This is a genomic window from Microbacterium koreense, from assembly GCF_042677105.1.
GTDB classification, from domain to species: domain Bacteria; phylum Actinomycetota; class Actinomycetes; order Actinomycetales; family Microbacteriaceae; genus Microbacterium; species Microbacterium koreense.
Genome location: NZ_JBHTIM010000001.1, coordinates 1 through 115,343, shown reverse-complemented (window position 1 = coordinate 115,343; position 115,343 = coordinate 1). Strand labels below are relative to the sequence as shown.

Below are 115,343 nucleotides of genomic sequence, written 5' to 3'. Positions count from 1 at the left end.
GGCACCCCCATCCGCGCGGTGCTCGGGACGTTCGGCATGAACATCCTGCTGCGCCTGGTCGGCCTCATCGTGATCATCCTCGCGTTCGAGATCATGGCAGCGGGGTTGACGACCCTGCTCCCGGGTCTCGCGGGAACGGGAAGTGGGTCCTGATATGTGCCGCTGGATCTCGTACCTCGGATCGCCGCTGCCGATCGAAGACGTCATCGTGCGTCCCGATCACTCGTTGATCGATCAGAGCCTCACCGCGCGCGACCTCTTCTTGCCGACCTACGCCCCCGCCGCGCAGTTCCGTGACCGCGCCTTCCCCACCAACGGCGACGGTTTCGGTGTGGCCTGGTCCGGGCGTGGGGGAGCGCTCGGGCAGTACCGCCAGACGACGCCGGCGTGGGACAGCCAGAACCTTCGCCATCTGGCGGCGCAGATCGAGTCGGGCTGCTTTCTCGCCCACGTGCGCGCGGCGCCGGGCGGCACCATCGCCGAGCAGAACGCCCACCCGTTCGTCCACGGCGGATGGATGTTCCAGCACAACGGCGAGATCGGCGGGTTCGACGCGATCAAGCGCGACCTGACACTCGACGTCGACCCCGACCTCTACCCGCACATCCTCGGCAACGGCGACACAGAGGTGTGCTTCTTCCTCGCACTGACCTACGGCCTCGCCGATGACCCCGTGGCGGCATTGACCCGCATGGTCGCACGCGTCGAACGTGCCCGCGCCGAGCGAGGGGTGGCCGCCGCGTTCCGCGCCACGATCTGCGCATCCGACGGTGACCGCCTCGTCGTGCTGCGGTGGGCGAGCCCAGACGGCGGGGCGGCGGGACCGTCGCTGTTCCACAGCATCGGCCCCGAGACCCTCCACATCGGTGAGGGCGCAGTCGAGCAGCTGCCTCCCGACGCGCAGCTCGTCGTTTCGGAACCGCTCGAGTTGCATTGGAGCAGACGCCACTGGGAGGAGATCCCCGAGGGGACGATCGGTGTCTTCGAGCGCGGAGTCGCCCCCGTCTTCTCGCGTCTCGCGCCATGACGCGCACCTGACGAGATCCCCGGGTCGCGCGCGCCGATAATCTGAACGCGTGGACCACCTCGAACCCACACTGCTGGCGATCCCGCTGCTGGCTGTGCTGGCCCCCATCCTCGCGCGGGGACTCGGGCGTTGGGTGCGCGTGCCGATCGTCGTGTTCGAGCTGTTGCTCGGAATCGCCGTCGGCCCGAGCGTTCTCGGCTGGGCCGAGCCGACGGCATTCGCCGACACCATGGCCGAGTTCGGCGTCGCGATGCTCTTCTTCGTCGCGGGGACCGAGATCGAGTTCGCGGCGTTCCGCGGTCGCGGCGGGCGCACCGCGTCGCTCGGCTGGCTCATCAGCCTGATCGTCGGGATCGGTCTCGGGTGGCTGTTGGCACCGGGTGAGGCGGCGATCATCATCGGAATCGCCCTGAGCTCGACCGCCCTCGGGACGATCCTCCCCGTGCTGCGCGACAGCGGTGAGCTGCGCACGCCGTTCGGGAGGGCGATCGGCGCGATCGGCGCGGTGGGCGAGTTCGGGCCGTTGATCGCGATCTCGGTCTTCCTCGGGGGGCGTGACCCGGGCCTGTCGACCGTCATCCTTGCCCTCTTCGCCGTGATCGCAGGCTTGGCGATCTGGCTCGCATTCGTGGTGCCTGCCGGGGCCATGCACCGCGCGGTCAACGCGACCCTGCACACATCGGGGCAGTTCGCCGTACGACTGGTCTTCCTGATCGTGTCCGCCCTCGTCGCCCTCAGCCTCGTGCTCGAACTGGATATCCTCCTCGGCGCATTCACGGCGGGCATCGTGTGGCGACTCATGATGAGGGATGCCGACCCCGCCGACCGCGACGCCGTCGAGAGCAAGATCGAAGCGATCGCCTTCGGCTTCCTGGTGCCGATCTTCTTCATCTACACGGGGGTGACCTTCGACCTCGACGCGCTCTTGGCCAACCCGGTGCTGCTGGCGCTGGTTCCTGCCACCGCGATCGTGCTGATCGTCGTGCGAGGACTTCCGTCGATGCTCGCCGCTCCGGAGCAGACCGTTCCCCGCGATCGCGTTGCCGTCGGGCTCCTCGGAGCCACCGGGCTCCCGATCATCGTCGCCGTGACCGCGATCGGTGTGGACGAGCAGGTGATCACCTCGGGTGTCGCATCTGTCCTTGTCGGCGCGGGCATGCTGTCGGTTCTGGTCTTTCCGCTCGTCGCGATGGCGCTGCGCCGGCGCACGACCGGCGCAGCACCCGCTCCCCGCGACGAGCCGATCGAGGACGACCTGGCGTGAGCGTCGCCGACCTCTTCGACGACGCGCGCGCTCGGCTCTCGGAGGTGCCGCGCGAACACCTGGGTGAGATCGTGCAGCCCAAGCGCATACTCGGCGTGGCCCGCGCGGTGCGTGTGGCGCCACGCGGTCACGTATGGCGACTGGGCGTGCTCCTCGTCGGAGACGACGGCGTCTACAGCGTCGGTGACGTGATCCGCGCACGCGCCGAGGTGAGGCGGGGCTTCACCGCTGAGGCCCAGCGCCACCGCGCCGAAGTGGCTGCGGCCGCCCGCCGCGGCGGCTTCGAGGAGGGCGCCGTCGTGCACCTCGGCTGGACGCCGATCGACCTCACGGCAGTCCAGGCCGGCCGGGTATCGGGGCCGTTGGCGACCATCGACGGCGTCGTGAGCGTCCGATGGAGTGCCGGTGGGGGCTACGTGCCGCTGGAGGCCTACGTGGAGGAGCGTCTGGGCCTCGCGGGATGACGCCCGGCTGTAGCGCTGTCAAGGCCGAGACAGCGGGCCGGCCGGCGGCGTAGCGTCAGAGCATGGTCACTCACGGGAAAGACCTCGTCCGACAGATCGGCGTGCTCTCTGCGACGTCGTTCATGATCATCGCTGCTCTTGTCGGCGGCGGAGCGTTCGGCGGCACCCCGGTGCAGGACCTGCAAGACGGGGCACTCGCCGAAGACGGTTCCGTCCTGGCCCCCGCCGGCCCGGCCTTCTCGATCTGGAGCGTCATCTATGTGCTCCTCGTCGGCTACGCGGTGTGGCAGGCGTTGCCGGGGCAACGAGCGCGTTCACGTCAGCGGGCGCTCGGGTGGTGGATCGCCCTGTCGGCGGTATTGAACGGATGCTGGCTGCTGCTCGCGCAATTCACCACCCTCCCGCTCACCGTCGCGGGAATCGTCGCGCTACTCCTCGTCTTGTGTATCGCCTTCCAGCGCACGGTGGCGATTCCCGCCGAAGGGCTGCTCGACTCGCTCCTGATCGATGGGTCGACGGGCCTTCACCTGGGTTGGGTGTCCCTGGCGACCGTGGCGAACACGAGCGCGTGGCTGACCGCGACGGGGCCTTCCGAGTGGGCGGATGCCGCGACCGTGCTCGGCGTCACCGTGCTCATCGTCGTCGGGATCATCGCCGTGATCCTGGCGTGGGCCAGTGGGTGGCACATCGCCCCCGCGCTCGCGCTCACGTGGGGTCTGTCATGGCTCGCCGTGGGCCGGCTCACCGGCGAGCCGTCGGACGTCGCGATCGGGACCACGGCGATCGTGATCGCCGTGGTCGTCCTGCTCGTGACCGCCGTCGGCAAGGCCGCCGATCGCGTGATCGACATGCGCAACGCGGAGGCCTGATCGTCACCCTGCCGTGTCTGCCGTACGCTCCTCCACGGTCACCCTTCGCCAATCTTCGGCCTCCACATCCGCGGGGGCACGGGCGGCGAACTCCACAGCGGCGGACTCCACGTCCAGGGCGACGGTGAGTTTGGTCTCCCAGCGCGTGTGCGCCGGCATATCGGCGCGTGGGCGCACCGTGATGGGGGCATCCGGGATCGCACCGAAGGCGCGGGCGCGTGCGAACGCGTCCGGTAACTGAGCGGATGCAGCCGCGTCGGAGAGACATCTGAACCTCTCCACCGTCGTGGATACGTACGGCGCGTACTCACCGGCGGCGAGCACGGGGTCGAGGAAATGGTTGGTGTGGACCAGCGTCCCGTGCGCACAGGGTCGGATCACCGCGACACCGGCGGGAGCGACCTCGATGGATGCGGCGTCGCCGACCGCGCCGTCGAAGGTGACGACGGTCAGCACACTCGATGCGCTGCAGGGTGTCCGTTCGGCGAGAGCGATCGCGTCGTCGAGGTCGTGCGCGCGGTCGAGGATCATGCGTGCAAGGACGTGGACCGGCACTCCTGCGGAGTCGCCATCGCTGGTGTGGTGGAGGATGTTGAAGTGAAGGCCGACTCCGCGGTCGTTGACCCCGATCTTCGCGGGCTGTCCGAACTCGCTGAAGGTCACCACGCGGGCTCCGGAGGTGGACGTGAGTCGGCGGACGACGGTTTCATTGGACAGCGTCTCGTGCCAGTCCCAGGTCTGAAGTGTTCTGGGCGGCGCGGACGGATCCGAGAGATCGACGATCGTGGAGCATTCGCCGCCCTGGGGTGAGCGAGCCAGCACCTCGGTGCGCGCGGCGAGCAGGTAGACCTCGAGGAGGGAGAGGCCGCTGCCCTCTGCCATTCCCCGCATCTCAGCCGCGATCTCCGGTGCGTGCTCCTCGGTCATCAGTCGGCAGCCATCCGCGACGTCCAGCGCGACGGCGGTCGGGATGGCGGACTGCGCGAAGAGGTCGAGATACGCCGACAGCGACGCGCGGAGTTGTGGCCGCCAGACGTCGCCGTACGCACGACCCTCCTGTACGGGGTCGGATGCCGCCGCGGTCCATTCGTGAACGATCATCGCGAACCCCCCACTCGGTCGACGAGGTCGGCGACCGCACCGTGCGGGCACCCGCGTTCGCGTGCCGCCGCCACGACCTTGTCCCTCACCTCTCGCGGCTTGTCCTGGCTGAGCTTGAACACGGTGCGCTGCTCGATGACATCGAACCCGAACGCGACGATGCCGCCGACGATCCGCTCGAAGGTGGGGAGCGACGTGGTCATGTCCCACGGGGTCGACTCGAGCTTCTCGAGTTCCTCCACCGTGCGGGTGACCACGTGCATCCCCTCGGCGGGGCCTTCCCACACGGTCACGCGCGCGGTCAGATGCACCGCCGCGTAGTCCCAGGTGGGAACGTTGGGGTCGTCGTCATATGTGGTCGGCGACACGTACCCGTGAGGTCCGGAGAAGACCAGCAACACGGTGTCGCCCGTGGTGAGGTGCTCCCACTGCGGATTCTTCCGGGCGATGTGGCCGAGCAGTTCAGCACCGACGAACCCGCCGTCCGTCGGCATCCGCTCGATGATCACCGGCGTGTGCGTGGCTGTCGGGGCACCCTCGGCACCGCCACCGTTGGAAACGATGAGCGCGAAGGGGTGCGTGCGCACGAGATCGACGACGTTTGCCTGGCTGGGAGCCCGATACTTCTCGAATTCGTACATTCTTCAGCCCGCAGCGCAGAGGATCGCGTCCCACGCGGTCTCACTCGCCATGCTCCCGATCGCCGTCGCGGTGAGCGAGAGACGACCGCGCGAGGTGGCGGGGTCGGCGGGCAGCGAGACTTCGTCGGTGGTGAGGGCGAACAGGGTGTCTCCGTCGAGCTGCGTGTGGAACGGCTGGATGCCGCGATGCATCGAACTGTGCACTTGGAGCCCGAACTGGCGAAGCTCCACATCACTGAGGCGGACGTTGGTGACGACCGTCGTGATCGTGGTGTTCCCCGCGACGGGATCGGCCAGTCGGGACTCCCCGATGGCATCCTCGTAGTCCGCGCTCGGGTGACGGCGTTCGCCGGTCGCGGCGTCGTAATTTCCGCGCACGATGCGATTGTCTCGGTCGACGATGACCCCATAGGGATTGAGGACGGTCACCACGAGCACCTTCACATCCCCGATCTGGCGGAAGGCGACGCCCTGGCCGGTCATCTCCACACGGGCGGGGTCGATCTTCCCCGCCGATGCCGAGGCCCCTCCGCCGACGAGTCCGACCTCCGCGACGCCCTGACGAGCGGCGCGGAGAGCGGCGCTTCCGAGGCGTGCGTCGGGGAAGATCGAGTTCTCGCGCACGGAGTAGTCGTAGATGATGGCCCCGGAGGCGAGCTGCAGCTGGTCGAAGCCGGCGCGGAAGCCCACCCGCTCGAACAGAGTCTCTTCGACGCCCGCGGTCGCCGCGAGCCCGTAGACCGATCCACCGGCGAGACAGATCGCGTGGTTGTACGCGTAGAGGCCCGTCACACCGATGGCGCCGCCGCGGCGATCGATGAACGTGCGGGCTCCGGCGGGCACCGAGATCACCGTCGCGCCCGTCGGCCCCTCGGCGTACTCGGCGGTGCCGATGAGTACGCCGTCGAAGTCGTATTCGACCTGCCCACGGTCTGTGCCGTAGCTCGGGTTGAGGTCGAAGTCGCGGTTCGACGGGCGCGCTGTCATTTCGATGACGGGTGCGAGGCGGTGGGACGTGGTCACGATGTGAGCTCCTGGAACAGTTGACGCGAGTAGGGGTGGGTGGGCATCTCGTAGAAGACGTCGGTGGGTGCGTGCTCGACGATTTCTCCGCTGCGCATGACGGCGACGTCGTGCGCGATGTAGCGAACGGCGGCGAGGTCGTGCGAGATGAACAGCGCGGCGAAGCCGTGCTCGGCCTGCAGGTCCTGAATGAGGTTTAGAATCTGCGCCTGCACCGACACGTCGAGGGCGCTGACGGCTTCATCGAAGACGATGAAGGATGGATGCGTCACGAGGGCGCGGGCGACGCTCACGCGCTGCAGTTGCCCACCGGAGAGCTGATGTGGTCGTCGAGACGCGAAGGCCTCGGTGAGCCCGACCTGTTCGAGCATCGAAAGAGCTCGCTGTTCACACGCGCGCGTGCGCCGTTCGTGCACGAGGAGGGGTTCGAGCACCGCGCCGAGGACCGTCGAACGCGGATCGATGGCCCAGCGGGGATGCTGCAGCACGGCCTGCATCCGTCCTGCGCGTGAGCGCAGGCTACGTGCCATTGGAGCCCCGTCGAATCGCACCGAACCACTGTCCGGGCGCTGCAGACCGAGCACGACCATACCGGTCGTCGACTTGCCCGAGCCGGACTCACCCACGAGGCCGAGGGTTTTGCCGGGTGCCACATCGAACGAGACATGTGACATCGCGCGCACCTCTCGGCGCGCCGCCCCGTGGCCGGTACGGAAGGTCACGCAGACGTCATCGAGCGAGACGACGGGATGTGGGGAGATCATGCCGAGACCTCCTCTCGGTCGTTGGCGACCAGTTCGTCTGTGCGGATGCAGAGGCTGTGACGGATGGAGGAGGGCTCGGGCCGTATCGCGTGGCATTCATCCAGGGCGAAGGCACACCGGGGTGCGAACGCACACCCGAGAGACTCGCCATGCAGGAGGGGAGGAGTTCCCGGGATGCCTGCGAGGCGTTCGCCGCGCGCCGCGCGGGAGGGGTCGGCGTGTGCCAGAGCGCGCGTGTACGGGTGTACCGGAGTGTCGAACACCGAGCCGGCGGGCCCCCGTTCGACGACTCGACCTGCGTACATGACGGCCACCTCGTCGCACCATCGTGAGACCGCGGTGAGATCGTGGCTGAGCCAGAGGATCGTGGTGCCGAGGTGCCGTGCCTGTTCGAACATGAGCCGGATCACCTCTTCGCGAACCTGCGCGTCGAGGGCGGCGGTCGGCTCATCGGCGATGAGGAGGCGGGGACGCCGGCACATCGCCATCGCGATCGCAACGCGCTGCGCCATCCCGCCGGAGATCTGATGCGGAAACAGGCGCAGGACACGCTCGGGGTGCGCGATCTGCATCCCTTCGAGGAGGCCCGTCTGTCGCGCCGTCGACGTGTCGTCGCCGATCGTGCGCAGCACCAGTTGCAGCTGGCGCCCGATTCGCATCGTCGGGTCGAGCGAGCCGATCGGATCCTGCGCGATGTAGGCGAGCCGTTCGCGCCGGAAGACGCGCAGATCGTTGGAACTCAACGCGAGGACGTCCTGTTCACCGACCAGGACGCGTCCACGGGGGATGTGCGCCGAATCGGGCTGGAGCCGGCCGATCACCGAGGCGAGGGTCGACTTTCCGGATCCGGACTCGCCGACGATCGCCATCGAGGAACCCTCGGCCACCTCGAGATCGAGTCCGTCCAGGGCGCGCACGGAGGCGGCGGGGAACTCGAGAACAAGGTCTCGTATGCTCACACCGGTCATGTCAGAGACCTCGTCTCTCGGGGTTCGAAGCGGTCTCGCAGGCCGTCACCGATGATGTTGATGCACAGGATCGACACCACGAGGACGACCCCCGGAACGACGAGCAGTTGAGGGGCGAGTGTCATGTAGAGCATCCCCTGCTGGATGAGCAGGCCCAGTGACGCCTCGGGTACCTGAACCCCGAAGCCGAGGAAGCTCAGACCGCCCTCGACGAGGATGGCCACGGACAGGGCGTAGCTGGCCTGAACGGCGACGGTGCCGGAGATGTTGGGAAGCAGCCTGCGCACGAAGATGCGCGGAGTGGACACTCCGCTGATCCGTGCCGAGATCACGAAGTCCCGCTCGGAGACGGCGCGTGTGGCGAGGCGGACGACGCGAGTCATGAGGGGGATCGTGATCGCGACGATGCTGATCGTCGCCGCCGTACGCCCCGGTCCGATCAGTGCCGAAACGAGGATCGCCAGAACGAGGGCGGGAAAGCTGTAGAGGACGTCCACCACGCGCATGACCGCTTCGTTCGCCGCGCCGCCGACGTAGCCCGCGATCATGCCGAGGACGACGCTGATCACGGCCGCACAGGCAACGGCGACGAGGGAAACGACGAGTGTCGTCGCGATCCCCTGGAAAAGGCGGGGAAGCAGCGACCTGCCGAGGTTGTCGGTCCCCAGCGGTGCGGCCAACGAGGGCCCCTCGAAACGTCCGCCGACGGTGGCGCTCGTCGATCCCGTCAGGCCCGTGAGCGTCGCCACGATGGTGACGAGGACGATCACTGCCAGCACGATGACGGCGGCTCGCGAGAGCGGGTCGATGCTGCGCCACCCTCGTCGCGAGGTCGTGACGGCGGCCCGCATCCGGATCGCCGCTGTGGGAACCGCGGTCATCGCTTTCCTCCTCCGGTCAGGCGCAGGCGGGGGTCCACGGCGTTCGCGACGAGGTCGACGACGAGGCTCGTGACGATGAAGACGGTCGCCGCGAGCATCACCGCCGCCTGGATGATCGCGTAGTCGCGTCGCCCGAGGGCTGTCTCGAGGTACGAACCCATACCCGGTACATCGAAGATGAACTCCACGATCACGGTGCCGCCGAGCAGGACGGCCACGAGTGAGCCGACGACGGTGAGGACCGGTGCGGCGGCATTGCGAAGGACATGGTGACGGATGATGAACCAGGGCGACTCGCCCCGGGCGACGCTGGCCTGTACGTGAGGTTCGACGAGGACATTCATCACTGCGTCGCGGGTGTTGCGGGCCACCACGGCGGTGGCACCCACCGAGAGCACGGCGATGGGGAGCGCGAGCGAGGCGAAGAACCGCCCCGGGTCTTCGGAGAACGGTGCGAACTGTCCCACCGAGATTCCGAGGCCCAGCGTCGAGACGGCGAAGACGACGAGGCCCGCGAGAAGAAACTCGGGAACACTGATTCCGATCGCACTGGCCAACCGTCCGGCGGCGCCGGAAGAGCCGTTTCCGCGCAGGGCGGCGAAGAAGCCGAGGAAGACGCCGAGCACGAGCGTGACGATGATCGTGACGAGTGCGATGGTCGCGGTCACCGGCATCCTCGCGGCGAACTCCTCCGATACCGACACTCCCGAGACGAAGGAGTATCCGAGGTCGCCCGTGAACACGCCCGACATCCATCGCAGGTATTGCACGATGACGGGAGCGTCCAGGCCGAAGTCGGCCGCAGCCTGGGCCCGCTGCTCATCGGTGGCGAGCGGGCCCAGGACGAGGTCGGTGTAGTCACCCGGCATCAGTCGCACCGAGGCGAAGATCAGCACGGACACGCCGATCAGGGTGATGAAAGCGACGCCGATGCGCCGGAGTGACCACAGAACGACGGGCATGTCAGTTCGCGCGGAACTCGGTGACGTAACGGAGGAAGTCGCCGTATCCTTCGTCGACGGTCAGCGTGGGACTCACCGTCTCGGTGTTCCATGCGAGGGTGCTCGGACGCAGCAGGAGCGGGACCATCTCGCTCTGCTCGTCGGCAACGGTGCACAGGTCGGTGAACACGGCGGCACGCTCCGCTCCCGGCTCGGTGATGTAGCCCTCGGTGATGAGTTCGTTCAGTTCGGGCGAGCCCTGCATGAACACCGACGAGAACCCGGCGGCTTCGGGGTTCCACCAGGTGGTGACCATGGCAGGGTCGGCGTAGCCGGCGAACCAGCTCAGCGCGATGTCGAAGTTCGAGGGATCCGCGTACACGAAGTCGGAGTAGGTGACGTAGTCCAATTGTTCGATGGAGACGGTCACGCCGATCTCGCCGAGGTTCTGCTGGATGACCTGTGCCATCTGGGCCAGGACGGGTTCGCTGTTGTACACCAGCAGGTTGAGATCCAGGCCTCCGAGCTCGTCGATGACAGCCTTGGCGGAGGCGAGGTCTGCACCTGCCGACGGCAGGGCGTCGGCCGCGCAGGCGTCGGGAAGACCCGCCGGTGAGACTCCGGATGCGGCGGATTCGCCGCCCAAGGTGAGTTCGTTGAGTGCCGCGCGGTCGATCGCGGAGTTGATGGCGAACCTCACCTCCTCATCCTGGAGGGCTTCGTGCCCTCCGATCGAGTTGATCATCGCGTAGAAGTAGTCCGTGTTGCGCTGGCCCGCCACGGTGACGTCGCTCGACGATGAGAGCAGTTCCGCCGAGTCCGCAGAGTTCAGGATCGCGAAGTCCGCCGAGCCGTCACGCAGCGCGGCGGCCCGAGTGGCCTCGTCGCCGACGATGTCGAGTGTCAGAGTGGAGAAACCGATCGCATCCGCCTGCGGTGAGTACTCGTTCGGTTCGAACGTCCACTCCTCATCCTGGCGGTGTGCGGTCGCCACGAGCGGACCGGTTCCGAGCATCTCCGTGGTGATGTCGATCTCGCCGGCCTCGATCTCGGCCATCGGGAGGATTGCTGCGGGGGTATTGGCCAGTGCCGCCAGGAAGGGTGTGTGCGGCGAGGACAGGGTCACGGTCACCTCGCGGTCACCCGTCACCTCGATGCTCTCGACCGGTCCCAGCTGTCCGGTCCAGGTCGTCGGGTTGTCGATCAGCCGCTGCAGACTGCCGGCGACGTCGTCCGCGGTCATGGCCCGGCCGTTGGAGAACGTCGCGTCGTCGACGAGAGTGAAGACGTAGACGGTGTCGCTCGGAGTCTCCCAAGACGATGCGAGCTTCGGGACGACGTCGAGGTTCTCGTCGATGCTGGTGAGCGTTTCGTAGGCCAGGCCCTGGATCATCCAGGCGCGAGCCGCCCCCGCGCCCTGCGGGTCGAGGCCGCTGGCCTCGGCGGTGTCGTAGTCGAGTTGTACGACGAGTTCTCCTCCGGTGGCGAAGTCTTCGTCGGCGACGGCGAGGAAGCCGGGTGCGGCCTCCTCCTGGGTGGGCGCGCTGTCGGGCTCGGACTCTCCGGCGGAACAGCCGGTGAGAGCGAGTGTGGCGATCGCGGCGATCGCGATCGACGCTCGAGCTGCGTTGTGCATTTCGGATTCCCTTCGGGCTGTCGGCCGATCAGCGTCGTTCGGCAGACGGGTGAACAGTATGGTGCTGCAGGTGGTGCTCGGGTGACGCGTGCGTGTGTGCCTGGTGGGCACATCCGCACGAGTCGGCGGAGGCCGGAACATCGAGGGTGGGGTTCCGGTCGAAGAAGTCATGGGGGCGCAGGACGAACCCGCAGGTGTCGACGGGCATGATCGGCCAGTCTTCCGTCCGTGGGAAGTGAGTGAGGCCGAAGGTGTGCCACAGGACGAGATCCGCACCGTCGATCGAGGCGTCGTCGGCGATGAACTCCGGGATCCCCTGCTCACCGGCGCTCTGGTTCACCAGTTCTCCGGCGGGATACCGCTGCTCGGGGTCGTACTCGGTGACCCAGAGGTCTCGCGTCGCGAAACGTGCTCGCGAGGCGATGACCGAGTCCGGTTGCGCCATGAGGACGGGCTTGCCCTCCGGAGCGAGCACGTAAGAGACCGGGCGGCCGAAGCGGTTTCGCGTGTCGCGAGCGCTGACCCGCCAGGTGCGGTCGACCGACGCGTCGGCGCGACGGCCGGACTCCTGCTCGGTGCGCAGGCGCGTCGCGGTGAACCCGATGGCGGTGCCGTGAAGGTTGTCGTCGTCGCGGGGCACCCGGGTCACATCGATCTCGTCGACGACGCTCGCGTCATCGTCGACGGCCATGTCCAGGCGCGCACAGAAGAGGTGCTGGTGATACGGGGCGGCCAACCCGGGGGCGAGCTCGCTTGCGAACCGGCTCGTGCGCTCGTCGAACGCGGCGGTGAAGACGAGACCCGTCGCTTTCGCCTCGAACTCGATCTTGCCGTCGAGGTAGAGATACCAATAGAACCCGTAGTCGTAGTTGCCGACCGTGACGAAGAACGAGATCACGAGACGTCGCTGGCGACGCACATCGGTCGTCCCGGTGAATTGCTCGGTGTGCTTCCACAGCACACCGGCGTCCTCCTCGTGGATGCACACCGCGTTCGGCAGGATCTTCACGTCGCCGCGGGCGTCGGCGATCGGAACATCGAGGTAGGTGATGTCGCCGACGCAGTCGCAGCCGATCTCGAGGGAATTCACCAGACGGCCGAGCAGATACTCGCCGGTGTCGAAGTAGTTCTGCCAGAACCGCACCGGTCCCGGGTCGCCGTACGGCACGAGCATCTCGGCGATCGATGCCCGGTGGAGGATCGGGCGGATACGACCGGCGTCCTCGAATCCGACGTCGTGAAGGATCAGGCCTTCGCGCATGTCGTAGCCGATGCGGAGCGACCACTTCTCCCACGAGATCGTGTCGCCGTCGAAGGTGAAGCTCGGCCCCTCGGGCTGCTGGATCACGATCGGCTTCTGCGTCGTGCGCTCGGGGCCGAAGGTGCCCGGCACGTGATAGTCGGCGCTCTCCTGCGGAATGTCGACGACTCCCGTGTCGACCACATCGGTCACCTCGCGCGCCGTGAGATCCACGAAGGCGACCAGGCCGTCGATCGGGTGTGCCCATGGCATCGTCTGCGGGGTGGGCTGATGATGGCCGAGCACGCGTGCCATGCGGCGTCCGTCTTCACCCGGGATGGGGAACCGTCCTGCCGAGAGGGCCGCGAGGGCGACGGTGGACGCGTCATCGATCCCCCGCAGTTCGAGAGCGGAGGTCCACCGGTCGTCGGCGAGGAGGATCTCGCGGATCAGGGCGTGCTCCTCCTGAAGGAGCGGCACCTGCCCGGTCTCCGTCGGTTCGATCCGTGTGGTCTCCACGACCGCCCGGGTGCTCAGATCCACGATGACGGTGCGTGCGGTGCCCGTCGAGAAGGTGAGGATGTGCGCGCGGGCCCGACGCGGTGAAGGGGAGCCGCTGCGGACGAGCCGACGGTCGGGCTCGGCGAGCCCGACGTAGGCGATGCGGTCGTCGTCATCGAACGCGTCGTTCTCGCGCAGGATCGTCGTCACCGCACGCAGCTCGCTCTCCGACAACGTGGCGTACGGGGCGCCGGACTCGTCGCCGAGACGCCGCGATCTCTCCACGTGGGATGAGGGGGAGCAGGAGCAGGACATCGGATCTCCGTGGGTGTGGGGCGCGAGCGCCGGCTTGTGCCGGAACGTTCCGGCAAAGGTAGGCGAAAACCTCGTTACAGCGCAAGGCCGCAATTGTTGCGACCGTGTTACGGCGCTTCTCGGTGTGGTTAGACTCGGCCGCATGCCCGAGCTCCGACGCGCCCGCCTCATTGACGTGGCCCGGCGCGCGGGAGTGGGAAAGACGACGGCATCGGACGCTCTGAGCGGCACGGGCCGGGTTTCGCCGGCGACACGGGATGCCGTTCTCGCGGCCGCCGCAGAGCTCGGCTACACCGCGAACACCGCCGCGCGCGCGTTGCGCAGCGGTGCCACCGGGACGATCGGTGTCGTCCTGCCCGAAGTGCTGGCGCGCTCGTCGTACTACATGGCATTCACGTTCGGGGTGGTCACCTATGCCGCGGCGCACGACGTCGACGTGACGATCGTGAGCCCGTCGGTGTCATCCGGACGCTCGCGCCCGATCCGAGCCGATGGCTTGATCGTCGGCGACCCGCGCGCGGGCGATCCGGCGCTTCCTGCGCTCCTGTCCAGCGGCATCCCCATCGTGACGCAGGAGCATCTGCCGGACGACGTCGATGGCGAACCCGACGGGGTGGTGTGGTCGTCTCACCGTGCGGGCATGCGTCGTCTGCTCGAAGAAGTCGACCGGGTGCGGCCGCAGCACCCGGCACTGCTCGTCGCGCCGAACGTGACCGACTGGAGTCGTCAACTCGTCGAGGGCTACCGAGAGGGATGCGCCACTCGCGGGTGGGAGCCTGTCATCGCACCGATCGAGTTCGAGGCGCCCTGGCATGCGGTGCGTGCCTCCACGGAACGACTGCTTGCCGAACATCCCGAGACGGACGTCATCATCTGCGGACCCGACTCCAGTGCGATCGAGGTCGTCGCGGTCCTCGGGCGGGCAGGGCGCAGTATCGGGGACGACATCACCGTGGTCTCCTGCGTCGATCATCCGTCGTTGCCCTTCCTGCAGCCTTCGATCACGTCGATCGACCTGCGTCCGCGAGAGTCGGGCGTGGCATGTGCCGAACTCCTCATCGACATTCTCGAAGGCCGTGCCGATCACGGATCGGCCCAGGAGTTCCCCATCACCGTGGTGGCGCGCGAATCCACCGCTCGTCCCCTCACCTCGACCCACCCGGAAGTACACCGACAGTGACCGCTCCTCTCGACGGCGTGACGATCGCCGACTTCTCCCGCGTGCTTGCGGGCCCCCTGGCCACGATGACGCTCGCCGATCTCGGGGCTCGCGTGATCAAGATCGAGCGCCCAGGGGCAGGGGACGACACCCGTTCCTGGGGTCCGCCGTATGCCGAATCCGGTATGACGACATACTTCGAGTCCGCCAATCGCGGAAAGCAATCCATCGCGCTCGACCTCTCCGACGAATCCGATCGTGAGACCGCACGGGCCATCATCGCCCGCAGTGACGTCGTGATCGAGAACTTCAGGCCGGGGCAGTTCTCACGACTCGGGTTCGACTGGGCGGAGCTGTCCCGGCGCCACCCCCGGCTCGTCTATGCATCGGTGAGTGGTTTCGGACTCGACGGCGGGGCCGACCTGCCCGGCTATGACTTCGTCGCCCAAGCGGTGGGTGGGCTCATGCACATCACCGGCGACGCCGACGGCGAGGCGATGAAGGCCGGCGTCGCGCTGGTGGACGTGCTCACCGGAAAGGATGCGGTCATCGGAATACTCGCCGCACTCCGACGCCGCGAGGTGACGGGGCGCGGGTCGCGCATCGACGTCAACCTGCTCTCGAGCCTCCAGGGTGCGCTGGCGAACCAGGTATCGGCGGTGCTCGGTGCCGGCCGGGAACCCGCGCGGATGGGCAACCGGCATCCCTCGATCGCGCCGTACGAAGTCCTGCGTTGCGCCGACGCGCCGCTTGCCGTCGCGTGCGGCAACGACGCGCAGTTCCGCAAGCTGACCCGTGCGCTCGGAGTGCCCGGCCTCGCCGACGACGTGCGATTCACGCGAAATGTCGATCGGGTCGCGAACCGTGACGAACTCGCGGTGCACCTCGAGCGGGCGCTCGCCGAGGATCCCGCTGCCGTCTGGGCCGAGCGATTGAACGCCGTGGGCGTCGCTGCGGGGGCGGTCGGCACGATCGGCGACGGCCTCGCGCTCGCCGAGCGGCTCGGCCTCGATCCGGTGTGGGAGACGGCGGGTGCCGACGGACGGGTATCGCGGCAGGTGCGCCCGCCGATCTCGTGGACCCCTGATTTCGACGCGGCCCCAGTCGCACCACCGCGTCTGGGCGAACACACCGATGACGTGCGGAGCTGGGTCGAGGCTCTGTGATCAGGGCTGGAGTGCACGGGGCGGAGGCGTGCGTGGCGGAAGGGCGCCGGTCCGGACAGCACCGAGCGGAAGGTCGCGCAGCGCGATCCAGAGTTCGGCCGTCGTGTCGGGGTCGCTGAACGACGCCCCCAGCAGTCGTTCGATGCGCGCCAGGCGCTGACGAACGGTGTTCCGATGCACCCCCAGGACTCGGGCGGTGTGCTCGAGCCGGTTGCCGCCCGCCAAGTGGGCTCGCGCCGTGACCAGAAGCGGGGGTTGAGCAGCCAACGATGCCAACCAGCGGTCGACGGGGCGCCCGCCTGCCGTGCCGGACGGTTCCCGGTGCGCGAGAAGGCGTTCGACCGTGCGAGGCACGGATCCGAGGGGCACGGGTTCTGATGCCGTGTCATGGGGGGCGCCGGAGAGCGTCGGCGGAAGGAGGTCGATGCCGAAAGTATCGTGTTCGGTGCTCAGCGCGGCGGCGGCGTCGGGGGTGGGGCCTCGGCGTACGCGAACGCGAACCTCGAGCGGGAGGGAGAGCCCGAGCACGCGTGCGACGGCGTGAGCGGCGTCGGTCTGGCCTTGCATGACAAGGTCGACGATCAGCGCAGAACCCGACGTGAGGCCGGGTGACCGTCGGGCGGAGACGGACAGTTCGAGGACGGCGACAGCGGTGAGGACGAGCTGCCGGTCGTCACGGCCGAGGGTGCGCCCCGTCCCGACGGCGAGGGCGCCGATGGATCGGTTGTGTCCTCGCACCGCGTGGGCGACGGCGGTCGACCCGTGTGCGACGAACGATGCGGTCGTCACCCCCGCGCGGTGGAGTGAATCCCGCACGTCCGTTTCGACGTGCGGGAGCATCGCGTCGAGGCTCGGGGGGTAGAAGGCCGACCCCCCGAGACCGGGCTCCAGGGGAATCCACGCCGCCCACCCGCCGACCGACTCGGCGATGGCCTGCGCAACAGCCCGTGGACCGTCGGCGGCCGCACGTACGAGACGCGTATGCGCGTGGGCGACCCTGGATGCGGCGATGTCGCGGTCGCGGCCGGTCACCTGACCGTAGGCGCGCGAGACGGCGAGGAACGGCTCGCCGTCCGGTACCAACAGCAGCGGCACACCTGCGTCCACGCATGCGGAGACCAGGCCATGAGGAGGTGCCGACCATCCCTCACCGATCCCGAGGCCCACCGCGCCGATGCCGTGGTCGGCGAGTCGCTTCACGTATGCGCGGTCGTCCCCGTCGCGTCCCGTGAGGGGGATGCCGGTGGTCAGGAGCAGTTCGCCGCCGTCGAGGTAGCGGCCGGGGTCGGGCAGTTCCGACACGTGGACGCCGGTGATCGCACGCGCAGGATCGTACGGTCCGTGCGGGAGAAGCGCCGCGCCCGCGGCCTCCACCACTTCACCGAGGAGTGCCATGCCTCCAGTGTGCACTATGCACATAACCTTGTAGGAGGGGTGCGAGATGCACCGCACGAGGAGGGTCGAAACGCTCTACTTTTCTGAACATGACTTCGCTTCCTCACGTGATCACCGAGATCCCGGGCCCAGAATCTCAACGACTGCACGCGCAGCGGCTTGACGCGGTGCCGCAGGGCTTCGGCGTGGCGCTGCCCGTCTTCATCGATCACGCGACGGAATCGGCACTCGTCGACGTCGACGGAAACCGCCTGATCGACTTCGCATCCGGCATCGCGGTGACAAGCGTCGGCGCCGCGAATCCCCGGGTTCGTGACCGCGTCGCCGCGCAACTGGATCGCTTCACCCACACCTGCTTCATGGTGACCGAGTACGAGGGGTTCGTGCGGGTCGCCGAGTGGCTCAATGCCCACGTGCCCGGCGACTTCGACAAGCGAACGGCTCTGTTCACCACCGGCGCCGAAGCGGTCGAGAACGCCGTCAAGATCGCTCGCTCCCACACGGGACGCCCGGGCGTTCTCGTCGTCGACGAGGCCTACCATGGGCGGTCGCTGCTGACGATGAGCATGACCGCGAAGCACCACCCGTACAAGACCTCGTTCGGTCCGTTCGCCGACGAGGTCGTGCGCGTGCCCAACGCCAACCCCCTGCGCGGCCAGGGTGCCGCGTACGCGCTGAGTGAGATCGAACGCACGATCGACGAACACGGGGCGGATGCCTTCGCCGCGCTGGTCGTCGAGCCCATCCAAGGCGAGGGGGGTTTCGTCGTTCCCGCTCCCGGGTTCCTCGCGGGCCTTCGTCGCATCGCCGATGCCCACGGCATCGTGCTGGTCGTCGACGAGATCCAATCCGGACTCGGACGAACGGGTGCGCTGTTCGCCAGCGAGTACGAGGGCGTCGCCGGCGATCTCACCCTCACCGCGAAGGCGCTCGGCGCGGGAGTGCCGATCAGTGCCGTGACCGGTCGCGCCGACATCATGAACTCCGCCCATGTGGGCGGACTCGGCGGAACCTACGCCGGCAATCCGCTCGCGTGCGAAGCGGCGCTCGCCGTCTTCGACGAACTGGAATCGCCCGGGTTCCTCGATGGCGTCCGCCGCATGGAGCAGGTGATCCGTGAACGCCTTCAGCCTCTCGTCGACGACCTCGGTCCCGTCGCCGATCTCCGCGGCCGAGGCGCGATGATGGCGATCGAGTTCGCCGATCCTGAGAGTCTCGTCCCACGCCCCGACCTCGCCCAGAGCGTCACCTCCGCGTGCCACTCCGCAGGGGTGCTCACACTGACCTGCGGCACCCACGGCAACGTCATCCGTCTGCTGCCGCCCCTCGTGATCGATCCCGCCGCGCTCTCGGCAGGCTTGGAGATCCTCGTCGAGGCCATTCGTTCCGTCACCACCGCCGATGCCAGAGAGGCTGCCGCATGACCGCCGTTCCCGACCTTCTCGACTTCGACGGACTGCTCAGTCCGGACGAGATCGCCATGCGTACGCGTGTGCGTGCCTTCGTCGACGAGCGCGTGCGCCCGCACATCGCCGACTGGTACGACCGAGCGGTCTTCCCGGCCACGCTCGTCCCTGAGCTCGCCGAGCTCGGCGTTCTCGGCATGCATCTCACCGGCTACGGCTGCCCCGGGCGCAGCGCCGTGGAGTACGGACTGGCCGCAATGGAGCTGGAAGCCGGCGACTCCGGCCTTCGCACCTTCGTGTCGGTGCAGGGTTCTCTGGCGATGAGCGCGATCCACAAGCACGGAAGTGAGGATCAGAAGAACCGGTGGCTTCCGGCGATGGCCCGCGGGGAGGTCATCGGTTGCTTCGGGCTGACCGAGCCCGGGTCAGGGTCGGACCCGTCGAGCATGACCACCTTCGCGCGCCGCGTCGGCGACGAGTGGGTGTTGAACGGCTCGAAGCGCTGGATCGGACTCGCCTCGATCGCCCAGGTCGCCGTCATCTGGGCGCAGACCGACGAGGGTGTGCGCGGATTCCTCGTCGAGACCGACACCCCCGGATTCGCCGCGACGCCGATCGCGCCGAAGATGTCGATGCGGGCGTCGATCCAATGCGACATCGAGCTGCGCGACGTGCGAGTGCCCGAATCGGCGCGCCTCCCCGAGGCTCGGGGCCTCCGTGCGCCGTTCTCGTGTCTGAACGAGGCGCGTTACGGGATCGGATGGGGAGTCATCGGGGCCGCGCGAGACAGCTACGAGACGGCGCTGCGCTACGCGGGTGAGCGGATGCAGTTCAACCAGCCGATCGCGGGATTCCAGCTCACGCAGCAGAAGCTCGTCGACATGGCTCTCGAGATCGAGAAGGCCCAGCTCGTGGCTCTTCGCCTGGGACGCCTCAAGGACACGGGCGAACTGAGTCCACACCAGATCTCCGTCGCCAAACTCGCGAACACGCGCGCGGCCATCGCGATCGCCCGTGAGGCGCGCACGGTGCTGGGTGGCAACGGAGTCTCTGCGGAGTACTCGCCGATGCGTCACGCCGCCAACCTCGAGTCGGTGCGCACGTACGAGGGGACCGACGAGATCCACACCCTCATCTTGGGCGCCCACATCACCGGTATCCAGGCGTTCCGATCCACGACCCCGGTGGAGGTGCGGGCATGACGACGACCAGCGAACTGCGGCATTACGTCGGCGGCGAATGGATCGACGGCCACGGCGACGTCTACGACGACGTGAATCCGAGCATCCCGACCGACGTCGTCGCCCGGGGACGCAGTGCCACGCGCGCCGACGTCGACGCCGCCTATCGTGCGGCGCGCGCCGCGCTCGACGGCTGGCGGCGCACTCCGGCGCGCACGCGGTCACGTGTCCTGCTCGGTGCGGCCGATGTCATCACCGCTCATCGAGAGGCGTGGGGGCGCGAGCTCGCGAGAGAAGAAGGAAAGACGCGCGCAGAGGGTGTCGCCGAAGTCGGCCACGCCGCGAACATCCTGCGGTTCGCCGCCCATCAGGCCGACACGGCATCCGGTGAGGTGTACGAGTCGCCGACGCCCGGCGAGCGGATTCTCGTGGTGCGGCGCCCCGTCGGGGTCGTCGGTGCGATCACCCCCTTCAACTTTCCGATCTCGATTCCGGCGTGGAAGCTCGCGCCCGCTCTGGTGTGGGGCAACACCGTCGTGTGGAAGCCGGCCACGTTCGTGCCGCTTCTCGCGATACGGTTCGCGCAGGCGCTCGAGCAGGCAGGGCTGCCCGCGGGGGTGTTGAACCTCGTCAGCGGCGACGCCGAGGTCGGGGAGGCGATCGTGGCGCACCCCGACGTGGACGCGGTGACCTTCACCGGATCGACGCGGGTCGGTCGTCTCATCGCTTCGCAGTTGGCAGCACGCGGCGTACCTTTTCAAGGCGAGCTCGGTGGGAAGAACGCCGCGCTGGTCCTCGAGGACGCCGACCTCGACCTCGCCGCCGAGAACGTGGCGATCGGGGCCTTTCTCGCGGCAGGTCAGAAGTGCACGGCGACGTCTCGCGTCGTCGTGCACGAGAAGGTCGCCGACCGGTTCTTGGAGCTTCTGGCGGAGCGAGCCCGCGCGATGACGGTGGGCGATGCTCTCGCGGACGGAACGGTGGTCGGTCCGCTCGTAGACGCGATGGCGCGCGACAGGGTCTGCGCGGCGATCGCACGGGCGCGGGACCACGCCCGTGTCGTCCACGCTCCGGATGCGGAGATGACCGGCTCGTCGGCGGAGGGATACTTCGTCGCCCCATCGATCTTCGAGTTGCCGTCCGAAGATCCGGGCGAGTTGTGGACCGAAGAGCTCTTCGGACCGGTCGTCGGCGTGCGCCGCGTCGCATCGACCGAGGAAGGAATCGCGCTGGTCAATGACAGCGAGTACGGACTCTCGACCGCAGTCTTCACGACGAACCTCTCCGCCGCGCTGCGCGCCGTCGAGGAGATCCGCGCGGGAGTCGTCCATGTCAATTCGCCGTCGGCGGGAGCCGACTTGCACGTCCCGTTCGGCGGTGTGCGCGCGAGCGCGCTGGGGCCGAAGGAGCAGGGTGTGGCCGCGCGCGACTTCTTCACCGAAACGGCGACGGTCTACCTTCGGGGTCAGTGAGGTCCGAACTCGCGAGCGAACGCACGCAGCAGGCGGGTCGGTTCGGTGACGGACGCCGCGAGCACCCGCGCTGCGATGGCATCGAAGTCGCTGGAATCGAAATAGCCGTCGTCGCGATAAACGGCCATCCGCGCGGTGAAAGCGGTGGCCGTCGGCTCCGGGTGGAACTGTGTCGCATAGAGCCGGTCGCCGACCCGGTAGGCCTGCACGGGGCACGCGTCGTTCGTGGCGAGGAGTTCGGCGCTGGGCGGTACGAATCCGGCGCCCTCCTTGTGGGCCGTCAGTGCGGCGAAGCGGGTAGCGAGCCCGCCGAAGAGCGGGTCGCTCTGCCCCGCCTCGGTCACGGTGATGTCAGTGGGGCCGGTGTCCTCGGGGTAGGCGCGCGACACCTCGGCCCCGAGCAGGCGCGTGACGATGCCGATGCCGTAGCAGGTGAACAGCGCCGCCGTCCGGCGAGTGAGGGCGGCCTCCGCGATGCGTGTGAGGTCCGCCTCGACGCGACGCTGGACGGCGGTCTTCGTCGATTCGGGATCGGTGACGTTGAAAGGACTCCCGCCGATCACGAAACCACTGCACCGGTCGAAGACATCGGACGAGAGTGGCTCATCCACGAGATCGAGGCGGGCGATCGCTGTGGCGTCCAGGCGCGCGGCGCTGCGGAACGACTCGTATTCGGCCGTCGCGGCGTCGCGCTGCGGTCGAACGCCCACGTAGAGCAACGGTGCGGACGTCATGGCGAGATTCTAGGTCGCCCCACGTGGCCTCGCGAATCCTCCGGCACGCGGATGTATCACCGTGGGGGGTTTCGTGCTCTGAGCGGGTGTGGACACAATGGGCGCTATGACTCGAGCGGGCGCCGATCACCGGACCGAGGCCGAGCCGTCTCGGTGGGATCGGGCGGCCGACCTCTTCGAGTGCTGGCGCGACGGCGATGCGCGGGCGATGGATGATCTGGTCCGCCTCATGACGCCGGTGCTGTGGCACGTCGCGCGGTCGTATGGTCTCGACGCTGCGATGGCCGAAGACGTGGTGCAGTCGACATGGCTGGCGCTCGTGCGCAGCGGCGACGGGATCCACGACACCAGAGCCGTGTCGGGATGGCTGACCACCTCTGCGCGTCGAGAGGCCTGGCGGGTCGGCAAAGTGCACCGCCGCGCGGACGCCACCGATACCGTCGACCTCGAGCCGCACCTGCCGGTGGAGGAGTCGGCGGAATCCACAGCCGCACGGGCGGATGAGAGCCACCGATTGTGGACGGCCGTGTCGACTCTCGACGAGCGGTGCCAGCGGCTCCTGCGGATCGTCGCCTTCGACGAGAGACCCGACTATGCGCGTATCGCGCAGGACCTGGCGATGCCGGTCGGGTCGATCGGGCCGACGCGACAACGGTGTCTCGGAAAACTGCGGACACAGATGGCGAACGACGGCTGGGGAGGCGACCGCCATGAGAAATGACCACGACACGGTCGACGATGCGCTCTTCGCCGCCCTGCGCGGCATGTGGCGCGCAATCGACCCGATGCCCGACGACCTCGTCGATCGCATGCTCGCGGCGGTGGCGATGGAGGATCTCTCCGGCGAGTACGAACTCTTGACCCTCGTGTCGGACTCCGAGTCCGTCGGGGTGAGGGGCGAAGGAGGAACCGCCACTCTGCAGTTCAGCGACGGCACGACCTCCGTGCTCCTTCATGTATCGACGGGAGCGAGCGGCCGGCACCGGATCGACGGGTGGGCAGACGGATCGGTCATCGCGGTGAGGATGGTCCACACCGATCCTGCGACGACGGATGAGGCGACCGCCGACCCGGGCTCGCACGGCCGATTCGTCTTCGACGACGTCACGCCCGGCGTCGCCTGTCTCCGTTTGGTCGCACGGGAGTCCGGTGGTGGGCTGAGAGAGTTCCGCACCCCGCAATTCGAGGTCTGACCCGCCCCGCACGAGAGGCGCCCCATGCGTGACGACACCCCCCACCGCTCCTGGCGCGAGCGCGAGGCCGCAGCCGAAGCGCGCGGCATCGCCCTCGATCCGAAACGAGATCCCGTCGCCGGTATCCAGGCCTTTCGTACCCTGTATGTTCCGGGGCACGTGCTCATCTCGGGGGAGCCGGTTGCGGCGCGGGATGCGCTCTCGAAGGCTGCTGCCGAGCTCGGGTGGGACGTCGAACTCGAGACGGTGAGGGATGCCGGTGAGCCGCTGACCCGCGCGCGCATCGTGCAGGCACCGCACCCGCGACGCGACGACGAGCCCGTGCCGCCGGTGGATGCGTGGCGCCTGCTCCAGCAGGCGCGGCGGCGTGTCATCGAACGCGCGAAGGCGAGGGGGAGGGGCGATAATCCCGACCGGATCGCCGCAGCGAAACGCGATGTGTCTCTCGCGGCGTCGAGGTCGCTCGATCAGCCGGTCGCGCGCAGGCGACGTCATGCGGATCGCGACCTCGTCGTCGCTGACCGGGCGTTACGTGCTGTGGGGCTCGACCACGTTCTCGTGGTGGATCCGATCGGTCTCGCCCCGCACGGTCGGACGAATCCCCATGGACGGACGAATCCGCACGGCCGCACCAATCCCCACGGCCGCACCAACCCGGCCGGCGTCGAGGGGTACGCGCTGGCGGGCACAGGAGGTCTCGAGGTCGTCGATTTCGTGGGGCCGTCGCCGGTGCGCACCGCACCGCTTGCCGCCGGGGGGAGACGGCCGGTCGTGGCCTTCTTCGACACCGGGTGCGGCGAGGTGGACGGGTGGCTCCCGGCCGAGACCGGGCAGAACGACATCGTGCGGCGCCGATTGCCGTCGCCCACGCATCCGGGAAAGGTCATCGGCGTCGAAGACCCGGCGACCGATCCCGAAGTACACGGGGATCAATCCGGTCCGCTCGACGGTTTCCTCGATGAGGCTGCCGGTCACGGCACGTTCGTCGCCGGAATCATCCGCCAAGTGGCGCCCGAAGCGGACCTCGTGTCGGTGAGGGTCGCCGACAGCAATGGGACGGTGCTCGAGAGCGAACTGATCGACGCGATCGAAGAGCTCGCCGTGTGGGCCGAGGACAACCCGCTGGACGTCGTCAACCTGTCGTTGGGGTACGCCCACGAGACCCCCGAGGACGGGCTGTTCAGCCGACGCCTGCTTCAGAGCCTTCATCGGCTGCGCGCACTCGGATGCGTCATCGTGTGCTCGGCGGGCAATGAGGCGACCGATCGACCGACCTTCCCCGCGGCCCTGTACGACTGGGGCGACGTCGACCTCTCGATCGACGAACCACCAGGACTGTCCGCGCACGTCGCGGTGGGGGCTCTCAACCCGCAGCGCACCTCTGTCGCCCTGTACAGCAATCTCGGGCCGTGGGTGACGACCTTCGCGCCGGGAAGCTCCGTGCTTTCCTGCTTCCCGCGCCTCAGCGGGGGAGTGCAGGCCGGTTCTCGCGCCGACCTCTACGGGCGGCGGCGGCAGAGCCTCGATCCCGATGACCACACGACGGGCTTCGCGATTTGGAGCGGAACCTCTTTCGCGGCGCCGTATGTCGCGGGTCGTGTCGCGGCCGCGCTCGCGCCCGGTCTCATGCAGGGTGCAGCGGCGGTGCGCGATGCGGACGTCGTCGCCGCGGTCCTCGCCGACATCGACACGGAAGACGGTTCGCGGCACCGCGGCTGACTGCGGCGGCCGGGCGCCGTCCTCGGGCCGTCGCTCCTGCGTCGATGCCATCATGACTGTGTGACCGCCGACGCCGAAGACCTCGCCGCGCGCGGCGTCGCGCTCGCGAACGCCGGACGTTACACGATGGCGCAGAAGGTGCTCAAGGACGCATGGGAGACCGCGGCAGCTGCGGGAGATGACGATCTCACCGCGCGCATCGAAGGGACGACCGCCTACGTCATCGCGCGCACGGGTGGCGTCGAGGCAGGCCTCGACCTCTGCCGGCGTGCCCGCGAGCGGGCGGGCGTCGGCGAGACGACCCGCGCGATCCTCGCGGGGCAGATGGGGGCGCTCGAACTCGAACGCGGAGCCCTCGCGAGCGCCGTCGACTGGCTGACGCAGGGCATCGAGGGGCTCGCCGGAGCCGACGGTCAGGCCGTGCGCAGCGCCAACGTGCGAATGAACCGCAGCATCGCCCTGATGCAGCAGGGGGCTCTCGACGCCGCGGTCGCCGATCTGCAGTGGGCCGAGGCGGTGTTCCGATCCGAAGGACGCCACGTCGAGGCGTCACTGACCGTTCACAACCGCGGCTACGTCGCGATGCTCGCGGGCGATCTTGTCGAAGCGCTCCGCGTGATGGGTTCGGTGCGCGAACCCATCGACGACACCTCCGACGTGTGGGCGGGAATCAATGAGCTCGACCACGCCGAGGTGCTACGCGAAGCGGGCTTGGTGACCGAAGCGGAGCGCAGCCTCGAGGCGGTCGCTCGAACCTTCGGGCGTGCGCGCGCGCCGGGAGAGCGCGCACGGGCGGAGTACCAGCTTGCCCGGTCGCTGCTGAACCATGACCCGGCGCGCGCGGCGGAGGTGGCCGCGGCATCCGCGCGTCGATATCGACGACTCGGCAGCGACGCCTGGGCGGCGCGGGCCGAGGGACTCCACCTGCGGGCGCGTCTCGCGCGCGGCAGGATCGACCGTTCGGGTGCGCGGCCGACCGCCGGGCGTCGGCCTCCTCGGACACTTGTCGATGAGGTGGTGAGGCGCCTACGCCGCATCGGCTTCGACCACGACGCCACGGCGTTGCGGCTGGCCCAGGTTCTGGGCGATGTGCGGCGCGACGGCAGTTCACCGTCTCGCGCGCCGCGGGTAGGACCGGAGGCGCCCCTGGAAGTCCAGGTGCTCGCACACGAGGTCGCGGCAGAGCGTGCCCGCGCCGCAGGCCGCGAACATCAGGCGCGGCGGCGCGCCGCGGCGGGAATCGACCTCTTGGAGCGATCCCTGCAGCGGGGCGCGAGTCTCGAACAGCAGGGACCCATCGGGATGCAGGGGCTCGGTCTGATCGGCATCGGGCTGACCTCAGCGGTGACGTCGCGCGATCCCGCGGTGGTGTTCGAATGGTCGGAGCGCTCGCGTCACCTCAATGCGCAGGTCGTGCCGCTACGTCCGCCGCGAGATCCCGAGGTGGCGGCGCACCTCGCTGAGATCCGCCGCCTTCGCCTTGCCGACCCTGGATCGGATGCCGCGGCCGATGCTCGTGCGGCCAGCCTCCTCGATCGCGCCCGGGCACAGTTGTGGGCGGGAGCGGCTTCCGACGACACGCACGCACGGGTGGGGCTCGACCACGCCCGCGAGCGGCTCGCCGACGGCGACGCGCTGTTCTGTTACGTCTTCGACGGGAAGCGACTGGTGGCCCTCGTCGTGACCGCGACCTCCGTGCGCCTGGTCGACCTCGACTGGGCGCGGGTGAGCGCCCTGCTCGACGGTCTGCGGGCCGACCTCGACGTGTCGGCATCCGTCCGCAACGCACCGATGGCGCGCATCGTCCAGGAGTCCCTGTCGGAGCGGCTCGCCGACCTGTCGCGTGCGCTCGTCGAGCCCCTCGCGGCGTCGGTTCCCGGTGTGGGCAGGATCGTCGTGACCGTGCCGGGCGTTCTCGCCGGGCTTCCATGGGCGATGCTGCCCGCGCTCCGGGGCGTCCCGCTCACGATCGCGTCGTCGGTCTCGCGGTGGGTCGCCGACACGTCCGTGCCGCGTGCGCATCCTTTGCGGGCGGCATTCGCGGCAGGCCCCTATGTGGCGCGAGCCGGTGAAGAGGTCACGCGGGGAGCAGCGGCGTGGAAGAGGCCGATCACGTTGCGGGGGGACACTGCGACCGTGGCGGCGGTGACCGACGCAGCGTCGCGCTCCGACGTACTGCATGTGGCCGCGCACGGACGCCATGCGGCGGACAACCCGCTGTTCTCGGGCATCGAGCTCGCTGACGGGACGCTGTTCGGCTACGACGTCGATCTGATTCCCGACGTGCCGACGACCGTGATCCTCTCTGCCTGCGAGGTAGGCAGATCCAGTGTGCGGTGGGGGGAAGAGGCCGTCGGCATGACCCGTGTCTGGCTGCACGCCGGCGCACGATGTGTGATGGCGGCCCCGGTGGTCGTGGCCGACGACGCGGCGTGTGAGCTGCTGTCGGCGGTGCACGCGGGACTCGCCGCCGGGGACGCACCGGCGAACGCGCTGGCACGTGCTCAGGAATCAACCGGCATCGTGGCGCCCTTCCATGCGCACGGAGACGGGTTCTGAGAAAAATCTCGGAACCGGTGTATCACGGTCCCCAGTGGTGTCTCCTTCACTGTGGACGGTCGGCGGCACACGTGGGGTAGGTCGCTTTGGGGCGTCGAAGTGACAGAGCGCGCGCGCAGATCTTCGGCAGACCGATCCGTCGGGGGATGTCGTGGTTTCGGGTCCACGACATCCCCCGGATCCGTTCGGGGGCGACGGGTCGGCCGGCGGACTCAGCTGCGCGATGAGTTCGCCGTCCGCCCGCGCACGATGCCGATGAAGGTCTCGATCGCGGGCGTCGTCCGTTCGGCGACCCAGGCGAGCCCGACCGTCGAGGTCGGGCCGTCGATCAGCGGGCGGTAGGTGACGTCCTTGCGGTGATGCAACCGCGCGAGCGACATCGGCACGATGACCGCGCCGACACCTGCGGCGACGGTGGCGATGGCTTCGGCGGTGTCGCGTGGTGGCGGGAACGACGGCGCGATCTCGTCGTCGACAGTGATGTCGAGCACGTCGTCGGCAGGAACGATGAGCACCTCGCCGGCGAGGTCCTCCCGATGCAGCTCGTCGACCGCAGTGAGGGCGGAATCCGTCGAGGCGACGACGACAGGCAGCTCGTCGTAGAGCGGAATGACGTGCAGACCGTCGCGGTCGATCGGCAGCCGCACGAGCGCGGCGTCGACGGTTCCGGACATGAGCCCGTCGCGCTGCTCCGCGACGTTCAGGTGCACGAGCTCCAGCGGCGTTCTCGGCATCCGCTCGCGCCAGACGTCGATCCACTTGCCCGGCGTCGCGCCGGGGATCGCTCCGAGCCGGAACGGACCCGAGGGAGCCGGGGCAGGGGAGGTGCCTCTCGGCGGGCGAGGCGCGGATGACGCGTTCTTCCGGGTGCGCTTCGCCATGGGCACCAGGTTACCGGCGCGTTCCGCTACAGTTCGGGCATGATCGCGATCATCGCCACCGTCGTCGGTGCCCTCGCCGCGCTGCTGCACGTCTACATCTTCGTGATGGAGAGTGTGCAGTGGTCGCAACCGCGCATCTGGAAGCGCTTCGGTGTGCGCGATCAGGCCACCGCGGAAGCGACGAAGCCGATGGCGTACAACCAGGGGTTCTACAACCTTTTCCTCGCCATCGGCGCGACGCTCGGCCTGGTGCTGTTCTGGGTCGGCGGTGACGGATCGCCCGCCGACATCGCCGGCCGCGCGCTCACCTTGTTCAGCCTCGGGTCGATGCTGGCGGCCTCCCTCGTCTTGGTGACGTCGGGTCGTCGCTACCTGCGACCCGCGCTCATCCAGGGCGTTCTGCCGCTGATCGGGTTCGTGCTGTTCTTCTTCGCGTAGCCACCCGCGCAGCCGCGGCGACGCCGAACGGCCACGCAGGAGCGGACGAACGGTTGCGATCGGATGCCGCTATAGCTATCGTTTTTCGATATCTAGTGATCGAATAGCGATAGGCAGGTGTCATGCAGCGGTCAACCATTGTGATCCTGAAGGGACTCATCGGCGTGCTGTTGGCGATGATCCTCGCCTGTCAGATCTTCGTCGTGCCGCTCGTGGCCGAACAGTCCGCCTGGCGCTATCACCAGATCGCCTATCTGCAGGTGCCCGGCATCGTGATCGGCATCCTCTTCCTCGCATGCGTGCAGGTCGTGCTGATCTGTGTCTGGCGACTGCTGTCGCTCGTGCGCGAGGACGCGATCTTCACCCAGCCCACCGTGCCGGAAGTCGACGTCAGCCTGTGGGCCGTGGCCTTCGCCACGCTGCTCGTGGCGGTGACGCTGGTCACGCTCACCGCATCCGGGGTGATGAACGGGTCGATCACCCTTCTCTGCGTGCTCGGCATCGTCGTCGGCGCCGGATTGTCGCTGCTGATCGTCGTGCTGCGCGGTCTGCTGCGGAAGGCGACCCAGCTCGAGCATGATCTCTCGGAGGTCGTGTGATGGCGATCGTCATCAATCTCGATGTCGAACTGGCGAAGAAGAAGATGTCGGTGAGCGAACTCGCCGCCGCGATCGACATCACCCCGGTGAACGTCTCGGTGCTGAAGAACGGCCGCGCGAAGGCCGTACGGTTCACGACGCTCGACGCGATCTGCCGGGTGCTCGAATGCCAACCCGGCGACATCCTGCAGTGGGTGGATGACGAATGACCTCGGCAACCGCCGTCGTGCCGCGATGGAGCGACACGGCGCTGGCGGCATTGGCCGACACCATGGTCTGCCCGCGGTGCGCAGCGACGCTCGACTCGCCGTCGTGCCGTCGTTGCGGTGCTGACTACAGCGGTCCGATCGGGTCGGAGCTCTGGCGGGCATCGCAGACGGCGATCGACGCGCTCCACGCGCGTCAACAGGTGCTGGATCGCGTGCCGACGAGGCAGCGGCCGGATGCGTCGACCGTCCCGCAGGCCGCGCCGCCGAAGCCGCCGCTCTCGCGGGCGACACGACGCAGCGCCACCGTGCAGTCCGTTCTCGCCGTCGCGGGCGCGGGCCTGGTCGCCGTCGCGGCGATCGTGTTCTCGTTCTTCACGCCCGACCTCGGCGGGGCGCTGCGCGGCGCAGTTCTGGGCACGGTGACCGTTGTCTTCATCTGCGGGGCGCTCATGCTCGTGCGCCAGGGACTTCGGTCGTCCGCAGAGGCGGTCGCCGCCCTCGGGGCCGTGTTCGTCGGCCTCGACGTGCATGCGCTTGCGACCGCCACCGATGCGGCGAGCGTCACAGCATGGGCGGTGGCCGCGGGAGGGAGCGTCATCGGCGGGGTTCTCCTGTGCGCCTTGGCCTTGCGCGCGCGTCTTCGCGCATGGCTCGCGGCGGGCGCCGTCGCGCTGACCCTCGTCCCGGCCATGGTCGGGTATGCCGCGAACGCACCCGTCGTCGGCCACCTCGGCGTCGCCCTCGTCGCGTTCGCCCTGCTGGGGACGAGGCGAGCCGTGGCGCGCCGCATCGGGGCGCCGCTGCGCAGCGAGACGGCGACGCTCACCGTCATCGAGGTGTGCGCGATCATCGTGGCGCCGGTGCACGGCGTTCTCTTCGGCGCGCTGTGGTCCGACTCTCTCGCGTTGTCGTTGAGCGCGGTGCTCGCGTCATCCGCCGTGCTCGCTGCCTTCTCGACGGCGCATGCTGCCTCGCGAATGTGGGGCGTGCTGTCGGGTGCGTTCGCGACGGCAGCCGTCGCCGTCGGCGTCTTCGCGATCGATGTGCCCGAAGTGTGGCTCGTCGCGACCCTCCCCGCCGGTGTCGTGCTTGGGGCGATCGTGATCACGACGCTTGCGCCGCTGCCCCGAACTGCCGACGTCGGTTTCGTGGCGGGCGGCGCCCTCATCGTCGTCGCCGCGGTCGCTCTTCAACCGACGGGCATGGCGATCATCCTCGGCGCCGGCACCGTGCTCGGCTGGGACTCGTTGGGACTCGATGCCGTTGCGACGGCGTCGGGACTGACGGCACTGGCCGTCGGGCTCATCGCGTTCGCCTGGTTGCGGGAGCGCCGTCGACCTCCCATCGTTCCCGACGGCGGCCCGCCGCCCCTCGGAACGCGCTGGGTCGGTGCCGTCGGCCTCTGGTACGGGATGCTGGCGCTCCTGGTCGTGCTGACGGTGCCCACCATCGTGCTGCCCGCACGCATCGCGCTCGGTCTCGTACTCGCCGCCACGCTCGCCATCGGAGCACGCCGCATCCCGGCGCTGCGTCCCGCCGCTGTTCGCGTTCCGCTGATCACGGGTGCGCACGCCCTGACGGTGACCGCCGCCGTGTTGTCGTGGCAGATACCGGGAACGGCTCCCTCGTGGGCGATCGCCGTGATCGTGGCCGTCACGGCGATCGGAGCGGTGATGCCGGCCGGCGCGCGGTTCGTGTACGTCGCGATCGGCTACGCGTACGCGCTCGTGGCGATCGCGGTTGCGCTCGCGCAGACGGGCCTTTCCGCTGTTGCGGTGATGTGCCTCACGACCTCGGTGGCGGCGCTCTCGGCGATCATCGCGACGTTCACGCCCCGCGTGAGCGTGCGGGGGTGGTACGCCGTGCTCATGGTGACAGCGGTGCCGTTCGTCCTCGGCGTCGCGCAGGTCGTCGTCGAGCGCAGCGGGTGGACGGCGCTGTCGACGTCGCTCGTCTTTCTGCTCGCCGTCGCGCTCGTGCAGACGCGCAGGCGCGGCCTCGTGCGGGCGATCCGTGTGCTGGCGGCCGGCATCCTCGTTCCGTCGCTCGCCGTCGTGATCGTGTGCCTGGGCGCGCAGATCCTCCTCTCGAGTGGATCGCCCGTCGTGCTGCCGCTGATCGCCGTGCTGGTAGCGAGTGTTCTTCCCCTCACCGGGCGGGTCCGTGCGCTCGTATCGCAGCGGATCGGTGGCGACGACGCGACCGCGGTGCGCGTCGCCATTGAGACGTCGACGCTCGTGACTGCGGCCATCACCGCGGCGTTGGCGCTGCTGCGCGAGGCTGCCGGGCTCCCGACGGCGACGATGGTGTTCGTGATCCTCGCCGCAGGAGGGGTGCTCACCGCCACCGTGGGTCGGCGCCGATACGGATGGTGGATGGCCGGTGTCGCCGGCACGGGCGCGCTCTGGGCGGCACTCGCGCTGGCACACGTACCGCTCGCCGCCATCGAGGCGTACGTGCTGCCACCGGCGATCACGCTCGCTCTCGTCGGTGCGATTCTGGTGTGGCATCGGGGGCGCGGGGCCTCGCTCATGGCCGTCGGACTCGGTGTGGCGATACTGCCGCTGGTCGCGCTCGTGCCGGTGGCACCCACGCCGGTGCGCGGCGTCGCGCTCGTCGCAGCAGCGTGGGGTCTTGCGGCAATCGGGACGTGGTTCGGCCGGGGCAGGTCGGCGCGTGGAGAGGGCGAGCGGATGCGGGTGCTCGCGCGGGTGACTTTCGCCGCGGTGCTCGCAGCCTCGGTCGCGGGCGCGCTCCAAGGCGCGCGCTACGGCGTCGGCATCGATTCACCGCCGGCGGCGACACCCGCCGTGATCGCGGCGCTCGGCATCGCCGGGCTTGCCGCGACGGCAGCACTGGGCGCCGCCCGCGGACTGCGGACCGTCGCGGAGCCGAGGTCCCGATGGGTGACGACCCGGTGGCTGTCCGCGGTCGGGTTCGCGGTGTTGACCACGGGGGTCTGGCCGGCGATCGAACGAGACTGGTTCACGATCTGGACGATGTGGGCCCTCATGCTGGCGGTGCTCGGCGCGCTCGTCGTCGCTTCCGCGCGCGGCCTGCGCGCGGGCACGGGTCTTCCTCCGGTGTGGTTCCTGTTCGCGCTCGCGTTCATCACCGCCGTCGTCGCGTGGAGCCCGCGCGACCTGCGCGTCGAGTGGTTTTCGCTGCCTTTGGGTGCAGCGCTGCTGGTGGCCGGGTGGATGGCACTGCGGGCAGTCACGGCAGTTCCGCCGAAGAGATCGGTCACTGCGTGGCCGGCGACGTGGCACGGGTCGTGGGCGCTCCTCGCGCCGGGGCTCGTCGTCACCCTCAGCGCGTCGATCGCCGCCACCTTCACCGACCCGCTCACGTGGCGCGCCATCCTCGTCATCGTGCTTGCGCTCGGCGCAATTCTCGTGGGGGCGAGCGGTCGGCTGGCGGCGCCGTTCGTCGTCGGCATCGTCGTTCTCCCGGTCGAGAACGTGCTGGCGTTCGCCGTTCAGATCGGGCGCGGTATCGACGCGATGCCGTGGTGGATCACGCTCGCGGTCGTCGGGGCCGTGCTCCTCATCATCGCGATGACCTACGAGCGGCGTGCGGGTGAGCAAGGCGGTCTCGTCGCTCGGCTGCGCGATCTGACCTGACGGGTCTCACGCCGCGGAGCGCAAGCCCCGGCCGTCGGTGGCGACCTTCTCGCCGTCGCGGATCGTCTCGTCATCACCGATGAGCGATCCCACAGCCACGCGCGCTCCGGTGCCGACGTTGGCACGGATGCCGATCTTCGCGCCGGCGCCGATGGCCGCGCCTGAACCGATGTGCGCGTGCGGTGCGATGCGGGCGTCCGGGCCGATCACGGCATCCGTCTCGACCCATACTCCGCGGCCCACATAGACGCCCTCGGCGATCCGCACACCGGGTTCGACATAGGCGCCGAGCTCGACGGTGGCCGTCGGGTGCACCTTGGCGCCGTGCGCGATCAAGCCACGGCCGTTGGCGTGCTTGCGGTACCGCAGCACCTCGCCGCGGTCGTTCTCGATATCGACGTAGTTCTTGCCCACGATCCCCTCCTGCGGCCCCTCGGGGAGCCGACGTTCTGTTCACAACACATGCTCCGGTCCATTCATTCCCGCGCATCGGCGCTCCATCGCCGTGGCAGACTGCCTCCGTGAGTGACCTCGAGATGGTGGCGCTGTCAGGCGGAGCGGTCACCCTCCACGACGCACGTCGCCGACAGCGTCGCACGACGGTGCTGGAGGACTTCGAGATCGGCGTCTTCGCGGTCACCGAGGAGCAGATGGCGGAGATGCTCGGCATCTCGGGGACGCATCCGCGGCGCCCGGTCGTCGAGGTGTCGTGGCTGCGCGCGGTCCGCTTCTGCAATGCGGCCTCGGAGTGGGAGGGACGGGAACCCGTGTACACCCTCGACGGCGAAGACGTCACCTGGAAGGTCGATGCCGACGGATACCGGCTGCCGACCGAAGCGGAGTGGGAGTACGCGTGCCGTGCCGGGTCCACCGGTCCGCACTACGGTCCGCTCGCCGACGTTGCATGGACGAGTGCCGACGGTGTGACCGCGCCGCAGGACGTCGGCCTGAAGCTTCCGAACCTGAACGGCATGCTCGATACGCTCGGCAACGTCTGGGAGTGGTGCTGGGACCACCTCGATACCGCGCGCTATGACGACTACCGGGTGTTCCGGGGCGGTGGGTTCGCGGATGACGCGTGGAGCGTCCGGGCCGGGACACGTCGCGGTGGAGCACCGCGGATGCACCACGACGACGTGGGGTTCCGTGTCGCACGAGGGGGCTTCGACGCCGTCGACGAGGCCCAAGGATGGTCGGCGCGCGCCGATCGCGAACGCGCCGCGGTCGGTTCGCCGTTGCCGTCCGGCTGGACGCCGCGTCGCTGATCTGTTCCGGACAGATCGTCTAGGCTGATCCCCGCGGCGCCGATGCGCGTGTCAGCGATGAAGGAGAACGGCGTATGAGGGTCGACGGGGCGCGCGGTGGTGCGCATCAGACGGATCGTCCGACCGGACGCGCGCCGCACGAGACCCTGCCTTCGCTGCGCGACGTGCTCGCTCTGACAGCGGTGAAAGACGGTCTCCCCGAGGTCGTCACCGGCGAGACGGGACTGGACTCCCGCGTCCGGTGGCTCCACGTTTCCGACAGCCCCGGTGTCGCGCGCCTGCTCGATGGCGGGGAACTTCTGCTGACGACCGGCTCCGCGTGGCCCGATGATCCGGCTGAGTTGCGGGATCTGGCGTTGAGTCTGTCGGACGTCGGGGTCGCCGGCGTCATTCTCGAACTCGGCACGCGGTTCGCCCAGACGCCGACCGGGTTCGTCGACGCCGCCGCCGAGCGGGGCCTCGCCGTGATCGTGCTGCATCGCGAGGTCAAGTTCGTCACGCTCACCCAAGCCGTACACAGTCGCGTCATCTCGGATCAGACCGAGGCGCTCCTCGCCCGTGACGAGGTGCGCGAACGATTCACCGCGCTGGCATTGCGAGGATCGCCGGCCGACTACATCGTCCGTCAGTTGGCCCAGACCCTCGGCGCTCCCGTCGTCCTCGAGAACCGTGCTCACGAGGTCATCGCCGCCGAAGTCCCGTTGGCGCTCGAAGAGGACCTGTTCACCGAATGGGAGTTGCGCTCCCGTGCCGCCCATCGACGGGCGGACCAACGCCGCGAGCGCGGCGCGATGCCCGGCGCTGATGACTGGGTGGTCGTGCCGGTCGAGGCCCGCGGCATCCGATGGGGGCACCTCGTGCTGCTGCCCGGGCCGGAACATCCTGCCGGACGGGTCGCCGTGCTCGAACAGGGTGCCATCGCGCTCGCCGTGGGACGGCTGGCCGACGGCGAGCGGGACGAGTGGGGACGCGTCAGCCGACGCCGACTCGTCGACGGACTGCTCGCCGGACGGTTCGCCGGCGCGGGCGGCGCCGCGGCGCGGCTCGAAGCCGCCGGGCTGCCGCTGCGCGGCATGAACCTGTACGGCATCGTCGCGACCGGTGCGCGGGTGACGGCGGAGGCGACCGACGCCGCGGCCCGCGCGCTGCGCGGACGTGCGATCGCCGGCTCCGCGCCGACCGGTGTCGCCGCCCCCGCGGCGGTGATCCTCCTGTCCCTCCCGTCCGGTGTGACGCTCGATGATGCGACTGCGGTCACGTTCGCGCGGGCGCTCGTCGACTCCGGTGAGGCCGCCGACAGGCTCGTGCTTTCGATCGGGCGCCCTGCCGACGGACTCGAACCGGCACTCGCCTCCCTCACCGAGGCGGTCGGACTCGCTCACGCCCGGCAGCGCCCGGCCGGTCGCGGCCCCTTCCTGCGCCGCGCCGATGAGCGGCCGCTCGTGCAGCTGGTGACCTCGCTGCGCGGCGATCATCGCTTACTCGACCACGGCGAGCGGATGCTCGCGCCGCTCATCTCGCACGATCTCTCCCGAGGCGGAGACCTCATCGACGTTCTCGAGGCGATGCTGGCACACCCGGGCAACCGCACGGCGGCGGCCTCGGCATCCCATCTGTCGCGCTCGGTGTTCTATCAACGCATCGCACTCATCGAAGAGCTCCTCGCGGTCGACCTCGACGATGGCGAGACCCAGACGGCGCTACACCTGGCGCTGCTGGTCCGGCGGGCCGCCGGACGCTGAGCTCCTACGGGGCGATGTAGACCTTCCGCACGGTCTCACGTACCGTCCAGACCGTGCTCATTCCCTCTTTGAGGCGAACGAGCACGCCGGGGCGCAGGTCGATCGGCGGATGCGGCGGATCGATGAACTCGACGGTCGCGTCGCCGGCAAGCACCACGAAGACCTCGTCGCTCTCGACGTCGCGGGAGACGCCGGGGGTGTGCTCCCACACGCCCACGGTGCGTCCAGCCGTTTCGTCGAGATCCAGGTAGCGCGCCTGAGGGCTTCCCGCGACGACCTTCTCGGGTTCGACGGGGTCGAACGGAACCGGGAGGAACGCCGCATCCACCGCGACCCCCGAGGTCAGCCGGCTCACGAGTCGAACCCCAGACCCAGCGCGTCGAGCGTCTTCAGGAGGATGTTGCGGCGTCCTTCGTTGTGGTCGGCACGATCAAGTGACCAGCGCGTCGCCTGAATGCCGATGGATGCCGCAGGCTCGGGCGGAAACGGCAACGGCCGCCGGCGCACCATCTCGAGTTCGGTTCGCTCGGTCGCTTCGCCCGACAGCAGGTCGAGGACGACCTCACCGGCGAAGCGGGTTGCCGCGACCCCCAACCCCGTGAATCCGGCCGCGTACGCGATCCGTCCCCGGCGCGCGGTGCCGAAGAACGCGCAGAACTGCGTGGAGGTGTCGATGGCACCTGCCCATTTGTGGGTGAATCGGACGCCCTCGAGTTGGGGGAACATCGTGAAGAAGTGACTCGCGAGCTTCTGCCAGCTCTCGGGGCGATCCTCGTACGCACTGCGCACCTTGCGGCCGTAGTGATAGACGGCGTCGTACCCGCCGAACAGGATGCGGTTGTCGCGGCTCAGACGGATGTAGTGGAACTGGTTCGCGAGATCGCTGAGGCCCTGGCGGTCCTTCCACCCGACCGACGCCAACTGGGCGTCGGTGAGGGGCTCGGTCATCAGGACGTAGTCGTACACCGGCACCGTCATCAGGCGGTTGCGGGTGAGCAACGAGGGGAACACGTTCGTCGCGATCACCGCCTGTGCCGCGCGCACCTCGCCGTCGGCGGTGCGCACGACCACGCCCGCGCCCTCGTCGTCGATGTCGCGAACGAGCGAGTGCTCGAAGATCTGCACGCCCAGGGCCTCGGCGGCCTGCGCGAGACCCGCCGCCAACTTGCCGGGGTGCACGAGCGCGTTGGTGTTCTTCTCGAAGACTCCGCCGAGGAATGTGGGTGAGGCGATCGTCGCCTGCACCTCGGCACGGTCGAGGCGGACGACGCCTTCCTCGCCGCGACGCTGCGCGTCGGCCACCCACTCGTCGAGCCAGGCGATTTCATGAGGCTCGGTCGCAACGCCCAGAGCGCCGACGCGCTCCCAGTCGGCGTCGATGCCGTGTGCGGCGATGTCGTCGCCCATCGCGTCGAGGTTCTCCAGCCCGAGCCTGTCGAGCTGTTCGATCTCATCGGGCCAGCGCGACGCGCCGTTCTCATGGCCGTGGGTGAGGCTCGCTTCGCAGAAACCGCCGTTGCGTCCCGACGCAGCCCACCCGACGGTGCGTGCCTCCAGGAGCACGACGCGCGCCTCGGGGCGGCGCTTCTTGGCCAGGAGTGCCGTCCACAACCCCATGTACCCACCGCCGACCACGACGAGGTCGGCCGGGATGCCACCGCTCACGGCGGGGCGTGCGGGCTGAGCGGGCAGATCGTCGAGCCAGAACACGCTGTGGCGCGCGTCGGCGAGGCTCTCGACCACGAGCGTCGGTGCGGGTTTCTGGCGTTCGTAGACCGTCGTTCCCACGGCAGTGCGTCCTCTCATCCGGTGCTCACTCGATCGTCGGTGCTCCTGCGCTGCGGAGACAGCGGATGCCGCGAGATCCGGACGATCCGGCGGAATCCGCCGCGATCCCTACGCGTCGTCCGCCGCGTACACGCGCTCGCCCTCCACGAATGTCTGCAGAACCCTCGCGGCTCCGATTTCATCGGCGGGGCCGGCGAACACATCGCGGTCGAGCAGAGCGACGTCCGCGGACTTGCCGACCTCGATCGTCCCGGTGGTGTCGTCGAGATGGTTCACCCATGCCGACCCGGCCGTGTACGCCACGAGCGACGTCGCGAGGTCGATCGCCTGCTCGGGGAGGAACGGGTGTTCCTCGCCGTCTTCGTACCCGGGCGCCGGCATCCGGTTCACCGCTGTGTGAATCGCCGCGAGCGGATCGGGGGAAGTCACCGACCAGTCGCTCCCGGCGGCGAGCACTGCGCCCGAGCGCAGGAGGTCGCCGAACGGGTACTGCCAGGCGCTCCGCGTCTGCCCCAAGAAGGGAAGGGTGAGTTCCACCATCTGAGGTTCCAGCGTCGCCCACAGTGACTGCATGTTCGCCGCGACCCCGAGTGTGCGGAATCGGGGGACGTCCTCGGGATGCACGACCTGGATGTGCGCGACGTGGTGGCGATTGTCACCGCGCCCGTTGCGTGCGATCGCCGCGGCGACCGCATCCAGGCATTCCCGTACGGCGCGATCTCCGATCGCGTGGAAGTGCACCTGGAAGCCTGCGGCATCCAGGAGTGGGACGGCTTCGGCCAACAGTTCCGGCGGCACGAAAGAGATGCCGGAGTTGTCGGTCGGGTGCCCGTGCCCGTCGCAGTAGGGCTCGAGCATCGCGGCCGTGAAGTTCTCGGCGACGCCGTCCTGCATGACCTTCACCGACGTCGCGGCGAAGCGTCCGGCACGAAAGCGCGCGCGCCTGTCGACGAGCGACGGGATCTGTTCGACGCCCTGTCCGCGGTCCCACCACAACGCCCCGACGACACGGGCGGTGAGAAGCCCGTCTGCCGCGGCCGCCATGTACGCCGGGGCCGGATCTCCCGCGTCGCCGTAGGCGCCGACGATCGCGTCCTGCCAGGCCGTGATGCCGTACGAGTGAAGGTACCGCTGCGCAACGAGCAGTGCCTCGACCAATCGTTCCGGCGGCTCCTCGGGCAGCAGTCGGTTGACCAAGGTCATCGCGCCCTCGTGGAGCGTCCCCGTCGGGGAACCGTCGGGATCCCGCTCGATGCGCCCGTCGGCCGGGTCCGGGGTGTGCCGGTCGATGCCGGCCAGGCGCAGGGCTGCGGAGTTCACCCACGCGCCGTGACCGTCTCGGTTCGGGAGGAAAGCCGGGCGATCGGGTACGACGGTGTCCAGTGCGGCCGCGGTCGGGGTGCCACCCGGAAACGCCGACATCTGCCACCCGCCGCCGAGGACCCAGGCGTCATCCGCGTGGTCCTGCGCGTAGTCCGCGATGGCCGCCAGATACTGGTCGGCGGTGTTCAACGCCGCAAGATCACAGCGCAACATGTCCAGTCCGCCCCACACGGGGTGGACATGGGCATCCTGAAAACCGGGAACGAGGAGGCGGCCTGCGAGGTCCACGACCTCTGTGCCCGAACCGACGAGGTCGTCGACCTCTCGGCCGACGGCCACGATCCGACCCTCCGACACCGCGACGGCGTCGGTGCGCGACCGTACCGCGTCGGAAGTGAACACCGGACCGCCGCGGAAGACGAGATCGGCGTGCACCACGCTCACCCTCCTGTCATCGTGCGCGCGATCTGCGTCGCCGAGTCGCCCGCCCGTTTCAGCACGAGCGCGACGAGTGCGAGGGCCACGAGGGTCAGGAGCAACATGATCGTCGACACCGCGGCGATCTCGGGGCGCAGGCCCGATCGGACGGCGCTCAGAACGTAGACCGGCCAGGGGGTCGTCCCCGACACCTGCACGAAGGCAGCGACGATCGTGTTGTCGAGCGCGAGCGTGAACGCCAGGAGGAATCCGGCCAGAACGGCGGGCATCGCCAGGGGCAGAGTCACACGGCGGAACGTGGTCAGCGGTGTGGCGTACAGATCGCCCGAGGCCTCTTCGAGATGTGCGTCCTGCCCGACCAGCCGTGCCCGCACGATATACGAGACCACCGCGGTCGAGAACAGGGACGACCCCACCGAGAGCCTGACGATTCCGTCGTTGAACATGGTCAGCCCGAGGTCCTGCCCCAGCCACACGAGGAACGGCAGGAGCGCGACGGCATCCACGATCTCGGGGGTGACCGAAACCAGGAGCAGCAGCACCAAGAACCACCACACCCACTTGCCGGGATAGCGGGCCATCGCGATGCCCGCCAGTGTGCCGATGAGAGTCGCGATGATCGCGGAGATGAAGGCCGTGATCAGTGAGACACGCACGGCGTTCTGGATCGCCGGTTTCTCGAGGATCGTGAGGAAGGCGTCGAAGCCGAAGCCGTCCCACGCGACGAGCAGTCGACCGGTGTTGAACGAGTAGACGACGATCACGATGATCGGCGCGAAGAGGAAGAGCATCACCAGGATGCCCCAGACCCCGAGCGCCACGTCCGACCAGGAACGCTGCCCGCGTGCCCGCGCGGGCGTGCCGCCGTCGCGAGCGCGGAGGATCGCTTCGGTGGTCGGCTGCTGCGCGGTCATGCCACGACTCCCTCGCGTTCGGGGGCGGATGCCGGTTGTTGCGCGTGCGTCGGTGCCGGACCGAGCACGAGCCGGTTGGAACTTCGGAACGGCAGGGACACCAGCCAGATGACCGCCGCCGCCGCGGCGATCGTGAGCGTGATGACCAGCATGAGAAGCACGGCCATCGCCGAGCCGAGCGCCCAGTTCTGCGCCGTCTGGAACTGGCTGGCCACGAGCTGGCCGACCATGTTGCCCCGGGCGCCGCCCAACACCGTCGCGGTGATGTAGTCACCCATGAGCGGGATGAACACCAGCAAGACCCCGGCGATGATGCCCGGTTGCGACAGCGGCAACGTGACACGGAAGAACGTGCGGATCTTGCCCGCTCCGAGATCCTTCGACGCTTCGCGTAGTGCGGGGCCGACACGGTCGAAGGCCACGAACAGCGGCAGGATCATGAGTGGCAGGTAGTTGTAGACGACGCCGATCACGACCGCCGTCCGGGTGTACATCAGTTCCAACGGCCCGTCGAGAACGCCGATCGCCTGGAGTGCGGTGGACATCCACCCTTCGGGTGCGAGGATGACCTGCCACCCGATCGTGCGTACGAGGAAATTCGTCCAGAACGGCACGAGCACGAGGGCGATCAGCAGCCCCCGCCGTTGCGGCCGCACCTTGAAGGCCATCCAGTACGCCACCGGTGCGCCCACAAGGAAACAGATCACCGTGCCCAAGATCCCGACCCACAGGGTGTTCTGGAACGTGGAGAAGAACGTGGGCGACATCGCCTCGACATATCGGTCGAACGACAGGATGTCGTTCGCGTGGGTTCCGAACACGCCGGGCTTGTACCCGAAGCTGAACCACACGACCATGCCGACGGGGGCGACGAAGAACACGGCCAGCCACGCCCATGCCGGGACGGCGAGCGCGGCTCCGGTGGAGCGTTTAGGCACCCGCGGCGGCCTTCATCTCGTTCCAGATCGCCACGCGCGTGGTCTGCGAATCGTTGAGGACCTGCTCGCTCATCGTGGCGAGTTGTGCTTCGTCGAAGAAGACCATGTCGGTCAGCGGGAAGTCCGCGGCGACTGCTTCGGCCTCGGTGTCCTTTCCGCCGACGTTGTAGCCGATGTAGTCGAGGTTGAGGAGCAGGTTCTCGGGGGTCATCGAGAAGTTGATGAACGCGTGCGCCGCCTCCGGGTTCGGTGCGCCCTCGGCGATGGCCCAGTTGTCCATCCACAGCTCGGTGATGGGTCCGGGGAGGACCCACTGCCAGCGCTCGGGCTCACTCGTCTCCATGAGGCCCAGGCGTGCATCGCCGTTCCACGACTGCATGAGCGCGTGCGTGCCCTGCGGGATCGCGTTGGTGCCGGGGTAGGAGTCGAACGCCGAGATGTGCGGGGCGATCTCCTCGACGAGGTAGCGGCGGCACTCCTCGAGTTCGGCGGGATCCTCGGTGTTCCAGTCCATGTCACGTGCCCAGAAGTAGGCGCCGATGATGCCGGCGGGGTCATCCGACATGGCGGTGCGGCCGCTGGCCTCGTTCTGCGCGGCGTCGAAGAAGTCGCCCCATGTCGTCAGCTCGCGGGAGATGACGTTGCGGTCGTAGACGAACCCGGTCGTTCCCCATGCCTTGCAGACGGAGTACTCGTTGTTCGGGTCCCATGCGCGACCGAGCGCGGACGGGTCCATGTTCGTCAGGTTCGGCAGGAGGTCTTTGTTGAGGGGCAGGAGCAACCCGTTCTCGATCATCTGCGGGATGAACACACCGGTCGGCACGACGATGTCGTAGCCGGAGGTGCCCCGCGCGGCGATGAGCTTGGCGATCAGCTCCTCGTTCGACGAATACGAGTCCATCGTGACCGTCGGACCGAGTTCGCCGGTGAACGCATCGATCACGTCGGGGGAGTCGTAGTCGCCCCAGGTGTAGATCGACAGGCTCGACTCGAGGTCGCCTCCGGTCGCCTGCGGTGCCGGTTCGCCGCTCCCGCCCGGGCTGCAGGCGGCGAGGAACGCCGTGCCGCCGGCGATCGCGGCGAGGCCGAGGAAGCGTCGGCGGGACAGCTCCCGCGCGATGGTGGGAACGGCTTCCTGCGGTGCGAGGATGCGCAGAGGGGTGCGGGGTTCGGCCATCGTGATCTCCTGGTTGTCGGGTCGCGGGTGTCAGTTCGTGGGCGGGGCGATGTAGCCGCCGGCTTCGGCGGCATCGTCGAGAGGGAAGAGCAAGACGTGCGTGGGCAGCCACTCGCAGCTGACGGGGTCGCCGATGCGCAGCGACGGTGCGTCGGGAGTCGGGCGTCGCACGATGAGGCTCTGGTCGTCGCTCAGTTTCACGAGGTACTGCATCGTGTCGCCGAGATGCGAGACGCCGATGAGCTCACCCTGGGCACGGTTGACCTCGGCGGTGCCCGCACGCGCGGTGGCGGCGGTGATCCGGATGTTCTCCGGGCGCACGGCGGCCTCGCCGCGTGGTGCACCCGCGAGGCGTGGAACGTCCCCCTTCACCACCGCGTGGGCGGAGACGACGGTCGTCCCCCCATCGGAGACGTCTCCGCGGAAGAAGTTCTGCTGACCGACGAACGCCGCGACGTAGGCCGACGAAGGTCGCGCATAGACCGTGTCGGCGTCGGCGAGCTGCTCGATGCGTCCGGACCGCATGATCGCGATGCGATCGCTCATCGACAGGGCCTCGCCCTGATCGTGTGTGACGAACACGAAGGTGATGCCCAAGCGGGCCTGCAACAGCTTCAGCTCGAGTTGCATCTCTTCGCGCAACTGCCGGTCGAGGGCTCCCAGCGGCTCGTCGAGCAGGAGGACTGCGGGACGATTCACCAGTGCGCGGGCGAGCGCCACGCGTTGCTGCTGTCCGCCGGAGAGCTGAGTGGGCTTGCGGTCTGCGAATCGACGCATCTGCACGAGGTCGAGCGCCTGTGACACCCGTTCGCGGATGTCGGCCTTGGGCGTGCGTCGCTGCTGCAGACCGTACGCCACGTTCTCGGCGACCGAGAGGTGTGGGAACAGGGCGTAGGCCTGGAACACCGTGTTGACGTCGCGACGGTACGGCGGAGCCGCCAGTACCGACTGCCCTGAGATGCGGATGTCGCCGGCATCCGGATTCTCGAAACCCGCGATCATCCGCAGCGTGGTCGTCTTGCCACACCCGGACGGACCGAGCAGTGAGATGAACTCGCCGGGTTCGATCGACAACGAGAGATCGTCGACGGCGGTCTGGTCGCCGTACCGCTTCGTGACTGCGTCGATGACGACGGCGCCGCGGTCGGGTGCCGCGGCATCCGTGGGCTGTCGGCTCGCGTGCGCGTCGGTCGCTGTGGTCACCTGTGGAGGCCTCCTGGTCAGCGCCGCGCACCGTCGCGCGGCCGGGTGAATGTACCGCGTATTACATCCAGCCGGATGACGCACGCGCAACGCAGGTCCGGACGAACCGGACGATCCGCGGGCTGTCGGTCTCACGGTCTGACAGATCGTCCGGGCGGGCGTGACCGGCGTGTTTCGGATCGATGTCCGACGTCGGTCGCTCATGCGCGCCCGAAGCGGCCTATTCCACCGCCGGTTGGCACCGCGGACACCAGAACACGGTGCGCTCTCGGGTCGGGTCGGCGCCCAGTGAGGTCGCTTCGATCGTCGTCCCGCATCGCCGGCAGTCGGCGCCTTCTCTCCCGTAGACCCAGGTGCGCCGACCGGGGCGTGCATCCCCGGTGAAGGTGCGCGCGGAGCGATCGCGGTTGGCCCGGATCATGCGCACCCCGGTATCGAGGAGTGCGGGGACGTCGACGTCCGAAGCCGGGGTCGTGGGTGCGATGCCGCGGACGAACAGCAACTCGTTCGCGTAGACGTTGCCGAAACCGGCGACCGATCGCTGATCGAGCAGCGCGACGTGCACTGCCCGGGTGTCTCGCGCCACCCGCCGGGCGGCTTCGGCGGCATCCCAATCGGGGCCGAGGGGGTCCGGACCCAGGTACCCGACGAGATCCCCCTCGCGCTCGCGGCGGACGACGTCGATCTCGGCGAGGTCGAATCCGACGGTGTCGTGCGTCGCGGTCGAGACGACGGCGCGGGCTGTGTGTCCCGGTCTGCGCCAACGGCCGCCGCTCGGATACACGTGCCACTGACCTTCCATCTTGAGATGGGAGTGCAACACCCAGGGACCGATGCGGTGCAGCAGGTGCTTGCCGCGCGCCACGACGGCATCGACGACGAGGCCGCTCAGGTCGACTGTGGCCGCCTGCGGGACACGCAGGTCGAAGCGTGTGACCTCACGCCCCGCGAGGGCGTCGTCCAACCGCCGCGCGGCACGGAACACGGTGTCACCTTCGGGCATGGGCGATCTCGTTCTGCTTCATGTGGCCCGCGCCGCTTCGCCCGCCGTCCGGCGTCGAAGGGTCAGGCCCCGCGGGGACTCGACGAACCCGGCGTCGCGCAATGCGCGACCGATGTCGGTGCCCAGGACGAAAGCGCCGTTGACCTGCTCGATCGTGAGGGTTTCGAGGCGGCGGGTGCGCGCGGTGTCGGCCAGGTCGCGCGTGGCCGCACGCAGCACCTCGTCATCGTCGGTGAATGCCAGCGCGGTCTTGCCGCCTCGCTCGAGGTAGAGGGCCAGAGCGCCGTCGACGAGTACGACGAGACCGCCGGCCTTGCGGCCCGGCCGATGCGTGATCCCGTCGAGCGTCGGCCACGCGAGGGCTGCACCGTACGGATTCGCCGGGTCCGTCGCCGCCAACGTCACTGCGGTGCGCGGAGGCGGGTCGGCGAGGCCCGCGTACTCACGCAACCGATCGACGGTGGTGGATGCGGCGAACTGGGCGGCGCCGAGTGTCTCGATGACGTAGCCGCGGCGACAGTGGCCCGCCTCTTCGAACCCCGCGAGCACTCGGTACATCTGCGCGAAGCCGCCCGGCACACCCTCGGCCTGCACGGACCCCCGCGTCACGACCCCGTAGCGATCAAGGAGCAGACTCGCTGCGGTGGTCGCCCGCAAAGTCGGGTCGCCGTCGGGTGTGGGAAGGAGCGACCAGCGCCCTCCCGCGCCTATGGTGCGCGGGGGAACCGCGGGCGCCATCGCGCGGGCCGTGGTGGCGCGATACATGCGCGTGCGCGGGGCCTTGCGCGCGACACGATGGGCCGTGGACCCGCCGCGGACCAGGCTGCGGATCGGCGCGAACGTGTCATTGGTGACGCGCCCTGCCCAGGCGAGGGACCAGAGTGCGTCCACGACCGCCTGCTCGCTGTCGGCGCCGGTCTGCGCGCGGAGCTGGGATGCGAAATAGCCGCCGCCGGCCTCCATCGCGCGCAGCAGTTGGTGCTCGAGCGACCCCGGCGTGATCTCGTCGTCGACAGGGGCGAGCGTCAGAGGCGCGGTGTCGACGGGATGGAGCGCAATCCATCCGTCTCGACCTGGAAGCGACCCCTGACCCGACCAGAGAACATCTCCCGACGCAGTCAGCTCATCGAGCATTGCCGGCGTGTAGTCCGCGACGCGTGAGGGGAGCACCAGCGACTCCCACGCGCTGGCGGGGATCGGCACGCCCGCGAGCTGTTCGATGACCGCAGCGACGCCGTCGACGCCTTCGAGGGGTCGCGACACGTACTGCCAAACGGGGAGGAACCGCGCGAACGCCGACGGGGGCACGGGTTCGACGCTGCCGCGGATGGCAGCGAGTGACCGCATGCGCAACCGGCGGAGCACCTGCGCATCGCACCACTCGAGGTCGTCCCCGGTGGCGGGCGATCCGGGACCGGCATCGGGCAGGAAGTATCCGCCGGCCAGTCGGCCCTGCGATTCGAGCCGTTGCAGGGTGTGTCGCGCGACCGCGGTGCCGATACCCAGACGCGTCGCCACCGCATCCGTCGTGAAGGGCCCGTGGGTACGGGCGAACCGTGCGACGAGATCGCCGAGGGGATCGGCCACGGGTTCGACGAAGGCGACGGGCACCCCCACAGGTAGCGCGACTCCGAGCGCGTCACGCAGTCGCCCGGCGTCTTCGATCGCCGCGACGCGTGCCGCGCCGGCGATCACCACCGCGATCGCACGTCGCGCGGCCACGAGATCGTCCAGAAGGGCCGAGGCGTCGTCGGCGGTGATCGGACCACCATCGGTGGTGCGTGCCGCGACCTCGTGCGCGTCGAGCGGTCCGAGGATGCGCAAGAGGTCGGCGACACCCTCGAGACCTCGCGCGTGGCGCTCCGGATCGAGACGCTGCAGTTCGCGCTCGTGCTGCGCGATGACCTCCGGATCGAGAAGCTCACGCATCTCGACCTTGCCGAGCAGTTCGCTCAGCAGCGACGGGTCGACCGACAGCGCCGCCGCGCGACGCTCCGCCAGCGGCGAGTCGCCCTCGTACATGAACGCGCCGACGTACCCGAAGAGCAGATCGCGCGCGAAGGGCGACGGTTGTGACGGCTCGGTCTCGACGAGCCGGATGCGGCGTTCGCCGATGCTGCGGGCGATCCGCAGCAGGGCCGGGACGTCGTAGACGTCCTGCAGGACCTCGCGCAGTGTTTCGAGGATGATCGGGAACGTCGGATGCCGCCGGGCGACTTCGAGCAGCTGCGCGGAGCGCTGCCGCTGCTGCCACAGCGGACTGCGCCGACCCGGGTCACGGCGGGGCATGAGCAGGGCTCGGGCCGCGCACTCGCGGAAGCGCGAGGCGAACAGCGCCGATCCTCCGACTTCGTCCGTCACGATCTGCTCGAGTTCGTCCGGGTCGAAGACGAACAGCTCGGCTCCCGGCGGTTCTGCGGTGGCGTCGGGAATCCTCGCGATGATGCCGTCGTCGCTGGCAACAGCCGATCCCTCTACGCCCAGCCGCTCCCGGATGCGGGCGTTCACCGCCAGTGCCCATGGCGCATGGACTTGCATGCCGTACGGGGAATGCAGGATGAGACGCCAGTCGCCGACTTCATCGCGCCCGCGCTCGACCGTGAGGTGTTTGTCGGTGGGCAGGGTGCCCGTGATCTCTTTCTGCTCCGAGAGATAGGCCATCAGGTTTCCTTGCGCGAGGGCGTCGAGGCCGGCGTCGTGGAGACGCGCCCGCGAGACCTCGGCCGTCGCCGCGGAGATCTCGCGCGAGAATCGCCCCAGCGCTTCGCCGAGCTCGGCCGGACGCCCGATGCTGTCGCCGTGCCAGAACGGCACCCGACCGGGCTGCCCGAAGGCGGGGAGCACGTTCACGCGGTCGTGCGTGATCTCGACGATCCGCCATGATGTCGTGCCGAGCGTGAAGACGTCGTTGACCCGAGACTCGTAGACCATCTCTTCGTCGAGTTCACCGACCCGCGCGTTCTGACTCTCCCCGGCGATGAAGACGCCGAACAGGCCGCGGTCGGGGATCGTGCCGCCGCTGGTGACCGCGATGCGCTGCGAGCCGGGGCGGCCCGAGAGCGTGCCGTGGTCGCGGTCCCACACCAGGCGCGGACGCAACTCGGCGAACTCGTCGGATGGATAGCGGCCGGTGAGCAGATCCAGCGTCGCCTCGTACGCCGAGCGGGGAAGGTTTCGAAACGGCGCCGACCGCTTGAGGGTCTCGTACCACCCCTCGACGTCGAGTGTGTCGAGGGCGGTGGCGGCAACCGTCTGCTGCGCCAGGATGTCGAGCGGGTTCTGCGGAACCGAGATCGCTTCGATCTGACCTGCCAGCATCCGTTCGGTCACGATCGCCGTGTGGAGCACATCGGCGCGGTGTTTGGGAAAGAGAGCCGCGCGGCTCACTTCGCCGACCTGGTGGCCGGCACGTCCGATGCGCTGCAGGCCTGAGGCCGCGCTCGGCGGAGCTTCGACCTGGATGACGAGGTCGACCGCTCCCATGTCGATGCCGAGCTCCAGGCTCGAGGTCGCCACGACGCACCGCAGGACGCCGGACTTCAGGTCGTCTTCGACCTGCGCGCGCTGTTCTTTCGAGACCGACCCGTGGTGCGCTTTCGCGAGAACCGGCGCGACGCCGGCCGTGGCACCGGACTGCGCCATCATCTGCGCCGGCACAGTGGAGTCGGGAACGTCGAGTCCCTCGCGCTGCGCGTAGATCTCGTTCAATCGCGCGGTCAGGCTCTCGCCCAACCGCCGGGAATTGACGAACACGATCGTCGAGCGATGCTGCATGACGCGGTCGACGATCGCTTCCTCGACATGGGGCCACACGCCGCCGACCGGCGCGGGTGGTTCCTCAGAGAACCACTCGGCGTCGCCGTCGGAGGGTGCGGGCGCGCCGGGCGGCGGGGGCGGATGCAGCATGTCTTCGACGGGAACGACGACCCGCATGTCGAAGGCCTTCGTCGCGCGGGGGGCCACGATCTCGACGGGAGCAGAACCCCCGAGGAAACGGGCGACTTCGTCGATGGGCCGCACGGTCGCCGACAGGCCGATGCGTTGAACGTCCGCGACCGCGGGATCGTTTTCGCGGCGCAATGCGTCGAGGCGCTCGAGGCTGACGGCGAGGTGCGCTCCGCGCTTGGTCGCCGCGACGGCGTGTACTTCGTCGACGATGACGGTGTGCACGTCGCGCAGCGTCTCTCGCGCTTGGCTCGTGAGCATCAGGTACAGCGACTCGGGGGTCGTGATGAGGATGTCCGGCGGATGGGCGACGAGCTTGCGGCGGTCAGCCGAAGGGGTGTCGCCCGAGCGGACGCCCACCGTGATCTCGGGTACGGCGATGCCCAACCGGCGCGCGGATTGCCCGATGCCGACCAACGGTGAACGCAGGTTCCGCTCGACATCCACGCCCAGCGCCTTCAACGGCGAGACGTAGAGAACCCGCGTCGTCGACTGCGGCCGTATGGTCTTGCGCTTCGACGGAACAGCGGGCGCCGCTGCATCCTTCTCACGGAAAAGTCGGTCGATCGCCCACAGGAATGCCGACAGCGTCTTTCCCGAGCCGGTGGGTGCCACGACGAGCGCGTGCTTGCCGTGCGACACCGCATCCCACGCGCCTGCCTGTGCAGTCGTCGGCGCCGCGAAGGCGCCACGGAACCAGTCCTGCGTTGCAGGGCCGAACCGCTCGAGCACATCTCCCACCGCTCCATCTTCGCCGGTGCCACCGACATCGAGGGTCGAGACGTCGCCGGAGTGGGACGTGCGACTGCCGTGGGTGCGGACATGAGGCACCTCGCCCTCCTCCTGGCTCAGCGCTCGGTCAGGCGACCTTCGCGCGTGAGCTCGAGTCGGATGTCGATCCCGATCCGCTCGAGGAAGCCCTCGTCGTGGCTCACGACGATGAGTGCGCCCCGATAGGACGCGAGCGCTTCGACGAGCCGGTCGACGGTGTCGAGGTCGAGATTGTTCGTCGGTTCATCCAGAACGATCAGGTGCGGCGGCGGATCCGCCAAGAGGAGCCGCGCCAGCGCGACGCGGAAGCGTTCACCTCCGGACAGCGTCGATACCGCGCGGGAGACGGTGTCGCCGCGCAGCCGGAACCGTGCGAGTCGATTGCGCAACTGCCCGGGGGATGTCGACGGGGCCGCATCACGAACCGCGTCGAGCACGGTCGCGGAATCGTCGAGACCGTCCACACGTTGTGGCAGGTATCCGATCTGGTCCGTGTGGGCGCGGGCGTGCGGCGCGGAATCGGGCACGGACGTGCCCGCGTCGACCAGACGCTCGAGCAGCGTCGTCTTGCCCGCACCGTTCGGGCCGGTGAGCGCGACGCGCTCGTGCCCCTGCACCACCCAGGCGCGCTCGGCGTCGCCGATCGTCGCGAGCCGCCGACCTGGTGCGACCTGCGGATCGGGTAGGTCGATGATGATCGTCTCGTCGTCGCGGACACGGTCCTGGGCCGATTCGAGGGCCGCCCGTGCGGTCGACTCACGATCTTGCGAGTCCCCGCGCAGTTTCGCCGCAGAGACCTGGGCGGTACGTGAGAGGTTGCCCGCGACGATCTTCGGCACCCGGCGCTCGAGCTGCGCCTTTCGTCCCATGGCGGCGCGCCGTGCGATGACGGTTTCGGCTGCAATGCGGTCGCGCTTCTCGCGCCGTACCGATTGTGCCGCCGCCCGTTCACCACGCCGTGCCGCCTCTTGCTCCGCATCAAGCCATGCTCGCCAGTCGGTGTATCCGCCGCCGAAGACCGAGAGCCGATCGCCGTAGAGCTCAGCGGTGTCGTCGACGAGGTCGAGAAGGGTCGTGTCGTGGCTCACGACGACGAGCGTCCCCGGCCACGTGCGCACCATGTCATGGACGCGGTTTCTTGCGTCGCGGTCGAGGTTGTTGGTGGGTTCGTCCAGCAGCGTGATCGCCGCCCCCGAGAGGCGGATGCCCGTGAGCGCGATCAGCACGGCCTCGCCGCCGGAGACCTCTCCGATGCGACGCTCGAGCATGTCGGAGCGAAGGCCGGCCTCGGCCAGCGCCGCGCGCGCGGGCTTCGACATCCCAGTCGTCACCGACCGCGTCGAAGTGTCGCTCGGCGATGTCGCCCGCCTCGATCGCCCGCAGCCCCTGCAACGCCTCACCGACGCCGAGGACATCGGCCACCGAGCGCGATGTCTCGAGGGTGAGACGCTGAGGAAGCCACGCGGTCATCCCCGTGCGGGTGATGTGTCCTGCGTCGGGCATGAGTTCGCCGGCGATGAGGCGCAACAGTGTGGACTTGCCGGAGCCGTTGCGTCCGACGAGCCCGGTTCGGCGGGCGCTGAAGCTGCCCGAGACTCCGGACAGCGCAGTCGTGCCGTCGGGCCAAGAGAAGGTGACGTCGTCGATGACGACGGCGGGAGAAGACGTATGTGCAGGCATGGTGCCCCGTATCTGATCGGTGCGCCGACGGATCGCCACAGCCGCCCAACCAGGCGGAGTAGATGGACGGTCGGCGCGAATCGAGCACCGACGCGTCGAGGTCAACCGTGCGGAGACCGGAGTCCGGGGTGTGTGGCGAGATCGCCACAGACGAACGACGCGAGCGGCGCGATTACAGCGCGGTCGGGTCGATCATCTTCACGGGACGTCCTCACGTCGACAACAGGAGCATGCGCCACGATAGCGGATGCGGAAGCCGTTGTCTGTGGGCTTGCTCACCTCCGAGCGCCGCGGGCCTCGGGGTCGATGTATTCGCGCGGTACGAGCGGCGACACTCTGACGAGGATCTCCTCGCCGACGGTGCCGATCGCTTCGGCGAGTGTCGTGGCGCTCGACTCGCCGAGGATGCCGGGGCCGAAGATCGCCACGGTGTCGCCGACCGCCGCGTCCGGCCACTGCGCGACGACGCTCGTCGCCGGATCGACGCGCACGAGTGGCTGTGGCCCGCCGGGGGTGCCGACGGTGATGTGGCCCCCGAGAGTGGTGGGGAGGCCGTCCAACGAGCCGTAGGCGATCGTCACCTCGTCGCCACGCACTGCGCTCACGCGGGTGAAGAGCGTCGCTGCGGGAGCGATCCCCGGAATGTCGGGTCCGTCGGTCGATCGCACGCCGTAACCGAACGCGCCGAAGCGCACCAGATCGTGGCGGAATGTCGAGCGGTCATAGCCCGCCGCGCTCGCCGCGAGGTGCAGGACATCGGGTGACAGTCCGGCCGCACGTGCGATGTCGACCGCCCGCTCATACACGGTGCGGGCCTCCTCGTCGTCGTTCTCACTCGCCTCGGCGATGTGGCTCCAGATGCCGACGACGGTGACGTCGCCGGCATCCTGCAACGTCTTCGCCCGCGCGACGAAGTCCGGCCACTCTTCTGCACGCACGCCGTTGCGATGAAGACCCGTGTCGATCTTGAGATGGATGCGGATGCCGCGTCCCCGGGCGACGGCCGCGACCCGTTCGAGCACGTGACGGTCGCCAACACCCACGTCGAGGTCGGCGGCGAGTGCCGCCGTGATCTGTTCGTCGGTGGCGACATCCCACGTGAACACCCGCGCTGTGGGGGCGACCGCGCGTACACGCAGACCCGTGGGGACGTCGAAAGACCCGAACCAGGAGATACCCGCCTGCACCCCGGCTGCGGCGACGGCGTCGACGCCGTGACCGTAGGCGTCGTCCTTCACGACGAACATCACACGCGCCGGGGCGATGTGGGCGCGCAGCGTCATGAGGTTGGTCCGGATGCGGGAGACATCGATCCGCAACAGCGCGTCGGTCATCGGGCGTCCCTCCTGTGTGCGCGCAGTCCGACGGCGCACACCATCTCTTCGGCGGTCATCCCGGTGGCGGCCTCCCACTCCGAGAGCGACGCGGCGCCGCCGAAGTAGGTGACCTCGGTTCCCGGGTGGACGTCGGCGTCGCCGATGTCCACCACGCACACGTCCATCGCGACCCGCCCCACGATCGGGCGACGTTCACCCGAAACCGCGACCGTCACGCGGTTGCCCAGCGCCCGCACGATTCCGTGCGCGTACCCACCCGACACCAGCGCGATACGTGTGTCCCGCGGTGCGCGGTGACTGTAGCCGTACGACACGCCCTCACCGGCGCGAAGGGTCTTGGTCGACAACACGCGTCCTGTCGCGTGCATCACCGGCGCGTCGGGCAGGCCGAACAGGAATCGCCCGTCCACGGTCGGCTCCGCGGCAGTCGTTGTCAGCCCGGCGGCTGCGGCGACGGGTCGAGCGTCGGCATCCGTGCGTGCGGCGCGCACACCGACGTCGGCGAGGATGGGCGCGACGAGGTCCAATCCGTGACCCCAGGCGTCGCGGCGAAGATCCACGATCACGTGGCCTGCTGCTTCCGCGAGCACTGCTTCGGCGCGGGCGGCGAGGGCGACGACATCGATCCAGGTGGTGATCGTCATGTCGATGCCTCCGCGCACCGCTTCTCGAGAAAGACACGGACGTCGGCGATCTCTTCTGTCGAGACACCGTGTGCGAGCCCGGGGTACACCCGGCCGCTCAATTCGGCATGGGCGGGCAACCACTCGGTGGTATGCGCGACGAGCACCTCCGGGATGACCTCGTCGTGGGTTCCGCGCCCCCAGAACACCGGAGGTCGTCGCTCGGCGAGTTCGAGATCGGTGGGCATCGGGCCCGGGGCGACGTATCCGCTCAGGTTGACGACGAAGGCGAAGCGTTCGGGCTCCACGCGCAGGGCTTGCAGTGCCACCGCCGCGCCCTGGCTGAACCCGAGGAGGCCGATCGACTCGGCATCGGCAGCCTCATCGAGCCACTGGATGAAGCGCGTCGCCGCCGCGGTCACCCGGGCTGTGTCGCGGGCGGCGAGTCCTTCGATCGGGTACCAGGAGTACCCTGGCGCCGGCCAGGGGGGAGACAGCGGTGCACGCACCGCCGCGATGACGAACGAGTCCGGCATGTACGAGGACAGATCCCAGAGGTCGCGCTCGTCCGCGCCATAGCCGTGGAGGAGCACCAACAAGGGCCTCCCGGCGCGGTCCTGCGGGGGGACGGACCAGATCACCGCGTCGTGATCGAGGGGAGGCGTCTCAGAAGCGGTATGCGAAGCCATGCCCCCATCTTTCCAGGTGGGGTATACAGGACACATGTCCGTGCGTACTCCCGATCCCGAGCCGTCCGGCGAGGAGCCCTTCGGCCCGCCGGCGGGAAACGTGTCGAATCCGGCGTGGTTGAGCGAGATCGAACTGGCGGAGTCTCGCAGACGCCTGCCGATGCTGTACGTCGAGGGTGTGCCGGTACGGCTGGACGGCATGGGGGCGGTGACCGAGGTCGGCATCCTTCTGCGTGCCACCCCCCTCGGTGAGATGACCCGCACGATCGTCTCCGGTCGCGTGAGGTACGGCGAGACCGTGCGCGACGCGCTCTTCCGCCACCTCGAGAACGACCTCGGCCCGATGGCCTTTCCTCTGCTTCCCCCGCAGCCCGCGCCGTTCACGGTCGCCGAGTATTTTCCGCTGCCCGGTGTGAGCGCGTTCCACGATGACCGTCAGCACGCGGTATCCCTCGCGTACGTCGTCCCGGTCACGGGCACGTGCGAACCCCGGCAGGATGCGCTCGAGGTGACGTGGCTGACGCCCGAAGAGGCATGCTCCGACTCCCTCGCCGATGAGATGGAAGGCGGCCGCGGGACTCTGATCCGCCTCGCGCTCGCCAGCGTCGGCGCGTTGCGCTGACGCGTGTCGGCGACCTGACCTCGGGGGTTCGCACGCGCCTCGTTCCGGGGTAGTGTTCCCTTGATCGCCCGCGCACGCCCGAGCTCCCGAGTGTTGCGGCGTGGTCACCGCCGTGACGCAGTGCGCTCCCGCGTCGGTCCGGCGCTTCCCCCGCTTACACCCCCGAGAAAGCGCAGACGTCATGTCCGACCCCCAGACGCCGTTCGATGAGTTGATGGCCGCTTCGGCGTCGTCGACACCTTCCGCCGAAACCGTCTTTCCGACGGTGTTCCGCGGGTACGACAAGGAGATCGTCGATGATGCGATCGCCGCGCTGACCTCGCGGGTGCGGCAGCAGGCCGATGCGATCGCCGATCTCGACGAGCGCGCGACGCAGGCGTACGAAGCCCACGCCGACCTCCTGGCGACGGTGCAGCGCCTCGAAGAGGAGTCCGAGGCGGCGAAGGTTCGGGCGAAGGATGCGGAGGACCGGGCGGCGACAGCTGTCGACGACGCGCTCGCCGAGAGCCGAGCCACCATCGAGAGACTCGAGTCCGACCTCACCGCCGCCCAGGCGAAGGCGACCGACGCCGAGAACCGCATCGAGGGGCTCGCCGAAGAGCTCGTCGCGGCGAACGACGACACCCCGGGACGCAACAAGTTCGAAGAGATCCTCCGCGTCGCCGAGGAGCAGGCGAACGTTCTGCTGCGCAATGCGTCGACGCAGGGCGAGCGGCTGCTCGCTGCCGCGCAGGAAGAGATCGAGACCAAGCGCAAGGATGCCAAGGCCGACGCCGAGGCGATCATCTCCGAAGCGCAGCACGATGCGCAGCAGATTCGCCTGCGTATCGACACGGAACTGACGGCCCACGAGGCGCGGATCGAGCGCGAAGCGACGCATGCCGACGAGAAGGTCGCGCAGGCGGAGCAGGAGGCCGCGACGATCCGCTCCGAAGCCGAGAAGGGTGCCGCCGCGTTGCGGGCCCTCGTCGCGCGTGAGACGACGCAGATGCGCGCAGAAGCAGAAGAGGCGGTGCGGGAACTACGGATGCGGGCGCTCGAGTTCGAGGAGTCGCTCACGCGTCGTCAGGACGACGCGCAGCAGGAGTTCCTCGCGTTGCACAACCAGGCGGTCGCCCACGCCGATCGCATCACGCAGGACGCCAACGACCAGGTCGCCAATTCGCTCGAGCACGCGAAACGCGTGTCGCTCAAGGCGGAGGATTTCGAGCGGCTCATGCGGGCGCAGGCGGCGCAGATCGAAGCAGACGCCAACCTCCGCGCGCGCGAGAAGCTCGATCGTGCGCGTGACAAGGCCCAGTCGATCATCGACACCGTCGTGACGCACTCCCAGGCCGTGCTGCGTGATGCCGAAGACCGCACGCGTCAACTGCGGTGGCAGCAACAGCAGCTGACCAGCTTTATGTCGGAGGTCAAGGAACTCATCCGACCCGAGGGTCTCGCCGAGCCGACGCAGCCGGCCCCCGACGAGACGGATCAGACCGATGCGTCGGACGAGGCGCAGGCCGACCCGTCCGAGGGCGACGTCGTCGAGGTCGAGACTGCCGTGGAGATCGACGAGTCATCCGACGGTGACGCCGCCGATGAGGAGTCGGACGGCGACGACGAGGGCTCAGGCGTCTGAACCCGCCGTCTCGCGAGTGATGGCCGCGATGAAGGCGTCGATGTCGTGCGTGCTCGTGTCGAACGAGCACATCCACCGCACCTCGTTGCGCGTGGCATCCCAGTCGTAGAACCGGAACGACTCGCGCAGGCGATCGGCCACTCCGTCGGGCAGCGTCGCGAAGACGCCGTTGGCCTGCGTCGGCTGCGTGAACGAGACACCGCGGATCGAGCCGTCGGCAAGCCCGGCTTCGATCCCGGTGCGCAGCCGCTGTGCCATCGCGTTGGCGTGTGAGGCGTTGCGCAGCCACAGATCGCCGTCGAGCAGCGCGACCAGCTGTGCTGAGACGAACCGCATCTTCGAGGCCAGTTGCATGTCGAGCTTGCGCAGATAGGTGAGTCCCTCGGACGAATCCGAGTCGAGCACGACGATCGCCTCACCGAGCATCGCGCCGTTCTTCGTCCCTCCGAAGCTCAGCACGTCCACGCCGGCGTTGCGGGTGAACGCACGCAGCGGCAGACCGAGCGAGGCCGCGGCGTTCGAGATGCGGGCGCCGTCCATGTGAAGGCGCATTCCGCGTTGGTGCACGTGATCGGCGATCGCGCGGATCTCATCGACGGTGTAGAGCGTGCCGAGTTCGGTCGACTGGGTGATCGACACCACGAGAGGCTGTGCGCGGTGCTCGTCTCCCCACCCCCAGGCTTCGCGATCGATGAGGTCCGGGGTCAGCTTGCCGTCGTCTGTCGGAACGGTCAGCAGCTTCATTCCGCCCACACGCTCGGGAGCGCCGCCCTCGTCGACGTTGATGTGCGCCGTGCTCGCCGAGATCACCGCACCCCAGCGGGGGAGCATCGACTGCAGCCCGACGACGTTCGCGCCCGTCCCGTTGAACACGGGAAACGCATCGACGCCGTCGCCGAAGTGGGCGCGCATGACCGACTGCAGACGCTGTGTGTAGGCGTCTTCGCCGTAGGCGACCTGGTGGCCGTCGTTGGCCGCGGTGATCGCCGCGAGGACTTCGGGGTGGATGCCGGAGTAGTTGTCCGACGCGAAGCCACGGACGTTCGGGTCATGCAGAGTCGTCATGGTTCCATTCTGGTCTCAACGGACGCCGTCGCGGTCCCGTCGGCGTGCGCGTGGGGAGGCGGGTGATCTACGCGGAGGCGAGGTCGATGATCGTGTCGTTGATCTCGATGGCGGGGGCATCCCACAGTGCGACGAACGCCTCGGCGAGTGTGTCCTCGAGCCCAGCGAGACTCTTGACACGGAAGACGACGGATGCCGCGCGCAGCGGCGCGTCGGCATCGCGTGCGGCTTTGGCGAACCCCTGTGCGACCGCGCGGGTCCACGCTTCGCTCGCCGCTTTGACCGCCGCGTAGTTCGCGCCGCCCGCGAGGGGGCGTGCGACGGCGGTCGATGACACGATCGCGACTCGCGCGGCCTCTGATCGGCGCAGGGCAGCGTCGAAGGCGCGGGTCGCGTGTCGGAGGGCGGTGAACGAGGCGAGGAGCGCGTCGAAGTCATCGTCGCTCTGTCCCGCAAGTCCGCCGCCCCCGCGCCACCCGCCGACGAGGTGGAGGAGCCCGTCGATCGGGCCGACGGCCTCGGCGAGGCGCTCGACGGCCGCGAGGTCGCTGAGGTCGCAGACGGCGGCCTCGGCTCCCGCCGCGGCGACCTCATCGAGACGATCGGCGCTGCGCCCGACCGCGACGACCCGGGCGCCGGCCCCCACCAGCGCGCGGGTCGCCGCGAGACCAGAGGCACTCGAGGCGCCCGCGATCACGACGGTGCAGTGTGACAGGTCAGTCATCCTGGGCGGTGATCCCCACCGTCGACTCGATCACGGGACGCATCTTCTTCTCGAGTGCCTCGAAGAACATCGACAGCGGGAACTCGTCGTCGAGGACCGCGTCGGTGTAACCCTTCGGCGGGCCGGCGAGGATGTCATCCGGCAGACCCCGAGCCCAGCGTGAGGCCGGGTTCGGCGTGAGCGTCGTGCGCACGAGGTCGTACGCGGCCAGCCAATGGGCCGTCTTCGGGCGGTCGATCGACCGCCAGTACAGTTCATCGATCGCATCGGCGAGGTCGACCACCGCCGCCGGGACGACATCCCAGTCGAACGCCAACGCGGTGTCGGTCCAGTGCAGGACGCCGCGCTGATGCAGCCACGCGAACAGCAACTGCCCACCGAGGCCGTCGTAGTTGCGTACGCGCGACCCGGTGATGGCGAACCGGAAGATGCGATCGAAGATCACCGCGTACTGCACGAGGACGGCGTGCTCCAGCATCTCGGCCTCGGCGGGCGTCAGCGCTTCTGCGCCGTCGTTCTCGCGCACGGCGCGCAACCGATCGGCGATCCGCACGCACTCGCGGAATGCGGTGAGGTCGCAGCGCAGTTCCTCGAGCGAGTAGAGGAAGTACGGCATCCGCTGCTTGATCATGAACGGATCGAACGGCAGGTCGCCGCGCATGTGTGTGCGGTCGTGGATGATGTCCCACATGACGAAGGTCTTCTCGGCCAGCGCCTGGTCATCCAGCAGTCGGGCGGCATCTGCGGGCAGCTCGAGCTTCGTGATCTCGGCCGCTGCCCTGGTGACGCGGCGGTAGCGCGCGGCCTCGCGATCCTGGAAGATCGCTCCCCACGTGAACGTCGGGATCTCGCGCATCGCGACCGTCTCGGGGAACAGAACCGCCGAGTTGGTGTCGTATCCGGGCGTGAAGTCGACGAGCCGCAACGAGACGAAGAGACGGTTGGTGTACTCCCGCTCGAGCTGCGCGATGAATTCGGGCCAGATCGCCTGCACGATGAGCGCTTCGACGTGCCGGTTCGACGACCCGTTCTGGGTGTACATCGGAAAGACGACGAGGTGTCGGATGCCGTCGACCCGGTGATGCTGGGGTTGGAAGGCGGTCAACGAGTCGTAGAAGTCGGGCACCCCGAATCCGTCCCGCGACCACCGATCGAAGTCGGCGATGCTCGCGGCGAGGTAGTCGGCGTCGTGGGGGAACAGCGGCGCGAGGTCGGCGATCGCCGCCGTGATGGTCTCGACATGGCCGCGTGCCGTCGCGTGATCGGATGCCTCGGGCACCGAGCCGTCCTTCACTTGGATCGACTGGAGGGCGGTCGCCGCCTCCTTCAGCCGTGCCCACGCCGCGGTGGTCTCCACGCCCTGTGCGAAGCCGTCCTCGACGACCTCGGGTTCGCCGACGACGCTCGTGGTGACGGTCGTGTGAGTCTGCATGGGAACCTCCGATCCGATATCGCGGAAAGCCCGCGTGCAGGAAAAATTCCTGCACTGTCAGGGTGCTACCGGTATTCTTCCATGCATGACTGACGCTGTCGATATCCGAATCCTGGAAGCGATCTCCGCGGACGCGCGCGCCACCCTCGCCCAACTCTCCGACAAGGTCGGGCTGTCGGTGTCGGCGGTGCAGACCCGTCTGCGCAAGCTCGAATCCACGGGCGTGATCACCGGCTACCGCCCCGTCGTCGACCCCGAAGCCCTCGGAAAGCCGCTCGCCGCGTTCATCGAGATCACGCCCCTCGATCCCGGTCAACCCGACGACGCCCCCGAGCGGCTGTCGCACCTCAGCGAGATCGAGGCGTGTCACTCGGTCGCCGGCGACTCCGCGTACATGCTCTTCGTCCGCGTGGCATCGCCCCGCGACCTCGAAGCGCTCATCCGCGATATCCGACTCGCGGCATCCGTCAACACACGCACCACCATCGTGCTGCAGACGTTCTTCGAGAACCGCCCGATCGCACCGGGCGGTCCTCGAGACTGAGAAAGGTGTCAGTCGTGCTGGGGGAAGCCCAGGTTCAGACCGCCGTGTGATGGGTCGAGCCAGCGTGAGGTGATCGCCTTCTCCGCGGTGAAGAAGTCGAACCCGTGCGGGCCGTACGCCTTCGCATCGCCGAAGATCGAGGCCTTCCATCCGCCGAACGAGTGATATGCAACCGGCACGGGGATCGGCACGTTGATTCCGATCATGCCGACGGTCGCCTCGCGTTGGAAGCGTCGGGCCGCGCCGCCGTCGTTCGTGAAGATGGCCGTGCCGTTGCCGTACCGGCTGCCGTTGATGATCTCGAGGCCTTCTTCGTAGCCCTCGACGCGCACCACGGACAGCACCGGGCCGAAGATCTCGTCGGTGTACACCGCCGAGGACGTCGGAACCCGATCGACGAGGGTCGGGCCGAGCCAGAATCCGTTCGCGTCACCGTCGATCTCGATTCCGCGACCGTCCACGACCACGTCGGCGCCGTCCTCGGCTGCGAGATCGAGGTACGACGCGACCTTGTCGCGGTGAGCCCGCGTGATGAGCGGACCCATGTCGCATCCGCGCATGCCGTCGCCCGTGCGCAACGTCGCCATCCGCTCCGACACCTTCGCCACGAACTCGTCGGCGATCGAGTCCACCGCCAACACGACCGAGATCGCCATGCAGCGCTCGCCGGCCGACCCGAAGCCCGCGTTGACGGCGGCGTCGGCCGCGAGGTCGAGGTCGGCGTCCGGCAACACCAGCATGTGGTTCTTCGCGCCGCCGAGGGCCTGCACGCGCTTGCCGTGCGCGGTCGCCGTCTCGTACACGTACTGCGCGATGGGCGTCGAACCGACGAACGAGATCGCCGACACATCGGGGTGCGTCAAGAGCGCATCGACCGCTTCCTTGTCGCCGTGGACGACGTTGAAGACACCTGCGGGCAACCCCGCCTCGACGAAGAGCTCGGCCAGCCAGTTCGCGGCAGTCGGATCCTTCTCGCTGGGCTTGAGCACCACCGCGTTGCCCGCGGCGATCGCCACCGAGAAGAACCACAACGGCACCATCGCAGGGAAGTTGAACGGGCTGATGATCCCCACGACACCGACGGGCTGACGGATCGTGTAGACGTCGATGCCCGTCGAGACGTTCTCGGAGTACGCGCCCTTCGTGAGCTGCCCGAGACCGCAGGCGAACTCGACGACCTCCATGCCGCGGGCGATCTCACCCAGCGCGTCCGAGAACACCTTGCCGTGCTCGGTCGTGAGGATCGCCGCCAGCTCTTCCTTGCGCTGATTGAGCAACTCGCGGAACGCGAACATCACGGTCTGACGCTTCGCGATCGACGTGTCGCGCCAGGATGCGGCCGCCGCGGCGGCGGACTCGACGACGACGGCGACGTCGTCGGTCGAAGCGAATCGCACCTGCTTGTGCACCGTGCCGAGCGCTGGGTTGTAGACATCGCCGGTGCGGGTTCCGGTTCCGGCCCAGGAGGCGCCGTCCACCCAGTGGTCGAGGGTGTTGTCGGTCATGGGTTTTCCTTCCTTCGAGCGCCCCGCTTGTGGCGGGGAGCAGGGACTTGTCAGAGCGCGGACTCGACGCTCGTGAGGGCTTCGTCGTAGATCGCCATCGCCCGCGCCACTTCGTCCTCGGTCACGACGCAGGGCGGCACCACGTGGATGCGGTTCTCGGCGGCGAACGGGACGAGTCCACGCGAGGTGAGTTCGCCCTTGAGCCGGGCGATCACGTCCGGTCCGACGGGTTCACGTGTCGCGCGGTCGGCGACCAGTTCCATCGCCCAGAAGACCCCCTCGCCCCGCACCTCGCCGATCAGCGGGTGGGTTTCGGCGAGAGCTCGAAGACCGGGGCCGATCGCCGACTCGCCGATGTGGCGTGCGTGGTCGACGATGCCCTCCGATTCCATGGCGTCCAGCGCCGCGACGATGGACGCGGCGGCGAGCGGATGCCCGGAATAGGTGAGGCCGCCGGGGAACACCCGATCGTCGAAGGTCGCCGCGATCGGCTCCGAGATCAGCACGCCCCCGACCGGCACGTAGCCCGAGTTGACGCCCTTGGCGAAGGTGATGAGGTCGGGCACGGCATCCTCTCGCTCGAACGCGAACCAGCGTCCTGTGCGTCCGAACCCCGCCATCACCTCGTCGAAGATGAGCACGATGCCGTACTCGTCGGCGATCGCGCGGACCCCCGCAAGATATCCCGGTGGCGGAAGCAGGATGCCCGCCGTGCCGGGGATCGACTCGATGAGGATCGCCGCGATGGTCTGCGGGCCTTCGGCTTGGATGACGCGCCGCAGGTGGTGGAGTGCCCGTTCGCTCTCCTGCTCGGGGGTCGTCGCCCAGAACTCGCTGCGGTACAGGTACGGACCGAAGAAGTGCACGTGCCCGCGCGCGTACTGGTTGGGGGCGCGGCGCCAGTCGCCCGTCGCGACGATCGCCGCGCCGGTGTTGCCGTGATACGAGCGGTACGTCGACAGCACCGTGTCGCGCCCGGTGTGGAGGCGCGCCATGCGGATCGCGTTCTCGTTCGCGTCGGCGCCGCCGTTGGTGAAGAACACCTTGCGGAATCCCGCGGGAGCCTTCGCCACGATGCGCTCGGCGGCGCGTCCGCGCGTCAGATTCGCGGTCGGCGGCCCGATCGTCGTGAGCTGTGCGGCCTGCTCCTGGATCGCCGCGACGACGGCCGGATGCTGGTGCCCGATGTTGACGTTGACCAACTGGCTCGAGAAGTCGAGCATTCGGTTTCCGGCGTGATCCCACACGGTCGAGCCCTCGCCACCCGCGACGATGGGGAGTTCGAGGTCGCGCTGGGCCAGCCACGAGTGGAAGACATGTGCGCGGTCGAGTCGGCGCGCCTCGGCGTCGGCGTCTTCAGTCACGGGAGTCCTTTCGGGGGAGAGAAGTCTCTTCAGACACGCTCCACGGTCACCGCCGCGAAATCAACCGACAGTCCCGGCGGGGAACTGTCTCCGCCGGGACGGAACGTCCGAAACGGCCGGACCTCCCGGGTTCTGGAGGGCTTGTCTCCCGGTCGTCGCGCGGCCGCGGGCACAACTGCGGACGCGCCCGGCGACACGCCGGCTCGTGCGGCCGCGCCGCGGCGTGTCGTCCGGAACGCCCGCACTTGTGCTCGGCTCTCGGCTCGAGGTCGCGGCTCGAGGTGGCGTGCCCGGGGTCAGGATGCCTCGGGGTCGTGCGCCCAGGTCGGGGCGAGAGCGCGGATGCGGGCGCCTCGCCATTGCCACATGCTCCACAGCACGGGCCACAACAGACCCGCGGTCGGGCCGCCGAACACCAGGCGATCACGCCAGAGCGTGCGACTCGGATGCCCCGGGAGCGGCGAGATCGCCATCTGGTGGTCCCACACGTCGAGGCTCGACAGGGGGCCCGTCAGCGGGATGCCGCTGTCGCGGAAGATCCGCACTTCGCCGGTGGGCTCAGTGACGGTGCGCTCGCTCACGTGGATGAGCTGTCGCCCCATCGGCACGGTGCCGAACGCCGAGAGGGCGACCGGGACGTCGTCGCCCGGTGACCAGCTCGTCGGCATCCCCGCCGGCACAAGCGGGGCGAGGTCGAGTACCGGACCGTACAGCTCGGCGATCGCGCGGGGGGAGCGGACCGCGCGCCACGCGGCATCCGGATCGCAGTCGATCTCGAGCTTGAGCAGAACGCGCATGACACCAGTGTTTCATCCGCCTGGAGCCGACGGCTCCGCAGTTCTAGGCTCGTCCGGTGACGTCTTTCGACCAGCATCGCTACCAGGTCCGTCTCGAGTGGGGCGCGGCGGGAATCGCGCGCCTCGCGCCGGCCGATGTCGTCGTGATCGTCGACGTGCTGCCCACCGTCGAGGACCCTCCGGGTGTCGGCCGCGACGCTGCCCGGATCGTCGCGGTCGCCGAGAGTACGGGCGCCCGGGTGGTGCACGGCGACATCCGCACCGCCGGCGCGGTCGCGCGAGAGCTGCTCGCGGAGCAGGGGCGCCGCGCCGCGCGCACGAGCATCTCGGTCATCGCCGCGGGCGAGCAAACGTCGGATGGCGGGATGCGCGTCACCGTCGAAGACCTCCTCGGCGCCGGGGCGATCATCGACGCGCTCGGTGCTCTCGGCATCGATCACACCTCCCCCGAAGCAGCGGCGGCGTGTGAGGCCTATCGCGGACTGCGTCCGGCGCTGCGTCATCTGCTGGCAGCCTCGGGGTCGGGACTCGCCCTGAGCGAGGCCGGAGGCCGGGACCGGGTGCACGCGGCGGCCATCGTCGATGCCACTGCCGAGAACGGATCCCCCGCCGAAGTGTGATCCTCGGCCGCGTCCGGGTCGGTCGGTCGGTTGGTCGGTCGTTCGGAGCGAGAAGTGGCGGTCAGCGCGGCGTCAGCGCGGCCAGGCGTGCCGCCGGGGTGATCTCGCGACGCCGCCACGAAAACGCGTAGCGCTCGTCGAATCGCGGGGCGCAGGTCGCGCACGAGGTCGCCCGGGACGGTCGACGGTGTCGGTACGCCGTGTGTCCCGCGGGGCAGACGCCGACCCACGGGGCAAGATCCGTGGCGGTCTCGCCGTGGTGGGTCGTGCCGCCCACATAGCCGAGATCCCGCGCGATGCGCTTCCACTGGGGGCCGTGGCCCGCAGAAGGCCCGGCGACGGCATGCGCGACTTCATGCAGGAGCGTCTGGTGGTTGTCGTCGTCGTCGTATCGCGCCGCGAGGTACCGCGAGACGCTGATCCGTCGCTTGCTGTAATCGCACAGACCTGCGCGGCGCTTGGCGTTGTCGAAGGCGAACGTCCAGGTCTCGTCGAGGTGGGTGGCGATCAGGGCTTCGGCCCATGTGCGCACGCGATGAAGGTCCGACATAGAGGCGAGATTAGAACAAACCTACGACATTCACCCGGCGAGGGTGGAGGTCATGCGGCGGCGGTCTGCGGCATCCACCGCGTGCAACACCGCGGCGAGCTCGTCTTCGCTGGCGCCCGATTCCTGACGCAGGAACAGCGTGCGCTTGAAATCCTCGCGCGCTGCATCGAAATCCCCGGCCTCGAAGTGCGTGCGCCCGCGATGCTGATATGCGAACGCCGCGATCCCCGACCAACCCTGCCCCTCGGCTTCTTCGGCGCAGGTCGTGAGTTCTTGCTCCGCGGCGGCAGAGGCGCCTCGCGCGCGCATCACGGTGGCGTGCAGGATGCGAGCCCGCAACAGGTCTTTGCGGGTACCTGCCATCCGCGCGACCCTGACGGACTGTTCGGAGAGCACGAGGGAATCGTCGAGACGGTCGAGCATTTTGAGCAGCCATACGCGCTCGAGAAGCGCGGGAAGGCTGCGCTGCTCGCCGATCTCATCCAGTCGCTCGCGGCATTCGTGGGCGTCGACGATTTCGCGCAACGTCTCGGGATCGTAACCCTTGATATAGCTCACGACGACTCCCTTCGCTCGGCGTCCATCCAGTGTGCATCGACCCTGGCGCGCCGGTCCGTCGGCACGCCGGGGTTGTTCCGTGCTCAGCGGTCGAAGACCGAGTCCGAGGGTTTCGGTGACGGGCGGGCATCGGCATCCGTCGCGATCCCCGCACCCTGGATGAAGCGTTCGATCTCCGCGCCTTCCGCGACCTTCGCCGGGTGGGGTCCGGCCGCCATGAGGCGGGGCAGCCACTGCGTGGGGAGGGGGCGAGCGGATGCGGCGAGCACCACGTTGCCGAAGCGCCTGCCCTTGAGCGTTTGCACTTCGGCGAGCAGGATCACGTGCTCCAGCACCTCGCGCACGGTCGCGACCTGTCGCCGCGCGAACGCAAGACCGGCGCCGTCGGCGACGTTGACTAGCAGCACCCCGTCGTCGGCGAGCAGTGCCGCCGCCTCGCGGTAGAACTCGCGGGTCGTCAGGTGGGCAGGTGTCTGTGCGCCGCTGAAGACATCCGAGACGAGCAGGTCGACGTTGCCGGTCATGGCGTCGGGGAGGCGACCGAGCCCGGCGCGTGCGTCACCGATGCGCACGCGGATCGCCGCGCCGCGGCGGAGGGGGAGGTTCTCTCTGACCAGGTCCCAGAGCGCGGGTTCGAGTTCGATCACCTGCTGACGCGACCCCGGACGCGTGGCATCGATGTAGCGCGGCAGAGTGAGGGCGCCGGCGCCGAGGTGGACGGCGGTGATCGGCTGCCCCGGCATCCGGAGGACGTCGACCACGGCACCCATGCGGGCGATGTACTCGAAGTGCAGATGTGTCGCGTCATCGAGGTCGACGTGCGACTGCGGCGTGCCGTCGACGACGAGTTCCCATCCGCCGGCGAAGGCGGCCGTCGTGACCTGCGCGATCGTGCCGTCGGACAGCCGCGCCCGCGCCGGCGCAGGCTCGAATCTCGCACGCGCCATGGATCCACGTTACCTGTTCCGATTGCGGAGACGGAGTTATCCACATAGGGGGATATGCGCAGAACAGGTGGCGGGCATTGAGCATTACGCTGATGCGCACGCCGCTGACACGGTCGATACACGATCGAGACGAAGGCGTAACCTCCGGCCACCGCGGTCGCGGGTAGCTTCGTCTCATCACATAGCCGGCGGGCGACGACGCCGCGGCGTCGGTCCGCCGAACCACACGGAAGGTGCACAGCACATGCTCCACAATTCGAGAAGGCGTTGGATGGCGGGCGCCGCAGCCGCTGCCATCGGCGCGCTGATCCTGACCGGATGCGCCAGCGAGCGCGGGGACGACGGCGGTGACGCCGAGGGTGGCGTCGACGGCACGTTCGTCTTCGGTGCTTCGTCCGACCCGGCCAACCTCGACCCTGCCTTCGCGCAGGACGGCGAGACCTTCCGCGTCTCGCGCCAGATCTTCGAGGGACTCGTCGGGACGGTTCCCGGCACCGCCGACCCCGCCCCGCTCTTGGCGGAATCGTGGGAGTCGTCCGAGGACGGGATGTCGCACACGTTCCAGCTGAAGGAGGGCGTCACCTTCCACGACGGCACCCCGTTCAACGCTGACGCGGTGTGCGCGAACTTCGACCGCTGGTACAACTGGACCGGTCTCGCCGCCAGCGAGGCGCTGTCGTACTATTACGGCAAGCTCTTCCGCGGATACGTCGAGAACCCCGAAGACGCCGTCTACAAGTCCTGCACCGTCGACGGGGACTCGACGGTCACCGTCGAACTCAACCAGCCGTTCGCCGGGTTCATCCCCGCGCTGTCGCTGCCCGCGTTCGCCATGCAGAGCCCGACCGCGCTCGCCGAGTACGGTGCCGACGAGATCGGCGGTTCGGCCGAGGCGCCGACGCTTTCGGAGTACGGCCAGGGACACCCCACCGGAACCGGACCGTACAAGTTCGACGAGTGGTCGCCGGGCGAGCAGCTGACGCTCTCGTCCTACGAGGATTACTGGGGTGACAGCGGGCAGGTCGACGAGATCATCTTCCGCGTCATCGACGATCCGACGGCCCGTCGCCAGGCGCTCGAGTCCGGTTCGATCGACGGGTACGACCTCGTCGGGCCGGCCGACACCGCCGCTCTCGAAGAGGACGGCTTCACGATGGTCTCGCGCCCGCCGTTCACGGTGCTCTACCTCGCGTTCAACCAGGCGGTGCCCGAGCTGCAGGACCCCGTCGTGCGTGAAGCGCTCTCGCATGCAATCGACAAGGACGCGCTCATCGCGCAGGTCCTCCCCGAAGGCACCGAGAAGGCGACGCAGTTCATGCCCGACACGGTCAACGGGTGGAACGCCGACGTGACCACCTACGAGTACGACCCCGAACTCGCGATGTCGCTTCTGGCCGAAGCCGGCTACACCGAGGACAACCCGCTGACGCTGACCTTCAACTACCCGGTCGACGTCTCGCGTCCGTACATGCCGGACCCGGAGCAGATCTTCACGGTCCTCTCCAGCCAGCTCGCCGAGGTCGGTGTCGTCACCGTTCCCGAGACGGATGCGTGGAGCCCCGACTACCTCGACAAGATCACGGGGACCTCGGATCACGGCATCCACCTCCTCGGGTGGACGGGTGACTACAACGACACCGACAACTTCGTCGGCGTCTTCTTCGGAGGACAGTCGTCGGAGTGGGGCTTCGACAACCCCGAGCTGTTCGCCGCCCTCGCCGAAGCGCGTGGTGTCGCGAACCTCGAGGAGCAGACGGCGCTCTACCAGGCCATCAACGAGATGGTCGCGACGTTCATCCCGGGTGTCCCGCTGGCCCACCCCGCCCCGACGCTCGCGTTCTCGCCGCGCGTCGAGAGCTACCCGGCCAGCCCGGTCAACGACGAGGTCTTCACCGACATCGTCCTGGCCGAGTGACCGCGGCCTGAGCCGCACGGCGCGGCGCGGAGGGGAACGACATCCCTTCCGCGCCGCGCTCCACCCCGACATCCTGGAGATCGCCCGCAGTGCTGCGCACCATCGGAAAGAGGCTTCTGCTCCTCGTCCCCACCCTCGTCGGCCTGAGCATCCTGCTCTTCCTCTGGGTGCGGTCGTTGCCCGGAGGCCCTGCCGTCGCCCTCCTCGGTGAGCGCGCGACCCCCGACGCGATCGAACGGATCAACAGCCTCTACGGGTTCGACCGACCGCTGCTGGAGCAGTACTTCACGTGGACGGGACGTCTCCTCGCCGGCGACTTCGGCGCGTCGATCGAAACGAGCCGCGCGGTCACCGAGGAGTTCTTCCGGCGTTTTCCGGCGACGATCGAACTGTCGATCGCGGCACTGATCTTCGCGATCGGAATCGGTGTGCCGCTCGGATACTGGGCGGCACGGCGCCACGGCAAGTTCACCGACCACGCCTCGGTCGTGCTGAGCCTCGTCGGAATCACCATCCCGGTGTTCTTCCTGGCGTTCATCCTCAAGTACGTCTTCGCCGTGCAACTGGGCTGGTTGCCCTCCGACGGACGACAGGACCCGCGCATCGACGCCACGCATCCCACGGGCTTCTACGTTCTCGACGGCATCCTGACCGGAGAGTTCGATGCGGCGTGGGATGCCATTCTGCACCTCATCCTTCCCGCCATCGCGCTGGGGACGATCCCGCTCGCGATCATCGTGCGCATCACGCGCGCTTCCGTCCTCGAAGTGCAGAACGCCGACTATGTGCGCACCGGACGCGCCAAGGGGATCGGTCGGGGAACGCTGCGCAACCGCTTCATCCTGCGCAACGCGATGCTCCCCGTGATCACCACGATCGGCCTGCAGGTCGGTCTGCTCATCGCCGGCGCGGTGCTCACCGAGACCGTCTTCGCCTACCCGGGGATCGGTTCGTTCCTCGCCCAAGCGATCTTCGCGCGCGACTATCCCGTCTTACAGGGGTTCATCATCTTCATCGCGATCGCCTACGCACTGATCAACCTCATGGTCGACATCTCCTATAGCTTCATCGACCCGAGAGTGAGGGTCTCATGAACGACATCCTGAACGTCACGGGGGGAGGAGACGCATGACCTCCGCCATGCTCCCGCCCGCACCCGAAGGCGGTCCCGTCGACGACACCGCGGTCGACGATCGCGAACTCCTCTCCGCGCGCTCCGGCGGTGGGGGCTTCTGGCGCGGCGTCTTCCGGCGCCTGCGCCACAACCCGACCGCCTGGGCCGGGGCGATCATCGTCTTCCTCTTCGTCGCCGTCTCCGTCCTCGCTCCCTGGCTCGCCCCCTACCCCGAGACGGCCCTGCCCGGCGCCAGATACATCACCCCCACCCACATCCCCGGGCCGGGGGAGATCCCCGAGTTCCCGCTCGGTCTCGACCGGTTCGGCGGCGACGTGCTGTCCAAACTCATCTGGGGTGCACAGGCGTCGCTGCTGATCGGCGTCGTCTCGACGGCACTCGGGCTTGCCGGAGGCATGTTGCTCGGGCTGCTCGCCGGCATGTTCGGTGGCTGGGTCGACAACGTCATCATGCGCTTCGTCGACTTGCTGCTGTCGGTGCCGAACCTGCTGCTGGCCGTGTCGATCGCCGCGATCCTCGGTCAGTCGCAGCTCGCCGTCATGATCGCCATCGGAGCGTCGCAGGTGCCGATCTTCGCGCGCCTCCTGCGTGCATCGATGCTCCAGCAACGCAGCGCCGACTATGTGCTGTCCGCCCAGACGCTCGGGCTCGGCCGGGGCACGATCACGATGAGCCATGTGCTGCCCAACAGCATCGGCCCCGTGATCGTGCAGGGAACGCTGACCCTGGCGACCGCGGTCATCGATGCGGCGGCGCTGTCGTTCCTCGGCCTCGGCGGCGGGCGCCCCGAGACGGCCGAATGGGGTCGGATGCTCACCTACGCGCAGTCCGAGCTGGCGATCGCGCCGTGGTTGGCGTTCTTCCCCGGCATCTGCATCATGGTGACTGCCCTCGGCTTCACGCTCCTGGGGGAGTCGCTGCGCGAAGCAATGGATCCGCGCACGCGTCAGCGGTGACGACGGGCCACCTCGTCACGGTGGCCCCGACGCGGCGGAACGAACGCAAGCCCGTTTCGGAGATCAGACCGCGATGTCGAGTTCGTTGCCCGGGATCGACGCGAGAAGGTGGCGCGTGTAGGGATCGCGCGGGTTGGTGAAGATCTCCTCGGACGACGCCGCTTCGACGAGGGCTCCATCCTTCATCACGCAGACGTAGTCGCTGATCAGTCGCACGACGGCGAGGTCATGCGAGATGAAGAGATAGCTGAGACCGTACTCGGACTGCAGATCCCGCAAGAGCGTCAGCACCTGATCCTGCACGAGGACGTCGAGGGCCGAGACCGGTTCGTCGCACACGATGAGCTCGGGCGAGAGTGCCAGAGCCCGCGCGATCGCGACACGCTGACGCTGTCCTCCGGAGAGCTCCGACGGGTAGCGGCGCAACATCGATTGCGGAAGGGCGACGTCATCGAGCAACTGCCGTACGCGCGCCTCGCGCTCCTTCGCGGAGCCGCGCTTGTAGAACGTGAGCGGCTCTTCGATGATCCGCTCGATCGTGAACATGGGGTTCAGCGACGAGTACGGGTCTTGGAAGATCGGCTGGACCTTCTGCCGGAACTCCCGCAGCGCGCGACCCTTGAGGCTCGCGACATCCTGTCCGTCGAAGGTCATCGCTCCGCTGGTCGGTTCGATCACCTTCAACAGCATCCGTGCCGTGGTGGTCTTGCCCGAACCGGACTCGCCCACGATCGCGACCGTCTCGCCACGCGGAATCGCGAACGACACATCGTTCACCGCCGCGAAGTCCTCCTTCTTGCCACGGATCTTGTAGATCTTGGTGAGCCCCTCGACCTCGACGATGTTGTCGGGTGCCGTCGCGGGCGATGCCGACTCGGTGTGATCGGCGGTCGACGTCGGCGAGATATCCGGCGTCGCGGCGGGGGCTGCGGCATCCGAGCCGTCGAAGCCGACACGGAAGACCTCGGGACGCAGGCGCACGGCCGATACCGACGGCGCGGCCTTCACGAGCGCCTGGGTGTACGGCTGCTGGGGGTCTTCGAGGATCTGGCGCGCGGGACCCTGTTCGACGATCCGGCCGCGATGCATCACGACCACCTGCGATGCCCGCTCCGCGGCGAGTCCGAGATCGTGGGTGATGAGCATCACAGAGGTGCCCAGGTCGGTCGTCATGCGGCCGAGCTGATCGAGGATGGTCTTCTGGACCGTGACGTCGAGGGCGCTCGTCGGCTCGTCGGCGATGAGGAGCTTGGGGTTGCAGGCCAGTCCGATCGCGATGAGGGCGCGCTGGCGCATTCCACCCGAGAACTCGTGCGGGTACTGCTTCGCACGCTCGGCTGCGTTCGGGAGCCCCGCGGCTTCGAGCGTCTCGACGACCTTCCGGTCGACATCCTTGCGGGTGGCCAAGCCGTGGGCGAGGAGGGTCTCGGCGATCTGGGTACCGATCTTCGAGACCGGGTTGAGGTTCGACATCGGATCCTGCGGGACCAGTCCGATCGTCGCCCCGCGCACGGTGCGCATGACACTCTCGGAAGCACCGACGAGCTCTTCGCCCTCGAGACGGATGCTTCCGGCCGTCACGCGGCCATTGCCCGGCAGTAGACCGATGACCGCCATCGCGGTGGTCGACTTGCCCGAGCCCGATTCGCCGACGATCGCGAGCGTCTCGCCGGCAGCCAGATCGAGGTCGACCTGTTGGACGGCCTGCACCGATCCCTCCAGCGTCTGAAACTGCACCGCGACATCGCGGACCTGGAGGAGAGGAGCGCCGGGGGTGGGGCGTTCGGAGGAGCGGACCATTCACCTATCCTGCCGCGCCGGCTCCCGATCTGTCCGGGTGTCTCCACAGCCTTTACCCATCCGTGACCCCAGAACACCGTCCACGGGCGCCGGCCGGGCACGCGGCCGCCGCGCCGGTCGTGTGCCACCGGCGCCGGGCATCTGCCGAACTCCACGGATTCGGCCCCGGGCGACCCCGAATCCGCGCTTCTGGGCCCTCCGGGTCACCGATCGGTGGAGTTGCGCGGCGCGTATCGTGGGCACATGGCGGCGATCGACCTCAATGCGGACCTCGGCGAGACCGTCGACGGGGTGCCCACCGCCGACGACGAAGCGATGTTCGCCGTGATCTCGAGCGCCAACATCGCGTGCGGGGGTCATGCCGGCGGCGGCGCCGCGCTCACCGAAGCGGTCGATCGTGCACGGCGGCATCGGGTCGCCGTCGGTGCGCATCCCTCCTACCCCGACCGTGTCGGCTTCGGACGGGTTCGCATCGACATCGACGATGACGACCTTGCGCTGACACTGGACCAGCAGTTGCGCGCACTCGAACGCGCGGGCGCGTCGATCCGCTACGTCAAGCCGCACGGGGCGCTGTACCACGCGGTGACCACCGATGCCGGGCAGGCGCGGGTCGTCGCCCATGTCGTGGCCGCCGCATCCGAGCGTGCGGGGCGGGCCCTTCCGATCCTGGGTCTCGCGGGAGAGATCCTCGCGGCGGCCGAGGATGTGGGGCTGCCCTTCGTGGGCGAGGCCTTCCTCGACCGTGGCTACCTGCCCACGGGTGCGCTCGTTCCCCGCGGACAGCCCGGGGCGTTGCTCGACTCACCCGAGGTCGTCGCCGCGCGCGCGGTGCGCCTGGCCCGCCACGGCGAGGTGGAGGCTGTCGACGGAAGCGTCGTCCGAACCCGCGCCGTGTCGATGTGTCTGCACGGCGACTCGCCGTCGGCCGTGGCGATGGCCCGTGCCGTCCGGTCGGCGCTCGACGACGCTGCGATCGACGTGCGTGCGCCATGGTGATCGCGCGCCCGATGGGGGAGCGCGCCTTTCTGCTCGAGCTCGGCTCGCCGGCCGAGGTGCTCGCACTTCATCGTCGGCTCCAGGCGACGCGACCCCCAGGGGTGGTCGACCTCGTGCCGGCAGCCGGCACGGTGCTCGTCCGCATCGACCCCGCTGTCATCTCGATCGAGGCCGCGCGCGCATGGGCCATGTCGGCGGATGCGGAGACCTTGCCCGGGCCCACGCGGTCCATGGCCGTCGACCTCGACATCACGTACGACGGTGCGGACCTCGACGAGACCGCGGCGCTCCTCGGCCTATCGCCGGATGAACTCGTCCGTCGGCACACCGAAACGGAGTGGACCGTCGCATTCACCGGGTTCGCCCCGGGCTTCGGCTACCTCGTCAGTCCGGAGTGGCCGTTCGACGTGCCGCGCCTGCCGGCACCGCGAACGCGCGTCCCTGCCGGCGCCGTCGGTCTCGCCGGGGTTTTCAGCGGTGCGTACCCGCGCGAGACCCCGGGCGGGTGGCGGCTGATCGGCACGACCTCGGCGACGCTGTTCGATCCGGGTGCCGCCGACCCGGCGCTGCTCGCGCCCGGCACGCGCGTGCGGTTTCGCCCGACGGTGCCCGCGACTGGCGCGCGAGGTGCCGGTGGCGGTCGGAGTGCAGGCCACCGTTCCGCCGTCGAGCGGCCACTCGGCGACGAACGACCGGGTCTGCGGGTCGTCGAACCGGGGCTGCTCGCCACCGTGCAGGACCTCGGCCGGCCAGGCGCGGCGTCGCTCGGGGTGGCTCCGTCGGGTGCCGCCGACCGGGGAGCACTGCGGACCGCGAACCGGCTCGTGGGAAACTCCGAGGGCGCCGCCGGTATCGAGGTGACGATGGGCGGATTCCGTGCGGTCGCCGAGCAGCACCTGTGGGTGGCTGTGACGGGTGCGTGGGGGCCGGTTCACCTCGGCGGGCGCGAGATCGATCCGTACGTCGCTCACGAATGGATGCCGGGGGTCGAGCTGCGTCTCGACTGGTTCACACGCGGTGCCCGCGCGTACGTCGCGGCGCGCGGCGGGATCGATGCACCAGGGATCCTCGGTTCGCGATCCACCGACACGCTCGCGGCGTTGGGGCGACCGGCGCTGCGCGCCGGAGACTCCCTTGCCCTCGCCGACGACCAGCAGGGACCCGTACCGCCCGCGCCACCCGTGGCGTGGGGGCCTCCGCCCGACGATGAGATCACCCTCGACCTCGCGGACGGGCCTCGGGTCGACTGGTTCACCGAAGACGCGCGTGCCGCGCTGTTCGATGCGGTGTGGACGGTCACGAACGACGCCGACCGCGTCGGGGTTCGACTCGACGGGCCACTGCTCGCGCGGTCGCGCGAGGGCGAGATCGCCAGCGAAGGCATGGTGCCGGGTGCGGTGCAGGTACCTCCCTCCGGGCAGCCGACCGTTCTGTTCGCCGACGGACCCGTCACGGGTGGATATCCCGTCATCGCGGTCGTGACCGCCGCATCCCTCGACCTGCTCGCTCAGGCCCGGCCGGGCACTCTCATCCGATTCCGCCACGCTCGTCCGTGACGGAGCGCGCATTTATACCCCAGCGCTCCAGGATCGTCAAGAATGCGACTGGACACGGCGTGCCTTGCGGCCTATAGTTGGTAGTTGCGCTCCGAACCCCCTGCCTTCATATGGTGGTTGGCTGTGTCTGCGTGCCCCGTCCCGCTCGAATGTGCGTGACGTGTGCGGCGCCTGACTTCGGGAATACGGAGCACTCCACCTGACGACAAGGAAACGAGCCCGATCGGGCCCACGGAGGTAATCCCCTTGGCTGCTGCGCGCAACGCATCCAACCCCACCACCACCCTCAAGAACGGCCGCGGCGCATCGCGTCTGTCGTTCGCCAAGATCTCCGACACGCTGGAGGTCCCCGACCTCCTCGCGTTGCAGACGGAGTCCTTCGACTGGCTCGTCGGCAACGACGCCTGGAAGGCGCGCGTGGCCGAAGCCCGCACGGCCGGTCGCAAGGGCGTTCCGGACACGAGTGGTCTCGAGGAGATCTTCGAGGAGATCTCGCCCATCGAGGACCTCAGCGAGACGATGCAGCTCTCGTTCACGAACCCCTACCTCGAGCCCGAGAAGTACTCGATCGACGAGTGCAAGGAGCGCGGCAAGACGTACGCGGCGCCGCTCTACGTCGAGGCCGAGTTCATGAACCACCAGACCGGTGAGATCAAGACCCAGACCGTCTTCATGGGTGACTTCCCCCTGCAGACGGACAAGGGCACGTTCATCATCAACGGCACCGAGCGTGTCGTCGTGTCGCAGCTGGTGCGTTCGCCCGGTGTCTACTTCGACAAGACGCCTGACAAGACCAGTGACAAGGACATCGTCTCGGCCCGCGTGATCCCGAGCCGCGGTGCGTGGCTCGAGTTCGAGATCGACAAGCGCGACCAGGTGGGCGTGCGTATCGACCGCAAGCGCAAGCAGTCGGTGACCGTCTTCCTCAAGGCCCTCGGCCTCACGACCGAAGACATCCAGCGTGAGTTCGCCGGCTTCGACTCGATCGAAGAGACCCTCGCCAAGGACACGATCCTCACGAAGGAAGACGCCCTCCGCGACATCTACCGGAAGCTCCGTCCGGGCGAGCAGGTTGCCGCCGAGGCCGCCCGCGCGCTGCTGGACAACTTCTACTTCAACCCGAAGCGCTACGACCTCGCGAAGGTCGGTCGCTACAAGATCAACCAGAAGCTCGGTCTCGACACGACGATCGACGACTCCGTGCTGACCGTCGACGACATCGTCGCGACGATCAAGTACCTGGTGCGCCTCCACCGTGGCGACGCGACCTTCGACGGTCTGCGTGGCGGCAAGCCGGCCGAGATCCGTCTCGACGTCGACGACATCGACAACTTCGGCAACCGCCGCATCCGTGCCGTCGGCGAGCTCATCCAGAACCAGGTCCGCACGGGCCTGTCGCGCATGGAGCGTGTCGTTCGTGAGCGCATGACGACGCAGGACATCGAGGCGATCACACCGCAGACGCTCATCAACGTGCGTCCGGTCGTCGCCGCGATCAAGGAGTTCTTCGGAACCTCCCAGCTGTCGCAGTTCATGGACCAGAACAACCCGCTCGCGGGCCTCACCCACAAGCGCCGCCTGTCAGCGCTCGGCCCGGGTGGTCTGTCACGTGAGCGTGCCGGCGTCGAGGTGCGTGACGTGCACCCCTCGCACTACGGCCGCATGTGCCCGATCGAGACGCCGGAAGGCCCGAACATCGGCCTGATCGGCTCGCTCGCATCGTTCGCGCGCATCAACGCGTTCGGCTTCATCGAGACGCCCTACCGCGTGGTCAAGGACGGTCGGGTCACCGACGAGATCCAGTACCTCACGGCCAGCGAAGAGGCGGACTTCGTCGTCGCGCAGGCCAACGCGCCCCTGAAGGCCGACGGCCACTTCCAGGAGGACCGCGTCCTCGCCCGTAAGACCGGCGGCGAGGTCGACCTCATCCCCGCCGACGAGATCGGGTACATGGACGTCTCGCCGCGCCAGATGGTGTCGGTCGCGACCTCGCTCATCCCGTTCCTCGAGCACGACGACGCCAACCGCGCCCTCATGGGTGCGAACATGCAGCGTCAGGCCGTGCCGCTGCTGCGCTCGGAGTCGCCTGTCGTCGGAACCGGCATGGAGGGCTACGCGGCCGTCGACGCCGGTGACGTCGTCACCGCAGAGAAGGCCGGTGTGGTCCTCGAGGTCTCGGCCGACGTCGTGACCATCCAGCTCGACGAGGGCGGCACGCAGGACTACTACCTGCGCAAGTTCGACCGGTCGAACCAGGGCACGAGCTACAACCAGCGCGTCATCGTCTCGGCAGGCGACCGCATCGAGGCCGGCGAGGTCATCGCCGACGGCCCCGCGACCGAGAACGGCGAGCTCGCTCTCGGCAAGAACCTGCTCGTGGCGTTCATGACGTGGGAAGGTCACAACTTCGAGGACGCGATCATCCTCAGCCAGAACCTCGTGAAGGACGACACGCTTTCGTCGATCCACATCGAGGAGTACGAGGTCGACGCCCGCGACACCAAGCTCGGCAAGGAGGAGATCACCCGTGACCTCCCCAACGTGAGCCCCGACCTGCTGAAGGACCTCGACGAGCGCGGCATCATCCGCATCGGCGCCGAGGTCCGTCCCGGCGACATCCTCGTCGGCAAGGTCACGCCGAAGGGTGAGACCGAACTGTCGGCCGAGGAACGACTGCTCCGTGCGATCTTCAACGAGAAGAGCCGCGAGGTGCGCGACACGTCGCTGAAGGTGCCCCACGGTGAACAGGGCACCATCATCGCGGTCAAGGAGTTCAACGCCGAGGACGGCGACGACGAGCTCGGCTCGGGCGTCAACCGCCGCGTCGTGGTCTACATCGCTCAGAAGCGCAAGATCACCGAGGGTGACAAGCTCGCCGGCCGTCACGGCAACAAGGGTGTCATCGCCAAGATCCTGCCCGTCGAGGACATGCCGTTCCTCGCGGACGGAACGCCCGTCGACATCATCCTCAACCCGCTCGGCATCCCCGGTCGAATGAACTTCGGTCAGGTGCTCGAGACGCACCTCGGCTGGGTCGCGAAGCAGGGCTGGAAGGTCGAGGGCACGCCCGAATGGGCGGCGAAGCTGCCCGAAGAGGCGCGCGAGGCCGCTGCCGGCACTAAGGTCGCAACGCCGGTGTTCGACGGTGCGTACGAGCAGGAGATCGCCGGTCTTCTCGACTCGACGACGCCGACGCGCGACGGCGACCGTCTGATCGACTCGTCGGGCAAGACCCGCCTGTTCGACGGACGTTCGGGCGAGCCGTTCCCGGCGCCCATCTCGGTCGGGTACATGTACATCCTGAAGCTGCACCACCTCGTCGACGACAAGATCCACGCGCGTTCGACCGGGCCGTACTCGATGATCACGCAGCAGCCGCTGGGTGGTAAGGCGCAGTTCGGTGGCCAGCGCTTCGGTGAGATGGAGGTGTGGGCACTCGAGGCCTACGGCGCCGCGTACGCCCTGCAGGAACTCCTCACGATCAAGTCCGACGACATCCTCGGCCGTGTGAAGGTCTACGAGGCGATCGTCAAGGGCGAGAACATCCAGGAGCCCGGCATCCCCGAGTCGTTCAAGGTGCTCATGAAGGAGATGCAGTCGCTCTGCCTGAACGTCGAGGTGCTCTCGGCCGACGGCACGGCGGTCAACCTCCGCGACACCGACGACGACGCGTTCCGCGCTGCGGAGGAGCTCGGCATCAACATCTCGACCCGGTTCGAGTCCTCGTCCATCGACGAGATCTGAATCCGGCCAGGCTAATTTTTCGAATTCGACACAGGAGAACTCGTGCTCGACGCAACAACTTTCGATGAGCTTCGCATCGGCCTGGCCACCGCCGACGACATCCGTCGGTGGTCCTTCGGTGAGGTCAAGAAGCCAGAGACCATCAACTACCGCACGCTGAAGCCCGAGAAGGACGGGCTCTTCGGCGAGCAGATCTTCGGGCCGTCCCGCGACTGGGAGTGCGCCTGCGGCAAGTACAAGCGCGTGCGCTTCAAGGGCATCGTGTGTGAGCGCTGTGGCGTCGAGGTCACGAAGTCGTCGGTGCGCCGCGAGCGCATGGGCCACATCGAGCTCGCCGCTCCCGTCACCCACATCTGGTACTTCAAGGGCGTGCCCTCGCGCCTGGGCTACCTGCTCGACATGGCACCGAAGGACCTCGAGAAGGTCATCTACTTCGCCGCCTACATGGTGATCTCGGTCGACGAGGATGCGCGCCACCGCGACCTCGCGACGCAGGAGAACAACATCCGTCTCGAGATCAAGACCCTCGGCGACCGCCGCGACTCGCGAATCGCCGCGCGTCTGGCCAAGCTCGAGGAAGAACTCGCGGCGCTCGAAGAAGAGGGCGCCAAGGCCGACCAGAAGAAGAAGGTCAAGGACGCCGCCGAGAAGGAGATGGCTCAGACGCGCAAGGGCGCGGACGAGCAGATCGCCAAACTCGAGCGCGTGTGGGAAGAGTTCCGCACCCTTGAGGTCGGTTCGCTCAAGGCCGAAGATGAGGTTTTCCACGAGCTGCAGGACCGTTTCGGTCAGTACTTCGAGGCTCACATGGGCGCGGAGTCGATCAAGCGTCGCCTGGAGACCTTCGACCTGCAGGCTGAGGCCGACAGCCTCCACCTGCAGATCTCGGAGGGCAAGGGCCAGCGCAAGATCCGCGCGATCAAGCGGCTGAAGGTCGTCAACTCGTTCCTGTCGACGGGCATGAGCCCCGCTTCGATGGTCCTCGACGTCGTCCCGGTCATCCCGCCGGAGCTGCGCCCGATGGTCCAGCTCGACGGTGGCCGATTCGCCACGAGCGACCTCAACGACCTCTACCGTCGTGTGATCAACCGCAACAACCGTCTTCGTCGCCTGATCGACCTCGGTGCCCCCGAGATCATCGTCAACAACGAGAAGCGGATGCTGCAGGAAGCAGTCGACGCCCTGTTCGACAACGGCCGTCGTGGCCGCCCGGTGACCGGCACGGGCAACCGTGCGCTCAAGTCGCTGTCGGACATGCTCAAGGGAAAGCAGGGACGTTTCCGTCAGAACCTGCTCGGAAAGCGTGTCGACTACTCGGGTCGTTCGGTGATCATCGTCGGACCCCAGCTCAAGCTGCACCAGTGTGGTCTGCCGAAGCAGATGGCGCTCGAGCTGTTCAAGCCGTTCGTCATCAAGCGCCTCATCGACCTGGGGCACTCGCAGAACATCAAGGCCGCCAAGCGTGCCGTCGAGCGTCACCGCCCCGAGGTGTGGGACGTGCTCGAGGAGATCATCCGCGAGCGCCCCGTGCTGCTCAACCGCGCGCCCACGCTGCACCGTCTCGGCATCCAGGCGTTCGAGCCGCAGCTCGTCGAGGGCAAGGCCATCCAGCTGCACCCGCTCGTCTGCGCTGCGTTCAACGCCGACTTCGACGGTGACCAGATGGCCGTGCACCTGCCGCTGTCGGTCGAGGCTCAGGCCGAGGCTCGCGTGCTGATGCTCGCGTCGAACAACATCCTGAAGCCGTCGGACGGCCGCCCGGTGACCCTGCCCTCGCAGGACATGATCATCGGTCTGCACCACCTGACGACGGTCAAGGAGGGTGCACTAGGTGAGGGCCGCGTGTTCGGCTCGGTCGGTGAGGCGATCCTCGCCAAGGACGAGGGAACCCTCGACCTGCAGGCGAAGGTGCGCATCCGCGTTCCGGGGCTGACGTTCCTCGAGGGCGAAGCGCCCGAGGGCTACGAGCGTCACGGTCTTCTCGACGCGTCGCTGGGCCAGGCGATCTTCAATGACACGCTTCCCAAGGGTTACCCGTTCGTGCGCGAGCAGGCTGACAAGGGCAAGCTCTCGCAGATCGTCAACAAGCTCGCCGAGGAATACCCCAAGGTGGAGGTTGCCGCATCGCTGGACCGCATCAAGGACGCCGGCTTCTACTGGGCCACGCGTTCGGGTGTGACCGTCGCGCTGTCCGACATCCTGACACCGCCGCGCAAGGCGGAGATCGTCGCCGGCTACGAGAAGCAGGCCGCCAAGGTGCAGTCGCAGTTCGAGCGTGGTCTCACGACCGACGCCGAGCGTCGTCAGGACCTCATCAAGATCTGGACCGAGGCGACCGACGAGGTCCAGAAGGAGATGCGCGCCAACTTCCCCGATGACAACACCATCAACCGCATGGTCTCGTCGGGTGCGCGTGGTAACTGGCTGCAGATCCGCAACATCGCGGGTATGCGAGGCCTGGTGAACAACCCGAAGGGCGAGATCATCCCGCGCCCGATCATCTCCTCGTACCGTGAGGGGCTGTCGGTGGCGGAGTACTTCATCGCGACGCACGGTGCCCGTAAGGGTCTGGCCGACACGGCTCTGCGTACCGCCGACTCGGGGTACCTCACCCGTCGACTCGTCGACGTCTCGCAGGATGTCATCATCCGTGAGCAGGACTGCGGCACGACGAAGGGGCTCGAGTTCACGATCGCCGCGCCGGATGCCGACGGCACGCTCGTCAAGGACGCCAACGTCGAGAACTCGGTGTTCGCGCGTACCCTCGCCGAGCAGGTCGTCTCGCCCTCGGGCGAGGTGCTCGCCGACGCCGGCGACGACGTCGGTGACGTTCTCATCGACCGTCTCGTCGAGGCCGGTGTCGAGACCATCAAGGTGCGCTCGGTGCTCACCTGTGACTCGGCCGTCGGTGTGTGTGCACAGTGCTACGGACGGTCGCTCGCGACCGGCAAGATCGTCGACATCGGCGAGGCCGTCGGCATCATCGCGGCACAGTCGATCGGTGAGCCCGGCACGCAGCTGACGATGCGTACGTTCCACACGGGTGGTTCGGCGTCGGCGGATGACATCACGCAGGGTCTTCCCCGTGTGCAGGAGCTCTTCGAGGCGCGTACCCCCAAGGGTGCGTCGCCGATCGCGGAGTCGGCCGGTCGGATCACGATCGACGAGACCGAGAAGTCGAAGAAGATCATCCTCACGCCCGACAACGGCGAGGAGCCGCACGTCTACCCCGTGCTCAAGCGCGCGACGCTGTTGGTCGAAGACGGCCAGCACGTCACGGTCGGTCAGCAGCTGCAGGTCGGCACGCTCGACCCCAAGGAGGTCATGCGCGTGCAGGGTGCCCGCGAGGTGCAGAAGTACCTCGTCGGCGGAGTGCAGGGTGTCTACCGCTCGCAGGGTGTGCCGATCCATGACAAGCACATCGAGGTCATCGTGCGTCAGATGCTGCGCAAGGTCACGGTCGTCGACCACGGTGACACGGCGCTGCTGCCCGGTGAGATGGTGGACTTCAAGCGCTACCAGATGATCAACCGTGAAGCGGTGGCGTCGGGCAAGCGTCCTGCGTCGGGCCGTCCGGAGCTGATGGGTATCACGAAGGCGTCGCTCGCGACGGAGTCGTGGCTGTCGGCCGCGTCGTTCCAGGAGACGACGCGCGTGCTCACCCAGGCCGCGATGGAGGGCAAGAGCGACCCGCTCGTCGGCCTCAAGGAGAACGTCATCATCGGAAAGCTCATCCCCGCCGGCACCGGTCTCTCGAAGTATCGCGGGGTCACGGTCGAAGCGACCGAAGAAGCGAAGAGCGAGCGGTACCCGAACCGCATCTTCGCGTCGGACGGCGCGTTCTCGGACGCGGACCTGAGCTACGTCGATTTCGACAGCTTCTCGACCGACGGTGATTTCACCAACTACAACTGAGTCACGGCGCGGATCCGCTGATCCTCGCTGACACTCCCGAAGGCCCCGGCTCGCTTCGAGTCCGGGGCCTTCGGCGTTCTCGCGCGCCGCGGCGGCCACTCGGTCGCGGCGTGCATAGCGTGGACGCGGAGGAACGATGGCTCGGGCGACAGGTCGCAGTCTGTGGGTGGCGATACCCGCGACGGTGGTGTGCATCGGCGTGCTCGCGGCGTTGGTGTGGTTCGCACGCCCGATGCTGCCCGTCGCGTTCGGCTGGGTCGGTGACACGCTGCGCACGGCCACGGCCGCCGAGCAGGCCGCCGAGCACGCTCCCGCGCCCGCGGATGTCGTCGCCGACGGGACGGAGCTCGATTGCCGCGATGCCTATCCCGATCTGCTCTGGGCGGAGTTGATCTGGCGGGGCGATGGCCTTCTCGGTCAGAACCGCACGTCGCCGCCGTTGTCGACGCCCGACGTCGGCGAAGCCCTCGCACCGCAGGTGCATGTGACGTGCGCCTGGACGTTCGGCGACGCCGGTTCGATCGTGTCGAGCCTGGCGACGGTGGGTGAAGATGCGGCATCCGTCGCGGAGGCGGCGTTCACGGCATCCGGATTCACATGTGAGACCACGGATGCCGTGACCACGTGTCGCGGTGCGGCGAGCGGTGTCGCCGAGGAACACGTCTTCCGTGGCGGATTGTGGCTGGCGACCGTGGTGGACGGGTGGATGCCCGAGGACTATCCGGCGCGGCTGAGTGCGTTCGTGTGGGGATGAGTCAGCCGAAGACGGCGGAAACGACCGCAGACGTGTAGCCCGGCGGTGCCAGGTTCGAATAGGCGGTGTCGATCAGGATGCCATCCCGCCAGAACAGCGTCCGACCATCGGTCACGGGGTAGTCGGAGTTCTGCCAGGTCTTCTCGCAGCGCGTCCCGCCGTCGGGCGTGTAGCAGGTGAACCCCTCGTCGTCGGCGAGGTCGTTGAGCATGTCGAGCGCGGGACCCCGGGACATCGCGGAGATCGTGGTCACGAGACCCGTCGTGTCGGCGCCGGGGTCGCGCCACACGCAGATCAGCGACCCACCGGGTTGCACGCCGGTGGGAGCGAAGGCGGCGTCGTTCAACGGTGTGTCGCCGAGTGCTGCCAACACCGCATCGTCGAGGATGGCCCGGCAGTCGTCGGGGACGGTGGCCGTCGGAGTCCGGATCGGGGTCGGTTCGGGCGTGAGGGTGGGGCCGGGGGTGAGCGACGCGGTCGGCGACGGGTCCGGCGTGGACGACGACGGCGCGGGGACCGTGCCGGATTCGCCGACGCAGCCGGCGAGCAACCCGCCCGCCGCGACCACGACGAGGGCCGCGACCATTCGCACGCGGGCGACGGTGACCATGCCGTCACGATAACCCCGATCCAGCGTCGACACACCGGACGCGCCCGGATATCCCCGGCACGCCTGCGTGACCACGGGCGTCCGGGGGGATACCCTCGCAGGGCGGGGAACAGCCCCGTGTGAGGAGTGCGTCGGATGAGTGACCCCCAGTCGTCTTATGGTGAGCCGGTGGATGAGCCCACGACGGGTGATGACGACGTCGTCGGTCGCGCCGAAGAAGGTCTCGCGGATGCCGAGGCCGCCGGCCGCAGCGCCGTCGAGCCCACGGAAGCCCCCGAGCCCGGAGCGGGTGAGGTCGTCGAGGAGACGGTCGTCGAAGAGGTCGTCGTCGCCGATGAGGCTCCGTCCGCGGTGAACGAATGGGCCGCCGAACCTCCCGCGTGGGCCGCGAACGCTCCACTCGATGACGAACCGGTGGCGACGGATGCCGCACCGACCGCCGTCTACGAAGAGAGCGTGACGGTCAGCGACACGACGGTGTCTCCCAGTGAGCCCGTCGCCGAGCGCGAGCCCGTTGCGCCCGTCGCGGCACAGCCGATCTTCGTCCAGGCACCCGAGGCGCCGCGCCCGCGCGGAAATCGTGCCGCTGCGGGTGCCATCGGCATCCTCGCCGCGCTCAGCTTCGCCGTTCTCTATCTCGGTGCGTGGCTCGCTCTGGGCGCCATCACCGGGGATGTCACCGGCGCGAACGTCGGCACGACAGCCGTCGCCGCGCTCGGCACGTGGGCGCTGTGGGTTCCGGTCGTCGTTTTCTTCATCGCTTTTTGGCTGCTCGGCGCGATCGTCAACCGCGGACGCTGGGGGGCATGGGTCATCATCGGCCTCCTCGTCGGCGTCGCCGCGTACGGCGGACACCTGCTCGGTCAGCTCTTCCAGGCGCCGTTCTGGCAGCTCACGGCCTCGCAGGGTGCGGAGCTCGTCGAGGGTCAGTTGCTGGCCCCGCTGGCGATCGCGGCTTTCGTCTTCGGGCGCGAGCTGACGATCTGGTTCGGCGCGTGGGCTGCGTCGCGCGGCAAGCGCGTCACCGAGCTGAACGCCGAAGCGCAGCGCGAGTACGAGCGCACACTCGAGGCCGGGCCGCAGCTCGCACGAGGTTGATCTGCGGTGACCCCGCACGACGGTGAGCCCCAGCCCGGAGTCGGGCCGGGGCTCACCGTTCTTTTCGCCACGACGGGATTCTTCGCTCTCTTCATTTTGGGGCTGGGCGTGGTCACACTCGCGACCGAGACCGATGTGGTCACCGCTCCCGGGCTCGGGCAGGTTCCCGGTGTCTTCGCCTCTCTGAGCGCGACCGGCGTTTTCGCGCTTGCTCTCGCAACGGTGGTCCGCTCCGTGCGCCCGCATGCGGTCAATGCGCTGTGGATCGGGCTGGCCGTGGGGCTCGCCTACATCGGCGGCCTGTGGGTGGGTGCCGTGTTCACGGGTGCCTCGTTGGGCACCGCCACCGGTGTTGCGGCGCGGATCGCGACCGGATGGTTCGGTGTCGCCGTCGTCGCGGCCGCCGTCGTCGCCGCCGGGGGAGGGATCGCGCTCGCCCGCACGCGTCGGCGAAGGCCGCGATGGCCATGGGAGCGCAACGAGTAGGTGTGGCGCCCGATTCCCACGCCACAAGCGTGGAACATCCGAGAATCCCGCGGACGACGGTCTACCGTGGATGTGTGGAGCGATCGCTCGAGACGCAGGTCAGCCAGGCGGTGGACGCCTGGCTCGCGTGGTTGCCACGTTGGCAACCCGCGACGCATCGCGGACGTGTCGCGCCGTGCCGTCGCTGCTTCGGGTCTCCGATCCTGTCCGCCGCGGGTCTCGGCTCGGATGTGCCGCACGGCGTTCAACACGGATTGTCCATCCGCATGAAGTCGATCGTCGACCACGCCGTTGCCGACTACACCGCACGAAACCTGCCGACCCTCCAAGCCGAACTCGATCAGCAGGCCGCCCGCAACCGTGCGCGGAGCTACCGCCCCGCCGAGGGGCTCTCGCCCGAGTTCGAGGGGATGCCGCTGGATCCTGAGCCGACGCCCGGCGCGCCGTTCCTTTTCACGATCGCCGGCATGGCGGAAGAGTCCGACGCCGGTGTACCCGCACTTCCACCACTCACCGAGGAAGCCAAGGCGGCGTTGCGTCAGGAGGTCGGTCTCGCCGACGACTTCGCCAACATGGTCGGACGTGAGTTGTGCACGCTGCTGCTGCGCCACCGCTTGCGGATTCAGGAAGCTGTCGCCGTCCACGTGGAGCCGCAGATCGCGGCGATGCTCGATGAGCTGACGCAATCGCTGGATTCTCCGTTCGACCCCCACGACCCGACACCATGACGCCCTGAGGGCGCGGTTGTCCACGGGGTCAGATCGCACCCAGCCCCGCTTTGTTAGCATTAGCCGATTTCCGCGCGGCGACGCGCGCCGCCGGCACGGCGGATGACCCGGGGGAGGTGACGGTGGCCACTCGCCTGCCATCCGCGCCGCCCATCCTCCCGGGGCTGGCGTACATCCGCCCTCTCGGGTCGGGGGGATTCGCCGACGTCTTCCTGTATGAGCAGGACATGCCGCGCCGAGATGTGGCGGTGAAGGTGCTTCCCAGCGACGTCCGCGACCCCGAGCTGCGGCGGATGTTCAACGCCGAGGCCGACGTGCTCGCCCGACTGTCGGCGCATCCCGCGATCGTGACCGTCTATCAGGCGGGGATCTCTGCCGATGGGCGGCCCTACATCGTGATGGAGTACTGCCCGGGATCGCTCGCGCGTCGCTACCGGGTCGAACGCATCCCCGTCGACGAAGTATTGGTGACGGGCGTCCGGATGGCGGGCGCACTCGAATCGGCCCACCAGGCGGGCGTCGTCCATCGAGACGTCAAACCGAGCAACATCCTCATCACCACATTCGGCACCCCGGTTCTCGCCGACTTCGGAATCTCGTCGTCGCTCATGCGTGAGACCGCCGACGAGATGCTGGCGATGTCGATTCCGTGGAGCGCGCCCGAGGTCGTCGCCGAGCAGACGGCCGGGACCGTCGCCAGCGAGGTCTGGAGTCTCGGGGCGACCGTGTACTCGTTGCTGGCAGGTCACAGTCCGTTCGAGCGGCGCGAGCGCGGGCAGAACACGAAGGAATTGCTCCGCCGCCGCATCGCCCGCGCCCGTTACGCCGACATCACCCGCGCCGACGTCCCGGCGGCGCTGCAGGCGGCACTCGCCCGATCGATGGCGCGCGATCCGAACGAACGGTATGCCAGCGCGCGCGAGTTCGCCGAGGCGTTGCGCCGCGTACAAGTCGACCTCGGCACGTCGCCGACGCCGCTGGAGGTGCCCGCACGGGAGTGGGATGTCGCCGCGAGACCCCTCGATCTGGCGGACAGTGAGCTTCGTGGTCCGACCCGCTCGAGCGTCGACTCCGTTCCTCGTCGCGCCAAGCTCGTCGACCCCGACATCACGGGATTGGCACGCGACGAGGACACGGCGTGGGAAGTCCCGAGCACGGTGACCACCGCTCGCCCGCGGGTCGTTCTCGCGGTGGCGATCGGAACGGTCGCCGCCGCGGTGGCGGGACTGGTGTCGGTGTTCCTTCTGACGGGTGGATTCTGATGCGCCGGCGCACGCTCGCCGGCCTTGTCGCCGCGTCGGGTGCGGTGGCCCTCATCACCACGATCAGCATCGTGTGGCCCGGACTCGACGCACAAGAGACGCCTCCGGTCGACGAAGCGGTGTGGGCGTTGCGGACCGGCGACGGCCGCCAATACGCACGCGTGAACACCGCGGTCGGTGAACTCGACACGGTGCGCAGCGTCAGCAACCCGGACCGGGTCGTCCACACGGAGGATGCCGCGTACATCTTCAGCGACAGCCTGAGCACCCTTACCCGCATCGACGAGGCGCAACCCGAAGACCTGGACGAGGAGGTGCTCTCCCGATCGACATCCACTCCTGCCGGAACGGTCGAGGTCGTCACGGCGGGCGATTTCGTCGGTTATCGAACGGACGTGGGTGGCGTCTTCGCGGGGCGCCTGTCGGGTGACGCCCCGATACAGGTCGACCCCGATGCCGCCGACGAGGATGCTCCCGCATATGAGGCGGACGCGATCGCGGTCGATGATCGTGGCATCCTCTTCGCGTACTCGGAGGACGACGCGGCAGTGCTGCGCTACGACGTCGCGACGTCCACCGTCGTCGCGAGGGATGCCGTCGCGGTCGACGGCATGACCCCCGACGCGATCACCGCTGCCGGCGACACCTGGGTGCTCGTCGACAGCGGCGCCGGCACCATGCTGCGGCGAGGTGATGACGCGACGCAGCCGATCCCCGACGTCGGCGCGGTGCGCGCCGGCGAGGCGGATGCCGGTGGGGACGCCGTCTACCTCGCGGGGCCCGGCGGGCTGGTGCGCGTGCCGGCGGACGGATCGCCGAGTGAAGTCCAGTTCAGCGTCGGCACCTCGACACTCGGGGCCCCCGCCCGCCCGATCGTCGCCGACGGCGTCGTGTATGCGGCGTGGGTGGGCCTCGGCGACAGTGGCGGCTGGCTGTGGAGTTCCGAAGATCCGCCGGTGACCCTCGACTACGGCGGATCCGAGCTGGGAGACCAACGTCGGCCGACATTCGTCGAGGGTCACGGGACGGTCGTGCTCAACGAATCGCGGTCGGGATGGGTCTGGGAGGTGCCGGACGGCACGCTGGTGGCATCGAGCCAGGACTGGTCCCTCGATGACCGCGTCGAGTCCGAGGCGATCCCCAGCGACGAACAACTGGAGGTCATGCTCGATCCGAAGCCACCTGTCGCGGAACCAGACGTGTTCGGCGTTCGCGCGGGTGCCTTGACCACACTGGCTCCTCTGCTCAACGACCACGACCCGAACGAGGACGTGCTGATGATCGATCCGGCGTCGATCACGGGCCTGGATCCGGAGTTCGGGACGGTCGCCATCACGGACCATGGCCAACGCCTTGCCCTTCGTGTTGCCCCGGGTGTCACCGGATCTGCGACCTTCTCCTATGCCGTCACCGACGGCACCTCCTCCGCCGGCCTTCGGTCGCCTCCCGCAACAGTCACCGTCACCGTCGTTCCCGACGAGCAGAATGCGGCACCGCAGTGGTGCGCGACCGAAGGGTGTCTCGTCGAGTGGCCTCGGCCGGAGGTCGCGCGCGGTGGCACGGTGACGGTCCCCATCCTGCAGGGGTGGGTCGACCCCGAGGGCGACCCGTTGCTCTTGGAATCCATCGAGAACCTGTCCGGAGAGGGGAGCGTCGCCGCGACGCCCGCCGGGGAGGTCGTGTTCCAGCACGATGACGACGGATCCGGCGCCGAGCAGGTGGTGGAGCTCGTGGCGAGCGTGGCCGACACGAAGGGGGCGACGACGACGCGCTCGCTCGTGATCCGTGTCACGGCCCAGCCCGCGGTCGAAATGGAATCGTTCGCCGTCGTCGACGTGCTCGGCGCGGGAATCACCGTCGACGTCGCCGATCACGTCACGGGCACTCTCGGGCGACTGATCGTCGACTCGGTGCGTGTCCTCGACGACGCCGCCGCCACCGCCACCGTCGTCGCGGGGACCACGGCGTTCGATTTCTCGCCCGCCGAGGCGGGGGAGTTCCGCGTCGATGTGACCGTCACCGACGGTGAATCCGAGGCGACGGGAACGGTGCGGATCACCGTCCTGCCGGCCGATGCTCCAGCCGAGCTGGCGACGTCGCCTGTGGTCGCGTTCGTCCATCCTCAGGAGGATGCGACGATCGACGTGCTGTCCGCCGTGTCCAACCCGACGCGGCGTGTTCTCCTCCTCAGCGACGTACGACCCACCGCCGCGGCGGGCGCATCGCTCTCCGTCGACGCGGTCGCGCAGAACCATCTGAGGGTCTCGGGATCCACCCCTGACGGCGCTCCCGGTCCCCTCGGCACCGTCCGCTACACGGTCAGCGACGGAAGCGAGGATGCCGGAGCCGCCGTCCAAGGCGAAGCGACGGTGTACCTGTTGCCGCCGGCGCCGGCGCTCGCACCTATCGCGGTCGACGACACGGTGACGGTGCGCGCCGGGGCGCAGGTCGATATCCCCGTGCTCGAGAACGATGTCGCCCCGGCGGGTGGTCGGCCGCTGCTCGACCCGTCGCTCGTATCCTCATCCACACCCGACGCGTTGGCCTTCGCCGCCGACGACGTCGTCCGCTATCTCGCCCCCGACGAGCCGGGCGACTACGAGATCGGTTACGGAATCTTCGCCACCGGGTCGCCGGCGCTCGCCGACACCGCGACCGTGCGGGTGCGCGTGCTCGACGACGAAGAGAACCGCGCCCCTGTCCCCGAGACCCTCGAGGGACGAGTGCTCAGCGGTCAGACCACCGTGATCGATGTCGACGGCTTCGGCCGGGATCCCGACGGGGATGTTGTGACCCTCGATCGCATCGTCACGCAACCCGAACGCGGCGCGGCGACGCTGTCCGCCGATGGCGCTTCTATCGTCTATACGAGTGTTCCGGGCGATCGCGGCCAGGTGTCGTTCACGTACCGGCTCATCGACCAGTTCGGCGACGAAGGCGAGGGACTGGTGCGGGTCGGTGTGCTCGATGCCGAGTCGAATCCGAGCCCGGTGACCTACACGGACTACGTCCATGTCCAGCTCGGCGCCGACAACACGATCCGCGTTGCCCCGCTCGCCAATGACGTCGATCCGGTGGGTGGGGAGCTGCAGCTGCGCGAGGTCCGTCCCGACGTCGCCGCGACGCTGGACGACGGACAACCCAATCCCGAGTACGAACGGCTCGCCGACCGCATCCTGTTCAGCGACGACAACGAGGTCGAGTTCGCCGCCGGAGCGGACGCGCGCACGATGGCCTTCCTCTACGATCTCGAATCCTCGTCGGGCAACACCGCGCGGGGGCGCATCGTGGTGAAGGTCGTCCGCGAGAACGTCCCCGACTATCCGGTCGTCGCCGACACGATTCTGACTGCAGAGACACGCGAGGACTTCCCCGACGGCGTCGACGTGCTCAGCGGAAAGGTCGCCTGGTCGGGCGGCGACGTCGACTCGCTCGACCTGCGATTGTGGGGTCTGCAACGCGGCGTCGAGGTCGACGGGTGGACGGTCAGCGGAGCGCTCGGAGCAGACAGTCGTATCGTTCCGCTCGAGGTGTCGGGAACGGGATCCTCGGGCGAGGTCACCACATATGCCTTCTTGCGCATACCCGGTGAAGACGACATCACCCTCGCGCTTCGCCGGGCGGCTTCGGCGCCCGAGGTGACGGAACTTGAATCGGTCACGTTCGACATGATCGACCTCGTCGCGGTGCCACGGGGCGCGACACTGCTCGTCGGGGGCGACATCGAGCCGTCGGGCGCGCGTTCCGAGGCGACGTGCGCGCTCGAGACGGACACGACCGTGCGCTACGACGCCGGTTCCGGGGCACCATGGGTCGACTCCTGCCGTGTTCCCGTTCGTCTCGACGGACAGGACGAGTGGACCTACCTGTCCGTTCCCATCGTGGTCCAGGCTCGCGAACCACAGCCCATCTTGCGCGCGGGATCGGTGACGGCCGGGCCCGGCGAGACGATCACCCACGATCTGCGAACGATGACCACATGGCAGCTGCGCGACGACTGGGACGGCCTCGCCTACGACATCGACTACGGCGGTACCTCCTTCGAGGTGAGCCTGGACGGTTCGCTCGTGACCGTGACGGGCGCCGACCGCGCGGTGCCGGGCACCGACGAAGCGGCGACGATCTCGATCACGAGCCACGGCGACGTGGCACCGGTGCGCCTCATTCTGCGCGTCGGCGCCGCGCCGTCGACCCTCCCGCAGGGCGGGGTCGCCGCCCAGCAATGCTCTCAGGCATCGGGCTCGTCGTGCACGGTCACGGTGATCGGCGCGGCTGGTGAGGTCAACCCGTTGCCGCGAACGCCGCTCGAGGTCGTCGATGTGGCGGATGCCGGATCTTGCGTCGGCGTCACCTTCTCGCGCGCGTCCGCCACGACCATCACCGCATCCTGGACGGCAGACGCCCCGGGAGCGACGTGCACAGCTGCTTTCTCGGTGCGTGACGCGCAGGGCAGGATCGCGAACGGCGATCGTCGGGGCAGCCTGTTGCTGGACCTGCAGGGATACCCGAAGGCCCCCGCGTCGCTGACGCAGGTCGGATACGGCGACGGGTCCCTGACACTCGGGGTCGACCCCGGCAACGCCCGCGCCGCGTACCCGGCCCTGACGGAGTTCGTCGTACTGGCGGATGGCGTCGAAGTGGTGCGGTGCGCCGCCGACGGCACGTGTCCTCCGATCGCCTCCGCGAATGGTGAGAAGCGCACCTTCGACGTCTTCGCGGTCAACGCGGTCGGGCGTTCGCAAACGTCGGTGCGCACCGTGGCCTGGGCGTACGACGTGCCCGAAGCCCCGACCGCGGTGACCGCTCAGCCGGTGGTCACGGCAGGACAGGGCGGGGTCGTCTCCCTCGTCATCGAGGGGGTGGATGCGGCCGAGACCGGGACGCTGGAAATCTCGAGTGCGTCGGGGGACACCGTGCGCATTCCCGTGCGGCCCGGACAGACGACGATCGAGGTGCCGTCGTATCGCGTGGGCGCGAACACGCGGTCTCTCATCAGCGTCACACCGTACTCTCGATTCGACGTGCCCTCCGGTCCCTCAGGAAGCCCGACAGGGACCAGCGTGACCGCGTGGGGCAACGGAATCGGAGCCCCGCTGTCGCCGAGTCTCGCGCTCAGCGCCACATCGAACGGAGACGGCACCTCCACGGTCCAGGCCCGCGCATCCGCCCAACTCAACGGTGACGGCTCCGCGCTGCGCTACGGGATCGTCCGCCAGGGACAGACCTGCACGGTGCAGGCGGCGGGAGCGGACGCGACGTTCACCGGCCTGACCGACGGTGAGGTGTACACCTTCACGGTGTGCGTCGAGTCGATCGCCTCGGGAACCTCCTACGGCCGGGCGACGGCCGACGCCGGCGTGCGGGCGGTGCAGTCGGGCCGGGCGCCGACCGGTTACACCTTCGCCGTCGACGCGACGCCCGATGTCTTCGCCGACCGGGCGCAGTGGGTGATCAGGCAGCAGCCGCAGTCGCCCGAGACCCCTCCCAACCGCAACAGTGCAGTCTTCGACCGGTGGCCCTCCGCGGTGATCGGCAGCGACCCCGGCATCACCGTCCGGTACGTCCATGACATCTGGGGCACATCGTCGGCGCCGGCGGCGGTCGTGCCGCGATCGGGCTCCGCCCCCTATGCGTTGGGCGCGACCTGGTCGGTGTCCAGCTGTGTCGGCGATGCCACCCTGAGGACGAGCGGCGGGTCGTCGAACCTGCCCGATGGGACCACCGCCGCCGTGACGTTCGATCCCGCCGGGCTGCGGTACTTCGACGCGAACGGCACGCTCATTCCCCATGACGCGGGAACGTGGACTGTGCCGGCGACCGCCGTGCGGGTCGAGGGCGTCGGCGTTCGGGCAAGCTGGGGCGGTGCGTTCGGCCTTGCCGACGCCACGGCGACCCTCGCTCCGGCGACGTGCACGCCCACGGCCGAGCCCGAAATCCAGCCCTGAGGAACCGAACGAGGACCCGATGACGATCACGCAAGAGCAGGCGACCTGGTTCGCGCAGACCTTCTCCCAACTCGCCGACAACGTCGAGCGCGCGGTTCTGGGCAAGCGGCACGCCGTCGAGGTGGTTCTGACGGCGATGCTCAGCGGTGGGCACGTCCTCCTCGAAGACGTGCCCGGGACGGGAAAGACCTCGTTGGCACGCGCGATGGCACAATCCGTCCAGGGTTCGCACTCCCGTATCCAATTCACCCCGGATCTGCTTCCCGGTGACATCACGGGCATCAGCGTGTACGACCAGAAGCAGGGCGTGTTCGAGTTCCACGCCGGGCCTGTGTTCGCGAACATCGTGCTCGCCGACGAGATCAACCGTGCGTCCCCCAAGACCCAGGCGGCTCTGCTCGAGGTCATGGAGGAAGGGCATGTGACGATCGACGGTGTCACGCGACCGGTGGGCGAACCGTTCCTCGTCTTGGCCACCCAGAATCCGGTCGAGCAGGCGGGCACGTACCGCCTCCCCGAAGCCCAACTCGACCGCTTCATGATGCGCACCTCGTTGGGGTATCCCGACCACGCAGCGACAGTGCGCATCCTCGATGGAGCGGCCGCCCGCATCACCGACCTCGCCCCGGTCGTCACCCCGGATGCGCTCGTCGGCATGACCGATCTGGCGACGAGTGTGTACGTCGACGCGCTCGTGCTGGACTACATCGCCCGGATCGTCGACGCGACGCGCTTCGCCGATGAAGTGCGGCTGGGAGTCAGCATCCGCGGCGCCCTCGCGCTCACTCGGGCCGCTCGCGCCCGCGCAGCATCGCAGGGACGCACCTACGTGACCCCCGACGACGTCAAGGCCCTCGTCGTGCCCGTGCTCTCGCACCGCCTGATCCTCCAGGCCGAGGCCGAGTTCGACGGCGTGACGCAGGAGGCCGTCGTGGGACAAGTACTGCTCGACATCGCGCCGCCCACCCGCCGCGAGGTCGAATGAGCAGGGACGACCCCCGCGTGACCCGGGCGTCCACGACGTCCGGTGCCGACGCGCCCACGGAAGCGACCGCCGTGACGGCGACGTCGGTGGATTCGCGTCGGTACGTCGGGGTCGTCGTGCGGCTCACCCGATTCGCCCGACGCGCAACGGGGCATACGCGAACCGTCGCGTCGTGGCTCGCGCGGACGGTGCGCCCTCCCGGTGCTCTCGTGATCGTGGCGGCGACGCTCGGTCTCCTGCTCGGTATCGCGTTCGGGTGGATCGAGTGGATGGTCGGCGGCGTGGCCGCGCTGCTCCTGCTCGCGGCGAGTGTGCCCTTCTTGTTCGGCTCGCGGTCGTACGACGTCGGATTGTCGCTGTCGCGCGAACGTGTCGTGGCGGGAGAGGACCTCACGGGCGAGGTCGTCGTCCGCAACCATGGCCGCCGTGTCGCGCTTCCGGGTCGCATCGACATCCCCGTCGGACCCGGGCTGGTCGAGTTCGGAGTGCCGCTTCTGCGGCCGGGACACACGGTCTCCCAGCCCTTGGAGATTCCTCGGATGCGCAGGGGCGTCGTCCCCATCGGTCCGGCGACGACCGTCCGAGGTGACCCCGTGGGTCTCCTGCGGCGCGAACACGCGTTCGCCGACGTGCACACCGTGTTCGTGCACCCGCGGACGGTCGACCTGCCGTCCACGAGTGCGGGGTTCGTGCGCGACCTGGAGGGAAGCCCGACGCGACGCATCGTCGATGACGACATGTCGTTCCACGCCATCCGTCCTTACGCGCCGGGGGACAGTCGGCGCCAGGTGCACTGGCGGTCTACCGCGAAGACCGGCACGCTCATGGTGCGACAGTACGAAGAATCGCGTCGCTCTCGCATGGCCGTGGTGTGGAGCGTCGACCCGGCCGAGTATCTGGATGCCGACGAGTTCGAACTCGCCGTCTCGTGTGCGGCGTCGCTGGGACTCCGGGCCGTCCGCGACGCCCGCGATGTCGCGCTCGTGTCCGGCGGGGAGATTCCACGCGCGGTCAAGGGGCGGCGACGCGAGATCCGCCAGCTCCCGGCGCCGTCGCCGCGCGGCATGCTCGACGGCTTCTGCGCGGTGCGGCAGTACGAGCACACGATGCCGATCGTCGATGTCTGCCGCCTGACCGCCGAGACGCGTGAGCGCCTCTCGGTCGCGTTCGTGGTGGTCGGCTCACGCGTGCCCCTGGCGTCGCTTCAGCAAGCGGCGCTGGCGTTCTCGGCGGACACGGCGGTGGTCGCGGTGATCTGCGATGAGCGCGCGCATCCGCGTCTACAGCCGATGTCGGCGCTCACGGTCATGACCGTCGGCACGCTCGGCGATCTCTCCGGCTTGCTCCTGCGCGGGGTGACGGCGTGACGGCGAACGACCGCGCGCCCTCCGCGTGGACGCGCGGTCTTGCTCCTCGCGTCCACGCGGGTTCGACGTTCGCTCTGGTGATCGTGGTCATCGCCGCGGCGGCGGCGTGGCCGATCTACCGCACATCGGCGTTCGTCCTTCTGGTCGCCGTGTCTGTATCACTGGCCACCGTGGTGGCGTTCGCTGCGCGCGCTTTCGCCTGGAGCGGATGGATCGTCTGCGGAGTGCTCACGGGTGTCGTTCTCGTGACGGGCATCCCCCTGGCGGTGCCCTCGCGAATGGGAGACGCGGGAGACCTGCTGCGTGGATGGGGAGAGGTGGCAGCCGGCGTCGTGCTCGGGTGGAAGGACCTCCTCACGGTCGAACTGCCCGTCGGGTCGTACCGCAATCTGCTGGTGCCCGCTCTCATCGTCTTCCTCGTGGGGACGAGCGCGGTACTCCTGCTGTCCTGGCGCGCGGGTCGCCGCGCCTACCTCGCCGTACCGGTCGCGCTGTCGATGGTGTCGTTCGGTCTCGTCTTCGGTCGCGCCGACGTCAGCGCCCCGTGGACGGTCGGGTCGATCACCCTCTATGCCCCGGTCGAGACGGTGTTGGGGATCAGCGGACTGCTCGCGACACTCCTGTGGCTCTCGTGGCGCACACACGACGAACGCGCGCGTGCCCTGCGCCGCGCGGCGGACTCGAGTGGCGTGCGCGTCGCCCGCAGGATCTCACCCACGGATCGGCATCGGGTCATGCTCGGTCTCGCGATGATCGCGGGGTGCGCGCTGGTCGCCGTCGTCGTCGTCCCGTTCGTTGCGAGGGGGATGGACAGGGACGTTCTGCGCAGTGCAGTGGGCCCGCAGATCGATCTCTCCGCACAGGTGAGTCCACTGACCGAACACCGCGGGATGTTCGATGATGCCCGCGCGAGCGAGGTGCTCTTCACGATCTCCGGGGAGGAGTTGCCCGCTCGCGTGCGTCTGGCGACACTGACGGACTACGACGGTGAGGTCTTCCGCACGGGTGAGGGTGCGGGGGCGTTTCTCCGACTACCGTCTGCGATCGACCCCGGCACCGGTCGGACCATCGACGCGCATATCGAAGTATCCGACCTGGGCGGCGTGTGGATGCCCACCGTCGGCCGTCTCCACCGCGTCGAGTTCGACGGACAGCGCGCCGCGGAACTCGCCGACGGTTTCTACTACAGCACGGATGCCGACGCCGGCATACAGATTGCCGGCGGTGGCTTGACCGACGGCGACGCGTATGTCATCCACGCGGTCGAATCCGCCGTTCCCGAGTTGACCACGGTGACCGCACCCGGAGCGGAGGCCATCGAGGACGCCCCTGAGAGCGTCCGTACCTGGATCGAGCGGCACCTCGAGGGAGTCGACGGCACGGCCCTCGATGGCCTGGTCACCCTTCTGCGCGAGCGCGGCTACCTCAGTCATGCCTTGACCGTGCCCGAGACCGACACGCCGGAGTGGGTGCAGGCACTGGACGGGTACGAGTTTCAGCCGAGCGCCTCAGGACACTCGCTCGGGCGGATCGACGCGATGTTCACACGCCTGCTCGAACGCGAGGACGATCCGCGGGCAGCCGCATCCGGAAACTACGTCGCCGCCGTCGGCGACGATGAGCAGTTCGCGGTGGCCGTGGCCGTCATCGCCAGAGAGCTGGGATTTCCCGCGCGTGTCGTCGTCGGCGCGCGGCTCGTCGCCGACGACGACACGCTTGCGGTATGCGACGCGGGTATATGTCGCGCGGGAGACGTGACGGCGTGGACCGAGGTTCTCTCGTCGGACGGGCAATGGATTCCGATCGACGTGACACCGCAGCACACCCGGTCGCCCAGCATGGAGTTCACCGAGCAACGTGACCCGGAGGTGGTCACCGACGTGCGCCCCGATCTCGTCGAAGAAGTCGTCCCCCCGGCCCCCGAGCAACAGGACGCGCTGGTCGACGACGGCGACCAGGCCGGCGGGAGCATCGACCTCACATGGCTGTGGCCGGCCCTACGCGGGACCGCCGCCGGTCTGCTGATTCTGCTCCTCGCGGTGGGGCCGTTCCTGGCCGTCGTCATCGCCAAGGCGCTGCGTCGCCGCGCCCGCCGCGCCGCCACGATGCCCGAGGCGCGCATCGCCGGCGGCTGGGAGGAGTTCCTCGACGCAGCGACGGACGCCGGACACACCCTTCCGCGCGCAGCCACCCGCGAAGAGATCGCGCGGGCCGTGGCCTCGCCGGGTGCACACCACCTCGCCCACGGCGCGGATCGCGCCGTCTTCGCGCATGGCCTCGGCCTCGACGAAGCGGACGCACGCGCCTACTGGGATGCGGTCGAGGCCGAGCGTCGCGCCCTCGTGCCGAAAGATGCGCTGTGGCGGCGAACGGCGACAGCCGTATCGTTGAGATCGATCATCCGCCCGTTGGCCCCCGAGTCGGGGCCTCTGCCGTCGTCGACCGAGAGGGGGAGGCGCAGCGCCCCGCACGAACCGCGCCCCACGACATGACTCCCAACGCTGATGCGAGCGCCGTCGCGCTCGGACTGACGACTCTCCTCGTGATCGTCGCTCTGTACGTGTGGACAGCGATCGCACTCGCTGCGGTGTTCCGCAAGTCCGGCGAGCAAGGCTGGAAAGCCTGGGTGCCGATCTACAACCAGGCCGTGCTCTTCCGGCTCGGGGGATACACTCCGATGCTGCTCCTGCTCTACCTGGCCGTCGGACCGGGTGCGCTCGCCGTGTGGATCGTGCAGATCCTCGCGTGCGCTCGCGTCAACGCGGCGTTCCGCTTCGGGTCGGGCATGACCGTCCTTGCAGCACTCGTCTTTCCGGTGTGGGCGACGATCATCGGCTTCGGGTCGGCGCGGTGGGTCGGCGAGGAGTCAGGACCGCGACGTTCGGGCGATGCACCATCGGTGAACCCGGCGCCCCCGCGGCCCCCTGCACCCTCGGGGGGCTTCGTGCCGCCTCCGCCGGGAGGTTCTGACGGTGCCTTCCATGGGCGTTCCACGCACATCGCCCCGACCGATCCGCTGTACGTGACCTCGCCCGAGGTCGTCGCTCCGCCGGCTCCCGCCCCGGGGAGGCCGACGCCGTTCGCGCCGACGGCTCCGCCCGCGCCCCCTGCGCCCGGAACAGGCGTCGTCGCCGGCGGGCCGCCTCTTCCGCCGCGCGCCGCGCGTGCGGGCTCGCCCATCGATCCGCCCCCCGGAGGCTGGGCGCCCCGAGAGATCGGCGACGAGCCCCCGTCACCCGCGCCCTGGCAGCCGCCGGTGATCATGCCCGAGCCCGCGAGCGAGGCGTTCTCGGAGTCCGCCGAGGTGACGGGCGCCGTGCCGGGCGCCCCTGAGCCGCGTCCGGCGAATCGTGGCGAGTCGTCGGCCGCCCTCCCACCGGTGACCCGCACTCCGCCGACGGTCTCTCGCCGCGAGAGCGGAGAGCCGTGGGCGCCGTCCCGCTCGGCCGTGCCCGAGTCCGAGGCGTTCGCCGAGAGCTCGGGACCGGTCTCGGCCATCGCGGGTGCGCCGGATGCCGGCTCGCCCCGCGCGGCACGGTCGTCCGTGTCGGCGCAGTCCCGCCGGCCGCAGATTCCCGACGACCCGCTAGACCACACCATCGTCGCGCGTCGGCGTCGTACCGACTGGTCGATCGTCACGCCCGAGGGTGACACCATCGCGATCGCATCCGACGTGGTACTGCTCGGCCGCCGGCCCGCCGCCGACCCCGCGCATCCGTCAGCGCAGCTCGTCTCGATCGATGACGGAACGGTGTCCAAGACCCATGCGCGGTTGCACCTGCGCGACGACACGTGGTTCGTCACCGACCTCGGATCGACCAACGGTGTCGTGTTCGCCACCGTGCTCGGCACCGAGGTCGAGGCAACCCCCGGGGTCGAGATCGAGGCGGGTGACCGGTTCCTGCTGGGTGATGCCGAAGTGCGTTTGGTGCGGAGCACGGGGTGAGTGACGTCCCCGACGACGTCACGCGCGTCTCGCGTCGGCGCGGCTTCGACGATGAGACCGAACCGGCGCGACGGGTAAGGACGACACCGGATGCCGTGACGCCCGCGCGTCGTCGCTCGACCGCCATCGGCCCCGTCGACCCGGTGCGGCCGTCGCCGGACGACGACGGCTCGACCGTCGTGGTGCGGCGCGAATCGCGACGGCGGGCCGAGGCCGCTGCGGCCGATGACGGTGTCGTGCTGGCGGACACGGTGCTCACTCGCACGGGTGCCCCGCGTGACATCAGCGACACCCGACCCGCGGCACGCCCGCCCGTCTCTGCACTCTCAGCCGAAACGTACTCGCCGCGCGAGATCCCCGCCCCTCCCGACAGTCGGGAACGGGACGCCGCGCGCGGACATCGACAGGATCCGATCGACACCGCGGCGCTCGAGGCGGAGAGACGCCGTCGGGCGGCCCGCAGACTCGTGGTCGCCGGAGCAGTGGCCGCCGTCGTGGCTGCGGCCGCGCTCGCCGGACTTCTCGCGCTCCTGCTCATCGGCTGACCGGGTCGCACGCGTTTGCCGACCCCCGGCATCCCGCGTATCATGGACCGGGTGTGCGTTCCTGCGCGCCGTCCGCCGTGCCTCGGTGCGAAGGATGGAGCGTCGGCGCCCACATCTCAGGGATCGACCTGCGAACAGGTCACCCCCACGGCATATCCACCACACACGCACCGGATCACTCCGGCGCACGGTGGATGAATGTGAGCCCGCGGCTCCGGATCGACGAGATTCCACAGCGGCGGGGGAGACACGAACGCTGTCACCGTGCAGCACCTGTGCACGCCCGCGAGGGCACGCACAGCATGACAAGGAGAGAACGTGCCAACCATTCAGCAGTTGGTTCGCAAGGGGCGGTCGCCGAAGGTCTCGAAGACCAAGGCACCCGCGCTGAAGTCGAACCCGCAGCAGGCGGGGGTCTGCACCCGCGTCTACACGACCACGCCCAAGAAGCCCAACTCGGCGATGCGCAAGGTCGCCCGTGTCAAGCTCCGCAACGGCACCGAGGTCACCGCGTACATCCCCGGTGAAGGTCACAACCTTCAGGAGCACTCGCTCGTGCTCGTCCGTGGTGGTCGTGTGAAGGACCTTCCGGGTGTCCGTTACAAGATCGTCCGTGGTGCCCTGGACACCCAGGCCGTCAAGAACCGTAAGCAGGCGCGCAGCCGCTACGGCGCGAAGAAGGGTTGAGTTAGATGCCTCGCAAGGGACCCGCCCCGAAGCGCCCCGTCGTCAACGACCCGGTCTACGGCGCACCCATCGTCACGCAGCTCGTGAACAAGATCCTCGTCGACGGCAAGAAGTCGCTCGCCGAGTCGATCGTCTACGGCGCCCTTCGCGGCGTCGAGACGAAGAACGGCCAGGACGCCGTCGCGACGCTCAAGAAGGCACTCGACAACGTGCGTCCCACTCTTGAGGTCAAGTCGCGCCGCGTCGGTGGTTCGACCTACCAGGTGCCGGTCGAGGTCAAGCCGCACCGCGCCAACACGCTCGCTCTCCGCTGGCTCGTGAGCTACGCGAAGGGTCGCCGTGAGAAGACGATGACCGAGCGCCTCCAGAACGAGATCCTGGACGCCTCGAACGGCCTCGGTGCCGCGGTCAAGCGCCGTGAGGACACCCACAAGATGGCCGAGTCGAACCGCGCGTTCGCCCACTACCGCTGGTAATCAGCGATCCGCTTCGCGTGGTCCGCGCGGCGGCCGGAGACCCCGGTCACCGCGCGGACGGCGGGAAGACACGAACTCCCCTCCACACGTAAGGAAGACACCCCGTGGCACAAGAAGTGCTCACCGACCTCACCAAGGTCCGCAACATCGGCATCATGGCGCACATCGATGCCGGCAAGACGACGACGACCGAGCGCATCCTGTTCTACACGGGCGTCAACCACAAGATCGGCGAGACGCACGACGGTGCGGCCACGACCGACTGGATGGAGCAGGAGCAGGAGCGCGGCATCACGATCACGTCGGCCGCCGTCACCTGTTTCTGGGAGAACAACCAGATCAACATCATCGACACCCCGGGTCACGTCGACTTCACGGTCGAGGTGGAGCGCTCGCTCCGTGTCCTCGACGGTGCCGTCGCCGTCTTCGACGGCAAGGAGGGTGTCGAGCCCCAGTCCGAGACGGTGTGGCGTCAGGCCGACAAGTACGACGTTCCGCGCATCTGCTTCGTCAACAAGATGGACAAGCTCGGCGCCGACTTCTACTTCACCGTGGACACGATCGTGTCGCGTTTGAAGGCCAAGCCGCTCGTGCTGCAGATCCCGATCGGCGCAGAGAACGACTTCGTCGGCGTCATCGACCTCGTCTACATGCGCGCACTCGTGTGGCCCGGCGACGCCAAGGGCGACGTGACCATGGGCGCCAAGTACGAGATCCAGGAGATCCCGGCTGATCTCGCCGACCGCGCGGCGGAGTACCGCGAGAAGCTCCTCGAGACCGTCGCCGAGTCCGACGACGCGCTGCTGGAGAAGTACTTCGGTGGCGAGGAGCTCACCCCCGAAGAGATCAAGGGCGCGATCCGCAAGCTCACGATCGCCAGCGAGGTCTACCCGGTCCTGTGTGGTTCGGCGTTCAAGAACCGCGGCGTGCAGCCGATGCTCGACGCGGTCGTGGACTACCTGCCTTCGCCCCTGGACGTCCCCTCGATCGAGGCGCACGACCCCAAGGACGAAGAGCGCATCATCGAGCGTCACGCCGACCGCGACGAGCCGTTCGCGGCGCTCGCGTTCAAGGTCGTCTCGCACCCGTTCTTCGGGCGTCTCACGTACATCCGCGTGTACTCGGGTCACCTCGACTCGGGTTCGCAGGTCGTCAACTCGACCAAGGGCAAGAAGGAGCGCATCGGGAAGATCTTCCAGATGCACGCCAACAAGGAGAACCCCGTCGACTCGGTCACCGCGGGCCACATCTACGCCGTCATCGGTCTGAAGGACACGACGACCGGTGACACGCTGTCGGACTCCGACAACCAGGTCGTCCTCGAGTCGATGACGTTCCCCGAGCCGGTCATCGAGGTCGCCATCGAGCCGAAGACCAAGGCCGACCAGGAGAAGCTGGGTCTGGCGATCCAGAAGCTCGCCGAAGAGGACCCGACGTTCCGCGTGGAGCAGAACGCCGAGACCGGCCAGACGGTCATCAAGGGCATGGGCGAGTTGCACCTCGACATCCTCGTGGACCGCATGAAGCGCGAGTTCAAGGTCGAGGCGAACGTCGGAAAGCCCCAGGTGGCCTACCGCGAGACGATCCGCAAGACCGTCGAGAAGCACGACTACACCCACAAGAAGCAGACGGGTGGATCGGGACAGTTCGCGAAGATCCAGTTCACGATCGAGCCTCTCGAGGTCACGGCCGACAAGACGTACGAGTTCGAGAACAAGGTCACCGGTGGCCGCATCCCGCGCGAGTACATCGGGCCCACCGACCTCGGCTTCCAGGACGCCATGAACGTCGGCGTGCTCGCCGGCTACCCCATGGTGGGTGTCAAGGCGATCCTCCTCGACGGTGCGTCGCACGACGTCGACTCGTCGGAGATGGCGTTCAAGATCGCCGGCTCGATGGGCTTCAAGGAGGCCATCCGCCGCGCGAACCCCGTCATCCTCGAGCCGATCATGGCCGTCGAGGTGCGCACGCCCGAGGAATACATGGGTGACGTCATCGGCGACCTGAACTCGCGTCGTGGACAGGTGCAGTCGATGGAAGACGCCGCCGGCGTCAAGGTGGTGCGTGCCAACGTTCCGCTTTCCGAAATGTTCGGTTACATCGGCGACCTGCGTTCGAAGACCTCCGGTCGTGCCGTCTACTCCATGGAGTTCGACAGCTACGCCGAGGTCCCGCGCAACGTCATGGACGAGATCGTCCAGAAGACCAAGGGCGAGTAATCGTCCTCGGATGCCGGGGGCCCGGCTCCCGGCATCCGTTCTACAACTTCACAGACTCACACGAACCGCTCTACTAAGGTAGAGAAATCCCCGTAGAGAACCGGCCGCACACCAGCGCCCGGAACTTCTACACGACCGTCCTGAGGAGGACCCAGTGGCTAAGGCCAAGTTCGAGCGGACCAAGCCGCACGTGAACATCGGAACGATCGGTCACGTCGACCACGGCAAGACCACGCTCACCGCCGCAATCTCGAAGGTGCTCGCCGACAAGTACCCGTCGGCCACCAACGTGCAGCGTGACTTCCAGTCGATCGACTCGGCTCCCGAAGAGCGTCAGCGCGGTATCACGATCAACATCTCGCACGTCGAGTACGAGACCCCGAAGCGTCACTACGCACACGTCGACGCCCCGGGTCACGCCGACTACATCAAGAACATGATCACCGGTGCTGCGCAGATGGACGGCGCGATCCTCGTCGTCGCGGCCACCGATGGCCCGATGGCGCAGACGCGTGAGCACGTTCTGCTCGCCAAGCAGGTCGGTGTTCCGTACCTGCTCGTCGCGCTCAACAAGTCCGACATGGTCGACGACGAAGAGATCCTGGAGCTCGTCGAGCTCGAGGTTCGCGAGCTTCTCTCGTCGCAGGACTTCGACGGCGACAACGCCCCCGTCATCCGCGTTTCGGGCCTCAAGGCTCTCGAGGGTGACGAGCAGTGGGTCAACAGCGTCATCGAGCTCATGGAAGCCGTCGACGAGTCGATCCCGGACCCGGTGCGTGACAAGGACAAGCCGTTCCTCATGCCCGTCGAGGACGTCTTCACCATCACCGGCCGTGGAACGGTCGTGACCGGTCGCGCCGAGCGCGGCACGCTCGCGATCAACTCGGAGGTCGAGATCGTGGGTCTGCGCCCGACGCAGAAGACGATCGTCACCGGTATCGAGATGTTCCACAAGCAGCTCGACGAGGCGTGGGCCGGCGAGAACTGTGGTCTGCTCCTTCGCGGCACCAAGCGTGACGACGTCGAGCGCGGCCAGGTCGTCGTGAAGCCCGGTTCGGTCACCCCGCACACCAACTTCGAGGGCACGGCGTACATCCTGTCCAAGGAAGAGGGCGGCCGTCACAACCCGTTCTTCACGAACTACCGTCCGCAGTTCTACTTCCGCACCACCGACGTCACCGGCGTCATCACGCTGCCCGAGGGCACCGAGATGGTCATGCCCGGCGACACCACCGACATGACGGTCGAGCTGATCCAGCCGATCGCCATGGAGGACGGTCTCGGCTTCGCCATCCGTGAGGGTGGCCGCACGGTCGGTGCCGGAACGGTGACCAAGATCATCAAGTAATCCCTTCGCGTCGCGTGCGACGTGTAGAAAGGCCCCTCGGACCACCCGGGGGGCCTTTTCTGTTGCGCTCACACGTTTCGGGCGCTCCGGGGAGCGTGGATTACAACATCGAACCGAGCGGACGATCGGCGGTGAAGCCCGGAAGGATCAGGAACGCCGCGGTTGCGGTCGGGGTGCTGAAGGTCATCAGCTCGTCCATGTCGTCCATTCGCAACTGCGTCCGTGTGAAGGTGCCGATGTCCTTCTGGAACGAGATGAAGAGGTGGCCATGGTCGTCAGCAGAAGTGCGGTAGCCATAGCTGCGTCGCAACATGAGCCCGCTTCCCGTGAAGGACGGGTGCGCAGCCCGTACATGGGAGTGCGCAGGCGTGAGGAATGTCCCGTCCGCGGACTTCGCCGTGAGGTTCACCTCGTCGTGGAGGACGCCGCCGGACAAAGGTGCGCCCGTGCCCTGCTCGCGGCCGATGATCTGATCGCGGCGCGTCGTGGACAACGCGCGGAATCGGTCGGTGGCCAATCGGAAGCGCCGAATCACACAGATGGTTCCGCCCGCGAACGGTCCGTCTGAAATCCAGACCTCGCGATCCAGTTCCTCGGTGCCCCGAGGAATCACGACGCCGTCGTGGTAGCCGAAAGGGTTGCGCACGATGTCACCGTCGGGGGTGCCGCGGAACCCCAGGTCCGACCAACGCAGACGCCACCCCGCGATCGTCTCCGTGACAACGGCGGCCGCCGGCTCGAGCACCGTCGGATCATCGGCATTCAGGCTGATGTACAGATCACCGCCACGCCGATCCGCTCGGAGCGCCTCGTCGCCGGCGAAAGTCGGAAGCGTGAGGAGATGTGAAATCCCGGGATGACCGGATGCGGAGAGCACGCGGGGTCCGACGCCGACCGTGACCGAGAGGTCGCCCGACGCGGGTACCGTGGGTTCGGTCCCCGAGGCCAGAGCGCGAACGCGATCGCCGAGAGTGGCGAGGGAGGCGCGGATGGCGCCGGGATCTACGTCGGCGACCATCACGAGACACGTGCGTTGGGGCGTCTGCGGACGCGCGATTCCGGCTTGGTGCATACCGGTCGCGGCGATGGTTGTGACTTCGCCGGGGTCGCCGTCGGTCCACGCGCGGCCGGCGATCACCCCCGCCGCACCGACCGCGACTGCGCCCGCGCCGGCGAACAGCGCGCGGCGCGAGAACCGGCTGTCGTGATCCCCGGGTGTCATCCGCCCTGCTCCACGAGGTCGTCGGGGAGGGTGAGGCGTTCTCCCGGCGCATCCTCGAAGATGACCGACTCCCATTCGCCGCCCAATCGCATGTCGACGCGCAGGATGAGTCCCGAGCCGTCGACCCATAGATGCAGCGGCGACGCGTCCGGGGCGAGGGGAGGTGCGGCGGGGTCACGAACGAGCTCATCTGGAGGTGCGGCGAACACCGTCACCGGGATGCCTTCCACATCATCTTCCCGGAGCCACAGTGCGCCCGACTGCTGGAGGATGAGCGGGTTGTCCGGACGGTCGATGCCCAATGCACCGAGGGCCGCGAGGAAGGCATCGAGTCGGGAGATCGTCGGGTCGATGGGGTGCGTGGTCCACTCCGCACCGGCGCCGGGCACGGGCAAAGGGGGCAGGTCTCCGTTCGCCACTGAAAGGCGGGCAGTGCCGGCGGTGACACCCGTCCACAACAGCGCACGGGTGGATCCCGCGGTCGTGAGCGTGGCGTAGCCGAGTCGCGCGGGGTAGTCGACCCAGCCGACGAGGTCGACCTCGACACCGCGGTCGGTGATCGAGGCGCGAAAGGTGCGGCTGCCGAGGTCGTAGTTGCGGAAGCGCGCTGTCGCGAGGAGTTGCGCTTCCTCGGTGGTCACGGGGCGATCGGCCGGCGCGGCCGGCGCGCATCCGCCGAGAACCACAGCCGTGGCCAGGACGACGACCGCGACTCGAAGCCACATCACCGCGTTCCGATCCGGTCGGCCAGGAAGCCCGAGGACGGCGCGGGGAACTGCGCCGCATCCGGGAGGGTGATCCTCGCCGGCAGTGGCGGGTATGAATCGCGGGCGCGAAGGTTCGGCTGCGGTCGCGGCGGAGCGACGCGGAGGAAACTCACTCCGACCGGTGCCGCGGGGTCGTCGAGCGACGCGACCGCGGACTGGGTCGTGGTGGCGTCCGCGCATGCCGCGTGGAGTTCTCGCGCGAGCGACGCCGGTGCGCTCGTCAACGGATCACCGGATTCGACACAGTTGCCGACGGCCGGCGTCCGCGATGCGGAGACATCTGCCACGTCGATGGCGTTGTCGTCGAAGACCGTATCGACGAATGAGTTGTCAGCGGTGGGGATGTCTTCCGTGTTGGACAACACGATGCCCGCTCGCGGATGCCCGGCCACGCGGTTCTCGGAGAACGTGTTGTCCTGTCCGCCGGCCAGACCGATGCCGATACCGAACCCGCCTTCGGCATGGGCGGGGGAGTCGTCGGACGCATTGTTCGAGATGAGATTGCCGACGACGGTCGTGCCGCGCTGTGGGGTGAACGCCTCCTGATAGCTCGAGAGGATCGCGACGCCGACCCGGTTGTCGCTGAATCGGTTGCCGGCGACCATCAGGGAGTCGCTGGCGTTCGCGTTCTCGAAACCCACCGCGTTGCGTTCCGCGACGTTTCCCGTGACGAGGATGTCGCACTCGACGCATTGACCGACGTAGAAGCCACTGTCCGCCGAGCCGGATGCGTAAGAATCACGGATGACGCCATGTCGCGCGTTGAACGCGTAGATGCCGTAGAGCCCGTTGTTGTACGCGGTCACATGATCGACGAGGAATCGCTCCAGAGGTGGAAAAACCGTCGGATCCCAACGTCGGTACCCGTCGGCCGTGGGCGCTGACGGTCCCGACTCGTCGTGAAGCCCGGTGAAGAGGACGCCGTAGAACGTCGCGGAGTGCACAGTCAGGTTCTCGACCCGTACGCCGTCCGCCGTCACGACCACGCCGTACGGGCGGATACCTCCGCCGTCGATGATCGTGTCGTTCCGACTCTCACCACGAACGGTGACGCCGGGGGTGTCGATCGACAGCTGCTCGGCGTAGACACCGGGCCCGATGACGATCATCCCGTCCTCGTCAACCAGGTGTGCCGCCTCCGTGAGCGTCGCCACGTCGTCCGGAACATGGATGAGCGCTCGTGACTCGGACGATGCGCATGCGACGCCCGTCGGGATCACAGCGCACGCCATCGCGACGAAGGCGAGGATGCGTGCGATTCGGCGCCGGGCTGCCACCGTTCGAATCTATGTCGGCCTCCGTGGCCGCGAGTGGCCCGATGGAGCCCGATCCGTGCCGCGAGGCATCGGAATCGTGCCGCGGGTGTGGCTCTTCGGGACCTCGTGGGCCGCCGGCTGGATACCGTGGCGTCCACGTGCGCCTCCCCGAGGCGCGTCCGGGGACCTGGGGAGGCCGCTGTGCGAAGTGCTTTTCGTTCCGTCGTGGTGGGCGCCGCTGTCATCGGGATGATGGCTACAGCAGTCGGCGTCGGGTCGGTTCCGGCGTTCGCCGCGGCCGGATCGATACAGGGAATGGTGTTCCTCGACTTCGACGGCGACGGTGTGTTCGACACCGGTAACACTCCCAGCAGCGGCATACCCAACGACCAGCCTGTCGCGGACGTCACCGTCGCCGCCTACGACAGCACGAACGGGCAGGTCGGGGCGGCGGTCGTCACCTCTGCGACCGGCACGTACGCCATCGACACCGGCTCGGTGCCGGACGGAACGCCCTTGCGTATCGAGTTCACCGGGTTGCCCGCGTCCTCATTCGACGGCTTCCACGGCGAGGATTCTGGAACGAGCGTCCAGTTCGTGGACGCCGGCGCAGAGAACGTCGACTTCTCGGTCGTCGTGCCCGCGTACTTCAGCTCGCCCGGTGCCGCGGGTGAGGTCCCACTCGTCCAGTCGATTCAGCGCGGTGCGAATCGGAATGCGACAGGTGGTGGGGCCGCCGCCAATGTCACCCAACCTTCGGTCGTGTCGATCCCCTGGAATGTGCCCGACAACCGCGGCGCCGCGGACATTCCCGCCACCTGGGCGCAGTATCGGACCACGATCGCCCTCACGCCGCAGACGGGCTCACTCGGCGGCTCCACGTTCGATCGCGTGCGGGGCAATCTCTTCGCCGCAGCCGAGTTCCGCCGCTTCGCCGACCTCGGTCCACTCGGTCTGGGCGGCATCTACATCATCGAGGACGTGCTCAAAGCCGATGGGACGATCGAGTCGCCGAGCGACCTCACCGCGGACATCGGATTCGTCGACGTCGCGACGCTCGGCGTCGATGTGGGACAGTCTTTGACGGAACTGCAGCCGAACGCTCTCACGGCCGTCGCCCGCGGGCTCGGCGACACCACGGTCAATCCGGCGACTTTCACCGCCCAAGACCCGACGGCCTACGAGTGGGCCGGACGTGCGGGGATCGGCGGCATCGCGATGAGTTCGGATTCGTCGCTGCTCTACTTCGTCAATCGCTTCGACAGTCGGCTCTATGCCTTGGCGTTGCCGGCGGATCTGAACGATGCCCCCACCCTCGCCGGTACATGGGATCTGGGCCTTGCGGCCGACGACCAGGCATCGGCGATCGTCGTCGACGAGGGCACCGTATACGTGGGTGTCGTCGGAACCGGCGGACAGCTGTCCGCAGCGCTACCCGGCGATGTAGCCGATCCCGGTTCGTCGACGGCGACCGGGTCCCTCCGGGTGTACTCGGCATCTGAGACCGACGGCGCCCTGCGCAACGGTGCATCCTTCTCGCAGGTGTTGAGTCGGAACCTCGCGACCGATTATCCGCGCGGGGTGCCGATCATGCCGTCGGCGAACGACGCGTCCACGGTGCCCGACCGCTTCAAGGTCTGGCACAACTGGACGAACGAATGGGATGCGGCGACCTTCACCGTGTTGCCACGCACGAATCCGGGAATCTCGTGGAGCCAGCCGATCCTCAGTGACCTTGAGATGACCGCCGACGGCTACCTCGTCCTCACCCTCTCGGATCGGTTCGCGTTGCAGAACGGTGTGTACAACATCGCTCCGACGGGTGGCGGCACGCTCTACTACGCGTTCGCTCAGGGGGACGTGCTCGTGGCTTCACCGACTCTCCACCTCGAAGACGACGGTGAGGTGGCAGGGCTGACACGGACGTGGACGAACACGACGAACTTGCCGACCCAGGGCGTCGGGGGTGGCGAGTTCTTCGACGACAACGTCGACCAGGGTGGCTGGCGACATGACGAGAACGGGCTGGGATGGTCGGCGAGCTTTCCGGGCGTCGACCAGATCGCCACCTCCGCCTATGACCCGGTGCCGCCGAACCTCGACGTCGCAGGCGTCAGGTTCCAGTCGGCGTCGGGCGGGGTCGCTGCGCGTGGATTCATCCAGACCACGCCGACCGGCGGCTTCTTCCAAAAGGCCGGCGGGCTCGGATCGGTGTCCCTGCTCCTCAATGAAGCTCCCGTCGAAATCGGGAACCGCGTCTGGCTGGATGCCGACCTGAACGGTCGCCAGGACCCCGACGAACCCGCGATCAACGGCGCCCCGGTGGACCTGTTCGCTGCCGATGCCGAGGGCACGCCGCAGGGCACCGCCCTCGCATCGACCGTGACCGCCGCGGTCGACGGCGCTCCCGGCACGTATTACTTCTCGTCCGTCGACACGGAGGGCCTCGAACCCGATGGTGAGTACGTCGTCGTCTTCGGGACAGCGGCCGGAACGGTCGCGCTGGCAGGCGAGAACGCGACTCACCCGGGCTTTGCAGGTCTCGACTGGGGCGACCTGCGACTCACACGTCAGATGTCGGACCTCGCGCAGGCGACGACCGACTCGAATCCTGACCCCACGACGGGTGAGGCGCCGGTGTCGGTGGGAGGTCCCGGTGAGAACGACCACTCCATCGATGCAGGCTTCGTCGCGTTCGGGTCCTTCACCGTCGACAAGGTCCTCGACGCCGGCGGGGCTACGCCGGTCGAGGGGCAGGTCTTCACGGTCGAGGTCACAGAGGCCGTGAACTTCCGTGGCGAGGACCGGCTCGGGGCGGGGAGTACGTACGTGTATCCGTCCGACACCGCAGCGTGGAACCCTGCATGGGTCGGCGACTGGGCGGTCACGCCGACGGAGTTCTCCTTCGAGATCATCGCCGGGGAGCCGCGTCCGGTCGGTGACACCTCGCCGCAGAAGCTGCCGGTGGGGTACTCACTGACTCTCGTTGAGGCGGATGCGGACAACGCTGCGGACGTGCGCTACGAGCCGCCGTCGACCGCCGGCGATGCCGCCAAGGTGTTGATCACGCCGGCGGATGGCCGGCCGATCACGGTCACGGTGACGAACACGTTGCTGCCGGACGGATCCTTCACGATCGAAAAGCTGCTCGACGGTGATCCCGCGGCGATGGCCGCCGCATCCGACGTACGCTTTCGGGTGACCTGGACGAGCGATACAGGACCGCGCGGCGAAGTCGTCGTCACGGGCGGTCAGATCTCCGAAGCGATCGTCGTTCCGGCGGGCTCGACGGTCACGGTCGCCGAGGCAGAGCCCGACGATCTGCCGTCGGATGTGCGATCGAGCGCCCAATCGTGGACCGGGGACGGCGTCGAGACACTCGACGACGGGAGCGCTCGGTTCGTCGTGGAGTCGGATGCGTCGATCGCCGTTTCCGTGACGAACACGGTGACCGACGTTCCGCCGATGCCCACGACCGGGTCGGAGGTGCCGTGGTGGATGATCGTCGCCGGTTCATCGGCGATCGCGCTCGGTGCACTCGCGCTGATGGTCGGGCATCGTCGGGCTCGCGCAGCACGCCTGTGACGTCATCGTGATCGACCGCCCTTCGCGACGGCACCTCAGGATTTCCTCAGTACGTCCTTAAGTCCGGCCAGATTCGACGGTATCTCCCGTCGTGGTCAATGACGGACGGACGACCGCGCGAACGGAACCGCGTGGAGTGCGAACGCGTGCACCAGGGAGCACGCACGCGCGGGTCGGTCCTGAGGGGGATCGATGATCGAGCAGGGTATTGGCGTGCGCCGGCACGTGCGCGGCCAGCGCCGGCCGGCTGTGCGTCTGCGCGCTTTCGCCGCAAGCGTGGGAATCGCGGCGCTCGTTGTCGGGCTCCTCGGCGCGGGGGGCGTGGCTTCTGCGACGGCAGCAGATGCTGTGCCGTCTTCGGAGGGCGGGTCCGAGCTTTCAGGGGCCTCGACGCCGTCGCCGAGCGCCACCATCGAGGTCTCCGACGCGAGCGACGACGCGACGGCTCCTGAGGCGGCGCCCGCCGCCGGTACAGCCGCGATCCAAGACAGCGCCGACGCGGAGTCGGAGTCCGGTACGCCCGCCACCGACGCCGAGTCGCGCACGCTCACTGTCGAGCCCGTCGCTCCCGATGTCGCGCCGCTGTCGATTCCGAACCCCGGTCCGGGAAACGTCGTGATCAGCGTCAAGGTCGCCGGTGACCGCATCGGCGGTACCGAGATCACGGGCACCGGTCTTGCGGGCGTGCACCTGCGGCTCGGGCCGTCGGCCGGCAACACGGCGAGCTGGCAGAGCTACACATGGGCGACCTGCGTCTCCGATGTCGACGGAGACTGCAACTTCGTGATCCCCGTGAAGACCTCGGGCAGCACAGATGCGAACGGCATGCGCACCGATGCCGATCCATGGGTCCACCAGATCTCCGCGCCGACCGGCTGGCGGTTGAACACCAGCCTCCGCACGGGGCACGGTAACGGAACCTCGGCGCCGAACACGAACGTCCCCTACCGCTTTCAGGTCGATCAGACACTGCAGGCCGGGCGCGCGTATCGCTCCACGGATTCGCCATCGTTCATGCGCACAGACCCCGGCGATGTCCAGGATCTCGCCACGTCGAGCGGTGTGTGGCAGATTCCGCGCGTGAACCCCGGAGCGCCCCTGCAGTGTGGGGCGGACTACGGCGTGCTCATCGATCTCTCGAGCTCGATCGGGTCGCAGTTGCCTGCCGCGATCGACGCCGTCGACACCTTCGTCGACGCGCTGCGCGGCACTCCGTCCCGCGTCGGCTTGTTCTCGTTCGATCGATTTAGCCCGGCGTCGGAAGGTGGCGAGTCAGCGACGCTGCGGAGCGTGCGAACCCAGGCCGAAGCGAATGTCGTGAAGAACATGTATGACGACTGGGAGATCGGCTCCGGGACCAACTGGGACGCGGGGCTCCACCGAGTCGCAACAGCTCCTGTCGACTACGACGTCGTGATCGTGCTCACCGACGGCAACCCGACGGCATATGGCACGACGGCGAACAACCGAGTCAATGGGTGGAACGGATTGCGTGACATCGAAGCGGGCGTTCTCTCATCCAACCTCATCAAGTCCAAAGGCACGCGCGTCGTCACGATCGGCGTCGGTGCCGGGGCGAGCGGACTTTCGGAACTCAACCTGCAGGCGATTTCGGGCCCGGTCCGCAACAGCGACTACTTCCAGGTCGGCAACTACAACCAAGCTGCCACGACGCTCGCAAGCATCGCCAAAGGCAACTGTGAGGGTTCGATCGACGTCGTCAAGCGCGTGATCGCGCCGGACGCGGTCATCCCGTCGAACCCCACGAAGACGGATCTGGATGCCGTGTCGACCCCCGTCCCGGGCTGGCAGGTCAACGGCGTCAGCACCGGAGCCGGCGTCTCGTTCGGCACGCCGGCCGGGCCGTGGACGACCGACGGCGCGGGGGGCGCCACGATTCCGCTCCTCTTTCCGACGCCACGCGCGACCGGGCCCGTCACGTGGACCGAGACCCAACAGAGCGGATACTCGGTGCAGCCGGTGCGGGCGGACGCGTCGGCGCCGCCGCGCAATGCGGTCTGCGTGAACACCGAGACGGGCAACCCCGTTTCGGTCAGCGACGCCGGCACGATCGCGACGCCGGGCGTGTCGTTGCCGGTCGCGGTCAACACCGCCATCGAGTGCACGATCTACAACCGGCCCGCGACCGCGAGCATCAGTGTGACGAAGAAATGGGTCGTCGACGGCGAGGTCTTCGAGCACGGCGCGCAGCCGACCGATCTCACTGCCCGACTTCGTCTCACCGGGCCCGGCGCCGCGGGGGCCACCGACCAGCCCTGGGGCACAGCGCGTGACGGCTACCTGATCGGGCAGACGGTCACCGTGTCTGAGACCGTCGGTCTCGGAGCGATGGCGGGATGCACATCGTCCGCCGCGATCACCTCGATCAACGCAGTCACGACGAACATCGTGCTGGGCGCGGGTGGGAACCCGATCGCGCTCACGCATCCGGAGAACACGGCGACGGTGACCAACACCGTGACCTGCGAGCAGGAACTGACGCTCGTCAAGGAGGTGTCGGCCGGAACCGAGCCGACGGACTCATGGACGCTGTCGGCCAGCGGCCCCTCAGATGCTCTGCCCGGACCGATCGGTCGGCATTCCGAGGCGAACGCGGTCTCGGCCCCGGTGTCGCCGGCGGTCGCGTACTCGCTCTCTGAGTCCGGGGGGCCGGCGACCTACGTGCAGACCGACGCGTGGCAGTGCGTCCGGACGTCCGACGGCGCCACGCCGGTACCCGTCGATGCCGGCAACGTGCGCGTGCCTGCGGGCATCGACGTCACCTGCACGGTCACGAATGCGACCGCGACGATCACGCTGATCAAGCGTGTACGCGGTGACGGCGCCGGTGTGCCCGGGGATTGGCATCTCACGGCGACTCCTGCCGGAGGTCTGGACCTTGATCCGCTGACCGTGGAAGGTCAGGGCGGAATACAGACCCCGAACACCGTCGAGGTGCGTCCGGGCCACACGTACACACTCTCGGAGGCGCTCGCCGACCCGACGTCGCCCTTGGCCTACCGGCTGTGGCGCCTCCAGGTGCGTGACACCGACGGCTCCTGGACGACCCTCACCGACGCGCAGATCGTCGCGCCGCCGGCCGGTGAGACCGCCGTGTACCGCTTCGTCAACGAAGCGATCCCGGCGATCGCGCTTCCGCTCACCGGGGGAGCGGCCACGGACCTCTTCGTCATCGCCGGCGGCGGAATCGTCGCCGTTGCGATGCTCGGGCTCGTCCTCGTGTGGCGCCGAAGGCGTGCCATGGCGTAGCCCGGCCGCAGCAGAACCAGCAAGACAACAGAACAGAAAGACCAGACCCGTAGGGGAGAGGGAAATGAACGAAAAAGTGAAGGGCGGTTTCGCGCGTCGCGTGGCTGCTGTGGTGGGTGCTTCGGTGCTTGCTGTGGCGGGGGTTGTGGCGTTTGCGGGGCCTGCGTCGGCGGCGCCGGCGAATGTTCCGACGGATCCGGGGTCGTTGAC

General features: G+C 68.6%; 87 protein-coding genes and 1 pseudogene (1 of these 88 running past the window's edge). 48 read left to right on the top strand and 40 right to left on the bottom strand.

Annotation, left to right across the window (positions count from 1 at the left end):
- From ACFQZV_RS00440 to ACFQZV_RS00420, 5 genes are all read left to right on the top strand, one after another.
- Positions 1-153 carry the 3' end of a MarC family protein gene (locus ACFQZV_RS00440; RefSeq protein WP_378753673.1) on the top strand. 690 nt of this gene lie to the left of the window's left edge, so only the last 153 of its 843 coding nucleotides appear in the window; its start codon lies off the left edge, out of view; the stop codon is at positions 151-153.
- A 1-nt stretch (position 154) separates the two neighbouring features.
- Positions 155-1,027, top strand: coding sequence for a class II glutamine amidotransferase (locus tag ACFQZV_RS00435; RefSeq protein WP_378753671.1), 873 nt, complete (start codon positions 155-157; stop codon positions 1,025-1,027).
- Positions 1,028-1,076: 49 nt separating this feature from the next.
- On the top strand, positions 1,077-2,291 hold the full coding sequence (locus ACFQZV_RS00430; RefSeq protein WP_378753669.1) for a cation:proton antiporter: 1,215 nt from the start codon (positions 1,077-1,079) through the stop codon (positions 2,289-2,291).
- Positions 2,288-2,755, top strand: a complete 468-nt coding sequence (locus ACFQZV_RS00425; RefSeq protein ID WP_378753667.1) for a glutaminase — start codon at positions 2,288-2,290, stop codon at positions 2,753-2,755. Before ACFQZV_RS00430 ends, ACFQZV_RS00425 begins: the two co-directional genes overlap by 4 nt.
- 62 nt (positions 2,756-2,817) lie before the next feature.
- A complete protein-coding gene (locus ACFQZV_RS00420) occupies positions 2,818-3,624 on the top strand; it encodes a TspO/MBR family protein (protein WP_378753665.1) in 807 nt (268 codons plus the stop codon).
- Between the two features lie 3 nt (positions 3,625-3,627).
- Here the strand turns inward: ACFQZV_RS00420 and ACFQZV_RS00415 are convergent, their stop codons facing one another.
- Genes ACFQZV_RS00415 through ACFQZV_RS00375 form a run of 9 tightly spaced genes read right to left on the bottom strand, consistent with a single transcriptional unit; the run spans position 3,628 to position 13,605 of the window.
- Positions 3,628-4,725 (bottom strand): C45 family autoproteolytic acyltransferase/hydolase, encoded by a 1,098-nt coding sequence (locus tag ACFQZV_RS00415; RefSeq protein WP_378753663.1) that lies wholly within the window; start codon positions 4,723-4,725, stop codon positions 3,628-3,630.
- Entirely contained in the window at positions 4,722-5,366 is a 645-nt protein-coding gene (locus ACFQZV_RS00410; RefSeq protein WP_378753661.1) for an FMN-binding negative transcriptional regulator, read from the bottom strand. Before ACFQZV_RS00410 ends, ACFQZV_RS00415 begins: the two co-directional genes overlap by 4 nt.
- Positions 5,367-5,369: 3 nt before the next feature.
- Complete coding sequence (locus tag ACFQZV_RS00405) at positions 5,370-6,389, bottom strand: P1 family peptidase (RefSeq protein WP_378753659.1); 1,020 nt, start codon at positions 6,387-6,389, stop codon at positions 5,370-5,372.
- On the bottom strand, positions 6,386-7,153 hold the full coding sequence (locus tag ACFQZV_RS00400) for an ATP-binding cassette domain-containing protein (protein ID WP_378753657.1): 768 nt from the start codon (positions 7,151-7,153) through the stop codon (positions 6,386-6,388). Before ACFQZV_RS00400 ends, ACFQZV_RS00405 begins: the two co-directional genes overlap by 4 nt.
- Entirely contained in the window at positions 7,150-8,121 is a 972-nt protein-coding gene (locus ACFQZV_RS00395) for an ABC transporter ATP-binding protein (protein ID WP_378753655.1), read from the bottom strand. The genes ACFQZV_RS00400 and ACFQZV_RS00395 overlap by 4 nt, the downstream gene beginning before the upstream one ends.
- Positions 8,118-9,002: an ABC transporter permease gene (locus ACFQZV_RS00390; protein WP_378753653.1), complete on the bottom strand. Its 885-nt coding sequence runs from the start codon at positions 9,000-9,002 to the stop codon at positions 8,118-8,120. The genes ACFQZV_RS00395 and ACFQZV_RS00390 overlap by 4 nt, the downstream gene beginning before the upstream one ends.
- Positions 8,999-9,964 carry an ABC transporter permease gene (locus tag ACFQZV_RS00385; RefSeq protein WP_378753651.1) on the bottom strand — a complete coding sequence of 322 codons (966 nt, stop codon included), beginning with the start codon at positions 9,962-9,964 and terminating at the stop codon, positions 8,999-9,001. Before ACFQZV_RS00385 ends, ACFQZV_RS00390 begins: the two co-directional genes overlap by 4 nt.
- Position 9,965: 1 nt before the next feature.
- Positions 9,966-11,579: an ABC transporter substrate-binding protein gene (locus tag ACFQZV_RS00380; RefSeq protein WP_378753649.1), complete on the bottom strand. Its 1,614-nt coding sequence runs from the start codon at positions 11,577-11,579 to the stop codon at positions 9,966-9,968.
- Positions 11,580-11,607: 28 nt separating this feature from the next.
- On the bottom strand, positions 11,608-13,605 hold the full coding sequence (locus tag ACFQZV_RS00375) for a primary-amine oxidase (RefSeq protein ID WP_378753647.1): 1,998 nt from the start codon (positions 13,603-13,605) through the stop codon (positions 11,608-11,610).
- A 172-nt stretch (positions 13,606-13,777) separates the two neighbouring features.
- On the opposite strand from ACFQZV_RS00375, the gene ACFQZV_RS00370 reads away from it, so the two are divergent.
- Positions 13,778-14,815 (top strand): LacI family DNA-binding transcriptional regulator, encoded by a 1,038-nt coding sequence (locus ACFQZV_RS00370; RefSeq protein ID WP_378753645.1) that lies wholly within the window; start codon positions 13,778-13,780, stop codon positions 14,813-14,815.
- Positions 14,812-15,960 carry a CaiB/BaiF CoA transferase family protein gene (locus ACFQZV_RS00365; protein ID WP_378753643.1) on the top strand — a complete coding sequence of 383 codons (1,149 nt, stop codon included), beginning with the start codon at positions 14,812-14,814 and terminating at the stop codon, positions 15,958-15,960. The genes ACFQZV_RS00370 and ACFQZV_RS00365 overlap by 4 nt, the downstream gene beginning before the upstream one ends.
- Here the strand turns inward: ACFQZV_RS00365 and ACFQZV_RS00360 are convergent, their stop codons facing one another.
- Positions 15,961-17,355 (bottom strand): PucR family transcriptional regulator, encoded by a 1,395-nt coding sequence (locus tag ACFQZV_RS00360; RefSeq protein WP_378753641.1) that lies wholly within the window; start codon positions 17,353-17,355, stop codon positions 15,961-15,963.
- A gap of 89 nt (positions 17,356-17,444) precedes the next feature.
- On the opposite strand from ACFQZV_RS00360, the gene ACFQZV_RS00355 reads away from it, so the two are divergent.
- The 3 genes from ACFQZV_RS00355 to ACFQZV_RS00345 are packed head-to-tail and all read left to right on the top strand — an operon-like array spanning position 17,445 to position 21,414.
- The gene (locus tag ACFQZV_RS00355) at positions 17,445-18,779 is read left to right on the top strand and encodes an aminotransferase class III-fold pyridoxal phosphate-dependent enzyme (RefSeq protein WP_378753639.1); all 1,335 of its coding nucleotides are present in this window, start codon (positions 17,445-17,447) and stop codon (positions 18,777-18,779) included.
- Positions 18,776-19,963 carry an acyl-CoA dehydrogenase family protein gene (locus ACFQZV_RS00350; protein WP_378753637.1) on the top strand — a complete coding sequence of 396 codons (1,188 nt, stop codon included), beginning with the start codon at positions 18,776-18,778 and terminating at the stop codon, positions 19,961-19,963. The genes ACFQZV_RS00355 and ACFQZV_RS00350 overlap by 4 nt, the downstream gene beginning before the upstream one ends.
- A complete protein-coding gene (locus ACFQZV_RS00345) occupies positions 19,960-21,414 on the top strand; it encodes an aldehyde dehydrogenase family protein (RefSeq protein WP_378753635.1) in 1,455 nt (484 codons plus the stop codon). The genes ACFQZV_RS00350 and ACFQZV_RS00345 overlap by 4 nt, the downstream gene beginning before the upstream one ends.
- Here the strand turns inward: ACFQZV_RS00345 and ACFQZV_RS00340 are convergent.
- Entirely contained in the window at positions 21,408-22,148 is a 741-nt protein-coding gene (locus ACFQZV_RS00340; RefSeq protein ID WP_378753633.1) for a glutamine amidotransferase-related protein, read from the bottom strand. The two genes, ACFQZV_RS00345 and ACFQZV_RS00340, sit on opposite strands and share 7 nt — an antisense overlap.
- Before the next feature lie 106 nt (positions 22,149-22,254).
- On the opposite strand from ACFQZV_RS00340, the gene ACFQZV_RS00335 reads away from it, so the two are divergent.
- Genes ACFQZV_RS00335 through ACFQZV_RS00320 form a run of 4 tightly spaced genes read left to right on the top strand, consistent with a single transcriptional unit; the run spans position 22,255 to position 27,619 of the window.
- Positions 22,255-22,869, top strand: a complete 615-nt coding sequence (locus ACFQZV_RS00335; protein ID WP_378753631.1) for an RNA polymerase sigma factor — start codon at positions 22,255-22,257, stop codon at positions 22,867-22,869.
- Positions 22,859-23,341 (top strand): hypothetical protein, encoded by a 483-nt coding sequence (locus ACFQZV_RS00330; RefSeq protein WP_378753629.1) that lies wholly within the window; start codon positions 22,859-22,861, stop codon positions 23,339-23,341. Before ACFQZV_RS00335 ends, ACFQZV_RS00330 begins: the two co-directional genes overlap by 11 nt.
- A gap of 24 nt (positions 23,342-23,365) precedes the next feature.
- A complete protein-coding gene (locus ACFQZV_RS00325; RefSeq protein WP_378753627.1) occupies positions 23,366-25,060 on the top strand; it encodes a S8 family peptidase in 1,695 nt (564 codons plus the stop codon).
- Positions 25,061-25,120: 60 nt separating this feature from the next.
- On the top strand, positions 25,121-27,619 hold the full coding sequence (locus tag ACFQZV_RS00320) for a CHAT domain-containing protein (protein WP_378753625.1): 2,499 nt from the start codon (positions 25,121-25,123) through the stop codon (positions 27,617-27,619).
- Between the two features lie 212 nt (positions 27,620-27,831).
- On the opposite strand, the gene ACFQZV_RS00315 is transcribed toward ACFQZV_RS00320, so the two are convergent.
- On the bottom strand, positions 27,832-28,500 hold the full coding sequence (locus ACFQZV_RS00315; RefSeq protein WP_378753623.1) for a LysR family substrate-binding domain-containing protein: 669 nt from the start codon (positions 28,498-28,500) through the stop codon (positions 27,832-27,834).
- A gap of 39 nt (positions 28,501-28,539) precedes the next feature.
- On the opposite strand from ACFQZV_RS00315, the gene ACFQZV_RS00310 reads away from it, so the two are divergent.
- From ACFQZV_RS00310 to ACFQZV_RS00295, 4 genes are all read left to right on the top strand, one after another.
- Complete coding sequence (locus tag ACFQZV_RS00310; RefSeq protein ID WP_378753621.1) at positions 28,540-28,938, top strand: DUF1304 domain-containing protein; 399 nt, start codon at positions 28,540-28,542, stop codon at positions 28,936-28,938.
- Positions 28,939-29,060: 122 nt separating this feature from the next.
- On the top strand, positions 29,061-29,537 hold the full coding sequence (locus ACFQZV_RS00305; RefSeq protein ID WP_378753619.1) for a DUF2975 domain-containing protein: 477 nt from the start codon (positions 29,061-29,063) through the stop codon (positions 29,535-29,537).
- Entirely contained in the window at positions 29,537-29,746 is a 210-nt protein-coding gene (locus ACFQZV_RS00300) for a helix-turn-helix domain-containing protein (protein ID WP_378753617.1), read from the top strand. The genes ACFQZV_RS00305 and ACFQZV_RS00300 overlap by 1 nt, the downstream gene beginning before the upstream one ends.
- Positions 29,743-33,369 carry an SCO7613 C-terminal domain-containing membrane protein gene (locus tag ACFQZV_RS00295; RefSeq protein WP_378753615.1) on the top strand — a complete coding sequence of 1,209 codons (3,627 nt, stop codon included), beginning with the start codon at positions 29,743-29,745 and terminating at the stop codon, positions 33,367-33,369. Before ACFQZV_RS00300 ends, ACFQZV_RS00295 begins: the two co-directional genes overlap by 4 nt.
- Before the next feature lie 6 nt (positions 33,370-33,375).
- Here ACFQZV_RS00295 and ACFQZV_RS00290 read toward each other — a convergent pair whose 3' ends face one another.
- Positions 33,376-33,783, bottom strand: a complete 408-nt coding sequence (locus ACFQZV_RS00290; RefSeq protein ID WP_378753613.1) for a transferase — start codon at positions 33,781-33,783, stop codon at positions 33,376-33,378.
- A 122-nt stretch (positions 33,784-33,905) separates the two neighbouring features.
- Between ACFQZV_RS00290 and ACFQZV_RS00285 the strand changes: the two genes are divergently transcribed.
- Positions 33,906-34,634, top strand: a complete 729-nt coding sequence (locus ACFQZV_RS00285) for a formylglycine-generating enzyme family protein (protein ID WP_378753677.1) — start codon at positions 33,906-33,908, stop codon at positions 34,632-34,634.
- Between the two features lie 74 nt (positions 34,635-34,708).
- The gene (locus ACFQZV_RS00280) at positions 34,709-36,376 is read left to right on the top strand and encodes a PucR family transcriptional regulator (protein ID WP_378783218.1); all 1,668 of its coding nucleotides are present in this window, start codon (positions 34,709-34,711) and stop codon (positions 36,374-36,376) included.
- 4 nt (positions 36,377-36,380) lie between these two features.
- Here ACFQZV_RS00280 and ACFQZV_RS00275 read toward each other — a convergent pair whose 3' ends face one another.
- The 13 genes and pseudogenes from ACFQZV_RS00275 to ACFQZV_RS00215 all read right to left on the bottom strand — a co-directional run bounded on the left by ACFQZV_RS00275 (position 36,381) and on the right by ACFQZV_RS00215 (position 54,205).
- The gene (locus ACFQZV_RS00275; RefSeq protein WP_378753931.1) at positions 36,381-36,731 is read right to left on the bottom strand and encodes a cupin domain-containing protein; all 351 of its coding nucleotides are present in this window, start codon (positions 36,729-36,731) and stop codon (positions 36,381-36,383) included.
- Complete coding sequence (locus tag ACFQZV_RS00270; RefSeq protein ID WP_378753955.1) at positions 36,728-38,164, bottom strand: NAD(P)/FAD-dependent oxidoreductase; 1,437 nt, start codon at positions 38,162-38,164, stop codon at positions 36,728-36,730. The genes ACFQZV_RS00275 and ACFQZV_RS00270 overlap by 4 nt, the downstream gene beginning before the upstream one ends.
- Positions 38,165-38,272: 108 nt before the next feature.
- Positions 38,273-39,925 (bottom strand): amidohydrolase, encoded by a 1,653-nt coding sequence (locus tag ACFQZV_RS00265; protein ID WP_378753957.1) that lies wholly within the window; start codon positions 39,923-39,925, stop codon positions 38,273-38,275.
- A gap of 2 nt (positions 39,926-39,927) precedes the next feature.
- Complete coding sequence (locus ACFQZV_RS00260) at positions 39,928-40,839, bottom strand: ABC transporter permease (protein ID WP_378753933.1); 912 nt, start codon at positions 40,837-40,839, stop codon at positions 39,928-39,930.
- Positions 40,836-41,777, bottom strand: a complete 942-nt coding sequence (locus tag ACFQZV_RS00255) for an ABC transporter permease (RefSeq protein WP_378753934.1) — start codon at positions 41,775-41,777, stop codon at positions 40,836-40,838. Before ACFQZV_RS00255 ends, ACFQZV_RS00260 begins: the two co-directional genes overlap by 4 nt.
- Positions 41,770-42,954 carry an extracellular solute-binding protein gene (locus ACFQZV_RS00250; RefSeq protein WP_378753935.1) on the bottom strand — a complete coding sequence of 395 codons (1,185 nt, stop codon included), beginning with the start codon at positions 42,952-42,954 and terminating at the stop codon, positions 41,770-41,772. The genes ACFQZV_RS00255 and ACFQZV_RS00250 overlap by 8 nt, the downstream gene beginning before the upstream one ends.
- A gap of 30 nt (positions 42,955-42,984) precedes the next feature.
- A complete protein-coding gene (locus ACFQZV_RS00245) occupies positions 42,985-44,157 on the bottom strand; it encodes an ABC transporter ATP-binding protein (RefSeq protein ID WP_378753937.1) in 1,173 nt (390 codons plus the stop codon).
- Positions 44,158-44,377: 220 nt separating this feature from the next.
- Positions 44,378-45,160 carry a DNA-formamidopyrimidine glycosylase family protein gene (locus tag ACFQZV_RS00240; RefSeq protein ID WP_378753939.1) on the bottom strand — a complete coding sequence of 261 codons (783 nt, stop codon included), beginning with the start codon at positions 45,158-45,160 and terminating at the stop codon, positions 44,378-44,380.
- A gap of 18 nt (positions 45,161-45,178) precedes the next feature.
- The gene (locus tag ACFQZV_RS00235) at positions 45,179-49,846 is read right to left on the bottom strand and encodes an ATP-dependent helicase (protein WP_378753959.1); all 4,668 of its coding nucleotides are present in this window, start codon (positions 49,844-49,846) and stop codon (positions 45,179-45,181) included.
- A 107-nt stretch (positions 49,847-49,953) separates the two neighbouring features.
- Positions 49,954-51,556 (bottom strand): annotated as a pseudogene (locus ACFQZV_RS00230) (ABC-F family ATP-binding cassette domain-containing protein).
- A 275-nt stretch (positions 51,557-51,831) separates the two neighbouring features.
- Complete coding sequence (locus ACFQZV_RS00225; protein WP_378753941.1) at positions 51,832-52,890, bottom strand: alanine racemase; 1,059 nt, start codon at positions 52,888-52,890, stop codon at positions 51,832-51,834.
- Positions 52,887-53,537 (bottom strand): alanine racemase, encoded by a 651-nt coding sequence (locus ACFQZV_RS00220; protein ID WP_378753943.1) that lies wholly within the window; start codon positions 53,535-53,537, stop codon positions 52,887-52,889. The genes ACFQZV_RS00225 and ACFQZV_RS00220 overlap by 4 nt, the downstream gene beginning before the upstream one ends.
- On the bottom strand, positions 53,534-54,205 hold the full coding sequence (locus tag ACFQZV_RS00215; RefSeq protein WP_378753945.1) for an alpha/beta hydrolase: 672 nt from the start codon (positions 54,203-54,205) through the stop codon (positions 53,534-53,536). The genes ACFQZV_RS00220 and ACFQZV_RS00215 overlap by 4 nt, the downstream gene beginning before the upstream one ends.
- Before the next feature lie 34 nt (positions 54,206-54,239).
- Here ACFQZV_RS00215 and ACFQZV_RS00210 point away from each other — a divergent pair, with 34 nt between their 5' ends.
- Together ACFQZV_RS00210 and ACFQZV_RS00205 are read left to right on the top strand one after the other, a co-directional pair.
- The gene (locus ACFQZV_RS00210; RefSeq protein WP_378753947.1) at positions 54,240-54,827 is read left to right on the top strand and encodes an NUDIX hydrolase family protein; all 588 of its coding nucleotides are present in this window, start codon (positions 54,240-54,242) and stop codon (positions 54,825-54,827) included.
- Positions 54,828-55,008: 181 nt separating this feature from the next.
- A complete protein-coding gene (locus ACFQZV_RS00205) occupies positions 55,009-56,451 on the top strand; it encodes a cell division initiation protein (protein ID WP_378753949.1) in 1,443 nt (480 codons plus the stop codon).
- Here the strand turns inward: ACFQZV_RS00205 and ACFQZV_RS00200 are convergent.
- From ACFQZV_RS00200 to ACFQZV_RS00190, 3 genes are all read right to left on the bottom strand, one after another.
- Positions 56,440-57,516, bottom strand: a complete 1,077-nt coding sequence (locus tag ACFQZV_RS00200) for a threonine aldolase family protein (RefSeq protein ID WP_378753951.1) — start codon at positions 57,514-57,516, stop codon at positions 56,440-56,442. The two genes, ACFQZV_RS00205 and ACFQZV_RS00200, sit on opposite strands and share 12 nt — an antisense overlap.
- 67 nt (positions 57,517-57,583) lie before the next feature.
- Positions 57,584-58,240 (bottom strand): SDR family NAD(P)-dependent oxidoreductase, encoded by a 657-nt coding sequence (locus ACFQZV_RS00195; protein ID WP_378783216.1) that lies wholly within the window; start codon positions 58,238-58,240, stop codon positions 57,584-57,586.
- On the bottom strand, positions 58,233-59,672 hold the full coding sequence (locus ACFQZV_RS00190) for a DUF6421 family protein (protein ID WP_378754127.1): 1,440 nt from the start codon (positions 59,670-59,672) through the stop codon (positions 58,233-58,235). The genes ACFQZV_RS00195 and ACFQZV_RS00190 overlap by 8 nt, the downstream gene beginning before the upstream one ends.
- 85 nt (positions 59,673-59,757) lie before the next feature.
- On the opposite strand from ACFQZV_RS00190, the gene ACFQZV_RS00185 reads away from it, so the two are divergent.
- The gene (locus ACFQZV_RS00185) at positions 59,758-60,216 is read left to right on the top strand and encodes an Lrp/AsnC family transcriptional regulator (RefSeq protein ID WP_378754125.1); all 459 of its coding nucleotides are present in this window, start codon (positions 59,758-59,760) and stop codon (positions 60,214-60,216) included.
- 8 nt (positions 60,217-60,224) lie between these two features.
- Here ACFQZV_RS00185 and ACFQZV_RS00180 read toward each other — a convergent pair whose 3' ends face one another.
- From ACFQZV_RS00180 to ACFQZV_RS00170, 3 genes are all read right to left on the bottom strand, one after another.
- On the bottom strand, positions 60,225-61,721 hold the full coding sequence (locus ACFQZV_RS00180; protein ID WP_378754123.1) for a CoA-acylating methylmalonate-semialdehyde dehydrogenase: 1,497 nt from the start codon (positions 61,719-61,721) through the stop codon (positions 60,225-60,227).
- 50 nt (positions 61,722-61,771) lie between these two features.
- Positions 61,772-63,085, bottom strand: coding sequence for an aspartate aminotransferase family protein (locus ACFQZV_RS00175; RefSeq protein WP_378754122.1), 1,314 nt, complete (start codon positions 63,083-63,085; stop codon positions 61,772-61,774).
- Between the two features lie 296 nt (positions 63,086-63,381).
- Positions 63,382-63,882 carry a hypothetical protein gene (locus ACFQZV_RS00170; RefSeq protein ID WP_378754120.1) on the bottom strand — a complete coding sequence of 167 codons (501 nt, stop codon included), beginning with the start codon at positions 63,880-63,882 and terminating at the stop codon, positions 63,382-63,384.
- Positions 63,883-63,938: 56 nt separating this feature from the next.
- On the opposite strand from ACFQZV_RS00170, the gene ACFQZV_RS00165 reads away from it, so the two are divergent.
- Positions 63,939-64,502, top strand: a complete 564-nt coding sequence (locus ACFQZV_RS00165; protein WP_378754118.1) for a 2-phosphosulfolactate phosphatase — start codon at positions 63,939-63,941, stop codon at positions 64,500-64,502.
- Positions 64,503-64,563: 61 nt separating this feature from the next.
- Here the strand turns inward: ACFQZV_RS00165 and ACFQZV_RS00160 are convergent, their stop codons facing one another.
- The 3 genes from ACFQZV_RS00160 to ACFQZV_RS00150 all read right to left on the bottom strand — a co-directional run bounded on the left by ACFQZV_RS00160 (position 64,564) and on the right by ACFQZV_RS00150 (position 66,557).
- Positions 64,564-65,052: a SprT-like domain-containing protein gene (locus ACFQZV_RS00160; RefSeq protein ID WP_378754116.1), complete on the bottom strand. Its 489-nt coding sequence runs from the start codon at positions 65,050-65,052 to the stop codon at positions 64,564-64,566.
- Between the two features lie 30 nt (positions 65,053-65,082).
- The gene (locus ACFQZV_RS00155) at positions 65,083-65,610 is read right to left on the bottom strand and encodes a hypothetical protein (protein WP_378754114.1); all 528 of its coding nucleotides are present in this window, start codon (positions 65,608-65,610) and stop codon (positions 65,083-65,085) included.
- Positions 65,611-65,693: 83 nt separating this feature from the next.
- Complete coding sequence (locus ACFQZV_RS00150) at positions 65,694-66,557, bottom strand: spermidine synthase (protein WP_378754111.1); 864 nt, start codon at positions 66,555-66,557, stop codon at positions 65,694-65,696.
- A gap of 244 nt (positions 66,558-66,801) precedes the next feature.
- On the opposite strand from ACFQZV_RS00150, the gene ACFQZV_RS00145 reads away from it, so the two are divergent.
- The 3 genes from ACFQZV_RS00145 to ACFQZV_RS00135 all read left to right on the top strand — a co-directional run bounded on the left by ACFQZV_RS00145 (position 66,802) and on the right by ACFQZV_RS00135 (position 70,563).
- Complete coding sequence (locus ACFQZV_RS00145; protein ID WP_378754109.1) at positions 66,802-68,472, top strand: ABC transporter substrate-binding protein; 1,671 nt, start codon at positions 66,802-66,804, stop codon at positions 68,470-68,472.
- Between the two features lie 89 nt (positions 68,473-68,561).
- Positions 68,562-69,566 carry an ABC transporter permease gene (locus ACFQZV_RS00140; RefSeq protein WP_378754107.1) on the top strand — a complete coding sequence of 335 codons (1,005 nt, stop codon included), beginning with the start codon at positions 68,562-68,564 and terminating at the stop codon, positions 69,564-69,566.
- A gap of 34 nt (positions 69,567-69,600) precedes the next feature.
- Complete coding sequence (locus tag ACFQZV_RS00135; protein ID WP_378754105.1) at positions 69,601-70,563, top strand: ABC transporter permease; 963 nt, start codon at positions 69,601-69,603, stop codon at positions 70,561-70,563.
- A gap of 63 nt (positions 70,564-70,626) precedes the next feature.
- Here the strand turns inward: ACFQZV_RS00135 and ACFQZV_RS00130 are convergent, their stop codons facing one another.
- Complete coding sequence (locus tag ACFQZV_RS00130) at positions 70,627-72,363, bottom strand: ABC transporter ATP-binding protein (protein ID WP_378754103.1); 1,737 nt, start codon at positions 72,361-72,363, stop codon at positions 70,627-70,629.
- 243 nt (positions 72,364-72,606) lie between these two features.
- Here ACFQZV_RS00130 and ACFQZV_RS00125 point away from each other — a divergent pair, with 243 nt between their 5' ends.
- From ACFQZV_RS00125 to ACFQZV_RS00105, 5 genes are all read left to right on the top strand, one after another.
- Positions 72,607-73,362, top strand: coding sequence for a 5-oxoprolinase subunit PxpA (locus ACFQZV_RS00125; RefSeq protein WP_378754101.1), 756 nt, complete (start codon positions 72,607-72,609; stop codon positions 73,360-73,362).
- Entirely contained in the window at positions 73,356-74,918 is a 1,563-nt protein-coding gene (locus ACFQZV_RS00120; protein WP_378783213.1) for a 5-oxoprolinase subunit B/C family protein, read from the top strand. The genes ACFQZV_RS00125 and ACFQZV_RS00120 overlap by 7 nt, the downstream gene beginning before the upstream one ends.
- Before the next feature lie 246 nt (positions 74,919-75,164).
- Positions 75,165-78,662, top strand: coding sequence for a DNA-directed RNA polymerase subunit beta (gene rpoB / locus ACFQZV_RS00115; RefSeq protein ID WP_378753842.1), 3,498 nt, complete (start codon positions 75,165-75,167; stop codon positions 78,660-78,662).
- 42 nt (positions 78,663-78,704) lie between these two features.
- Positions 78,705-82,577: a DNA-directed RNA polymerase subunit beta' gene (rpoC, locus tag ACFQZV_RS00110; RefSeq protein ID WP_378753840.1), complete on the top strand. Its 3,873-nt coding sequence runs from the start codon at positions 78,705-78,707 to the stop codon at positions 82,575-82,577.
- Positions 82,578-82,713: 136 nt separating this feature from the next.
- Positions 82,714-83,331 (top strand): hypothetical protein, encoded by a 618-nt coding sequence (locus tag ACFQZV_RS00105; RefSeq protein WP_378753838.1) that lies wholly within the window; start codon positions 82,714-82,716, stop codon positions 83,329-83,331.
- 1 nt (position 83,332) lies between these two features.
- Here the strand turns inward: ACFQZV_RS00105 and ACFQZV_RS00100 are convergent, their stop codons facing one another.
- Positions 83,333-83,941, bottom strand: a complete 609-nt coding sequence (locus ACFQZV_RS00100; RefSeq protein ID WP_378753836.1) for a hypothetical protein — start codon at positions 83,939-83,941, stop codon at positions 83,333-83,335.
- A 135-nt stretch (positions 83,942-84,076) separates the two neighbouring features.
- On the opposite strand from ACFQZV_RS00100, the gene ACFQZV_RS00095 reads away from it, so the two are divergent.
- From ACFQZV_RS00095 to tuf, 14 genes are all read left to right on the top strand, one after another.
- Entirely contained in the window at positions 84,077-85,039 is a 963-nt protein-coding gene (locus tag ACFQZV_RS00095; RefSeq protein WP_378753834.1) for an ABC transporter, read from the top strand.
- A 6-nt stretch (positions 85,040-85,045) separates the two neighbouring features.
- A complete protein-coding gene (locus ACFQZV_RS00090; RefSeq protein ID WP_378753832.1) occupies positions 85,046-85,525 on the top strand; it encodes a hypothetical protein in 480 nt (159 codons plus the stop codon).
- A gap of 74 nt (positions 85,526-85,599) precedes the next feature.
- Entirely contained in the window at positions 85,600-86,253 is a 654-nt protein-coding gene (locus ACFQZV_RS00085; RefSeq protein ID WP_378753830.1) for a spermidine/putrescine ABC transporter substrate-binding protein, read from the top strand.
- A gap of 122 nt (positions 86,254-86,375) precedes the next feature.
- Positions 86,376-87,515: a serine/threonine-protein kinase gene (locus ACFQZV_RS00080; protein ID WP_378753828.1), complete on the top strand. Its 1,140-nt coding sequence runs from the start codon at positions 86,376-86,378 to the stop codon at positions 87,513-87,515.
- The gene (locus tag ACFQZV_RS00075) at positions 87,515-93,460 is read left to right on the top strand and encodes an Ig-like domain-containing protein (RefSeq protein WP_378753826.1); all 5,946 of its coding nucleotides are present in this window, start codon (positions 87,515-87,517) and stop codon (positions 93,458-93,460) included. Before ACFQZV_RS00080 ends, ACFQZV_RS00075 begins: the two co-directional genes overlap by 1 nt.
- A 19-nt stretch (positions 93,461-93,479) precedes the next feature.
- Positions 93,480-94,445, top strand: a complete 966-nt coding sequence (locus ACFQZV_RS00070; protein WP_378753824.1) for an AAA family ATPase — start codon at positions 93,480-93,482, stop codon at positions 94,443-94,445.
- Between the two features lie 17 nt (positions 94,446-94,462).
- On the top strand, positions 94,463-95,812 hold the full coding sequence (locus ACFQZV_RS00065) for a DUF58 domain-containing protein (protein WP_378753822.1): 1,350 nt from the start codon (positions 94,463-94,465) through the stop codon (positions 95,810-95,812).
- Positions 95,809-98,304 (top strand): transglutaminase domain-containing protein, encoded by a 2,496-nt coding sequence (locus tag ACFQZV_RS00060; RefSeq protein WP_378753820.1) that lies wholly within the window; start codon positions 95,809-95,811, stop codon positions 98,302-98,304. Before ACFQZV_RS00065 ends, ACFQZV_RS00060 begins: the two co-directional genes overlap by 4 nt.
- Complete coding sequence (locus ACFQZV_RS00055) at positions 98,301-99,758, top strand: DUF5684 domain-containing protein (protein WP_378783211.1); 1,458 nt, start codon at positions 98,301-98,303, stop codon at positions 99,756-99,758. The genes ACFQZV_RS00060 and ACFQZV_RS00055 overlap by 4 nt, the downstream gene beginning before the upstream one ends.
- Positions 99,755-100,303: a hypothetical protein gene (locus ACFQZV_RS00050; RefSeq protein WP_378752239.1), complete on the top strand. Its 549-nt coding sequence runs from the start codon at positions 99,755-99,757 to the stop codon at positions 100,301-100,303. Before ACFQZV_RS00055 ends, ACFQZV_RS00050 begins: the two co-directional genes overlap by 4 nt.
- Before the next feature lie 318 nt (positions 100,304-100,621).
- On the top strand, positions 100,622-100,990 hold the full coding sequence (gene rpsL, locus ACFQZV_RS00045) for a 30S ribosomal protein S12 (protein ID WP_013584051.1): 369 nt from the start codon (positions 100,622-100,624) through the stop codon (positions 100,988-100,990).
- A gap of 5 nt (positions 100,991-100,995) precedes the next feature.
- Entirely contained in the window at positions 100,996-101,466 is a 471-nt protein-coding gene (gene rpsG, locus ACFQZV_RS00040; protein WP_322598869.1) for a 30S ribosomal protein S7, read from the top strand.
- A 104-nt stretch (positions 101,467-101,570) separates the two neighbouring features.
- The gene (fusA, locus tag ACFQZV_RS00035) at positions 101,571-103,685 is read left to right on the top strand and encodes an elongation factor G (RefSeq protein WP_378752242.1); all 2,115 of its coding nucleotides are present in this window, start codon (positions 101,571-101,573) and stop codon (positions 103,683-103,685) included.
- Between the two features lie 154 nt (positions 103,686-103,839).
- Positions 103,840-105,033: an elongation factor Tu gene (tuf, locus tag ACFQZV_RS00030; protein ID WP_378752244.1), complete on the top strand. Its 1,194-nt coding sequence runs from the start codon at positions 103,840-103,842 to the stop codon at positions 105,031-105,033.
- 100 nt (positions 105,034-105,133) lie between these two features.
- On the opposite strand, the gene ACFQZV_RS00025 is transcribed toward tuf, so the two are convergent.
- From ACFQZV_RS00025 to ACFQZV_RS00015, 3 genes are read right to left on the bottom strand one after another with little or no spacing between them, the layout of a single operon-like run.
- Positions 105,134-106,255, bottom strand: coding sequence for a Dyp-type peroxidase (locus ACFQZV_RS00025; protein WP_378752246.1), 1,122 nt, complete (start codon positions 106,253-106,255; stop codon positions 105,134-105,136).
- On the bottom strand, positions 106,252-106,980 hold the full coding sequence (locus ACFQZV_RS00020) for a hypothetical protein (protein WP_378752248.1): 729 nt from the start codon (positions 106,978-106,980) through the stop codon (positions 106,252-106,254). Before ACFQZV_RS00020 ends, ACFQZV_RS00025 begins: the two co-directional genes overlap by 4 nt.
- Complete coding sequence (locus ACFQZV_RS00015) at positions 106,980-108,299, bottom strand: right-handed parallel beta-helix repeat-containing protein (protein ID WP_378752250.1); 1,320 nt, start codon at positions 108,297-108,299, stop codon at positions 106,980-106,982. Before ACFQZV_RS00015 ends, ACFQZV_RS00020 begins: the two co-directional genes overlap by 1 nt.
- Positions 108,300-108,530: 231 nt before the next feature.
- Here ACFQZV_RS00015 and ACFQZV_RS00010 point away from each other — a divergent pair, with 231 nt between their 5' ends.
- Positions 108,531-111,863 carry an SdrD B-like domain-containing protein gene (locus tag ACFQZV_RS00010; protein ID WP_378752252.1) on the top strand — a complete coding sequence of 1,111 codons (3,333 nt, stop codon included), beginning with the start codon at positions 108,531-108,533 and terminating at the stop codon, positions 111,861-111,863.
- A 192-nt stretch (positions 111,864-112,055) separates the two neighbouring features.
- On the top strand, positions 112,056-115,133 hold the full coding sequence (locus ACFQZV_RS00005; protein WP_378752254.1) for an LPXTG cell wall anchor domain-containing protein: 3,078 nt from the start codon (positions 112,056-112,058) through the stop codon (positions 115,131-115,133).
- Positions 115,134-115,343 lie beyond the last annotated feature (210 nt).

Bases quoted from the DNA above. Each gene is read 5' to 3' on its own strand.
- ACFQZV_RS00205 (WP_378753949.1), top strand. From the start codon at position 55,009: ATGTCCGACCCCCAGACGCCGTTCGATGAGTTGATGGCCGCTTCGGCG.
- ACFQZV_RS00310 (WP_378753621.1), top strand. From the start codon at position 28,540: ATGATCGCGATCATCGCCACCGTCGTCGGTGCCCTCGCCGCGCTGCTG.
- ACFQZV_RS00385 (WP_378753651.1), bottom strand. From the start codon at position 9,964: ATGCCCGTCGTTCTGTGGTCACTCCGGCGCATCGGCGTCGCTTTCATC.
- ACFQZV_RS00400 (WP_378753657.1), bottom strand. From the start codon at position 7,153: ATGATCTCCCCACATCCCGTCGTCTCGCTCGATGACGTCTGCGTGACC.
- ACFQZV_RS00330 (WP_378753629.1), top strand. From the start codon at position 22,859: ATGAGAAATGACCACGACACGGTCGACGATGCGCTCTTCGCCGCCCTG.
- ACFQZV_RS00215 (WP_378753945.1), bottom strand. From the start codon at position 54,205: ATGGCTTCGCATACCGCTTCTGAGACGCCTCCCCTCGATCACGACGCG.
- ACFQZV_RS00410 (WP_378753661.1), bottom strand. From the start codon at position 5,366: ATGTACGAATTCGAGAAGTATCGGGCTCCCAGCCAGGCAAACGTCGTC.
- ACFQZV_RS00285 (WP_378753677.1), top strand. From the start codon at position 33,906: ATGGTGGCGCTGTCAGGCGGAGCGGTCACCCTCCACGACGCACGTCGC.
- ACFQZV_RS00025 (WP_378752246.1), bottom strand. From the start codon at position 106,255: ATGACACCCGGGGATCACGACAGCCGGTTCTCGCGCCGCGCGCTGTTC.
- ACFQZV_RS00335 (WP_378753631.1), top strand. From the start codon at position 22,255: ATGACTCGAGCGGGCGCCGATCACCGGACCGAGGCCGAGCCGTCTCGG.
- ACFQZV_RS00415 (WP_378753663.1), bottom strand. From the start codon at position 4,725: ATGATCGTTCACGAATGGACCGCGGCGGCATCCGACCCCGTACAGGAG.
- ACFQZV_RS00280 (WP_378783218.1), top strand. From the start codon at position 34,709: ATGAGGGTCGACGGGGCGCGCGGTGGTGCGCATCAGACGGATCGTCCG.
- ACFQZV_RS00160 (WP_378754116.1), bottom strand. From the start codon at position 65,052: ATGTCGGACCTTCATCGCGTGCGCACATGGGCCGAAGCCCTGATCGCC.
- ACFQZV_RS00095 (WP_378753834.1), top strand. From the start codon at position 84,077: ATGAGTGACCCCCAGTCGTCTTATGGTGAGCCGGTGGATGAGCCCACG.
- ACFQZV_RS00210 (WP_378753947.1), top strand. From the start codon at position 54,240: ATGTCCGTGCGTACTCCCGATCCCGAGCCGTCCGGCGAGGAGCCCTTC.
- ACFQZV_RS00300 (WP_378753617.1), top strand. From the start codon at position 29,537: ATGGCGATCGTCATCAATCTCGATGTCGAACTGGCGAAGAAGAAGATG.
- ACFQZV_RS00055 (WP_378783211.1), top strand. From the start codon at position 98,301: ATGACTCCCAACGCTGATGCGAGCGCCGTCGCGCTCGGACTGACGACT.
- ACFQZV_RS00195 (WP_378783216.1), bottom strand. From the start codon at position 58,240: ATGACTGACCTGTCACACTGCACCGTCGTGATCGCGGGCGCCTCGAGT.
- ACFQZV_RS00435 (WP_378753671.1), top strand. From the start codon at position 155: ATGTGCCGCTGGATCTCGTACCTCGGATCGCCGCTGCCGATCGAAGAC.
- ACFQZV_RS00350 (WP_378753637.1), top strand. From the start codon at position 18,776: ATGACCGCCGTTCCCGACCTTCTCGACTTCGACGGACTGCTCAGTCCG.
- ACFQZV_RS00100 (WP_378753836.1), bottom strand. From the start codon at position 83,941: ATGGTCACCGTCGCCCGCGTGCGAATGGTCGCGGCCCTCGTCGTGGTC.
- ACFQZV_RS00360 (WP_378753641.1), bottom strand. From the start codon at position 17,355: ATGGCACTCCTCGGTGAAGTGGTGGAGGCCGCGGGCGCGGCGCTTCTC.
- ACFQZV_RS00130 (WP_378754103.1), bottom strand. From the start codon at position 72,363: ATGGTCCGCTCCTCCGAACGCCCCACCCCCGGCGCTCCTCTCCTCCAG.
- ACFQZV_RS00105 (WP_378753838.1), top strand. From the start codon at position 82,714: ATGGCTCGGGCGACAGGTCGCAGTCTGTGGGTGGCGATACCCGCGACG.
- ACFQZV_RS00260 (WP_378753933.1), bottom strand. From the start codon at position 40,839: ATGACCGCGCAGCAGCCGACCACCGAAGCGATCCTCCGCGCTCGCGAC.
- ACFQZV_RS00395 (WP_378753655.1), bottom strand. From the start codon at position 8,121: ATGACCGGTGTGAGCATACGAGACCTTGTTCTCGAGTTCCCCGCCGCC.
- ACFQZV_RS00005 (WP_378752254.1), top strand. From the start codon at position 112,056: ATGATCGAGCAGGGTATTGGCGTGCGCCGGCACGTGCGCGGCCAGCGC.
- ACFQZV_RS00120 (WP_378783213.1), top strand. From the start codon at position 73,356: ATGGTGATCGCGCGCCCGATGGGGGAGCGCGCCTTTCTGCTCGAGCTC.
- ACFQZV_RS00180 (WP_378754123.1), bottom strand. From the start codon at position 61,721: ATGACCGACAACACCCTCGACCACTGGGTGGACGGCGCCTCCTGGGCC.
- ACFQZV_RS00390 (WP_378753653.1), bottom strand. From the start codon at position 9,002: ATGACCGCGGTTCCCACAGCGGCGATCCGGATGCGGGCCGCCGTCACG.
- ACFQZV_RS00340 (WP_378753633.1), bottom strand. From the start codon at position 22,148: ATGACGTCCGCACCGTTGCTCTACGTGGGCGTTCGACCGCAGCGCGAC.
- rpsG (WP_322598869.1), top strand. From the start codon at position 100,996: ATGCCTCGCAAGGGACCCGCCCCGAAGCGCCCCGTCGTCAACGACCCG.
- ACFQZV_RS00150 (WP_378754111.1), bottom strand. From the start codon at position 66,557: ATGGCGCGTGCGAGATTCGAGCCTGCGCCGGCGCGGGCGCGGCTGTCC.
- ACFQZV_RS00075 (WP_378753826.1), top strand. From the start codon at position 87,515: ATGCGCCGGCGCACGCTCGCCGGCCTTGTCGCCGCGTCGGGTGCGGTG.
- ACFQZV_RS00370 (WP_378753645.1), top strand. From the start codon at position 13,778: ATGCCCGAGCTCCGACGCGCCCGCCTCATTGACGTGGCCCGGCGCGCG.
- ACFQZV_RS00190 (WP_378754127.1), bottom strand. From the start codon at position 59,672: ATGCAGACTCACACGACCGTCACCACGAGCGTCGTCGGCGAACCCGAG.
- ACFQZV_RS00020 (WP_378752248.1), bottom strand. From the start codon at position 106,980: ATGTGGCTTCGAGTCGCGGTCGTCGTCCTGGCCACGGCTGTGGTTCTC.
- ACFQZV_RS00355 (WP_378753639.1), top strand. From the start codon at position 17,445: ATGACTTCGCTTCCTCACGTGATCACCGAGATCCCGGGCCCAGAATCT.
- ACFQZV_RS00240 (WP_378753939.1), bottom strand. From the start codon at position 45,160: ATGCCCGAAGGTGACACCGTGTTCCGTGCCGCGCGGCGGTTGGACGAC.
- ACFQZV_RS00380 (WP_378753649.1), bottom strand. From the start codon at position 11,579: ATGCACAACGCAGCTCGAGCGTCGATCGCGATCGCCGCGATCGCCACA.
- ACFQZV_RS00420 (WP_378753665.1), top strand. From the start codon at position 2,818: ATGGTCACTCACGGGAAAGACCTCGTCCGACAGATCGGCGTGCTCTCT.
- ACFQZV_RS00325 (WP_378753627.1), top strand. From the start codon at position 23,366: ATGCGTGACGACACCCCCCACCGCTCCTGGCGCGAGCGCGAGGCCGCA.
- ACFQZV_RS00200 (WP_378753951.1), bottom strand. From the start codon at position 57,516: ATGACGACTCTGCATGACCCGAACGTCCGTGGCTTCGCGTCGGACAAC.
- ACFQZV_RS00315 (WP_378753623.1), bottom strand. From the start codon at position 28,500: ATGGCGAAGCGCACCCGGAAGAACGCGTCATCCGCGCCTCGCCCGCCG.
- ACFQZV_RS00345 (WP_378753635.1), top strand. From the start codon at position 19,960: ATGACGACGACCAGCGAACTGCGGCATTACGTCGGCGGCGAATGGATC.
- ACFQZV_RS00305 (WP_378753619.1), top strand. From the start codon at position 29,061: ATGCAGCGGTCAACCATTGTGATCCTGAAGGGACTCATCGGCGTGCTG.
- ACFQZV_RS00220 (WP_378753943.1), bottom strand. From the start codon at position 53,537: ATGACGATCACCACCTGGATCGATGTCGTCGCCCTCGCCGCCCGCGCC.
- ACFQZV_RS00010 (WP_378752252.1), top strand. From the start codon at position 108,531: ATGGCTACAGCAGTCGGCGTCGGGTCGGTTCCGGCGTTCGCCGCGGCC.
- ACFQZV_RS00250 (WP_378753935.1), bottom strand. From the start codon at position 42,954: ATGGCCGAACCCCGCACCCCTCTGCGCATCCTCGCACCGCAGGAAGCC.
- ACFQZV_RS00295 (WP_378753615.1), top strand. From the start codon at position 29,743: ATGACCTCGGCAACCGCCGTCGTGCCGCGATGGAGCGACACGGCGCTG.
- ACFQZV_RS00185 (WP_378754125.1), top strand. From the start codon at position 59,758: ATGACTGACGCTGTCGATATCCGAATCCTGGAAGCGATCTCCGCGGAC.
- ACFQZV_RS00145 (WP_378754109.1), top strand. From the start codon at position 66,802: ATGCTCCACAATTCGAGAAGGCGTTGGATGGCGGGCGCCGCAGCCGCT.
- ACFQZV_RS00135 (WP_378754105.1), top strand. From the start codon at position 69,601: ATGACCTCCGCCATGCTCCCGCCCGCACCCGAAGGCGGTCCCGTCGAC.
- ACFQZV_RS00170 (WP_378754120.1), bottom strand. From the start codon at position 63,882: ATGCGCGTTCTGCTCAAGCTCGAGATCGACTGCGATCCGGATGCCGCG.
- ACFQZV_RS00125 (WP_378754101.1), top strand. From the start codon at position 72,607: ATGGCGGCGATCGACCTCAATGCGGACCTCGGCGAGACCGTCGACGGG.
- ACFQZV_RS00070 (WP_378753824.1), top strand. From the start codon at position 93,480: ATGACGATCACGCAAGAGCAGGCGACCTGGTTCGCGCAGACCTTCTCC.
- ACFQZV_RS00225 (WP_378753941.1), bottom strand. From the start codon at position 52,890: ATGACCGACGCGCTGTTGCGGATCGATGTCTCCCGCATCCGGACCAAC.